We start from the raw sequence: 114,380 nt of genomic DNA, 5'->3' as shown, positions 1-114,380 counted from the left end.
GTCGAGGATTTCCAGCGCCGGGACCACGTAATCGGTGGCGTTCAGGACATCGAAGATGGTGACGCCGGGGCCCTTCAGCCCGTCCTTCAACACGAAGGCCAGTTCCACCTCCACCCGCGGATGCGTGTACTGGTCCCATTCGACAGAGCATCCTGTTTCCAGCACCATGTCATCGAAGATGGCGCCGTAGTCCGGTTCGGTGATGCCGGTGGCGTCCTGCATGGCCTTGGACGTGAGGCCGATCTTCCGGCCCACCAAGGTCCGGCCGGCTTCCTCGTTCCGGCGCCGCCATAACTGCTGCACCGCGTACGAATCCTCCACGGTCATCTCCGGGTACCGGGCCGTCAGGCGGGGAACCGGGGTCCGGCTCCGGCCGGCCTCCACCAGCTCGTCTGCGATGGCCTCAATGGTTTTCGGCTCCAGCAATGTGCGCTCCTCGGGGTGTAGAAGTCGTTCAGTTGTGAAGGCAGCCGGTCCCGCTGTTGCGAAACGGAACCGGCTGCCAGATAGTGGGCTAGAGCTGGGCGCCGAGCTTGAAGCCTTCGGCCCCGGCTGCTTCGCTGGGCCGGGTGTAGGAGAAGCCGTCGGCTCCGACGGTGACGGCCATTTCGGACTTTTCCTCGCGCTCGATCACCGGCTGGGGGTTGCCGTCCAGGTCCAGCACCAGGGAGGCTTCGGTGTACCAGGACGGGACCACGGGGTTGCCCCACCAGTCGCGGCGCTGGTTGTCGTGGACGTCCCAGGTGATGGTGGGGTTGTCCGGGTCGCCGGTGTAGTAGTCCTGGGTGTAGATCTCGATGCGGTGGCCGTCCGGGTCCAGGATGTAGAGGTAGAACGCGTTGGACACGCCGTGCCGGCCGGGGCCGCGTTCGATCCGGTCGCTGATGCGCAGGGCGCCCATCTTGTCGCAGATCTGGATGATGTTGTGCTTCTCGTGCGTGGCGAACGCGACGTGGTGCATCCGGGGGCCGTTCCCGCCGGTCAGGGCGGTGTCGTGGACGGTTTGCTTGCGGTGCATCCACGCCGCGTAGGTGACGCCGTCGGAATCCTTGATGTCCTCGGAGACGCGGAAGCCCAAGTCTTCAAGGTAGGCACGGCCGCGGGGCACGTCGGGGGTGACCTGGTTGAAGTGGTCCAGGCGGACCAGTTCGCCGGCGGAGTAGAGGTCGTAGCGCTGGGTGAGGCGCTCTACGTGCTGCACGTCGTAGAAGAACTCGTACGGGAAGCCCAGCGGGTCCTCGACGCGGACGGAGTCGCCGATGCCCTTGGTAAAGCCGCCGATGCGGCGTTCGGTGCGGCAGCCGAGTTCCTTGTAGTAGGCCTCGGCGGCGTCCACCTCGGCGGGGGACTTCACCCGGTAGGCAAAAGCTGCGACGGCGGCGACGGGCCCCTTACGGAGCACCAGGTTGTGGTGGATGAACTCCTCCAGGGAACGCAGGTAGATGGCGTTCTCGTCTTCCTCGGTGACGTGCAGGCCCAGGACATCCACGTAGAACTCACGGGACTTGGCGAGGTCGGTGACCACGATTTCCATGTAGGCGCAGCGGACGATGTCCGGGGCCGGGACAGTGGGGGTGGGAACAAAATTCGTCATGGTTAGTCTCTCTCTTCTTCGAGCAGGTTCTTGAGTTTGTAACGGGGGAAGGGGTTTAGCCTTCGTTGGCGGCGGAGGCTTCGATGCTGCCGAACTTGGGGGTATGGACGGTGCCGAGCGTGATGTGGACGGCCTGCTGGTCGGTGTAGAAGTCGATGGAGCGGTAGCCGCCCTCGTGGCCCAGGCCGGAGGCTTTGACGCCGCCAAACGGGGTGCGCAGGTCACGGACGTTGTGGCTGTTCAGCCAGACCATGCCGGCTTCGACGTTCTGCGAGAAGTTGTGCGCCCGGGTCAGGTTCTGGGTCCAGATGTAGGCGGCCAGGCCGTAACGGGTGTTGTTGGCCAGGGCAAGGGCCTCGTCGTCGCTCTCGAACGGGGTGATGGCGACGACGGGTCCGAAAATCTCCTCCTGGAAGATCCGGGCGTCGGGGGAGACATCGGCGAACACCGTGGGTGCGATGTAGTTGCCTTCGGGCAGGCCTTCGGGCCGGCCGCCGCCGGCCAGCAGGCGGCCTTCGGATTTCCCGATCTCCACGTAGGAAGCGACTTTTTCGTAGTGTTCCGGGTGGACCAGGGCGCCCACCTCGGTCTTGGGATCGTGCGGATCGCCCACCACGATGCTTTTGGCGCGGGCGGCGTACTTCCCGCAGAACTCATCGTAAATCGCGCGCTCAACCAGGATGCGGGAGCCGGCGGTGCAGCGTTCCCCGTTGAGGGAGAAGACGCCAAACAGGGCCGAATCGATCGCTGCGTCCACGTCCGCATCGGCGAATACCACGCACGGGGACTTGCCGCCGAGCTCCATGGACAGGCCCTTAAGGTTCTCAGCCGCGTTCCGGAAGATGGTCTGGCCGGTGGTGGTCTCGCCGGTGAAGGAAATCAGCGGCACGTCCGGGTGCTTGACGAGCGCGTCGCCGGCTTCCTCGCCGAGGCCGTTGACGAGGTTGAAGACGCCGTCGGGCAGGCCTGCGTCCTTGAAGATGGTGGCCCACAGCGATGCCGAGAGCGGGGTGAACTCGGCGGGCTTGAGGACCACGGTGTTGCCGGTCGCCAGGGCCGGGGCGAGCTTCCAGGACTCGAGCATGAACGGCGTGTTCCAAGGCGTGATCAGCCCCGCAACGCCGATCGGCTTGCGGTTCACGTAGTTGATTTGCGAGCCGGGGACCTTCATGGCGTCGTCGAACTGGGCCACGATCAGGTCTGCGAAGAAGCGGAAGTTCTCGGCTGCGCGCAGGGCCTGGCCCTTGGCTTGGGTGATGGGCAGGCCGGTGTCGAAGGTCTCGAGTTCTGCGAGGCGGGCTTCCTGGGCCTCGACGGCGTCGGCGATCCTGTTCAGGATGCGGGCGCGTTCGCGCGGTTTCATCTTCGGCCACGGGCCGTTGACGAAGGCTTCGCGGGCGGCGGCGACGGCGAGGTCGATGTCCTCTTTCTGGCCGGCCGCGGCGGTAGCGTAGTTCCGGTTGGAGACCGGGTCCAGGACGTCGAAGGTCTTGCCGCCCACGGAGCCAACGAACTGGCCGTTGATGTAGTGCTGGATGTGGCTGGGCAGGTCCTGCGGCACGTATTGCTGTTTGGTCTGTTCGGCAGTGAACGTCATTGTTGTTTCCTTTACTGCTTGGTGTGGCTACTTGGGTTGGTGCTGTGCGCGTGAAGGTCAGGTCAAACAGGTTTGGCTTGGCTTAGGTAGGCATCCAAGGTGGCGGAGCGGTGCCGGCGGGCCGCTTTCTCGATCTCATCGGCGTCGGCACCGGCTTCGATGAGCTGCAGGAGTGCCTCGTGCTCGTCCACAGACGCGCGGGCACGGCCGGGGACGAAGCGGAAGGTGGAGGACCGGAGGGAGGCGAGCCGGTTCCAGCCGCGGTGGACCAGGTCCAGGATGTGCGGGTTGGGGCAGTGTTCGAACAGGACGCTGTGGAAATCCTGGTTGAGCCGGGTAAACCGGACCGGGTCGAAGTGCTCCAGGCAGTCACGCATCTCCTCGTTGATGGCGCGGGCCCGGGCGAGGTCCGCTTCACCGATGAGGGGAGCGGACAAAGCAGTGGCGGCACCTTCCACGATGCTTAGCGTTTGCATCGTGTAGAGATACTCTGTGGGGTCAATCCCGGAAACCGTTGCTCCCACATTGCGCTCGAACTTCACCAGGCCTTCGGCTTCCAGCCGGCGGATCGCCTCCCGGACCGGGACCACACTGAAACCGAGGCCCTTGGCAATCGAAGCCAGGACCAGACGGTAGCCGGGAGTGTAAGCGCCTTCTACGATGCGTGCCTTGACTGCCTGGTACGCCTGTTCGGACTTGCTGCCGGTCATGGTTGAACCTGGCAGGTCGCTAACGACTGTTTCAGTCATCTGCGTTGCCTGCTTTCCATTCCTTGTACCGGGCCTGCCATTCGGCGTTCATGGGGTAGAGGCCGTCCACGCTGTTGCCCTGCTGGACCATTTCGAAGATGAAGGTTTCTTCCTTTTCCTGGGTGATGCAGTCCTCCACCAGTTCTTCGGCTATGGCCGGCGGGATGACCAGGATGCCGTCGGAGTCGGCCACGATGATGTCGCCGGGCTGGACGGTGGCGCCGCCGCAGGCGATGGTGATGTCCGTGTCCCAGGGGATGTGGCGGCGGCCGAGCACGGCGGGGTGCGGGTTGGCGAAGTAGGTGGGCATGTCCAGGCCGGCCACGGCGGTGTAGTCGCGGACGCCGCCGTCGGTAATGATCGCCGCGGCGCCGCGGACCTGGGCGCGCAGGGCCAGGATGTCGCCCACGGTGCCGGTGCCCTTCTCGCCGCGGGCCTCCATCACCAGGATCTCACCCTCGTTCACGGAATCGATGGCGCGTTTCTGGGCGTTGAACCCGCCGCCGTGGGTCTTGAAAAGGTCCTCGCGGTTGGGGACATAGCGCAGGGTCCGGGCCAGGCCCACCACGCGGCGGTCCGGGCGGGTGGCTTGCAGTCCGTCGATGCTGACGTTGTTCAGGCCGCGCTTCCGCATCTGCGATGAGAGGGTGGCCGTGGCGACGCTTTCCAGCTTCCCCTTCAGTTCCGGGGTCAGGACACTTGCTGCCTCGGGCAGCCCGGCGGCCTCGCGGGATCCGTACGCTTCCTCCCTTTGCAGGTCATCAACTTTGGGTCCGGCACCAAAGTCAGCGAACGTCGTCGTGCCTTCCTCCACCCGGGTGACCAGGCGGCCGGTGGTGAGGTCCCCGGCGGAGACCTCCACTTCGAGGACGTCGCCGGGCTTGGCGACGGATGCGCCGGCGGGGGTGCCGGTGAGGATGATGTCGCCTTCTTCGAGGGTGAGCAGCTGGGACAGGTCCGCCACGAGCCGGGCGAAGGGGAAGAGCAGGTCCTCCGTGGTGTCGTCCTGGACCAGTCCGCCGTTGTGCCAGGTGCGGATCCGCAGGCGGGCGGGGTCGACGGCGTCTGCCGGGATCAGTGCCGGGCCCACCGGGGTGAAGCCGTCACCGCCCTTGGACCGTAGGTTGGAGCCCTTGTCTGCCCAGCGCAGGTCGTAGACGCCCAGGTCATTGCTGGCGGTCACGGCGGCCACGTGGCTCCACGCTTCCTCGAGCCCGACGCGGCGGGCGGCCTTGCCGATGACCAGGGCGATCTCGCCTTCGTAGCCAAGCAGTTCACAGCCTGCGGGCCGTTCCACACTGCTGCCGCTGAGGGAGAGCGACGACGACGGCTTCAGGAAGTAGGACGGCTGGGCCGGGGTGCGCCCCCGCTGTGCAGCCCGGCTGGGGTAGTTGATGTGCACGGCGATGACCTTCCGCGCCGCTGCCAGGGTGTCCCCGTTGACCTGCTCCAAAGCTGTCTCCTCATCAAGTACGAAATCGTATACGACCAACTATGGAGTGCCTCACGGAATCCGTCAACCCCGGGTGATTCAGCCATTTTTCGGGCACCTTGTCGTGCCCGTCACAGGTGTCGTACAGTATTTGCCTGGTCCTGCGTTTCAAATATAGAACCGCAAATTCGCATATAGAACACCAATCGGTGAATCGAAGCCCACAGTGAAGTGAGGAAAGCCCGTGCAGTTCCACCACCACGGTTATGTATCCGGTGACCCGCGGGTCCAGCCCGCAGCCGGCGTCGGTCTCGACCGGCCCGTTGAGCTTCCCGACGAAGTAGACGTACTCATCGTCGGCACCGGCCCGGCCGGCATGCTCGCCGCAGCACAACTCTCGCAGTTCCCGAATGTCACCACCCGCATCGTGGAGCGCCGCCCCGGACGGCTCGCCATTGGCCAGGCCGACGGCATCCAGGCCCGCAGCGTGGAAACTTTCCAGGCCTTCGGTTTCGCCGAGCGGATCATCGCCGAAGCCTACGCGATCACCGAGATGGCGTTCTGGAAGCCGGACGTGAATGATTCCACGCGCATTGTCCGGACCGCCCGGACCCCGGATGACCCCGCAGGCATCAGCGAGTTCCCGCACCTGATCGTCAACCAAGCCCGGGTGCTGGACTACTTCGCCGAGTACATGGCAAACGCGCCCACCCGCATGACGCCGGACTATGGTTACGAGTTCCAGGGACTTGAGGTTGCCGACGAGGGGGAGTACCCGGTTACTGTCACGCTCCTTCACGCCTCCGGCCCCAACGAAGGCCAGGAGAAGATCGTCAACGCCAAGTACGTGGTGGGTGCAGACGGTGCCCGCAGCAAGGTGCGCCAGGCAATCGGCTGCACCCTCGCCGGTGACGCAGCCAACCATGCCTGGGGTGTCATGGACGCACTCGCCGTCACCGACTTCCCCGACATCCGCACCAAGTGCGCCATCCAGTCAGGTGAGGGCGGCAGCATCCTCCTCATCCCACGTGAAGGCGGACATCTGTTCCGCATGTATGTGGACCTCGGCGAAGTGGACCCCAACGACAAGGGCGCCGTCCGCAACACCACCATCGAGGAGATTATCGCCAAGGCCAACGAGATCCTCCACCCCTACACCCTGGATGTCCGCAACATCGCCTGGCACAGTGTCTACGAAGTAGGGCACCGGCTGACGGACCGGTTCGACGACGTCCTGCCGGAGGAGCGCGGCACCCGCACGCCGCGCGTGTTTATCACCGGCGACGCCTGCCACACACACAGTGCCAAGGCCGGCCAGGGAATGAACGTCTCAATGCAGGACGGCTTCAACATCGCCTGGAAACTCGGCCACGTCCTTGAAGGCCGCAGCCCCGAAAGCCTGCTCTCCACCTACTCGGCAGAGCGTCAAGTGGTGGCGAAGAACCTCATCGACTTCGATAAAGAGTGGTCAACGCTCATGGCCAAGAAACCTGAGGAGTTTGAAGACCCCGCAGAGCTGGAAAATTTTTACGTCAGCACTGCGGAGTTCCCGGCGGGTTTCATGACCCAGTACGCGCCGTCCATGCTGGTAGGCAGCACTGACCACCAGGCCCTTGCTGCCGGTTTCCCCGTGGGCAAGCGCTTCAAATCCGCGCCTGTCGTCCGTGTCGCCGACACCAACCCCGTACACCTCGGTCACCACGCCACAGCCGACGGCCGCTGGCGGATCTATGTTTTCGCCGACTCCGGTGTTCCGCAGCAGGGGAGCGGGCATGGCGTTCCCTCGGCCACGGAACTCCTTGCCCAATGGCTCGCGAAGTCGCCGGAATCACCGCTGGCCGCAACGCCGTCGGACGCCGATCCTGACGCCTGGTTCGATGTGAAGGTGATTTACCAGCAGGATCACCACAGCATCGATATCGGTGCCGTCCCCGCCGTCTTCAAACCGCAGGTTGGCCCGTTCAAACTGACCGACTATGAAAAGGTGTATGCCACCGACCCCGCTGCGGACATCTTCGAACTCCGCGGCCTCGACCGGGGCGGCGTGGTAGTAGTTGTGCGCCCCGACCAGTACGTCGCAAACGTCCTGCCGCTGACGGCAACGGCCGAGCTAGGCGCCTTTTTTGCCGGCCTGCTGCCCGATCACAGGCCAGCAGCAGTTCCTTCCGCATCGTTGCACGGCGCTCCTGCCGGCCACTCGGCCCTCATGAGCAACAGGGCGTGAGGCGAATGTCAAGAGCAGACACAGCTGGAACTGCCCGCGGCCGCCGCATGAGCCAGGCGGACCGCCGGGTCGTTGCCGGGACAATGGTCGGAACGACCATCGAGTGGTATGACTTCTTCATCTTCGCCCAGGCTGCGGGCGTCGTTTTCGCCAGCCTTTACTTCAAACCGCTGGACACAGACAACCCGGGACTCGCCCAGTTGGTTTCCTGGGCAACCATCGGTGTGAGCTTCTTCTTCCGGCCGTTGGGCGCAGTGATCGCCGGGCGTCTCGGCGACAAGGTTGGCCGCAAAGCAATGCTGGTCTTCACCCTGGTGCTGATGGGGGCATCCACCGCCCTGATCGGCCTCCTCCCGACCTACGGTCAGATCGGCGTCTGGGCCCCCATCCTGTTGATGGTTCTGCGCATCCTGCAGGGCTTCTCTGCCGGCGGAGAGTGGGGAGGGGCTGCGCTGATGGCGGTGGAGCACGCACCACGCGACAAGCGGGGATTCTGGGGCGCCTACCCGCAAATCGGCGTGCCCGTGGGCATGATCATTGCCACCTTGGTACTTTTCCTGCTCCGCCTTTCCATGTCTCCCGAGCAGTTCCTGGAGTGGGGGTGGAGAGTTCCCTTCCTGCTGTCGGTTGTTCTGATCGTGGTGGGGTACTTCATCCGCTCCGCCGTGGCCGAGAGCCCGGTCTTCAAGGAGATGGTGGAACGGAAGCGGGAATCGGCAACCCCGCTGAGGCAGTTGCTCCGAACGAATAAGAAACGGGTGCTGCTTGCCGCGGTTATCTTCATCGGCAATAACGCGGCAGGGTACCTCGTGATTGCGTTCCTGTCCTCGTATGCCCAGAAGACTCTAGGAATGGAAGCATCACCGGTACTGCTGGCGACACTCCTGGCCTCTTTCGGCTGGCTCATCTTTACGTTGGTTGGGGGAGCCCTTTCCGACAGGATCGGCCGGGTCCGGACCTTCCAGGCCGGGTACATCCTCATCTTTGCGTGGATGATTCCCTTGTTCCTGCTCATAGACACGCGGAACATCTGGGCTTACGGCGTCGGCATTTTCGTCCTGACGATTGGGCTGGGACTCTCCTACGGGCCGATGTCGGCCATGTACGCGGAAATGTTTCCGGCCAGTGTCCGCTACTCCGGCATCGGCATCGGCTACGCCCTGGGTTCCATCCTGGGCGGAGCGTTCGCACCACTCATTGCCGAGGCACTGTTCAAGGAAACGGGATGGTCCGGCTCTATCGGGGTTTACATCATGGCCCTGTGTGTCTGTTCCTTCATTGGAGTCACCATTGCCAAGGAGACGAAGGGTGCTCCCTTGGGAGCAGAGGACGTCACCACTGCAAAATTGGACGAGTCGCCAGTCAGCTAGGTACTACTGGTGCCGTAGGCCAGGACGGTCTGGCCTACGGCACCGGCATTTAACCCGGCGTTTCTTCCACAGCCCGGAGCAGTAGGACATCGTGCACTTCCTTCAGTGAGGCGGCGATCTCCTCCCGCTCTACTCCTGCCAGGTACTGGAGGACCAGGCCGTCAAGGGATGCGAACAACGTACGTGCCACTACCTGGACGTTGCGGGTCAGCCCGGACGCACGCAGGGCGTCGGCGAGTGCGTTGACATAGTTGTCGTAAAGGACTGAGACCGCTCCAGCGAGCTCTGGTCTGCGCCGGGCTTCAAGGATCATTTCGTACTGAAAAACCTGAAGTTCCGGCTCGGCAAGAAGCAATTCCAGAAGCGATTCCGTGAAGGACCCGCCCAGTTCGGCAGCCTCACTAAGTCTGGACGAAGCGATGGATTGCTCGGCCGCCCAGTCCAGAGCCGCCGCGATGAGGGCATCGCGGCTGCCGAAGTGATGCGCCACCAGCGTGTTGTTCACCCCTGCAGCTTCCGCCACCGACCGGTAGGTGAGTCCCCGCAGACCTTTTGCCGCAACAACGGCAACGGCAGCGCGCAACAGGGCCTCCCTGCCCGTTCCGTATTTGGAGGGTGGCGCAGGGGCGAGTGTGTTCATACGCCGAGTCTATCCAGTGTCCACCTGACAAAACCTGCTATTGACTTTAACTAAGCAAATGCTTAGATTGAGATCGCAGGTGATCCGGCTCACTGCCAGGCCTTCTCTGGCGCCCGCACCTGCCCCAACCCCACAACTGCCCGACGCAGTGCCCGGCGTCATCATCCTTGGAGTTCACCGTGTCAGATACCACCGCCTTCACCACTTCCTCAGCCCTTGATCCCAGCAAGAATGAGGCCTTCGAACTCGGCCAGGTCCAGTGGGTCCGCAAATTCGGTGAGGGTGACCGTCCGGCGCTGGCCTCAGGGTACTGGCACGTAACCCCTGAGGAAGCGCCCGAGCCGTTCGACCTTGTGATCCACGCCGATGAGACCATCTCCATCATCGAGGGCCACCTCCGAATTGAGGTCGAGGGCGGAGACACCTACGACCTGACGCCCGGAGGTGCCGCTTCCTTCAACCGGGGAGCCCGCACTCGCTGGGCAGTCCTGGCGCCCACGGTCGAATTCTTCGTCTACTCCTAGGGAAGGAATCTGCAATGGAGCAGAATCTGAACAACGACCTCTACGACGTGGTAGTGGTAGGTGCCGGCTTCGCCGGGCTGACTGCAGCCCGCGAGCTGAGCCGACAGGGCTTGTCCGTCCACATCGTCGAGGCCCGGAACCGGATCGGTGGCCGGACCTGGCTGGATCACCGGCTGGGACGGGACCTGGAAATCGGTGGCACCTGGGTGCACTGGACCCAACCGTACGTCTGGGCCGAGCTGAAGCGCTACGGGCTGGACACCACGCCAAGCCCCCAACCCGAACGGGCCTTCTGGTGGGCGGACGGAAAGCGGCATGAAGGCGGGCCGGACGAGCTAATTGCCCTGATTGGGCAGACAGCCGGCCAGTTCACCCAGGATTCACGAAAGTACTTTCCGGAGCCCTTCAAGCCGTTGGCCAACGATCTTTTCAAGGCCATCGATGATGTGTCCGTCCAGGATCGGATCCGGGAACAGTTCCCTGCCGGCGCCGCACGGGACATCCTCGAATCCTTCTGGACGCTGAACTTTAACGGGCCCCTGGACAACGCCGCTTTCACCCAGGCACTTCGTTGGGTTGCACTCACCAATGGCGACTGGGCAGTGAACTTCGAAGCCTGCGCAACCTACAAAATTGTTGGCGGAACCGCAGTATTGGCGGCCGCAATGCTGGCAGACGCCAAAGCCACCATTGAGCACGGCTTCACGGTAGGCGCCGTCGCCCACAAATCGGATTCGGTGGATGTTGAAAGTACGGATGGACGCACCATACGGGCCAAGGCGGCGATCGTCACGGTGCCACTTCACGCCATGGAGGCGGTGGCCTTCGAGCCACCCCTGCCCGCCGTCAAAGCTGAAGGCGCCAGATTGGGACAAGCAGCCAAGGGGACAAAGGTTTGGTTCCGGCTTCGGGGCGAGCACGCCCCTTTTGTAGCGTTCGGTGGCGCGGACTGGCCCCTGAACTTCTTCCAGGTCGAATACACACTCGACGGCGACACCATTGCCGTCGGCTTTGGTCCGGATGCGTCAAAGATCGACGTGGAGGACGCCTTGGCCGTCCAGGCACAGCTTTCGCGCCTGGTACCCGGGCTGGAGGTAGTGGAGGTGGCCAGCCATAACTGGGTGGCGGACCCGCTGTCCGGTGAGACCTGGCCCATGCACCGTCCCGGCTTCCTCTCCGCCCATCTCCCCGCAATGCAGGCTCCGCACGGCCGCGTCCTTTTTGCCGGGGCAGACATTGCCAACGGCTGGGGCGGCTTTATTGACGGAGCCATCGAAAGCGGTATGGAAGCCGCCAACGAGACCGCGGCGCTGATCGGCAAACCGCAGCCCTGATCTCTGCTGACGCCCGGGACGCTCAGCGTACGCCGGGCCGAGGTCTCGTGTGCGCTGAGACACAACAAGTCATCGCTGCACGGCAAAACAGCCGTCACGCTTTTTGCCATGCTGACTACAACAGTGGTGCTGAGGTTGCGGACCCGCACCATCCCCAAGCTTTTGACCGTTCAGAAGGATCAAAATGAGTTCGTCAAATTCCGAATCCCGGACCATTGAAGCGAGGCCAGCAAAGGAGCAGTCCACTGCTCTGCGAGCCGGCAGCATCGGAGTCCTGGGGATCCTGTTCTTTGTGTTGTCCGCCCAAGCGCCCCTGACAGGGATTGCCGGCGCCTCCCCGTTGGCTGCAGCACTCGGTAATGGCGCCGGTGCCCCAGGAGCCTATCTTATTGTCGGCATCGTCATTGTGATTTTTGCCGTCGGATTCGTGGCGATGAGCCGGAAGATCCAAGCCAACGGAGCCTTCTACGCCTACGTCACGGCTGCTTTCGGCAGAAAGACCGGCGCCGGCGCAGCCTGGCTCGCGCTCCTGGCCTACAGCACCGTCCAAGCGGCAATGTACGGACTCTACGGGGCTGCGTTCTCCGGTCTGCTGGGCTCTATCGGACTCACCATCCCATGGTGGTTGCTGGCCCTGGTCACCATGGCAGGAGTCCAGGTTCTTGGTTCCCTCAACATCGAACTCGGCGCAAAGGTCCTGGCACTCCTGGTAGGCCTCGAAGTCGGAGTCCTTTTACTTTTCGGCCTCACCGTGTTGTTCCGTGGCGGTGGACCCGAAGGGCTTAACCTCGCCGCATCGTTCTCCCCGGAAGCCATCGCCAGCGGCGCCCCCGGAGTAGCCATCATGTTCGCCGTCGCCTCCATGTTCGGCTTCGAATCCACCGCGATCTATTCAGCAGAAGCCAAAGACCCGCACCGGACCGTGGCTCGGGCCACTTACACATCTGTGGCCGTCATTGCCATCTTCTTCTCCTTCATCTCCTGGATGCTCGTCAGCTACTACGGCCCAAGTCAGGTGTCGGCTGCGGCTGGCGCAGCATTGGAATCCGGAGATGCCACCACGTTCGTCATAGCACCCATGGTTGAGCTGTTCGGGCCATGGGCGGGTACCACCGCCGGCGTCCTGCTGGTGACATCCCTGCTCGCCGGCATCATTGCCTTCCACAATGGCATCAACCGGTATCTGCACTCACTGGCACTTCAAGGCTCAATGCCGTTGAAGGTCGCCCGAACCAACCGCCACCGCGCACCCGCCGTGGCTGCTTGGATCCAGACCGCTACCGCCGTCCTCCTGGTGGGCCCCTTCGCTCTGCTGGCCCTGGATCCTGTCTTGACCCTGTTCTCCTGGTTCAGCGGGCTTGCGGTCGCTGCTCTGCTGGTCCTCTACATCCTGTGCTCCGTCGCCGTCGTCCGATTCTTCCGGCAGGAACGGGTGGACGGCCAGCTTTGGCAGACCCTGCTCGCCCCGGCACTGGCAGCACTGCTGCTGCTGTGGGTGCTGTACCTGGTCGTCAGCAACTTCACGGCACTGATCGGTGGCAGCGCGGAGACCGCTGCCGCCCTCCTCGCTGCTGTGCCGGTGATGTTCACGGCGGGTGTGCTGGTGGAATCCCGAATTGAACGGCGGCAGAAGGCCCACAGCCTGGGGCACAACGGCTAGTCGTCAAAACCTTATCCGGCTGGTGCGCTTGTCATAGCAGCTGATGACAGCCGGATTCGCTGGATGCATATGGAGGACCTCCGGGCGTGTGGCTTTCTCGGGAGCGGTCACCAGCCAGGAGGTCCTCCTCGTGTCCCCGCGGGCATTCAGCTCATTATGGGTTGACGGGAAAGGCGCGTCGGCAATGGCAGCCGCTTCAACAGCCAACCGGAAAAGTGCAACCTATCTGTCAGCTCCCGGATGAGGGTGACGGTGTGGCCCTTGTCACCTGGAACCGGAACATCGGTTAAGCTTGCTGGCGCCAACCGGTGGGAGACATTCCGAAGACCTCACGGAAGGTGCGGCTAAAGTGCGCCGCGTCAATGAATCCCCAGCGTGCGGCCACGGCAGCTACCGACTTCCCGGCGTGCAGCGGATCCCGGAGGTCGCGAGCAACACCATCCAGCCTTTGGCTCCGGATCCAGCTGGCAACGGTGCTGCCTGATTCGTTGAATAAGTTATGCAGGTGGCGCGTGGAAATGAAATGGGCCGCCGCGATGCTCGCCGGCGACAGCAGTGGGTCAGAAAGGTTGGCCTGGATGTATTCGCGTACCGATACCGCGAGCAGGGCCTGCGGCCTCATCCGGTCCGGCACGATGTCCATCTCCGCATGGAGCATGGTGGACACGAGGTCCAGCGCGTTGGCCGCCAGCCGGGAACCGCTCGGGCCGCTGAGAACCTCCAGGTTTTCCGATAGCTGTCCAATGAACTGTCCGACCATCCCACTGAGGCCGGCATTGCCGGCCATCGTGACGGCGGCAAGCTGCTCAATATAATTCGTGGGCAGTGCGAGGGCGTCGTAGGGAAACATCACCACAACCATCCTGGCCCGTTCCTCGAACGCCAGGGTGTATGGACGGTTGGTGTCATAGATCGCCAGGTCACCCGGCTGAAGTACGGCTTCCCGGTTGTCCTGAATTAGAAGGCCTGTACCTTCAAGTTGGAGGTTGAGCTTGAAATAGCGTTCCCGGCTCTGTGCGATCAGCGCAGGAGTGCGGTGGACTTCATGGGAGGCAGCGGTGACTTCCACGATTGACATACCGTCCAGCACTCGCCGCCGCATTTGCCCGCGGAAGCCATCCACGTCATCAGTACGCGCCGCCAAAGGCACGAACGACTCTGCTACCAGGTGTTTCCATTGGTCGAAGGACAATGCCATGCTCGAGACAATGCTTTGGCTGGCGGACCGGGCTGCAACTGCTGACATGGAATTTCCTGACGACGGTGGCCACGTGACATCGGTTCCTGAAAGAACCACACGGTAGAAGTGGTGTGTCTTGGAGCACAGCTACATGAGAGTAGCGCGGATGGATGTTTTCTTCAACGGCTGGCGAAAAAAGAATCACCCTGGGCGGGCTATCAGCCCGAGAAAACCTTCAAGCTGTTCTGCGACGGAAGGGTTACTTCCTCTGTCGGCCGCCAGTGCAGCCAGCACCTGAGCCCCGAGGAGCATGTTCAGTAGTTGATTCGCGAGCATGGGATCGGCAACAGAGGTGCCGACGTCACCCTGGTCCCGCGCCTCGGCCAGGTATCGCTGGATAGTGGACAGCCATTCCTCCATCGACTGCTGGTGGATCCGCGCCTTTCGCGGATCGTTCACCGCTTTCTGCCAGAACGGGATGACGATGCGCGCCTCATGGACACGTTCCTCATCCAGGGGGAGAACTTCCAGGCAGAAAGAGCGCAATGCAGCTATGCCGGACTTTCCCGCCGTCTGCCGGGCTATCCGTTCATTCGTCCGGTTGAACACGTGCCCAAAAGCAAACTCCAGGAGGGTGTCCTTCGTCGGGAAGTAGGGCTTAAGGGCACCGTTGGCGAACCCGGCCTCCATTGCGATTTCACGCATGGTGGCACCCTCCATACCCTGCCGGGCTATGATCCGCCAGGTCGCATCCACCAACTCGAGGCGCCGCTCGTCATGGTCAACTATCTTAGGCACGCTGCACTCCCGGAATACTTCGTTCGGACGCTTGTGATTCATCTTACGTACAGTTTATTATCTACAACTATAGAAAATAAACCAACGACCGGTAACGGTCCGTACCTTAAAGGTCAACGATGACACTCGAAGCAGAAGCAGACACCCGGTACAGCCTGACCTCCGGCGGCGAAATCACCCAGGTCCAAGCGATCCTGCGTGCCGCTGGCCACCTTGGCCAGGAGAAGCGCATTGCATACCTCGGCCTGTTGGACCCGGCACGTGGATCACTGGTTGAACAGGCCTCTGATAGCAGCCCAGAACGCAGGTTCCGGGTTTTCATTCATGACATTTCAGGTGGCCTACCGGTGGACGTAGTAGTTTCCGTGACGCGGCGAGAGGTGGTCTCTGCCGTGGAACTGGACACCACAGCCACGGGTGAACTCCCAATCCTCGAGGAAGAGTTCGAGCTGGTTGAAAGCCTCTTGGCAACCGACGAACGCTGGCTGGCTGCGTTGGCTGCCCGGGACCTGGATGTCACTAAGGTCCGGGTTGCGCCGCTTTCAGCCGGCGTCTTCGAGTACGCCGAAGAAAAGGGGCGGCGCATTCTGCGCGGACTGGCCTTCGTGCAGGAATTCCCGGAAGACAGCGCCTGGGCACACCCGGTGGATGGGCTCGTGGGCTACGTGGACGTCGTGGGCAAGGAAGTAACGCAGGTCCTGGATTTCGGCTCCATGCCTATCCCGTCCGAGCACGGCAACTACACCGATCCTGAGCTGACCGGCCCGCTCCGGACCACGCAGAAACCGATCAGCATCACGCAGCCGGAAGGACCCAGCTTCATCATTACCGGTGGTAACCACGTGGAGTGGGAAAAGTGGAGCGTCGACGTCGGCTTTGATGTCCGCGAAGGCGTGGTCCTGCACAACCTTGCCTTCCGTGACGGTGACCGCCTCCGCCCCATCATCAACAGAGCATCCATCGCCGAGATGGTGGTCCCGTACGGTGATCCGTCCCCCATCCGTTCGTGGCAGAACTACTTCGACACCGGCGAGTACCTGGTGGGCCAGTACGCGAACTCCCTGGAGCTCGGCTGCGACTGCCTGGGCGACATCACCTACCTCAGCCCGGTCATTTCCGACGCCTTCGGCAACCCCCGGGAGATCCGGAACGGTATCTGCATGCACGAGGAGGACTGGGGCATTCTGGCAAAGCACTCCGACCTGTGGTCCGGCGTGAACTACACACGCCGGAACCGCCGCCTGGTGATCTCCTTCTTCACTACAATCGGAAACTACGACTACGGCTTCTACTGGTACCTCTACCTCGACGGCACCATCGAGTTCGAAGCCAAGGCCACCGGCGTCGTCTTCACCTCGGCCTTTCCCGAGGGTGGCTCGGCCAACATCTCCCAGCTCGCCCCCGGACTCGGCGCCCCCTATCACCAGCACCTGTTCAGCGCCCGGCTGGACATGGCGATCGACGGGTTCACCAACCGGATCGAGGAAGAGGACGTGGTGCGCCAGGCCATGGGGGAGGGGAACGAGCGCGGCAATGCCTTCTCCCGCAAGCGCACCGTGCTGACACGTGAATCCGAGGGTGTCCGTGAGGCCGATGCCCGGGCGGGCCGGACCTGGATCATCTCCAACCCCGAATCCCGCAACCGCTTGGGAGAGCCGGTTGGCTACAAGCTCCACTCCGAAAACCAGCCCACGCTGCTGGCCGACCCAGGATCCTCCATCGCCAGGCGGGCCGCCTTCGCCACCAAGGACCTGTGGGTCACCAGGTACGCAGACAATGAGCTATACCCCACCGGCGACTTCGTGAACCAACACTCCGGCGGCGGCGGGCTGCCCAGCTACGTGGCGCAGGACCGCAACATTAACGGTCAGGACATCGTCGTTTGGCACACCTTCGGTCTCACGCACTTCCCGCGTGTCGAGGACTGGCCGATCATGCCTGTAGACACTGTCGGCTTCAAGCTCCGGCCAGAGGGCTTCTTCGATCGCAGCCCCGTCCTCGACGTGCCGCCGAGCGCTGGTGCCACATCCGCCGTCTGCCACGATGACGGCGGCTCCGGCAGCAGCTGCCACGGGTAAGGCCACAGCCATGGTTTTCGCGGGACGGGTCCCCAGCAGCGGCCCCGTCCTTCACCCCCGGCTATGCGCGGCCGTCGTCGCAGCTTCCAGTGCAGTGCACCTATGGCTTGCACTGCAAAACCAGCACGGTGCCTGGTTGAGCGCACTGATGCTGGTCCTGGCTGGTCTCTGCCTTCCCTGCGCAGTTCATATTTGGCAGCACAGCCGTGTTGGCGCACTGCAGCGTGTCATGGGTTGCGCGCTGCTGATGGTGGCCCTCCACGGAATGCTGCTGGTGGGCGGAGCGGGGAGAGGCCATGCGCACCTGGAGGACTACGGGGATCCGACGCATGCGGGTGCCCAGACCGCGAACCTACTGGCCGTCGTCGGAATGGAACTGATGACGGCTCTGCTCGCGGCGACGCTGGTGGCCCGGCTGCGGAGCCAGCAACACCTACCACCCCGTGCTTAGCGAAAAACGTACAGCAGTGTACGCGGCGAATTTGCTCTACACAGCACCAGCTGGCGGCCGTATAGTTCACCCAATGGCGATGAGCATGCTTGCCACGAAGTTCCATGTCCCGGCCCCGCGGCGCCACGCCGTCGCCCGGCCCAGGCTTGTCGATCCACTGCTCTCCGACCCGCATGAGGGTCGGAAGCTCACGTTGATTTGCGCCCCAGCGGGCTTCGGCAAAACGACTCTGCTGAGCCAGTGGGTACGGCACGTGCGGGCAGCGGAGCCCGAGGTGCGGGTTGCCTGGTTGACCTTGGACGCGGGCGACAACGACCCTGCCCGTTTCCTGGCCCATCTCCTTGCCGGGATGCATGGCACGGATGGATCCCTCGGGTCAGGTGCTCAAGCGCTGCTCGACGCTACCCCGGCCGGGGCAGCGGAACCGGTTCTGGTAACACTCATCAACGACGTCGCCCGGGCCGAAACGTCCTTCATCATCGTCCTCGACGACTACCACGCGATCGAAGCGCACCCTGTTCATGACGCTGTAGCGTTCCTGCTCGATCATTCGCCGCACCAACTGCACCTGGCCATCGCAAGCCGCTCTGACCCCCCGCTTCCTTTGTCCCGTTTACGGGCCCGGGATCAGGTGGCTGAACTGCGTGCAGCCGATCTTCGTTTTTCGGCCCAGGAGGCAGGGGCTTTCCTGAATGAGTGCATGGGGCTGAGCCTTTCCGCAGAGGACATTTCCTCCCTCCAAGCCCGGACGGAAGGATGGGCGGCCGGCCTGCAATTGGCGGCGCTGTCCCTGCGCGGGCACGCGGACGTGCCGGGCTTCATCCACGCTTTCACCGGCAGCAACCGCTTCATCCTGGATTACCTGGTCGAGGAGGTATTGCAGCGCCAGCCTGACCACGTGCGGAGCTTCCTGATGCACACCGCCATCCTTGACCGCCTCTCGGGTCCACTGTGCGAGGCGGTCACCGGCCAAGGTGACAGCAGTGCTTTGCTTGAGCACCTGGAGAGGGCGAATCTGTTTGTTGTCGCATTGGACGACCGGAGGCAGTGGTATCGCTACCACCACCTCTTTGCCGAAGTACTCCGGGCCTGTGCCGGGCACGAGGAACCTGAGCTCCAACAGTCGCTGCACGGGCGCGCCAGCGAGTGGTACCAGCACCACGACCTCCTGGAGGACGCCCTGAAGCATGCGCTGGCGGCAGGGGACTTCGAAAGGGCGGGGGCGCTGTTGGAGGCGCTGATGCCGGCCCTCCGAAGGAACCGGCATGATGCGACCCTGCGCGGTTGGTTGAGCTCCCTTCCCGACTTTACCGTTCGCGGGAACCCGGTGTTGAGCGTGTTTTACGCCTGGATGATGCTCACAGCCGGTGACCTTGACGCCGTCGAACAGCGTCTCAATGACGCTGAAAGGGGACTCGCGGAGACTTCCCGGGATGGGGAACGGATGCGTGATCTCGTCAATGGGCTGAATGCCGGAAGCGAAGAGTTCCGTTCCGTGCCGGTGACCATTGCCGTGTACCGGGCAGCGCTGGCGCAGGCAGTGGGGGATGTAGCAGGGACCGCCGCCCATGCCCGGCGCGCGCTGGAGTTGTGCGGGCCGGGTGATCATCTGTCGCGGGCAGCGGCGGCGGGGTTCCTCGGGCTGGCCGCGTGGGCGCACGGCGATCTCGACACGGCAGTGCCCATCTTCGCCGACGTGGCCCCGAACCTGCATGCTGCAGGAAACATCGCCGACGAACTGGCCAGCACCATGGTCTTGGCGGACATGTGGATGGCCAGGGGTAGCCTGCATCAGGCCCGGCGTCTTCTAGAGCAAGCTCTTACCGCCGCGGACTCTGCAGGCCTATCCGCTGGACCGCCAACTGCTGACCTCCATGTGGGAATCAGCGCCCTGCACTGCGAGGCCGGGGCGCTTGCTGCTGCGAAAGAACATCTGGAGGCGGGGATCGCGCTCGGTGAGTCGGCGTCGCTGCCGGAGAACCGGTACCGCCGCTTCGTGGTGATGTCACGCCTTGAGTACCTGTCCGGCGATCCTGTCCGTGCCATCGGGCTGCTGGAGGTGGCCGAGCGGCGTTACCTTCGGGGGTTCTTTCCCGACGTCCGGCCCATCCCTGCGATGAAGGCGCGGATGTGGATCGGGCAAGGGGCGCTGCGGGAAGCCTCGGACTGGGCCCGGGCACGGAACCTTACCGCCGGTGACGAGCTGAGCTACCTGCGGGAATTCGAGCACCTCACCCTCGCCCGCCTGCTCATCGCCCAGCACGATGCAGACCCATCCAACGGTTCCCTCGATGACACCTTCAATCTACTGGAGCGGTTGCTTCAGGCTGCCCTGACCGCCGGGCGCGGTGGCAGCGTCAACGAGATCCTCGTACTCAAGGCAAGGGCCTACCAGGCACAGGGCAGTGTGGATTTGGCGCTCGAGGCCCTGGAACGGGCACTCGAACGCACCGAAGCCGAAGGTCACGTTCGGTTGTTCCTGGATGAAGGCGCGCCCATGATCGCATTGCTGCGCAGGGCCGCCGTCGAGCGTATCTGTCCCGGAAAAGTAAGCCAACTGCTCCACGCCGACACCGGGGACACCTCCGCTGCCACGGCCCCCGGGGCGGACGCCCTCAATTTCCAGCTCAGTGAGCGGGAAGTCCAGGTGCTCCGGCTGCTCGACTCTTCCCTGAGCGGGCCGGAAGTTGCCCGGCAGTTGTTCGTCTCACTTAACACCCTCAGGACCCATACCCGGCACATCTTCGAAAAGCTCCAGGTGAGCAACCGGGCAGAGGCAGTCCGCCGCGCCCGCGAGCACGGGCTCCTCTAAGACGAAGTAATCCCCGTCGAAAATCACCACCCCGATCACCAGATGTGGTGATGCTGTGACACCACACCCAATCGTAGCTTTGGAACCGTACGAGGCACCTGCCGCGGACCAACCAGCGCAAGGGAGCGCGGAAATGACCATCACCCCGTCCAAACTCAGCGGAGCTGCCGGCTTCGCCGCCATAGCCGCAGGGCTGCTGTACGGATCGATACAGTTCGTCCACCCGGCGGAGGAAATCGCGAACATCCCCGGCAGCACCTGGGCCATCGTGCACTACCTGACCATGGCGATGGGCGTCCTCGGCCTCGCCGGTATAACCGGAATATACCTTCAGCAGGTGAAGGAGACAGGCCTGCCGGGGCTGTCCGGCTTCCTTCTGCTCGCCTTGTTCTACCTGACCACCACAGCGCACACCTACGTGGAAGCCTTCGTCCTGCCGCCCCTGGCCGAGCAGGCTCCACACGTTGCAACCGACATCCTGGGCATCTTCAGCGGCGCAGCGGCGGACGGGAGCCTGGGCCCTCTGGAGGGGATCAGCACCTTCGCCTTCGCGGTTTACTTCCTAGGCGGGCTGACCTTTGGCATCGCCGTCTTCCGCGCCCGGATCCTCGCCCGCTCGGCGGGGATCCTGCTCGCCCTGGGATCAGTCGCTACCGCCCTGCTTCCGTTGTTTCCCCACGCGGTAGGACGCTTCGCCGCCCTTCCCGTAGGTATCGCCGTGGCCTGGCTCGGATACTCACTGATCAGCACCCGCCAAGCAGCTTCGGCGCCGGCTGCCGGGACCGTCGTCCCGGGTCATGGCCGCGCTGTAGCCAAGTGACAATCAGAAACGGGATATGTGATGGACAGCAAGCAAAGGGCAGGGGCAGCCCCTGCACCAAGCCGCAGGCCAGAACAACGTCCAACAGCCCATGCCGGGCTCCTCATCACCAGCCTGATCGCACTGGGTCTCGTTCCCATCCTCGCGAACACCCTAAGGCGCATCGCACTGTCCCTCGGCACCGCGCACGGGTCCACCGATAACGGAAGCCATGATTTGCCTGTCCCGGTAGCCGTCCACGTCCTCACCGCTACCATCTTTGTGATTCTCGGGGCATTCCAGTTCTCGCCGAGGTTCCGGCGCCGTAAGCCAGGCTGGCACCGGATAGCCGGGCGGGTTCTGGTCGTGACGGGGATGCTGGTGGCCTTGTCCGGTCTTTGGCTGAACCAGTTCAATTCCTTCCCGGCCCAGTCAGGGGAACTGCTGTATGTATTCCGTTGGCTGGCCGGTCTGGGAATGGCGCTCTGCATCGTTATTGGCTTCACCGCTATCCGCCGCCAGGACGTTCCGCGGCACCGGCAGTGGATGGTCCGCGCCTACGCCGTGGGGCTGGGCGCGGGCACCCAGGTATTCACCCTGGGCTTCGGCGAGGCGATCTTTGGGAAGACCGCACTCCACAATGCGCTTCTCAACGGGGCCGGCTGGATGATCAACCTTGCCGTCGCCGAATGGGCCATCCGCCGACCAAGGCCGTGGGACCAGGCTGGCCGTAACACGCCGAAGGCTCGCGTACCGTGACCGGCCACTTACTCCACCGGCAAGAACCCGGCCACTATGAGCTCCGGGTCGAAGGGCACCTCGATGATCACTGGGTGGAATGGTTCGAGCACTTCGAACTCACCCGGGGAAGTGACGGTACGACAGCCTTCCGCGGCCCGGTAGCGGACCAGGCCGCACTGCACAGCCTCCTCACCAAGGTCCGTGACCTGGGCATGGTCCTCATCTCCGTACGAATGATCAGCGCCCCGACCGGCCCGGGCGGCGATCGCTAACAAACCGCCGTGTAGCAGTTTTAGAAACAAACCACTGCTGCCTCGCGGATTGAACGTCCCCCAGTTTTCGGGACAATTGAACAAGGGAGCCTGAAAATGTCATTACCGGCAACGTCCAAGCCCAGCCCAAAGACCGTGCCCGGAGCGGGGGAGGAGCTATCCCTGCCGCGTCTGTACCTTTTGCGCGCCGGCTACCTGATGATGGCGCTCGGCCTGGCGATCACGCGATGGCCCCTGCTGATCGGGCACGACGCATCCTGGCCGCTGATGGACGGGGTCGTGGTGTGCATGCTCGTCGCCCAGTCCCTGCTGTTCTTCCTCGGTGTCCGCTACCCGGTGAAGCTGATCCCGATCCTGCTGTTCGAAATGACATGGAAGGTCATCTGGCTCAGCACCGTGGCTTCGCCCCTGTGGCTCGCTGGCGAGCTCAACGGCCCCACCGCCACTGTCGCGATCAACTGCTCCCTTGTCGTAATCGTCCTGATCATCCTTCCCTGGCCATACCTGGTCCGCCAGTACGTGACCGGACACGGTAACCGCTGGCTGCCTGAGGATCGCGGCTGACCTTGTCCGAATCGCACAGCTGGCAGAGACAGGCAGCCCTCAAAGAGCCGTAAAACCTATACTTAGCTCGCACGAGCAGGAGCTCAGTCAAGGCAGAGAAGACAGCAACAGGCGGACCCCGCACTGTTCCGGACCGCCCTAACCACGAGGACGCACATGACAGACCTTGCCCAAGGCATCGAGCAGTTCACCGTGACACAGAAACTCACCCTGATGGTGAACCGCTACGAAATACGTTCCGTGGCCGGCGATGGGCAACCAGGGCAGATGCTCGCCGTCGCCCAGCAGAAGCGGGCCGCTTTCAAGGAGCAGGTTACCTTCTACCAGGACGAGTCAAGGACCCTAGCGCTTTTCTCCTTCAAGGCCCGGCAACGCCTCGATCTCGGCGCCACATACGACGTGCTGGACGCAAATGGACAATTGCTCGGAAGCTTCCGGAAAGACTTTGGCAAGTCCCTGCTGCGGTCGACCTGGCATCTCGAAGCGTCGGGAATCAAAGTCACCGGAAGTGAACGCAGCCTCGGGGTCGCCATCAGCCGGCGCATATGGGAAGCGACACCCCTGGGAGACGCGATCCCTTCGCCGTTCCGCTTCCACTTCGACTTTATCGACGCAAACGGAGAAGTGCTCATGACATCAGAACGGGGACGGTCCCTGCGCGACCGCTACCTCATCACTCTTCCTGGCGCCCGACTTGACGGCCGGGTTGCAGCGGCGATGGCAGTGGCACTGGATGCTCTCCAGTCTCGATAGAGCGGCCAAAACGTTAGGAAAACGCGGTGCAGCCCTGTCATGGGTGACGGAAGCTGTCACGGATCAGGAAATTTGGTTGACCGAAACGAGGAGTGGGAGCCCGGCGCGCCTTACAGCGATTTAATCGGCCTTGGTCAGGTCGGTCATTTCGGCGCCGAATTTCCATAGCTGTGCCGACGCCGCCTGGTCGTAGCTGGCGTTGGATGATCGGCGAAGCTTGCATCGGGCGAAGAAGCGTTCACTGACATTTGTGAGGGCAGGGGCCGGAGGCCAGATGGATTGTGGTTTTGGCGCCTTGGTCTGTCCGCCCTGGCAGTAGATGGTGTCGACGAGTTCCTGGGTGGTGCGGGTTTGGGGGTTGTTGGGCAGGTGCCATTTCGCCCGGTGCGTCCGGGTGTTCGCTCAAGAGGACGAGGCCTTCACCGATGCCCAGGGACAGGGCGAAGCTGAAGGGGAAGTTAGCGACGAGTATGGTGGCGAATCGCCATCATTCACTGCGGAGGCGGTCGGGCAGAAAGCCCAGAAGAAAGTACACGACGCCGGTCAATCGGGAGAAGTAGGGCCAATCACCTCATCAATCACCACAAGTGGTGACGCCAGGTCACTAAGTGCCCGCGTAGCTTCAAGTTATCCCGGCAGCCACGGACATGAGGCCTCCTTCAACACTCGTTATTCGCGCAGAACCCTCTAGATATGAGCTCCAAATGTCATCCAAAATCGAAGTACTCCTACCTTCAGCACTCATCAGGATCTTTGCCTTCGCCGGATTTATCTCAGCAGCAATTTTGCTGGTCAACGCGGCAAAGAGAGCAGGGATCATTCCCACATCATCTTTCACCCAGCTCGCTGCACCGGTTGCTCAAATCGCTGCCATCGGACTGGTGATCGGGATGTATCTGTTGGTTTCCCGCAATACCGGGGCGCTCGCATCCTCAGGTGCCGTTATCTCCGGAACGTCGCTGGCCGGCCTCGTTGGGGTTGAGTTCGTCCTCAACCTCGTCTTTCCCTACATTGGCCAAGATGTAGTTGCCGTCCTGCGTTCAGGTCCCTTGGGTATCGCGCTCACAGTTGTATCGATGCTCTTCCTGCTCGGTACCGTGATCTTCATGCTCGCGCTGTGGCGCACTTCAACCGTGCCCAAAGGCGCCATAATCCTCTACACGGCGAGTTCACTTCCCATCGCCCTGCGAACGGTGTTTCCGGAAACCGTGCTGCAGTTGGGGCTGGTTGGTTTGGCCGTAGCCGCCGCTTTCCTTGCAACCTGGATGCTGCGCAACATTCCTCGTACGACGGCAGCGAACGGGGTCGCAGCTAAGGTGCCGCCAGCAGCAGTGACTGCACCCTAAGCAGCCGTAACTGGCCGAAGGGCGGCCCCGCTGACGCTTTGCGGCCGGCGGGGCGCGTCCAGATGTTACTAGAACATCTGAGAAAGCCGCCACCAGCATTCTTTCAAACGCCGTTTGACCTTCCGTCAAGCGGCCCAGTGATCCTCAGGCTCATACGTTTGAGTTCTACGGTGGCCAAGGGCTTATCGTGCCATTCGCACCTGTCCAGCCACCCCACTTCTTCATTTGCTTAGCGGAGGGTGCCCGAGTCCTAAGGGGGCTGGGGATCGAATAACCGCTGCAATCAACTAATGCCGGCTATTGGCCCGGCTCCTGTGCTAGGAGTAGCAATGAGTTCGCTTACAGACCATACAAAACGTCGCTTGCCATTCCGTCGCACGCGCAAAATACTTGGCGTTGTCGCTATCACTGCGTTGGGCATAACGCTTGCATCCACAGGGGCCAACGCGTTCCTGGAACAGCAGGAGAGGTCGAGCACTGCCCAGTACGGTGAACTAGTGGAGGTCGCGGGAGGCTCGCTGAACGTCGCTCGGGCTGGCACCAAAGGCGGGCAGCCCCTGGTCCTGCTCAGCGGTCTAGGCACGATAGCTCCGGCGCTGGACTTCGCCCCTTTGATCAGGGAACTCGTTGCTTACGACGTCATCGTCGTCGAGCGCTTCGGGTACGGCTACAGCGACATGAGCGCACGTGATCGGACCGTGGAGAACATCAACACTGAGCTCCACGAGGCCCTCTCCTCACTCGACATCGGTAAGCCATACGTTTTGGCCGGACATTCGATCGCGGGCTTCTACACACTCGACTATGCGAACCGGTACCCGGGCGAAGTATCCGCCGTTATCGGGATCGACCCCACCGTGCCCACCACCGAGATGGAGAAGCACTCTGCGGCTGGCGGCGGCATCAATATCATCGGAATCCTGTCCACAGTTGGCCTGGTCCGAACATTGGTCTCGGTTGCTCCCGGCGCGGTAGATCCGACAAGCGACGACTTCACCACAACTGAATTGGAACGCATGCGACAAATGACAATCTGGGACTACGGCAACGCGGCGGTCGCCGACGAAAGCGCCCGAGTCGCCAGCAATGCCGCAGCACTCCGGGGAGTGACCTACCCGGAGAACATGCCCGTTCTTCACTTCCTCGCCAGTGACAGCGTGATCACTTTTCCCGACTGGCTCGAGTCGCACCAGAACCAACTTAAGAGCGTCAACCGCCACGAAATCGTCGAACTCCAGGGCCTGCATAACCTGCACTGGACGCAGTCAGCGGCCATGGCTAAGAAGATCACACAATTCCTTCAGGGCAGCGCCCCATCTTAGGCGCAGTTCACTCCCTTCAGGTGCGGTCACTTGGAGGAAAGCGGACAACGGGCGGACAGTAACCCCTTTGGGGCCGCTCCCGCGACCGCCGAACCAGCCCACCTTGAAAGGTTGTGCGGCGGTTCAGTGAATGCCCTACGAAATCGGCGGACGATGTTTCGCTGCAAGGACGGCGAGGTCGCGGATAAGCCGCTGGACCTCGTGTTCCCGGCCATTGCAGAGGGAAGCCTGCTGAACTGCACGCGGCCTTACCGAAGGCTTCTTGGGCGGGGCAGGAACGGGAGGGGCCGCGGAACGTGTTTCCTTTGCCTCACGTGAAGTGCCGGTCATGCTCATACGTCCCCCCGACGTAGCTGATTCTGTTGGCTGGTATAGGGACACTCTAGGAAGCCTGGGGGGACAGGCGGAAGCGAATTTGTCCATCCTTGTGATGAATTGCGTAGATCTTGAGGATTCGTTCCGTCGGCGGCGGATGCCCCAGCAGGCGGCCCGTATGGAGCTGTTCGGCTCAGGCCATCCCGCCCATTTCTGCTGGTCTGGCTAGATTGAAGCGCTGAATGAGAAGGGGGAGAGACTCGAAGTCCATTTGGAGCCCATACTTTGCGTTCGCTTCAGCCACAGTGGCAAGGTCAGGGGGCGCGTCGTCAGGGAAACAATTGGCGATCTCTTGAAAGTAATGTTCAAAACCCGCAGGCGAAACGATTTCCAGAACTTTCGCCGGTTCGTCACTGGCGTTCCAGAAGGTGTGCCATTGGTTTCGGGGCTTCAGTACGAGCTCACCGGGCCCGGCGTAAAAGACCTCTTCGCCCAAGAGGAAGCCAATACGCCCCTTGGCGACAAGGGTGAACTCATCCTCGCGGCTGTGCATATGAAGAGGTGCCGCAAGCTCTCTCGGAGCTACCAAGTGTTCGACAAGCGTGAAGTTGGCATCTGTTGATTCTGCCCCGAGAACAGTGCGTGCCGTCATAGCCTCGTTAAAGCGGATCAGGTGTCCCTCATCCTGACTAACAGGTCCATAGTTGCCAAGTGCCGTGCGGTCTATGTTCCGCATGCAGGTTAACAGAGGGAAGAGCAGGAACCCCGATAGTTGCGCCATCCAAAAGGGAGGGGACGACCCATAGGGCAATGGCCCGTGGCGTCCGACCAGCGGCATGAGGAACTGGCGGGCCAGCTGCGGTCCCGTTGAAGACTTACACCATCGGTGCCGCTGACTGCGTAACGGCCCGACAGAGAGCCACGACGCTCAACGCTGGCCCTTGAGCGTTCCGAATCCCGGCTTTGGTGGCTGTCAGTACTTCGGTCAACTCATAACCAGCATGAGTGCATTCCACCCGGAAAGCCAGCCCGGCTTACCGTATCCACCGCCATCAATCGCTGGGATTCCTTCGTCCGCACCCGTCCCCAGGCTTGATTCATTTATCCGGAACTCCGCCTGGTCAGGCGTCAACCAGGGCGAAGACGCGGGCTGGGCTGCCGGTTCCACCCACAATCGGCAAGGGGGCGACGATGAGCGCTGCACCGGCGGGTGGCAGCTTCGCCAGGTTCCGCAGCGACGTGAGGCCGTACTTGTCGTTTCCCAGCAGGAAGTGATGGGCCGGGAATGGCGGCTGCTGCCCGGCGGCGGCACCGGCGTCAATGCCCACCGTTTCCACGCCAACTCCGGACAATAGGGATTGTTCGCCGATCCACTGGGCGCATTCGACAGTAAAACCGGGCGAGTGGGGGTTGCCCTGTTCGTCCTTGTTAAGGAAGCTTTCACGGCCCTGGGAACGGGTGTCCCAGCCCGTCCGCACCAGAAGCCAGCCGTTCTCCGGCAGGTATCCGTGCTCCGACTCCCACGCGCGGATATGGTGGACATCCACCAAGAAATCGGGGTCCGCGGCGGCCTCCGCGGTGATGTCCAGAACAACCGCGGGGCCCAGCAGGCGGGCCGGGTCAATCTGCGCGACGTCCTTGCCGTTCCGCCCGGTCGCCCAGTGAATCGGGGCGTCCAGATGCGTGCCGATGTGCTCGCCGGTGTGGATGTTGTGGTGCTTCCAATAGGGGCCCGGCTCGTTGTACGCGGAGACCTCCTCCAGCGAGAAATCGATGAGATTGGCAAACGGCGCCGGCAATTCAAGGGTGGGGGTGGCCGCGGAGAGCGGGGTGGTAAGGTCCACCACTTCAGTCCGTCCGGCGGCCATATCAGCGAGCAGGATCGCCAGCCCTGCCTGGCGTACGTCATTTACAGCGCTTGGTTCCATGAGAGCTCCTAAATTTTCACCCGCGGGGGAGGCCTGCGGGGATGGGTGACTGCCCGCGGCGTACACCTCAGGGCCAATGGCTGCGACGTTAGCACCACGCTGCCGGGGTCCGGAATACCTGCTGCTCCGTCTCCGGCCGGCATACCCGAACACGCATAGACCCTGGCGGTTTAGGCATTCGACGGCCACCGGTCCGGGAGGGAGACTGAAATCAATAGACGTAATCCGCGTCACACTCACCTACTTCGGCACTAGGAGCAACAATGTCCCACCCCAAGACCACATTGCCGGGTCAACGTCCCGGCGTCCGCCGGTACGTTGTTGCCTCGCTCGTGGGCAATGCGCTCGAGTGGTACGACTTCTTCCTGTACGCAACGGCATCGGCAGTGGTTTTCGGCCGCTTGTTCTTCCCCGCCGACACGGACCCTTTGGTGGGCACCATGGCCGCTTTCGCGGGTTTCGCCGTCGGTTTCGCCGCCCGCCCGCTGGGCGGAATCCTCTTCGGCCACATCGGTGACAAGCTGGGGCGCAAGCACTCATTGGTCCTGACACTGACCATCATGGGCATCAGCACCGCGCTGATGGGCGTGCTGCCCACTTACGCGCAGGTGGGGCTGTTGGCACCGGCGCTCCTCATCGTCCTCCGCATCCTGCAGGGCATCGCGGCCGGCGGCGAATGGGGTGGCGGCGTCTTGCTGATCAGCGAAAACGCCAACACTTCACGCCGGGGCATGCTCTCGGCATTCAGCCAGGGTGGAATCTCGCTCGGCTTCGTGCTGTCGTCCCTGGCATTCTTCCTGGTCCAGTTGATGCCTGAGCCCGAGTTCCTGGCGTGGGGATGGCGGCTGCCGTTCCTCGTGAGTGTGGTCCTGCTGGCTGTCGGCGCCTACATTCGTTTCAAGCTCCCCGAAGCAAAAGAGTTCACTGAAGTCCGCGAGAGCCGTTCCGAGCACCGGGTTCCCGCACTGGACGCCTTGCGGGCCCATCCCCGCGAAATCCTCATTGCCATGGGCCTGCGCGTCGCTGAAAACGGCGGCTCGTACATCTTCCTCTCCTTCTCCATCGTCTATGGCGTCCACGTTGGTGTGGATAAGGGCCTGCTGCTGTTGGCCGTGGCCGTGTCGATGCTGGTGTCTTTCGGCACCTACATCTTCTTCGGATACCTCTCCGACAGGATCGGCCGGCGCCCCGTGTACGCCTTTGGTGCCGTTGGCATGGGCGTCATGGCCTTCCCCTTCTTTGCCATGATCGACGCCAACACCCCTGCGGTGGTGATCCTTGCCTTCCTCATCGCCAACGGCGTCTGCCACGGAGCCATGATAGGAACGCAGCCGGCCTTCTTCCATGAGCTGTTCTCCGCCGAAGTCCGGTACTCCGGGATGGCGATTGCCCACGAAATCGCTGCCGTATTCGCCGGCGGCGTAGCCCCCTTGATTGCCACTGCCCTCCTGCTGAACTTCAACTCCTCCACACCGGTGTCGCTGTACCTGATCGGCATGGTCCTGGTGACCCTGATTGCCGTAGCGGCCGCCGGCCGGAGGACGCGAGAGGACCAGCGCCACGTGGCGGGACAGACGACGGCTGAAACCGTCTCTTAGAGGAGGCAAATCCCGCCCCTGATCGCAGCCATCCAGGAAAGGACTGAACGTGACGGTCTCCATCATCGGGACAGGGCAGTCGCCTTACACCCGCCACCCCCAGCGGGGGATGAACACATCCCAAACTATTGCCCGTGCCGTCCGCAACGCATTGCACGAAGCAGGCATTAGGCCCAGCGACGTTGACGGGTTCGCTGTCTCCAGCTTCACGCTCAATCCCGACCATGCCATCGACCTGGCCTGGCGGATGGGCCTCCGCCTCACCTGGCTGATGCAGGACACGAACGGCGGTGCAAGCGCCGGCGGCATGCTCCAGCACGCAGTCCGAGCGATCGAGGCCGGGGATGCCAAGGTCATCGTTCTCGCAGCGGGGGACCTCATGGATGCTCCGGCATTCTCACGGCTTGTAGCCAGCTATAACCGGGCGACCCAGGACCACCTCGCCCCGCTGCCGATGAAGGGACCGAATGCTTTGTTTGCGATGCTCACCACCCGCCAGATGGAGGCGCTCGGGCTGGCGCGTGAAGACTACGGACGAATCGTGATTGCCCAACGCGAATGGGCCGCGGGCAATCCCGGTGCCGTGTACCGGGCAGCCCTCACCATGGACGAGTACCTCAATGCGCCGGCTGTCGCCACGCCGTTGGGCCGCTACGACTGTGTACCTCCGGTGACCGGCGCCGACGCCGTCGTTCTTGTCGCGGACCCGGGCAACGGCACTCCGCGGGCGAAGGTGCTCACGGTGCGGGCGTCCTACAACGCCGACCAGCAGGCCGGTGACGGGCTGGAAACCGGCCTCCGGTCATGCGCCCGGGCAGGATGGGAGGAAGCCGGAATCGGCCCGGCGGACATCGGCCTCGCCTGCGTGTACGACGATTACCCCTCCATGGTGGTGGCCCAGCTCGCCGACCTCGGCGTTCTGCCGGCGGATGATCACCCCGCGGATTTCATAAAACGGCGCATCGCCACCCGGGACTTGCCCGTCAATACCTCCGGAGGCCAGCTCTCCGCGGGACAGGCAGGAGCCGCCGGCGGCATGCACGGGCTCGTTGAGGGCGCCCGCCAGCTGATGGGCACTGCAGGAGAACGCCAGGTTTTCGCCCGCCACGCTGTTGTCAGCGGATATGGCATGGTCCTGTACCGCTACGGCGCCTGTGCCACCATGTCGGTGCTGGAGGCTGCATCATGAGCGCCATGGTGCAGGAATGCCGGAGCTGCAGCAACCTCCTCTTCCCGGCCCGGCTCCTTTGTGCTTTCTGTGGCGGAGACAGCTTCTCATTGGTTGCAGTGGGACACGGGACGCTGGAGGAAACCACCACCCTGCCTGACGGCATCGTCCTGGCAACCTTGAGCATCGACGGCGGGCCGAGGGTGATCGCCCGCCTCACCGGCCCCGGCGTCGAACCGGGCCAGAGCCTGCCCCTGACCAACGACCCCAACACCCCTTCCGGCGTCCACGCCTACATACCTGTCCACTCAACCGTGAATGAGGACCAATCATGACTTTGCCACTCGCTGAACGGCGCCAGCGGCCGCTGACCATCCCGGAGATGCTGCTGGAGCGGGCTCGGAAATCCCCCGCAGCACCCCTGTTCCGCTGCGGCAACGTACGCCGTGACAGCCAGGCAATGGTTGATGCCGCCGCCAGTGCAGGAGGAATGCTGCGCAGCGCCGGAATCGAACGCGGACAGACAGTGGCACTGATGTCCGCCAACCGGCCGGAGCTGCTGGACCTGATCCTCGGCTGCGCCTGGATCGGTGCCGTCGCCGTCCCTGTTAATACGGCCAGCCGCGGGGAACAGCTGCGGCATGTGCTGGAGAACTCCCAGGCCTCACTGGCCGTGGTCGAAGCCGAACTGCTGCCGCACATCGCAGCAGTGGCACCAGCCGGCCTCGCCGCAGTTTGGGTCATCGACGGCCCAGCCCCGGATCTTCAGGCACCGTTCCAGGTTTACCCGCTGCCCGAACCGGGACCTGCCGTGCCGGCAGTGGACTCCGCCCCGGCCGAAACCGCAGCCATCCTGTACACCTCGGGAACCACTGGAGTGTCGAAGGGCGTGCTGTGCCCCCAAAGCCAGTTCTACTGGTGGGCGGTCAACATGTCGGACCAGCTGGGACTCCGGCCGGACGACGTCCTGTTCACCTGCCTGCCGCTGTTCCACACGAACGCGCTTAACGCGTTCATGCAGGCCGTCGAAAGCGGCGCCGAGTATGTTCTCGGCCCGCGGTTCTCCGCATCACGGTTCTGGGCTGACGCGTCCGCGGCAGGAGCCACCGTGACGTACCTTCTGGGGGCCATGGTCGGGATACTCGCCGGCAAGGATCCGGGGCCCGGTGATCGGGACCACCGGATCCGGCTGGCCCTCTCTCCGGCAACCCCCGCACGGCTGGTTGAACCATTCCGGGACCGGTTTGGAGTGCTGCTGCTGGACGGCTACGGCTCCACGGAGACGAATTCCGTGATCGGATCAACTCCTGATCAGTGGCGCCCCGGCTATGTAGGCAAGGTGCGGCCAGGATTCTCCATCCGCGTGGTGGACTCCGAGGGCGTGCCCGTTCCCGCCGGCGTGCCCGGTGAACTGCTGATCCGCAGCGACCAGCCCTACGCCATGGCCACCGGCTACCATGCCATGGCCGACGCAACCACCAAAGCGTGGCAGGACCTGTGGTTCCACAGTGGAGACCGGGTTGTCCTTGACGAGGACGGATGGGTCCGTTTCGTTGACCGGATCAAGGATGTGATCCGCCGGCGCGGCGAGAACATTTCTTCCGTGGAAGTGGAGCAGGTGCTGAAGCAGCATCCGGCCATCGAAGACGCCGCCGTGTACGCCGTCGATTCAGAGTTGGGGGAGGATGAGGTCATGGCAGCACTCATCCTGCGGGAGCCGGTCGATTTCGCCGAGTTGTGCGATTTCTGTGCTCCCCGGCTGGCCTCGTTTGCCATCCCCCGCTTCCTGCGTGTGGTGGATCAACTGCCCCAGACCGAGAACGGCAAGGTACGCAAGCAGGTGCTCAAGGCGTCCGGCCGCGAGGCGGCCCAGTGGGACCGGGACGTTGCGATTCCGCGTCACGCCGCTGCGGCCGCTGCGCGCTGATCGCCTGGAGGCCGAGCCCGTAGGATGAAGAGATGGACCTTCGGGCGCTGCTGACCACCCACCTGAAGCTGCGCCACCTTGTGATCGTGCTTGCGATTGCAGAACAAGGCAGCCTGGTGCGGGCGGCCGAAGAACTGTATCTCACGCAACCTGCACTGAGCCGGGCATTACGGGAAGCCGAGCATGCCGTTGGAACGTCACTGTTCGAGCGGACCGGACGCCGCATGGTACCCACACCCGCAGGGCAGGTGTGCCTTGAGCATGCGAAGGCCATTGTGGGTCATGTGGGTACCTTGCGCCGCCGGGTGGATGAGCTCACCGACCCGGAAGCAGGCGTGGTCCGGGTGGGTGCACACGTTACCGGCGCGAACCTGCTGATCCCGCGGGCCGTGGCCCGCTTCACGGCTGACAGGCCACGGGTGGAGGTCCTGCTCCGGGAGGCGCCCCCGGAAACCCTCATACAGGAACTGGGAAACGGCGACCTTGACCTGCTCGTAGGCCGGGTTACTGACCATCCCAGTACATCCCGGCTGCGGCTTGTCCCCTTATACCGGGAGGAATTCCGTGTTGTTGCCGCACGCAGCCATCCTGTGCATGCCCTTGCGGACGCCTCACTGGAGGACCTCGTCGGGTACCCCTGGGTAGTGCCGCTGGCGCATACACCGCTGCGTGACGAGCTCGAGGAGAACTTCCACAGTGCCGGCCTGGCCCCTCCCATCCAGCGGGTTGAATCCGGAACCCCTGCCACCTTGCGCACGCTCGTGGCGGAGGCCGGATTCCTTGCCCTGATGCCGGAGTCCATGGCCGTGGCGGAACCGGGCCTGCAGATGCTTGAGCTGCACCTCGCCGGTCTCGCCCAGCAGGTTGGCATCCTGCTCCACTCAGACAGGCCACTGGCGCCCAACGCCGAACTGCTCGCCGGAAAACTCCGTGAGGTGGGCGAGGAGATCCGGCGCGAACTCCTCATGGATGTCCCCGCTGCAGTATCGCCTCACAATCCGGCCCATTGAAAGCACATCACCGGAATTCAAACTTATTTCAAATACTTGACGGTCGTAAATTACGAGCTATACCATCATCATAGGGCGGAACCAGGCGTGCGCCATCGACGCCGCCGGCTGCCCCTTCCGCGCCCTGTCTCAAAGGAGAAGAAACAATGACTGTTATCACCAGCAGGTTGGCAGGCAGCGACGTGGCTACCCGGGACGATCCGGCTGCCCTTGTGGCCGCCAATGTCAGCGAACTCGTCGGATACACGCTCGCCCGGCTCGGCGTCGCCCACATCTTCGGCGTGGTGGGCAGCGGGAACTTTGTGGTGACCAATGCGCTGCGCAGGGCCGGAGTGCCCTACACCGCCGCCCGCCATGAAGGCGGTGCTGCCACCATGGCCGATGCCTACGGGCGGATGTCCGGAAAGGTAGGCGTCGTCTCCACCCACCAGGGCTGCGGGCTGACCAACGCGGTCACCGGAATCGGCGAAGCCGCCAAGAGCCGCACCCCCATGATCGTCGTCACTGCCGATACGGCCGCTTCCGCTGTAGGTTCCAACTTCAAAATCGACCAGGACGCACTGGTCCGCAGCGTTGGTGCCGTGGCCGAGCGGATCCACTCGCCGCAGACCGCAGTTGCTGACACGGTCCGTGCGTACCGGACCGCAGTCAACGAGCGCCGGACGGTAGTGCTGTCCCTTCCCACGGACGTCCAGGCCGCCCCCGCGCCGGACGGCATCTCCGTACCGGGACCACTGGCTCCGCCGCAGCGGTTCGCACCCTCAAACGCGGCCGTAGAAGAGCTGACAGAGCTCCTCCGGAGCGCCCGGCGACCGGTTTTTGTGGCTGGCCGCGGCGGCCGCACGGCAGGGCCCGAAATCGCTGCACTCGCGGAGGCAGCCGGGGCACTGGTGGCAACATCCGCCGTTGCGCACGGCCTGTTCCAGGGCGACCCGTTCAACCTGGGCATCTCCGGCGGCTTTTCTTCGCCCTTCACCGCCAAGACGATTTCCGAAGCGGACCTGGTTGTGGGGTGGGGATGCGCCCTGAACATGTGGACCATGCGCCACGGTTCACTGATCGGTGCCACAGCCAAAGTAGTTCAGGTGGACGTTGAGGACCGCGCCCTGGGGGCCAACCGGCCCATTGACCTGGGGGTGCTGGGCGACAGCGCAGAAACAGCGGCGGCAGTGCTGGAAAGCCTGCGCTCACTCCAGCACACCCCGGCAGGCCTCCGGACCCCCGACATGGCGGAGCGCATTGCCGGGCAGGCCCGGTGGAACACGGAACAAACGGAAGACCTGTCCACGTCCGAGGCTATCGATCCCCGCGTGCTGAGCAGGGAACTTGACCGCATCCTTCCGTCCGAGCGCATTGTGTCCATCGACTCCGGCAACTTCATGGGTTATCCCAGCGCCTACCTGTCTGTTCCGGACGAGTTCGGTTTCTGCTTTACCCAGGCCTTCCAGTCAATCGGCCTCGGCTTGTACACGGCCATTGGTGCCGCCAAGGCGCGGCCTGACCGGCTGCCCGTTTTGGGTGCCGGCGACGGAGGCTTCCTCATGGCCATCTCGGAACTGGAGACACTGGTCCGTGAGAAGATCCCCCTGGTGGCCATTATCTACAACGATTCCGCCTACGGCGCCGAGGTCCATCACTTCGACGCCGACGACGAGGATCTCGACGTCGTACGGTTCCCGCAGGTGGACATCGCCTCGATTGCCCGCGGATATGGTGCTGCCGCCCTCACGGTCCGCTCGGTGGGCGACCTTGACGGCGTCAAGGAATGGTTGGCAGGCCCGCGGGAGGCGCCGCTGGTCATCGATGCCCGCATCGCTTCCGACGGCGGGGCCTGGTGGCTGGCTGAAGCGTTCAAGGGCCACTGAATGGGATGCCCGATCGTTGAAATAAGCTTGGAAGGACTGTGACCACCCTGACAGAATCGAGATCCGATCGCATGCTTGCTGTGCCCGTTCCTTCCCTGCCCCAGCAGCAGCTTATCCTGACGATTTACGGTCTCTACGGGCGCCGCGGCGGCGGGCAGCTTCCCATTTCCGTGCTGATCCAGATGCTGGGCGAGCTGGGCCACGATGCGCCCGGCGTCCGCTCGGCCGTCTCCCGGTTGAAGGCCAAGGGAGTGCTGACGAGTGTCAAGAACGGCGGCGTGGCCAGATACGAGCTCTCGGAGCGTTCACTGAAGATTGTCAGCGAGGGCGACGAACGCATCTTCGCGCCCTACCGTGCGGCCACCGGAGCCCCCTGGGTCCTGGCCATCTTTTCCGTGCCCGAGTCAATGCGGGACCGGCGGCACCAGCTGCGCACCGAGCTGACCAGGCTGGGTTTCGGGTCCATGGGGGCGGGGGTCTGGATCGCTCCTTCCGGAGTGCGGGACGGCGCACGGAAGCGGCTCGAATCCCGGGGCCTGGACGAGTACGTGGAATTCTTTACCGGCGACTACTCGTCGGACTCGGACATGCGGGCGAAGGTGGCCCAATGGTGGGACCTGGTAGCCCTGGAGTCGCAGATCACCGAGTTCATGGACACGTACGGCGGCTCGCTGGAGGACTGGACCGCGCTGGTGGGGGATGACCCCGACAAGGCTTTGGCCGCATCCTCCGAGGATCTTCGACGGGACGCTTTCCGCTACTACGTGCCCATGCTTACCCTGTGGCGGCGCTTGCCCTACCGTGACCCGGGATTGCCCCTTGAGTACCTCCCGCCGGGCTGGCAGGGGCCCGAGACGCGCCGGATCTTCTTCAGCGTGCACCGCCTGATCGCCCCGCTGGCTGAAGTGTATGCCATGTCCCTGGTGGAGGAAGCGGAAGCAGCCTAGGGACCAGAAAGCCTGTGAACCCAAAAGAGGATCCGGCCGGCCACTCGGCCGGCCGGATCCTCTTTCGCTTTCCCGGGTCAGCGTTCGCTGATGACAGCGATGCCCTGGATTTCAATCAATGCCTCTTTCTGCCACAGGCGGGTGACCCCGATGCCTGCCATTGCGGGGTACTGGGAACCCGCCATCTCCCGCCAGATGCGTCCGATCTCGCGGCCGTTGGCCATGTAGTCCTCAACGTCCGTCAGGTAGATGGTCACGTTAACCAGGTCCTCCGGCTGGCCGCCTGCTTCGCGCAGTGTGGTGAGGACGTTCGAGAACGCCTGCGTGAACTGTTCCACGATGCCGCCAGGGACGATGTTCATGTTCTTGTCCAGGGCTGTCTGGCCGCCGAGGAAAACCGTATTCCCGGCGAGCATCCCGTGTGCGAACCCGGACGGTTTGGGAAGCGACTCCGGGTTGATTGTCTTGTGGCCCATGCTGTTCCTCCTGGTGTGTGGCTTCGGAAAAAAGTTCCGGAAAGGCTCTGTGCAGATCAATTCCGCCGTGCTACGTTGAGCATATGTGACGATCGTAAAAAAGTCGACACATCATTCTCGAAGGGACAGAAGCCATGAAAATCGCTACCTTGCGCACGGCCGGACAGGGAACGACGGCGGCACTCGCCACGGGTGCAAATGCCTATGTCGCCCTCCCGGCCTCCGACGTCGGGGAACTGCTGGCCCGGCCGGACTGGCGGGAACTGGTCCGTGAGGCCGCTGCTGCGAAGAAGCCGGTAGTGATTGAAGGCGGCGCCGTGGACTACGCGCCCCTTCTTCCCCGCGCGGGCAAGGTCATCTGCTGCGGCCTGAACTACGCGGACCACATTCAGGAGATGGGCAGGGAACTTCCCCAGTACCCCACCCTGTTCGCCAAGTACGCGGACACCCTGGTGGGAGCCAATGACACCATCGAGGTCCAGGGAAGCGAGCGCGTTGACTGGGAAGCCGAGCTGGCGGTCGTGGTCGGCACTGAAATCTTCCGCTCGGACGAGGATCAGGCCGCAGCGGCAATAGCCGGCTACACCGTTGCCAATGACGTCTCCATGCGCGACTGGCAAAACCGGACACTGCAGTGGTTCCAGGGCAAGGCCTTTGACGCCACCACCCCGGTGGGCCCCGTCCTCGTCACCCCCGACGAGGTTGACGCAACATTCGACGTCGTTGGCTACGTCAACGGGGACGTCGTTCAAAAGGGCAACACCGACACGCTGGTGTTCGGCCCGGCGAAGCTGCTCTCCTACATCTCCCAGTTCACCACCTTGCGCCCGGGCGATCTTGTCCTGACAGGAACGCCTGGGGGAGTGGGCATGGGCATGACGCCGCCCCGTTTCCTGAACGACGGCGACGTCCTCACCACCGAAATCACCGGCATCGGACGCCTTGAAAATGTCGTCCGCATCAGTCCACTATCAACCAAGGAGTGACCGCAATGAACCAGACAGCCACCGATTACCGCCTCGAAGGCGACAACTCCGTCTATGCCCAGGCCGATGGCAAGGTGGTCCCCGTGGTCACCCGGGCAGGGCATGAGGACACCAACACCGCCCAGTCCGGTGACTGCATCCGTGTCTCGGGCGTCAGCATCCAGCACACCCCGGCCACCAAAATCTGGTTCGGCCAGGTATCCAACACCCCCGGGTACCGCTCGCTGCCGCACCACCACGGCGAAGCCGAAACGGGCGGCTACGTGCTGCGCGGCCAGGGGCGCATCTACTTCGGGGAAAACTACCAGGAATTCCTCGACATGAAGGCCGGCGACTGGGTCTTCGTTCCGCCGTTCATGCCCCACGTGGAGGCAAACATGTCCGTCACGGAGGAACTCGTCTGGCTGACCGCCCGCACCCCGGAGAACCTGGTGGTCAACCTCGACGACGTGGCCGACGAAACCCTCCCCGGCTACCGCAGGGCCTGACCGCAATGATCACCGGAACCCTGACCTCGGAAACCTTCCTGCGGGCCGTGGAGCTGAAGCCCGCACCGGCGGAGGTCTACGACGAGGCCTACGAGGCCACCACCCAGTACGTGCCCTGGCCCAAGGCCTACGGCGGGGACATGGTGGCCCAGGCGGCCGCAGCGATGATGCGGTCAGTCGACGGAGACAGGGCACTGCACTCGATGCACAGCTACTTCATGCGGCCAGTCGACGTCGGGGCAACCATCCGCTACGAGGTGGAGCGGCTGCGTGACGGCCGCGGGTACTCCACCCGGACCGTGCGCGGGTTCCAGAACGGCAAGGCTGTCTACGCCGCAATGGGTTCATTCCAGGTTCCCGAGGAGGGCCCGGACTTCCAGCCCGAGGCTCCTGCCGCCGTCGAACCCGACTCGCTGCGCAGTGCCGCAGTGGCACTGGAGGAAGCCTCCGGCCCTGCTGCCGACTACTGGTCCACGGGCCGCAGCTTCGACATGCGGCACGTACCGGGACCGGTGTACATCGAACTGGAGGGTGGCACCGTTGCCCAGCAGGCCATCTGGGTCAAGGCTTTCGATACCCTTCCGGACGATGCCGATCTTCACCGGGCTGCGCTGTCCTATGTCTGCGACTACACCATCCTGGAACCGCTCCTGAGGGTCAACGGCCTCCATTGGTCCAGCCCCGGACTCGCAACGGCCAGCCTGGACCACTCCATGTGGTTCCACCGCGACGGCCGCGCTGACGAATGGATCCTGTACGCCCAGGAAGCCGTGTCCGGCCAAAGCAACAGGGGCCTGGCCATGGGCCGCTTCTTCGACCGGCAGGGACGCCTCCTTGCCACGGTCGCCCAGGAAGGCATGATCCGTCCCGGCGCCTGACCTGCCACCCACTCAACCATCTGCTTCGCTGACGCACCACTGAAAGGAAAGGCCATGAGCATGACGCCATCGGCCCACGTGGACACGTTCACCCGCGACCACCTGCCGCCCGCCGACACCTGGCCGGCGCTCGAATTCACGCTTCCCGAACTCCAGTACCCTGAACGGCTCAATGCCGCCGTTGCGCTCATCGACAGTGCCGTCGCCGAGCATGGCGCGGACAGGCCGGCGCTGCGGACCCCGGACGGCACAGTCTGGACCTACGGCGAACTTCAAAAGCGCGCCAACCAGGTGGCCCAGGTCCTCACCGAAGATCTCGGTGTGGTCCCCGGGAACCGCGTGTTGCTGCGCGGACCCAACAATCCGTGGATTGTTGCCGCCTGGCTGGGCGTGCTGAAGGCTGGGGCAGTGGTGGTGACCACCATGCCCATGCTGCGATCCAGCGAGGTCGCCACCCTGATCCAGCTCACCAGGCCCGTGGTGGCCATCTCCGACCACCGCTTCGTGGAGGACCTTGAGGCTGCCGCCGGTGGGGTCGCGGTTGTGGCCTATGGAGGGCCCGACGACGGTGATCTTACCGTGCGTTGCGACGCCAAGAGCGGGACATTCTCAGCGGTGGACACCGCTGCCGACGACGTCGCACTCCTGGGTCCGACCTCGGGCACCACCGGCGTGCCGAAGGTGACCATGCACTTCCACCGGGACATCCTGGCCAACGCCGACACCTTCGCCCGGCACATCCTGCAGCCCACCGCTGACGACGTCTTTGCCGGGTCGCCACCCCTGGCCTTCACCTTCGGGCTGGGCGGACTGGTGGTCTTTCCCCTGCGGTTCGGGGCATCCTCGCTGCTCACGGAGAAGGCCGGCCCGGTGGAGCTGGCCGAACATGCGGCCGCCGCGGGGGCGACTGTTTTCTTTACCGCTCCCACCGCCTACCGCGCCATCCTCAAGGAAGGAAGGGGTGATCTCCTCCGCAACTTGAGGATCGCCGTCTCCGCCGGTGAGCATCTGTCCAAGGAAACGTGGGACGCCGTTCATGAGGCCACCGGACTGCGGCTGGTCAACGGCATCGGCTCCACTGAGCTGCTTCACGTGTTCATATCAGCGGCAGGGGATAACATCCGCCCGGGAACCACAGGCAAGGCAGTCCCGGGCTACCGCGCCACGATCCTTGACGACGACGGCAACGAACTCGGGCCCGGGCAGAACGGGCGCCTGGCGGTCATTGGTCCCACCGGATGCCGCTACCTCGACGACCCGCGCCAGTCCAAATATGTGGTGGGAGGCTGGAATGTCACCGGCGACACCTTTTCAATGGACCGGGACGGCTACTTCACCTACCAGGCCCGCTCCGACGACATGATCGTCTCCTCCGGCTACAACATCGGCGCCCCCGAGGTTGAAGCGGCTATAGACCAGCACCCGGATGTGGAGGAGAACGCCGTCATCGGCCGGTCCGATCCCGAGCGGGGAACCGTAGTCTGCGCCTTCGTGGTGCTGCGCGATGGCGTCATCGGCGACGCCGCCAAGCGCAAGGAAATCCAGGACTTCGTAAAGGCGACCATCGCGCCCTACAAGTACCCGCGCGAACTCCGCTTCGTCACAGAGTTGCCGCGCAATCCGAGCGGCAAGCTGCAGCACTTCAAGCTCCGCGACAGCCTTGCGGACGAAACCCAACAACTCACCGCCGCCGGCCAGAGCCAGGCATAGAAGGAGAAAGACCATGAAAATCGCCATTGTTGGAGGCGGCCCCGGCGGCCTGTACTTCGCAGCCCTGATGAAGCAGCTCGACCCGTCCCACGAGGTCACCCTCTGGGAACGCAACGCAGCGGACGATACCTTCGGGTTCGGCGTCGTCTTTTCAGATGAAACGCTGGGCGGAATCGGCAACGCCGACCCCGTTGTGGCCGAATACATGAGCCGCCGCTTCGCCCGCTGGTCCGACATTGACGTCCACTTCGGCGGGCAGGTCATCAGCGTGGGCGGCCAGGGCTTCGCCGCGATGAGCCGCAAGGAACTCCTCGAACTGCTGCAGCGCCGCTGCGCCGAGCTCAGCGTGGACCTGCGCTTTCGGACCGTTGCCCCCGCCATCGGGGAACTCGAAGCAAACTATGACCTGGTGCTGGCTGCGGACGGCGTCAACTCGCAGATCAGGGCAAAATACGCTGATGCCTTTGGCCCTGACCTCGATCCCCGGACCAACAAGTACATGTGGCTCGGAACGGACCAGGTGTTCGAAGCCTTCAAGTTCTTCGTGAAGGACACCGAATGGGGCGTCATGCAGATCCACGGCTACCCATACTCGGACGAAGGCTCCACGTTCATCGTCGAAATGCATGAGGATGTGTGGCATGCCGCGGGCTTCGACGAAACCGCCAATGACGTTTTTCCCCCCGGCGTCTCGGATGAAAAGGCCATCGCCAAGGTCCGCTCCATTTTCGCCAAGGAACTGGATGGGTACGAGGTCCTTTCCAACAACTCGAAGTGGCTGAACTTCAACACCGTCCGCAACCGCAGCTGGCGCAAGGGCAACGTGGTGCTGCTCGGTGATGCCGCCCACACCGCGCACTTCTCCATCGGCTCCGGCACCAAGCTGGCCATGGAAGATTCCCTCGCGCTGGCCGCGTGCCTGCACGAACACCAGGACCTGGAATCAGCCCTCTCGGCGTACGAGGCGGAACGCCGCCCGGTGGTCGAATCCACCCAGCGGGCCGCCCAGGCATCCCTTGAATGGTTCGAACGGATTGGCCAGTACAAGGACCAGGACGCCACCCAGTTCGCGTTCAACCTGCTGACCCGGAGCCGCCGCATCACCCAGGAAAACCTGCGCCTGCGCGACCCGGAATTCGCCGCCGACGTGGAGCGCCATTTCGCACAGTCCCAGGGGCTTACCCAAACAGCACCGGCCATGTTCCAGCCCTTCCGCATCGGCGGCCTGGAACTCAAGAACCGGGTTGTGGTGTCCCCTATGGACATGTACTCCGCCGTTGACGGTATCCCCGGCGACTTCCACAAGGTCCACCTCGGATCCAAGGCCTTGGGCGGTGCGGGCCTGGTAATGACCGAAATGGTGTGTGTCTCTGAAGCCGGCCGCATCACACCCGGCTGCACCGGACTGTACACAGACGTGCAGCGGGACAGCTGGCAGGAAATCGTGGACTTTGTTCACAGCCAGTCCAGCGCCAAAATCGGCGCCCAGATCGGCCACTCAGGCCGCAAGGGTTCCACCAAGCTCATGTGGGAAGGCATCGACGAACCGCTGGAGGCCGGAAACTGGCAGGCGGCAGGCCCGTCTGCGATCGCTTACGGCCCCCGGAACCAGGTCCCCCTGGAGCTGGACCGCGCCGGGATGGATTCCATCAAAGAGGAGTTCGTCGCCGCCACTCTGCGGGCCGAGGAAGCAGGATTCGACCTGCTCGAGGTGCACGCAGCCCACGGCTACCTGCTGTCCTCGTTCCTGTCGCCGGTTTCCAACCGCCGCACCGACGAGTATGGCGGCAGCCTGGAGAACCGGCTGCGGTTCCCCCTGGAAGTGTTCGACGCCGTCCGGGCGGCCTGGCCTGCCGGCAAGCCGGTGACGGTGCGCATCTCCGCCACGGACTGGATCGACGGCGGCAACACCTCCGACGATTCCGTCGAGATCGCCCGGGCCTTTGTAGCACACGGCGCAGCCGGTCTGGACGTCTCAACCGGTCAGGTGGCCAAGGAGGAAAAGCCGGCCTTCGGCCGCAGCTACCAAACCCCGTTTGCCGACCGCATCCGCCAGGAAGTGGCCGCGCCGGCAGGCGCGGCCGTCATCGCCGTCGGCGCCATCTCCACCTACGACGACGTCAACTCGATCCTCCTGGCCGGCCGCGCCGACCTTATTGCGCTGGGCCGCACCCACCTGTACGACCCCCAGTGGACCCTGCACGCTGCGGCCGAACAGGAATACCAGGGCCCGGGCGCCACCTGGATCCCGCAGTTCCGGGCCGGCCGCCGCAAGCCACCGAGCTCCCGCACCGACGCCGTACGCCCCCGACTGTCCCTATTGAAGGAACCAGATGCCGCAACCGCCACTCCACATCTTCGCTGGACCCCAGCGTCAGCCGCTGCATCGGTCCTGGTGAAGTAGCCATGGCCGCCGCACCCGCTACCACCTGGAACGTCCCCAAGCGCAGCACCGGAGTTGTCCTCTTCTGCTGCTGGCTTGCCATCCTGGCCGAGGGCTACGACGTCGGTGTGCTCGGCGCCATCCTGCCCGCCCTTGCCGAGTACAAGGAATGGAACCTGAGTCCGCTGGCCCTGGGTGGGCTGGGCTCCTATGCGTTGATTGGAATGCTGATCGGCGCGCTGTTCATCGGCACCCTCAGCGACCTCGTTGGACGAAAGAAGATGCTGCTGGCCTCGATGGCCATCTTCACCCTGACCCAGGCAGGCGCAGCGTGGGCTCCCACCCCTGAACTGTTTGGCCTGTTCCGCCTGGTGGGCGGACTGGGCATGGGCGGTGTCATCCCCGTGGCAGCGGCGTTGACCATCGAGTATTCGGCGCCCAACAAGCGCTCCTTCAACTACGGGCTCATGTATTCCGGCTACTCGCTGGGCATCGTGGCAGCCGCCCTGGCCGCCTTGTTCGTCCTGCCTCTCGGCGGCTGGCGTGCCGTGGTCGCGATCGGCGCCGCGCCGGTGGTCCTCCTGCCGGTCATCTGGAAGCTCCTTCCCGAATCGCTGGAATACCTCGAGTCCAAGGGCCGCAGGTCCGAAGCGAAAGCGCTGGCGGCGAGGCTTCGGATTACCGACTATGCACCGGTGGCGGCACCGGCGCAGGCCGCCGCGGGCGCAGTGGCGGAACCGTGGTGGAGGACCATCACCACCATGTTCTCCCGCAGGTACCTGCGCTCTACCGTCTTCTTCTGGATATCACTGTTCTGCGGACTGGTGCTGGTCTACGGCCTCAACACCTGGCTGCCGAGCATCATGAAGAAGGCCGGGTACGATCTCGGCTCATCCCTCACCTTCCTGCTGGTGTTCAGCCTTGCTTCAGCCATCGGCGGCCTCCTCCTCGGCCGCGCTGCAGACAAGTACGGCAAGAAGCTCATCCTGGTGGTGTTCTACATCCTTGGCGGCCTGGGCATCATGCTGCTGGTCTTCCCGAACACCATGGTGGTCAACCTGCTGTTCGTCGCCTTCGCCGGCGTGGGTTCCATCTCCACCTCTTTGGTTCTGACCGGCTACATCGCCGACTACTACCCGGCAAAGGTCCGCGGCACTGCCACGGGCTGGGCCTTGAGCTTCGCCAGGCTCGGCGCCATCTCCGGCCCCTTGATCGGCGGCTGGATCGCCGGCTCGAAGCTGCCGTTCGAGGCCAACTTCGCAGTCTTCGCCGGCATCGCTGTACTTGCGGCCGCGGCGGTGGCGATGATCCCCAAGCCACAATCCGAGCCGCTGGTTATCCCGTCTACTGCCGACGGCGATCCGGACGATGAGGTTGCCGGGATCGGCACCCGCTAGGAGCATTTATGGATCACGCTGGAATGCGGGGGAGTGCTCCTTCGAAAAGTATCGGAACCACGGAAGCGCAGTTTCCGGAGGCAAGCGTTGAACGGACCGTGGAGTGGGTGGATACCGACGCGTCGGGCCACCAGCACAATTCAGCCGTTCTGCGGTGGGTGGAGGCGGCAGAGGCGGAACTATTCCGCAAGCTCCAATTGCCGCAGTACTTTCCCAGCGCCCCCCGCGTCCAGCAGGTAGTCAACTACACGGCCAAGCTATGGTTCGGCCAGCGCGTGAGGGCAACCGTAAAAATCACCGCGCTTGGCCGGACCTCGCTGACCCTGGGCTTCGAGGTCCGGGGCGAATCTCTTGGTGCTCCTGACGACGCAATTCCAAACGCCGGCACGGTGGCCGCGTTCGGCACAGTCACCACGGCGCACGTCCCGCCGGGAGCATCTGCTGCACAGCCCTGGCCTGAGCACTTCGTCAGGGCTGTGCAGGAAACTGCCTAGCGGACCCATGTTCCGGACTCCTGCCAACAATGTGGAAAAGGAATTCTGTTATGACAAGAATGTTGATCATTGGACCTCCCGGTTCCGGCAAGGGAACCCAGGCTGAGCGGATTTCCGGGCGCCTTGGCGTCGTTGCCATCTCCACCGGTGACATCTTTCGAGCCAACGTGAAGGGCCGGACCCCTCTTGGCCTGGAAGCCAGGAAGTATTTGGACGCCGGCGACTTCGTACCGGACGACGTCACCAACAATATGGTTCGTGAACGCCTCGGTGAGTCCGACGTCGACAACGGTTTCATGCTGGACGGATACCCCCGGACAGTGGCCCAGGTGGACCATCTGGACCTGCTGCTGGCAGCCTCCGGCCAGCAGCTTGACGTCGTCCTGCAGTTGACGGCGGGCAACGGAGAGCTGGTTGCCCGCCTGCTTGGCCGGGCGAGGGCAACGGGACGTTCTGACGACAACGAAGCCGTTATCCGCCACCGCCTGGGCCTCTACCACGAGCAAACTGAAGCCGTGGTGGATCAATACGCACGGCGCGGCATCCTGACGAAGGTGCGTGGCACCGGCAGCGTCAACGAGGTCACGGAGCGGGTACTCGACTGCTTAGGCAGTGTGGTGGCAGCCACGTGCCATGAACCCATACGGTGACCACTTCGACACTGCGACCGGCAGCGGCGTCGGCACCGGCTCCTTCCATCTTGGTGCTGTCGGTGCTCCTACGGAATGTCCTGGTGCCGTGCGGCGGTTCCTGACGGTTCGGGTTGAAGCTGCCGGAGTGCGAGCAGCGGAAACAGGAGTACCGAGAGCATTCCTGCTCCAACAAGTGCGGACGAGATGGCGCTGGAGATGAGTCCTTCGTTCCGGCCAATGGCTGTCACCGCCACAATGATGGGCAAGCCCGTGGCCCCAAACAGAACGATGGCCCGTTTCTCGGCCCAGCTGGACTTGGACGGCGCGGCGAGGAGCGATGGCAGCCCGCGGATGACGAGCAGGAGGAGCAGGAACAGGGGGACCAGGGCCAGGGCGGCCGGGCTCGCGGTGAGCGCGCGCAGGTCAAAGTCGATGCCGGTGTCGATAAAGAAGACCGGCACCAGGAATCCGAACGCGATGGCGTCGACTTTCGTCTCGATGATGTGCCGGTCCTGCTCGGGAGCACGCGCGATGGCGACCTTCCAGAGGACACCGGCGGCGAAGGCACCCAGCAGCATATCGAGGCCCAGAACCATGCTGAGCACAACGAGCACGGTGAGGATGAACATGATGGACCGGACGGCGAACTGCCCGCTGGTGTGAAGGGTCCTGGTGACCTGGGAATGCAGAAGGGAGTGGCGTGCCCGTGAAGCGAGGTGAATCGCCAGCCCGGTCAGGAGAATAAACCCAAGGAGTACTGCTGTCGCAGGTCCCAATTCCCTGCCGCTAAAGAACAGTGAGATCGCCACCAGCGGCCCGAACTCCCCGGCGGCACCAAGTGCGGTAACCGCGATACCCATGGGGGACTTCGATTTGCCGGCGTCGCGAAGGATGGGCAACAACGCGCCCAGGGCTGTGGAGCACAAGGCGACGCCCATGATCACTGCGGCAGCCGGCGTCGGGCCCAGCACAAAACCAGCTCCGATGCCTGCCGCCAGGGAGAGGACCCACCCAGTGGATGCGCGGGTGATGGGCCGGCCGCGGATGGCGGCAAAATCGACTTCATTGCCGGCAACGAAGAAAAGCATGGCGAGCCCGAACTGGGCCAAGGTGTCGATGAATTCGGTGGGTTGGATCCAACCCAACAGGCTGGGGCCGAGGACGATCCCCAGGACTATCTCGAACACCACGATCGGAACCTTGACCGCCCGGTCGAGGAAACGGGCTGCGAGTGGCGCTACAACAGCCAGCAGGGCGATCAGAACCAATGACGTGGACAAGCCCTGCATCAGCGGTACCTCCGGTACCTCGGCTGCTTCGCGAAGGAAAATTAATCCAAAGCTACCGCCACGGTCAGTCATGGCGCCACAGCACGGCGCCCCATCTGCCTTCTTCTGCGGCGTTGTGAGCAGGATCACTCAATGTGTAGTGCGCGTTGGGCAGTAGGTAATGTTCTTCCGATGCGAAAAGACAAGAAATATATCGCTGCCCCCCTGATCACCCTCGTTATGGCCGGCGGACTGCTGATTGGTGCTTCCGCTCCCGCCGGCGCCACATCCTGGCCCTTCGGCTGGTGGAACTGGATCACCGCCAACGCCCAGTCCACCGCCCCCGCAGAGCCGTCCGCGGCTCCCACCACCCGGACGCCGGCACCCGCTCCGTCTACGTCCGCCCCTGTTGCCGCTCCGACGACGACGTCTCCCGCCGCGGTTCCCGCACCGCCGGCTCCGGCTGAGGTTCCGGTTCCCGCAGCACCTGCTCCCGATCCCGCTCCTGCGGCGCCCGCTCCCAATCCCGATCCCGCTCCCGTGGCAGTGGCTCCCGCCCCGGCTCCAGCACCGGCAACCCCGGTTGCTGCTCCGGTCCCCGTTCCCGCTGCGCCGGCCCCCGCGGCTCCGGCTGGAGGCGGCACGCCCTCCAATGCGGTGGCCCTGCGATCCTTCGAGCTCATCAACCAGTACCGGTTGGTCAACGGCCTCGCCGCGCTGCGCTACAACACGGGGCTGGAATCCGTTGCGCAGTCGTGGTCAAACACCATGATGAGGGACATCAACGCCCAAGGCCGTGCGGGCTTCCGGCACAACCCGGATGCGTCCGACCAAATCCCGTCCGGCTGGACCCGTTCCGCGGAGAACATAGCAGTAAACGCCGACGCCGATGCGCTCTTCGCTGCCTGGAAGGCCTCTCCGGGCCACAACGCCAACATGCTCAACGCCGGCTTGACCGACTTTGGCTTCGGGTCGGCCCGGCTCTCCGCCGGCTCCCCGTACGGGGCGCAGTTGGTTGGCACTCAAAACTTCGCCACCTACGGGAAGTAACCAGAGGAACGACGGCGGATATCCGCCGTCGTTCCTTTGTTTACGGCCGCGCCGCCCCGCGCTTGGGTGACGCAACCAGCCCCGCGTTTAAAAAGATCCATGAATATGCATCCACAGGGGACTGTCCGCCGGTAGTAGAGGTGTCAGCACAAACACAGCCCGTCGCCGGGCGTCCCTCTGAGGAGTTTGAAATGCGCAAAACACCCATCGCCGCCGGAGCACTGTCGCTCGCAGCCGCACTGACCTTCGCGGCTCCAGCCCAGGCCGGAGGCTGGCACCACCACGGTGAGGACCCCGCCAAACTTTCGGTCCTGCACGGTGTACCCGGCCTGACCGTGGACGTATGGGTCAACGGCAACCTCACCCTGGACGACTTCAAACCCGGAACCCTGGCCGGTCCCCTGGAACTTGCAGCCGGCGACTACAAGATCGCCATCACCGGCTCCGACGCCCCCAACGCGGACAATCCGGTGATCGGACCCGTCACCGTTGAACTCGACGACGGCGGAAATTACACTGCGGTGGCCCACCTCGACGCCGGTGGTGCCCCCACAGCCACACTCTTCACCAACGACACCAAGGCTCCCCGCAACGACAATAAAGGCAAGCTAACGGTTAGGCACGTAGCCGCAGCCCCCGCCGTCGACGTCCTGGCCGGTGGAACCGCAGTGATCGAAGGGCTCAGCAATCCTGACGAGGCGACCCTGAAGCTGAAGGCCGGCACCATCTCAGCCTCCGTTGCCGCCGCCGGGACAACCGCCCCCGTGATCGGGCCGGCCGACATCACCGTCGAGGGCGGCAAAAACACGATCGTTTATGCCTGGGGCAGCCTGGCTGACGGTACCTTGGCCGCCGCAGTACAGGTTGTTGTCTCCGAGAAGAAGTGGCGCGGTGGCCACTGACATCCACTTATAACGGCGTGCAGCAACGACGACGCCACCACATCGCATGTGCAGCGGGGCCACCTCACGGGTGGCCCCGCTGTCTTGTCTTGGCCAAACCAGATAGGCAGGATAAGGGCTGTGAAGGGTGCGCGCACTGGATGCGAAAGGGCAAGGATGGGTACTGAGCTGACCGTTGGCAGGTTGGAGTGCGTATTCACGGGCTCGGTATGGGCTGAGGGTCCCTTATGGGTGCCGTCGTCGCAGACGCTCCGCTGGAGCGATATTCCGAACGACCGCATCCTTGAGTTCAGCCCCGCCACAGGCATGACCCGTGAATACGGCCAGGGGGTGGAATTCACCAATGGCCGGACCCTCGACGCCGACGGAACTGTTGTTCAGTGCAGCCACGGGCGCCGCCGGGTTGAGCGTGACCGCGGGGGAGCTGTGACAGGGGTGGTTGATTCCTTCCAGGGGTGCCGGCTGAACTCGCCCAACGACGTCGTGATTGGCCGCGACTCCAGTATCTGGTTCACGGACCCGCCATACGGGATCCTGCCGGGCACCAAGGAAGGGCACGAGGGAGAGCAGGAGTACGGCGGCTGCTACGTTTTCCGGTTCGAGCCCATTTCGGGGACCCTCACTGCTGTGATCACGGACCTTGTGTATCCGAACGGGCTGGCCTTTTCACCGGACGAGTCGGTCCTTTACGTTACGGACACCGCCGGGCCGGCTCATGGTGTGCCGTTGCGAATCGTCGCCTACGATGTGCTCGGTGGCTTCTGCCACCGCAACGGAGCCTTCCTCGAGCTTGAAGAAGGCCGCGCTGCCGACGGGCTGAGGGTGGACGTCCAAGGCAGGATCTGGACTTCTGCCGGGGAGGCAGTGCGCGTTTACTCCCCGTCCTTCGATCTCCTGGAAACCTTCCCAATACCCGAAAGAGTATCGAACGTGTGCTTCGGGGGACCGGACGGCCAGGACCTCTACATCACCGCGACCACCAGCCTGTATCGGATCCGCACCACCACCCGGGATGCTGCCGCCCACTCCTGAGTCGGCGCGGGCCAGAGTCAAGGATGCCAGAGGCGGCGCCTTGTTTCCGCCTAGGCGCTCGGAACCACCCGGTAGCGCACGTGCGTCACCAGGCGGGTGCCGCTTACTTCCGTCGGTTCAAGCGTGAGGTTTCCGACGCCGTCCAGCAGCCTTTCGCCGGCCCCCAGGATAAGGGGCGCGATGTGGAGCCGCAGCTCGTCGATCAGGCCGGCCGAGAGGAATTGACGGGCAGTTTCTGCCCCGCCGGCGATGGCGACATCGTTGCCACCGGCAGCCTCCCGCGCCTGGGCCAGTGCGGACTCGATCCCGTCGTTCACGAAATGGAATGTTGTGCCGCCCTGCATTTGAAGGGGAGGGCGTGGATGATGCGTGAGCACAAAAACGGGGGCGTGATACGGCGGATCTTCACCCCACCAGCCGCGCCAGTCCTCATCCCATGGCCCGGCCCCGGGGCCGGCAAACATGTTTCTGCCCATGATGTAGGCGCCCGCGGCGAGAATTCCCTTAAGCGCTTCGGAGTTACCCTCGGGTTCTTCGAACTGCCACCGGTGCAGGTCCTCGCCACCCTCGCCCAGCGGGTTGGTCTGGCTTTGACGGGGGCCGGCGAGGAAGCCGTCAAGGGATACGGTGAGATCGCAGGTGACGCTGTTCATGGCTTCCTTCTGCGTGGCCGGGTGTCCAGAGAGCGGATCGATGACGGCCATGCTATTGGCGTTCGACGGGGACCGGAAGGGGTTGCCTTCACGGTGCCCTAAGTTGGCAGGCGGGTAGGATCTCCCGCATGGAATCCGTCGTTATGTACAGCATCGCTGAGGGCGTCGACCGGTCACGGGTCATGGAAACGTATCCCCGCCACCAGGCCTACTTCGAAGCGTTCCGCGCCGACGGCGGCGGTCTCCTGGCACTGGGTCCGTTCCTGACCCCTGATCCGGCCGGCTCGTCCATGGGGCTTTTTACCACGCGGGAGGAGGCCGCACGGTTTGTTGCCCGGGATCCCTTCGTGGTGGAAGGACTGGCCGTGCCACGAATTTTGGAGTGGGACGCAGTGCGGTTCGATTAAGCGCTTCCATTGACCACCTGCGCTCCGTTCAAGCGGGAACGGCCGCCCCTTGCCATGCATCACGGCTGGCCCTTGAATGCCCGATCGCTCCGGGGTTAGCATTGCCGGCACCTGCCATCAAAGGAGACGGTCATGGGCGAGGCAGCTTCCGGGGCGCCATCAGAACTGATGGTTGATTTCATCATTTCCCTGGACGGGTACGCCTCGGCCGAGGGATGGCCGGGCTGGTGGGGGCTGGAAGGACCGGAGTACCTGGCCTGGCTCGAGCAGGAAGGGAAGAAGGACTATACCTTCCTCACGGGGGCGAACACCTACCGGCTGATGTCCGGCATGTCTGAGGAGGCCGCCGCCGAAGGCTCGGGGTTTTCCAAGGAGGAGGGCGCCAGCCTCACCGGTCTTGCCGCTGTGCCGAAGGTGGTTTTCTCGTCCACCCTGCAGGCGCCCTTGACGTGGCCGAATTCGGAGCTGGTGACCGGGAACGCGGTGGAGGCCGTGAAGGAGATGAAGCGGACCGGGACCAGGTCCTTAAGCACTCTCGGCAGTGTCAGCCTGTGCCGGTCGCTGCTGTCAGCAGGTCTCGTGGACAGGTTCCGGCTGGTCGTGTTCCCGGTGATCACGGGCCGCACCGGGCAGGAACGGATCTACGACGGCTATCCGGACGTTGCGCTGGAGATGGTGGAGAGCAGGACGTTCGACGGAAGGCTCCAGTTGCTCGAGTACGTCCCCACGCTCCTGGACCGCCCGCTTGGCAGAGGTCCGGCCTGAGGCAAGGCGGAACAGGGAGCACTGCATCAAGCTCGGCTCTGAGCCCGGAATCTTCTGGTGAGCGCGCCGGACGTTCTCCGGCTGCACACTCTGGTCAGTGAGGATTGGCAACGCCGCATCAACAGCCTCCACCCCACCGCTGCCGGGAGCTGAAAGAATCCAGACATGCGCTTAGACCAGAGCACCCTGGGACCGCAGGGCACCCGTGAACTCTTGACGGTTACCCACCGGCCCCACGAACTGCCCCTGCAGCTCCCGCCCATGAGCAACGCCGAAGATCCCCACAGCAGGTGGCGGCTCACCAGCCGCTACATCGAGTGCGCAGGCCGGCCAGCGGTCCCGGTATCAGGAGAAATCCACTTCAGCCGGCTTTCCCGCGCCCGCTGGGAGGAGCGGCTGCGGCTGATGAAGTCAGGCGGCATCACAGTGGTGGCCTGCTACGTCTTCTGGATCCACCACGAACAGACCGAGGGCGAGGTGCGCTTCGATGGCAACCTGGACGTTGCCGCCTTTGTCAGGCTGTGCGCCTCTGTCGGCTTGGATGTGGTCCTGCGCCTGGGACCCTGGTGCCATGGCGAGGTGCGCAATGGCGGCTTTCCGGACTGGGTGCAGGCGGCCGCGGTCGAACACCGCACCAACGATCCCGCCTACCTGGCGATGGTGGAACGCTGGTTCAACCGCCTCGGGGCGGAACTGCGGGGGCTGACCGGGCCGGACAGCAACGTCGTCGGCATTCAGCTGGAAAACGAACTCTACGACCAGCCTGGACACCTCGCGGAGCTCAAGAAGCTCGCCCGGGCAGCAGGACTCATCGCCCCGATCTGGACGGCCACTGCCTGGGGCGGGGCCGACATCCCCGAAGACCAAGTCCTGCCGGTCTTCGGCGGCTACGGTGACGGCTTCTGGGTGGACGCCGACGCCCCGTGGGACCCGACGTTCCGGCAGCACTACTTCTTCAGTCATCAGTGGGATGATCCCGGCATCGGCGCGGATCTTCGTCAACACTTTTCCGGGAGCGACGCAGCGCCCCCTCGGTCTCCGTCCGCCCTCTACCCGCCGGCCACCTGTGAGCTGACCGGCGGGATGGCCACGGCTTACCAGCGCCGGCCGTGGCCCAGGGGCAAGGACGTGGCCGCCGTGGCGAACAACAAGATCGGCAGTGGCTCCGGCTGGCAGGGCTACTACATGTTCACGGGCGGAACGAATCCACCCGGCGGCCTGCAGGAGTCCCAGGCAACGGGTTACCCTAATGATCTTCCGGTGTTCGACTACGACTTCCACGCGCCCATCGGCGCCTCGGGCAGGCTGGCACCCAGCTTCGGCCTCCTGCGCAGGCAGCACGCCTTCCTTGCCGCGTTCGGGGACCGCCTCGCCCCTATGCCGTCGACGCTCCCTGATCAGGTACCCGCCGGCGTCGAAGACTCCGGGACGCTCCGCTGGGCCCTGCGCAGCGACGGCGACTCCGGGTTCGTGTTCATCACCTGGCACCAGCCCCACATCCCACTGCCCGACTACGCCCGAGCCCAGTTCAGCCTGTCGCTGGGGGAGGACACGGTGACCTTTCCCGGCACGCCGCTGGCCATCCCCGCCGGAACGGTCACCGCCTGGCCCGTGAACCTCGAGATCGCGGGCGTCCGGCTGCGCTGGGCGACAGCATCGCCGCTGACCCTGCTGGGGCCGGAATCTTCACCAACCCTGGTCCTCGCCGCCGAAGCCGGCATAGCGGCCCACGTTTGCCTGGCCGAGGGAACGATGCTCGAGGGGCCCGTTTCCGCCATGGGTGATAACTCCTACGCCGTTGACTCCGAAGAGGCCGCGACCCTGACGGTGACGTCCCGCCAAGGCTCCCTGAATATCCTGGTCCTGCCGTCGCAACTCGCTGACCAAGCGTGGGTTCTGGACACGCCGCGGGGACGCGACCTGGTTCTGTCAGCTGACCCGCTGTGGATCGGTGCAGACGGCTTACTGGCCGGCAGGTCGGTCGGGCCGGCTTCCATTCGGCGATACTCCACCGGGAGCAGGCAGTTCGAAGACGTTAAGAACTCAGCGACGGAACCTTCACGGACACGCTTGACCCTCCCTGCCGAGCCCCGCCGTCCGGCACAGCCTGTTCCTGCTTCATTCGGCTCCCTGGCCGGCCGGGCGGCCGCCCCCAGCGAGGGAGCCATTGAGGAAATGGCAGCGGTTTACCGGGTGGACATGACGACGGCCGCAGGTCTCCTGGCTCAGGGCGGGCACGTCGAGCTGGAGGTCGTGTGGGCCGGGGACGTTGCCCGGCTCCTCGTTGACGGCAGTGTAGTTGCTGACCGCTTCTGGGACGGTTCCTCCTGGGTTGTCGAGGCGCTTGACGCCGGCATCCGCCCCGGCTCCGAAGTCCTGCTCCAGATCCTTCCCCTTCCGAAGGACGCGAAGGTGGGGGTGCCGTTGGAGGCCCAGCACAGGCATGACACGGTCGACGGCGACCTGGCCGCATTGGACCAGGTGGAGCTGCTCTGCTGGACCACCTGGCAGGAGGAGCCCGCCTGACTGGCTACTTCTCCACAATGAGCTTGTCAGGAGCCCACGACTGGACCCGGCGGGGGAGCGCAGCGCCTGCGGCCGTGGCAGCAGTGATTTCTGCTTGTCCGCCTCCCAGATCCTCCCAGCGCCCAGGAACCGACTCCCCGCGGTCGTCGGCGCTGCTGCCGTGCCAGATACAGGTTCCGTCCGCCTGCACCTCGATGGCGTCCCGCCACCGCGCCGGCCGGAAGGCGTAGCCGCGGGGGCGGAATATCATCGTGGAGGCGGTGTCTTCCTCGTGCGAGTGCAGCCAAATGCCAGTAATTTCCTGCGGGGGTCCAGTCACGGCATTACCTTCCAGCCGGCGTCGTCGTCTTTCCATCATCCTCCAGCAGGTGCGGCGGTGACACCGTTGAGCGCCGAGCGGATGCCCTCCAGGATGAGCATGGTCCGTTGGTTTTCCTGGCGGAGCCGCTCGAGTTCCTGCCGCAGCTGGAACACCTCGCTGTCGTCCTGTTCCTGGGCCTGAGCAGGGGCAGCCGCTGTGGCGGTCGCGTTCCCGGCGGCTGCCGGCGTGGTTAGCGGGGCAGACGGCACCGACGCGTCAGGCAGGGCGAAAGCGGGTGCGGTCAGGAAGGATGCGCGGGCACCGTCAAGGCAAGCGTCCATCCTGCGTGACTGGCCGCTGGTGAACATATACATGGCGGCATCGTCGGTGTAGTCCATGTAGTTCATGAACATGTTGCCGTCGGGTCCGTTGTTGCAGCTGATCTGCGGGAACGTCGGGCTGTTGAAGGTGGCGTCGGCCTGGTTGGGGGTGTCGTCAACCAGATCGCTTCCGCTGCAGGAGCCGCGGTCATCGCCCCAGATGTGCCGCAGATCCAGCCAGTGGCCGATCTCGTGCGTAGCGGTTCGGCCAAGATCAAACGGAGGCTGTGCGGTTCCGCCCCTACCGAAGCAAAAGCTTGCGATGACGACGCCGTCGGTGGTGGGTGGTCCGCCAGGGAACTGCGCGTACCCGAGGATAACGCGGCCGATCCCGTCCCGGAGCTCGTTGCACACCCACATGTTGAGGTAGTCGTCGCTGGGCCAGGGGTCCGCACCGCCGGTTGCACTCGACTTGACGTCGTCCACGTCGGTGGTGAAGAACGGCACGGACGACGGCGTCCGCGTGATGCCGTCGGTGGGATTGCCGTTGGGATCCTGGGACGCGAGCCGGAACTCTATCTTGCAGTCGGCCACCCGGTCCCTCCAGACGGCCGGCACCTTCGACACATCCGGGTTGCCGGCCCGAAAATCTTCGTTGAGGACGTCGATCTGGCCCTGGATCTGCGCCGCACTGATGTCCTGGACCGGGTCATCAGGATTGTGCACCACGTGGACCACCACCGGGATGGTGAGTACTCCCCTTCGGGCGATACTGCGCGTCTGGTCCTCGTAGGCAAGAGCCCGGTTGTCGATCAGGGCGCGGCGTTCCTGGTAGGTGACGCTCTGGTTCAGGAGGCGGCGGTGTACTTCCATGGTCCCGCACAGTTCACGGCTTCGTTGCTGCTCAGGAAACAGCGGCTGGTTTGTTTCGTGCATCGTAGGGTCTCTCCTTCACGTGATGGGTCCGGCAATTCTGGTGTCTCTGCCCAGCGACTGGGCCACGAACACCACGTTCATCCGCAGAATCTCCATGGCGAGGTCCAGGTCCAGTGTGTCCAGGGTGTCCCGGTCAGTGTGCACCCGGTCATTCGCCGAGTCGGTTCCCTCTATCGTGAGAACGGCGGGAATGCCCAGGTCGATGAATGGCACATGGTCACTGTTGAACGGGGTGAGGCTTGTCTGGACTGCCAGCGAAGTATGCGCCCGGGCCACCTCGGCCAACGCCTCGATGACGGTATGGGACACCGGTCCTCCCTCCAGCAGCACGGTCGCCTGGCTGGTGTTTTGACAGGCGATCATGTCCATGTTGACCACGGCGCTTATCCGCGAGCGCTCGTCCACGTCCAGTGTGTTCACGTACTGGCGGCTGCCGAAGAGGCCCTGCTCCTCGCCCCCGAACAGGATGAGGCGGAGGTCGTGCCTGGCGGGTTGACCGGCCAGCGCCCGGCCGATAGCGAGCACCCCCGCACTGCCGGACGCATTGTCGTCAGCCCCGGGGGCGGCCGCCGCGGCACCCTGGATATTGACGGAATCCAAGTGCGCGGTGACCAGCACCAGATCCCGGTCCTCGCCGTTCCCCGGGCTGTCCGCTATCAGGTTGCGCGTCGTTCCGCCACGTACCGGGACGGTTTGAAGGTGCGTGGCATAGCCCAGATCCGCCAGCCGGACTTCCGCCCACTGAAGCGCGGCCAGGAATTCGGCGCTTCCGGAGTGCCGCGTCCGCAGGCGGGCCAGCCGGCCGACGTCGTCCTCAAACTCAACGCGGGACACCCTGCGAGCCGGTCCGGCAGCCGCCTCAACCGGCGTCGTTCGCTTCGCTCGGGGACCCCGCTGGTCGAATACCACTGTGTCGGGTGGGAGGGCGCGGACCATGTAAGAGGATGCGTGTGGCCCTGCGACGGCTGAGCGGTCATCGGGACCAAGCTCAACCACCAGATACCGGCCCTTGTCCACCACGACGCGCACGGACGGGTGGTCCTCCTGGAAAAGGCGGGCGGTCTGGATGACCAGGCTAAGCGGACGTTCCGGAACGTACAGGCGATGGGCAGTATCAGCCAGGCCACCCCTCGCAAGAAGATGGCTTGCCTGGGAGACGGGGGAGCGCACCACCAGGACGTCACCGAGCCTCGTCCACCTCGCAGCCCCGGCAGCGATCCGGCTGATGACCGCGTCCTGCGAATCCGATGGAAGCTCCAGGACAACGGTCTCGACGGCGTCACCGCTTTCGATGAAGGCCTGCACCAGCGGAACCAGCCCGGCCAGCGTTTCCACCTCGCCCTGCGCTTGCCCCGGCCCGCGTACATGGACAGCCATCAGGCCGAGCTGTCGCGCGGCGACCACGTGCCCGCGGTTTTCGGTGACGAAGAGGACCTGACCGAAATCCAGCGCGGGGTCCACCTTCGCCGCGGCGGCCCGGAAGACCGCTTCGTCCGGTTTGAAGACGCCCACTTCCGTGGACAGCGTGACGCGCTCCGCCACGGGCTCGAAGAACTGCCGAATGCCAAGGCCTTCCAGCAACGCGTAGTACTGCTGCTGGATGATGGCCACGTCCGAGGGCCGGGCCGGCATGTGAAAGTCCGACAAGAGACCCAGGACAACTGCCGGTTGTCCTTCAGTGCGGAGTGAGGCGATGGCGTCAAGGGTCTCCAGCGCCCCGGGCAGGAGGACACCGTCTCTTTCCAACGTGTCCCCGAGATCGAACAGGACGAGTTTCACAGCAGGCGCTCCACTTCCTGCCCACGCGGAAATCCTTGTGGGCCATCGTCCTGATTGTGATGAGGTGGCGTTACCAGCACGTTACTGCTGCCCCCGGTTCTGCGCAGTAACGATGCCGTAACGCGTCGCCCATAACGTCGACCATGAATGCTGCCGGCTGCTGCCGGCCAGGGAATTCCCGAAGGACCATTTGGAAGAAGCTTGAGATGGCTGATTTGCAGAGGCTTCATTATCACGCCGGGGACGAGAACACGACGGCGCGTTCCCCTGAATCCTTTGGCCGAACCCCGCCGGGCTTGGATGCGCCGAGGATGCCTTTTAGCAGCAATGAGAGTGCGGCGAGGTATTACCTGGACCAGCTCCTTCAGCAGGACGACCGTGCCGAAATGCGGTCCTTGACCGAACCAGAGCGGCCTGAGCGCGTGCCCAGCCTGGTGGTCGAGAGCGAACGGGATCTTGCTGCTCTGGGGACCCACACCCTTCGCTTTTCCCAGACATACAGCGATATCCCGATTTTCGGGGCCTTGGCCACGGTCGAGCTCACGGGCTCCAGGGACCTTGTCAGTGTGAACGGACAACTCGGTGAAGCACCGGACGCTGACCCGGTCGAGTCCCTCAGTCGTGTCGAAGCGCTGGAGAAGGTGGCCGAATTCACGGGCGTGGACCTTCCCGCTGAGTCCGGTATCGGAGCCCGGCTGAACTTTTACAAGGCGGACGACGACGGGCGGTGGCACTTGGCGTGGTTTTTCCGGCAGCTTCCTGCAGAGCCGCCCGTCACCGGCGGGGAACCAGATGCTGGCGACGCGGCGCTGCTGGGCCATGGCCTCGGACTGCGGCCCGTACCGCCCAGCTTCAACTATCTCGTGGACGCGCACGACGGCAGCATCCTCTTCTGCTACAGCGCGACGCCTACTGCGTTGGCCATCCCGGCACGGTGCAAGGGCATCGACGAGAACGATGAGGAGCAGGCCTTCTTTGGCGAATTGGTCGCACCCTCAACCACTGCCTGCCGGCTGAACGACCCACGACGCCTGGTCCGCACCTACGACCTGCAGTTTGCTGACATCAATGACAATCCTCCTGACCCCGCCGAACCGGTGAAGGCATCTGACAGCGACTACGGCACCACCAACCGCGCAGCCATCTCGGCCCATGCCAACGCCTCCCGGGTACTCGACTTCTACAATGTCGTCCTGCAACGCAACGGCATCGACGACAATGGCATGGACCTCATTTCCTTGGTCAACGTCACTGCAGCCAACATGCAGGCTCCGCCCACCCTGCTCAATGCGTTCTGGTTCCGGAACCGCATGTGGTACGGGCAAATCAGGCAGAACGACCGCCTCGTCAGCCTCTCGCGCTTTTTGGATGTCATCGGGCACGAGCTCACACACGGCGTGATCGAAACGACGTCGAACCTCGTCTATGCCACGCAGTCGGGTGCACTCAACGAGTCCTTCGCGGACGTCGCAGGCGTCATCATCAGGAACTGGTACGAAGCACCTGACCGTGCGGATGTAGCGACCTGGGACTGGGAAATCGGGCCCGGGCTAAGAGCTGATGGCCGCCCCCTCCGGGATTTCGCTGACCCTTCCCGCACAGGCCATCCCAAGCACATGAACGACTTCCGCCGTCTTAACCCCGGTGAACTGCCAAGCCGGGCCAACGACCAGGGCTGGGTCCACTTCAACAGCAACATCCACAACAAGGCAGTCCACAATCTGCTGACCATGACAGAGGACGGCACCCGGGTGTTCGGCGTCGAGGACGTGGCGGTGCTGACCTATCTCGGCATGGCCCGTCTGACTCCGCTTGCGACGTTTCGTGAGTCGCTTCAGTCAGTGGTCGACGTTGGGCAGACATACTTCGGCGGCGACGTCCGCAAGGCGGAAAAGATCGCCGCAATCCGCAAGGCCTACCAGTTGGTGGGCATCACCTGACGCGTTGGCACGTGACGCATGGCAGGCACCCAAGTCACCATTGGATGTCGCCCAGGCTATTGAGGGGTTCCCGGTCCGCTGCATCCGTCAGCGCGGTGAAGGCATTGGCCGAAGCCAGGTCCTCGTCGAACCGTAATCCAGTACGCAGTCCCAATTCGGCTGTGCTGATCTCAAAAACCCGGAACTCGTCGAAGTCGATCGCTTCGAACGGGTTTAGATTCTGGGTGAGCAGGAAGGCATGGCTTTTGAAGCGCCCCTGCTCCATGTATGCGATGACCTTCCAGTACTCCCGCGGAAGCCGCACATCCCGGTAAACGCGGTCGTCGTCCTGGAACACCGGTCCGCCAAGGGCACTGACCTTGAGATCCTGTACGTCCACGTCGGCAAAGACTGCGTCTTCCAGCCGCCCCCATAGGCCGTCCTTGCTGCTTTGGTTGAAGTCATCCATCTGCGGCGTGATGTTGGTGAAGAAGAACGAATCGGCGTTTGCGCTCTTCGCCTCCGGCAAAGGCCCCCACAGCAGATCTGCGCGCCGCGCCAGGTGTCCGCGGTCAAGCCGGTTGCCGCTGTAGAGTTCGTCACCGTTCTGGAACTCCGCAGGGATCCTTGGATCCTTCACGAAAGGGACGCCTTGACGGTTGACCTTCTTGAGCGTTCCGCCGTCGATGTTCCAAGCCACCCAGCGGGCGAAGCGCCTGGACTTGCTGAGCGCGAGCGAGAAATGCGTGTAGGGGATGATTTCTGAGCCATCAAGCATGACAGTGTCATCGCGCAAGGCCTCTGCGATTGCCGGCGGGTCCAGACGTTGGCTTAGGAAGACGGGCGAGTATCCGGTCCGCGCCGCCGTCGACTGCTCGAATTGCTGGCCGGTGGTCATTGAATGTCCTTGAGTTAGGTTCCGAAGCAGGGCGGGGCAAGGAGCCGGGCCTACAAGGGGACAGGGCCGCCTCGTGACCGGTACTCTAGCCGCCAGCCGTTACTCCAGTGTTACGGCATGCACCCGGTCAGATGGCGATGAGCATTGACAGCCCGCCAAGGACTGCGGAAAGTGGTTCTTGCATCTGTTCCAGCCCCAGGCTGGAGTTCGGGGGTACCCATGGGCAATGACGGCTATGGTCTTCAGTTGAGGCTGCTGCAATCGTGGCAACTTCGTCGGGACACCGAGGTCCTGCATGTCGCTACGCGGCAACAACGGTTGATTACGGCGCTCGCCATCCTCGGTCCCCGTCCACGAAGCTACCTCGCCGGACTGTTGTGGCCGGAGACCGCGGAGCCCAGGGCGCTGGAAAGCCTTCGTGCTGCCGTCCACCTTGTCTCCCGGCAGGTGCCCGGCTTGCTGGTCAACGGCGGGACGGTCCTGTCCCTCAGCGACCTGGTGGAAGTGGACCTGCACGGGCTTCGGGCCCGGATCCGGGAGTTGGGCAACGCCGGACTTAACGGGAATGTCGCTTCCCTCCTCCAGCAATTACGGGACTCTGACTTGCTCCCTGGCTGGTACGAGGACTGGGTGCTCTTCGAACAGAACAGGCTGCAGCAGGACCGGCTCCACGCCTACCACCTCATCGCCCGCGAGTCCCTGGTCCGCTGTGACTATCAATCTGCCCTGGAGGCTGCCGAAGCTGCGCTGGCCCTCGAACCGCTCTATGAAAGTGCCGTGGGGCTTTTCATTGAGGCCGAACGGCGGCAGGGCAACAACGCTTCCGCGCTTCGTGCCTTTGAGAAATATGAATTGCGGCTGAAGGAGGACATGGGGCTGGTGCCGTCGGAGGCCATTCGCCGCCTCGCAGCTGAGATTTCCCTGCAGGTCGGCAAAATGGGGAGTAATTAGCCCCCGCTCGGAGTCTCGGACTGGGAAAGAAGCCATTCGCGGACCGCTCCCAGGACTTCGTCCGGGTCCACCGTATAGACAGTCTTCGGCTCAGAGGTCGGAGATTGGCTGTAGGTCAACCTTGCGCGGAAGCCCGGCGTCTGGTCGGGTTCGGTCCATGTGCGGATAACCATAGTGCCCATCGCCGGCACTTCCCGGTCCGGCTCGTCACCGTCAGAAAACTCTGACGGAGGACCATCCGTTGTCATGACATGTCACCTTACTCTCATTTAGCCCGGATCCTGCTGCCTTGATCCTGCTAAAGAACAATCAGGAATCAGCTTGCGTACGGCAAAGGTTTGATCAAGATCCCCCGAAACCAACTGAGGCGGGCATGCTTCGTGCTGTAACGCGGCAGTAACGCCACAAATGCTCGAATCATCAGAGGCTTCACGTGCTGTTTCTGGTTGTGGTCAGCAGGTGACAGAAGGATTCATCGGATCAAGTTGCCGCCCGCGAGCCTCCATGGATCCCACTGCTGTTTCAGGTGGGTTGCACTACGGAAGGCGTGGGGAGAAGGGCGTGAAAGAACAGGAAGCACGTCAGAGACTGATCGAGGAGATTGAGCAGCGGCAGTCAGTGCTCAGACAGTTCCTGCGGCAGCAGAGGCCCCGCCGCAACAGGCTGGTGACTGCGAGCGTGGTGGCTAGCGCGCTGGCTGCGGCATTTACAGCCGGACCAGCCATTGGGGGCACCAGGTTCGCAGCTGGGGTTCAAGGCGTCCTCTCGCTGCAGCAAAGTGCCATGGTCTGGCAGGTGCTCTGCCTGGCGGCGATGATCCTATCCCTCGTTGCGGCGTTGTCCACGAATTTGGCAAACTCGCACTCGGTTGCCACGAAAGTGACTTCCGCGGAGAGTTGCAATGCCCAACTTGAGGGGCTGCAAGCGGTTCTGAGGTTCGGTCGCCTTCCCATGGAAGACGCAGTTCAGCTGTACCAGCAATACACGGCCCAGGTGGCCTTCGTCGATGATCTGGAGGCCGGAGCGGCAACAGAGTGACGGCCGGGACTGGTGCAGGGCGGCCAGATTTATGTTGCCCTCCATAGTCAGGGCCGCTTACCAAGGCACAATAGGTGCCATGGCTGATTCTGAACTGGTGACAACCCAAGGCTCGACGGTTGAGGAATGGACGCAGGCACTGGCGGAGTCCAAGGGGTCGCCGGGCGGAGGGGCAGGGACGGGGGTAATGCTCGCCATCGCGGCTTCCCTGGTGTCGATGGTGGCGGGTTATACAAAGCCGGACCAGGGCCAGGAGGGGGAGCTTGCCGACCTCCACGCACGTGCGCGATTGCTCCGTGAAACCGCCCTTCGATTGGCCGACGACGACGCTGCCGCCTCCGAAGCGTTCGGCGCGGCGTTCCGCCTGGAACCCGGGCAGGAGCGTGATGACGCGATCCACGAGGCGTCGGTTAACGCCGCGAAGGCTTCCGCCGTGCTGGGCGAGCGGGCGATGGAAGCCATCGAGGACCTTGGCTGGCTTGCTTCCCACGGAAACCCGGCGCTGATCGCCGATGTGGTTGTCGCTTTCGGCGCCCTCCGGGCAGCAGTGGCGGGGGCGCGAACGAACGTCAGTTTTGACCTCGCAACGCTTCGTTCCGCTGGCGCCTCGCTGTCGCAGATCCGTGAAGAACATCCAGTTCTGTGGACGACTGTGCAGCAGCTCAACTCAGCCCTCGACCGGATCGACGAGCTGACGGCCGCGGTGGATCACCGGGCCGCCCCAACGGACACTGACGTTTTGAAGTAGCGGAGTGATGTCTGCAGCAGGAGGCAGGGATTTGCCCGCCCGTTTGTAAGAATTCCTCGATTGACAGCACATGGGGGACTACCGTGGAGTGGTGACTGATCGACCCGATATCTTCACTGTTGGTGAACTGCGTGCGGCCGGGCATGTCCAGAAGGACCTGCGCCACGAGATCCGCGACAACCTGCTCGCCGCGCTCGCCGCCGGCCGCGATCCATGGCCCGGGATGTACGGCTTCAGCAGGACCGTCCTTCCCCAGCTCGAGCGTGCCTTAATAGCAGGCCACGATGTCGTGCTGCTCGGCGAACGGGGGCAGGGCAAAACACGGCTTCTCCGCACGCTGGCCGGGCTGCTGGACGAATGGTCGCCGGTGATTGAGGACTCGGAACTCAACGAACACCCGTACGAGCCGATTACGGAGCATTCGCGCGCCCGCGCCGTCACCGAAGGGGACCGGATGCGCGTGGCCTGGCGACACCGGTCGGAGCGGTACGTGGAGAAGCTCGCCACACCGGACACCTCCGTTGCGGACCTCATCGGCGACGTCGATCCGATGCGCGTGGCCGAAGGCCGCCGCCTGGGGGACCCGGAAACCATCCACTACGGCCTGGTCCCGCGCTCCAACCGCGGCATCATCGCCATTAATGAGCTGCCGGACCTGGCCGAGCGGATCCAGGTGTCGATGCTGAACGTGATGGAAGAGCGCGATATCCAGATCCGCGGCTACGTGCTGCGGCTGCCGCTGGACGTGCTCGTCGTCGCGTCGGCGAACCCGGAGGATTACACCAACCGCGGCAGGATCATCACCCCGCTAAAGGACCGGTTCGGCGCGGAGATCCGGACCCACTACCCGATAGAGCTGGCCGACGAGGTGTCGGTGATCCGGCAGGAGGGGCAGCTGGTGGCCGATGTCCCGCCCGTCATCCTCGAGATCCTGGCCCGCTACACCCGTGCGCTCCGTCAGTCCCCGGCAATCAACCAGACGTCGGGAGTCTCCGCGCGGTTCGCCATCGCCGGTGCCGAAACCGTTGCCGCAGCAGCGCTTCGCCGGGCCAGCGTCCGCGGGGAAAGCGAGGCGGTGGCCCGCATCGTGGACCTTGGCACAGCAGTGGACGTCCTCACCGGCAAGATCGAATTCGAGTCGGGGGAAGAAGGCCGCGAACAGGCCGTCCTGGACCACCTCCTCCGCAGCGCCACCGCCGAAGCAGTGCGGGCGCACTACCAAGGCATCGACCTGGGCCCGCTCGTCGCCGCGCTCGACGGACACAGGACCGTGACCACCGGCGAACACGTCACAGCGGAGGAATTCCTGCAGAACCTGCCGTCACTGAATGGATCGGGACTGTACAACGAAATCAGCGGCCGGCTCGGCGCAACGAATGAAGGGCAGCGCGCCGCCGCCATCGAGCTCGCCCTGGAAGGCCTCTACCTCGCCCGGCGGATCTCGAAGGAGTCCGACGACGAGGAAACCATCTACGGCTAGCAGCAACACTGCAGCAGCAGGGCGGCCAGTACACGAATAGGAGCGACATGGGCATCCACAACCACTCCGCCAGGTACGGCCGGTATACGGGCGGGCCGGACCCGCTCGCGCCGCCCGTTGACCTGGCAGAGGCCTTGGACGCCGTCGCCGAGGACGTCATGGCTGGCTACTCGCCCCGGCACGCCCTGCAGGAGTTCCTGCGGCGCGGCGGCCGGAACCGGGAAGGCCTCGATGACCTCGCCCGGCGCGTCCAGCAGCGCCGCAGTGAACTCCTGGGCCGTCACCGGCTCGACGGCACCCTCAACGAGGTCCAGAAGCTGCTCGAGACCGCCGTGCTTGAGGAACGCAAGCAGCTTGCCCGGGACGCCATGATGGACAACACCGACCGGGAATTCCGGGAGATGCAGCTGCAGAACCTGCCCCAGTCCACGGCGGCCGCCGTCAACGAGCTGGCCTCCTATGACTGGCAGTCCAGCACTGCCTGGGAGGCCTACGAGCGGATCAAGGACCTGCTGGGCCGTGAGGTCCTGGACCAGCGGTTCGCCGGGATGAAGCAGGCGCTCGAAAACGCCACTGATGAGGACCGGGCTGCGGTGAACAGCATGCTGCGGGACCTCAACGGGTTGCTGGACAAACACCGGCGCGGCGAAGACACTGATGCGGACTTCCAAGAGTTCATGGCCAGGCATGGCAGCTTATTTCCGGAGAACCCCCAATCGGTGGAGGAGTTGATTGATGCCCTGGCTAAGCGCGCGGCCGCGGCGCAGCGGCTCCTGCAATCCATGTCTGCCGAACAGCGCGAGGAGCTCATGCGACTCTCGGGCCAGGCTTTCGGCTCGCCGGACCTGATGGCCCAGCTTGATCAGCTCGACGCCAGCCTGCGGGCCCTGCGCCCCGGGGAGGACTGGACCGGGTCCGAACGCTTTGAGGGCCAGGAGGGCCTGGGCCTGGGTGACGGCACCGGCGTGCTCCAGGACATCGCCGAACTCGACGGGTTGGCCGAACAGCTGTCCCAGTCCTACAACGGATCAAACCTCGGCGATCTGGATCTGGACGCCCTCGCCCGCCAGCTCGGCCAGAGTGCGGCCGTGACCGCCCGCACCCTCGCCGAGATAGAGCGGGCCATGCAGGATGGCGGCTATCTGCGGCGGGGAGCCGACGGCGACCTGCGGCTGTCCCCGCAGGCGATGCGGAGGCTGGGCAAGTCCCTCTTGCGGGACACTGCCAAGCAGCTTTCAGGCCGGCAGGGGCGGCGGGACACGCGGGTGGCAGGTGCCGCCGGGGAACAGACCGGCTCCAGCCGCCAGTGGGAGTTTGGGGACGCCGAGCCCTGGGATGTTACGCGCACCCTGACCAACGCGATCAGCCGTACCGTGGCCGACGGCGGGAACCCCGCCCGGGGCCTGCACCTTACCGCCGCAGACATCGAGGTCAGCGAAACAGAGGCCCGCACCCAGGCCGCCGTCGTCCTGCTCGTCGATGTGTCATTCTCGATGGCCGCCGAGGGGCGGTGGGTGCCGATGAAGCGTACTGCTTTGGCCCTGCACCACCTCGTCTCCACGCGCTTCCGTGGGGACCGGCTGGAGCTGATCACGTTCGGCCGCTATGCGCAGGCGATGGACATCGGCGAGCTAACGGCGCTGCCGGTCCGCCGGGAGCAGGGCACCAACCTGCACCATGGACTGCTGCTCGCCGGGCGGTTCTTCCGCCGGCACCCGTCCATGCAGCCTGTCCTCCTTGTGGTGACCGACGGCGAACCAACCGCGCATCTGCTGCCTGAAGGCGAGCCGTGGTTCTGCTGGCCTTCGGACCCGGAAACGATCCGCGTCACAGTGGCAGAGCTCGACCGCCTGGGGCGTGCCGGCGTGCAAGCGACGTTCTTCCGCCTCGGCGATGACCCGAGCCTGGAGCGGTTCGTCCAGCGCATGGTGCGGCGGGTCGGCGGCAGGGTTGTCGCGCCCGACGTCGGGGGCCTGGGCGCTGCGGTGGTGGGGGAGTACCTCCGGGCCCACTTCCGTGGACGTGCCTTCGGCGACGCCGACTGGGCGTCCTGAATGTACTGATTGGGGACGTGACCAGTCACGGCCTCACAAAAGCGCCTCTTTCGGCAACGTGAGGATTTCGGCACCGTCGTTGGTGATGGCGATTGTGTGCTCACTGTGTGCCGTGCGGCACCCTGTCGCGCTCCGGAGCGTCCAGCCGTCGGGATCGGTGACCAATTCAGCGGTGTCCGCCATGACCCAGGGCTCCAACGCCAACAGGAGCCCGGGTCGCAGCGTGTATCCTCGGCCGGGCCGTCCGGTATTTGGCACGTGCGGGTCCTGGTGCATTGTTGACCCGATCCCATGGCCGCCGAATTGGGTGTTGACGGGGTAGCCCGCCTCACTGAGGACGGAGCCGATGGCGTGGGAGATGTCACCGATGCGGGCTCCGGGGCCGGCTGCGGCTATCCCTGCATACAACGCGCGTTCGGTCGCGTCGATCATGGCGATGCTCTCCAGGGGCTTGGCGTCGCCCACAATAAAACTGATGGCGGAGTCTGCAGCGATGCCGTCTTTGGAGACGGCGAGGTCGAGCGTCAGCAGGTCGCCGTCAGCAAGTGTGTAATCGTGAGGCAATCCGTGGAGTACGGCATCGTTGACGGCGGTGCAGATATAGTGCCCGAATGGGCCGCGCCCGAAGGACGGCTCGTAGTCCACATAGCAGGACTGCGCTCCGGCCTCGACGATCATGGCCTTGGCCCACACGTCGATGTCCAGAAGGCTGGTGCCCACTGTGCTTCGGCCCTTCAATGTCTGCAGAATGTGGGCGACCAAGGCACCTGCCTCCTTTGCCCGGCCCAGTTCGGACGAGTTCAGGATCTCAATCATGTGGCACCTTTCCAGAACCAATAACTATCCCGGCCATATTATCCCCGGTATTAGAATTGGAGCCATGGTCAGATTGCCGCTTAGTCCCGAGGAAGTGGAGCGCGGGCAGCGCCTCGGCTCACTCCTGCGCCGCGCCAGGGGACAGCGCCCCATGCTCGCTACTGCGCTGGATGCACAGGTCTCACCTGAGACCCTCCGGAAAATCGAGTCGGGCCGCGTCGCCACTCCTGCCTTCCCCACCATTGCCGCGATCGCCGGCGTCCTCGGCCTCTCCCTCGACGCGCTGTGGGCCGAGGTCAACCAGCCTGAAGGCGCTGCCTGCCCGGCCAGTCAGCGCCACGACATCCCTGAGCAGTTGGCCTCGTAGCTCAAGGCGATCCGCGGCATGTCAGGGACGGGTCTCCTCGGCCGGTCCCTTATCCGGTTGCTCCGTTGACGCATTGGCTACATCCGCAGCGGCGCCCTGCCGACGGCTGGCAACCAGGAATGGAACCGCAAGGCTTTGGAAGATCCCGGCCAGGGCCAGCGACACGGGATAGCCGTAGAGGTCGGCGCTCCTGCCGAGCACCGGCTGCACTACAACCCCGCCGCTGGATCCCATCAGTGAATCAAAGCTCAGCACGGTGGCACGCTGCTTCGACGGAATCATGTCGTTCACATACGCCTGCCTTACCGGCATGGCGGCGGAATCGATCACTGCCCACAGCGTCAACAGGACCAGGGCAACCCAGAACACGCGGGCAAACCCGAGCACCAGGAGAATTACGGCACTGATGCTGCCGCTCAGGATCAACACCGAAGTGCGCTTGCGGAACAGGCGCCGGACATAGGGAGCAAGCCACCCGCCCACCACCTCCGCGCCCGCTACAATGGCCGCAGCGAGCCCGGCAACAGAATACGCGCGGGGGTCGCCAAAAAGCTCCAGCAGGTACGGCTGGAGGGCATAAAAGACATAGATTCCGACGCCGGCGCTGAAGGGGGCGGCCAGCATCACGTACCGTACGGGCGGGATTTTCAGACCGTTCTCGATCGAGGCTGACAGCACTGCCCGCGTCGCGCGCAAAGGGTGCGTTGAACGCTCCGGGGTGAACCCGACGTCGTGCATCAGTCCAAAGGCGACCGCGAACATAGCCAGCAGCACGCCCACCCGCACCAGGAACGGCACACCGAGGTCAGTAGCCTGGGCAATCACGCCGCCGGCCACGGAACCGGCGAGCATCGCCACGCCCGACACCATCTGCCCGCGCCCGAACACCGCCTCCAGCCCGCCGTCATACCCCGAGTAGCGCAGTGCATCAACAAGCCAGGCCTCAACGGCACCCGAGAAGAAGGTAAAGCCCAGGCCAAGCAGCACGGACACGACCGCCCACCAGGCGAACGGCGCGGACAACTGCCACAGCAGGTAGTAGAGGTAAGTGGATCCGGCCAGGGTCACGGTGCCGAGCAGAAACGACGCCCGGCGGCCCCAGCTGTCGGCCACCACCCCGGTGGGGACCTCGAAAATGACCATTCCGACCGTGAAGAAGGCGTTGGCGGCGAAGGCCTCGAAATTGCTGAGGCCGGCGTCCAGCAGGAACAGTGTATTGACTCCCCAAATGAACGAAGCCGCAAGCGTATTGCCCAGCGTCAACGTCAGGTAGATGCGCTGGATCCTTCGGGCTGCGGCATTCATCGGTTCGCTGGCCCGGCCCCTCCGTGCAAGGAACACGAGGCCATTCTCGCCCCGTTCAAGCTCCCGGTACCAGAGCCCCCGACAAACGATTCACGGCAGGGGGCGGAGTGGCCCGGAACAATTCAACGAATCGACACGCTTTTGCTGCCGGCCCGCACCCTAGCCCGTGGTGCCGGTATCGTCATGCGCGGATCCGACAGGTTTGGATTCCGGTGACCCGCGTTGGCGGAGGTAGATCGACAGGACAACCATGGACCCTACGGCCAGGAACTCCGACTGCCAGTTTTGCAGGGTCCGGTTCCAGAAGTCGGGGGAACCGACGTACTCGAGCCATGGGACGGGATCCTGGAAGTCCCGCAGCTGCTCTTCGTTGTAGGCCGAGTGTCCGGTGACGGACTGGACGAGCCACGACAGGACGAAGATTAGTCCCATGGTGGCCGCCAGGGAGTTTGAAAATATTCTCAGGCGCCAGCCCTGGATCTTTGCCCAGGCAGGGGATTTATCGTTGGCGTGCTCGCCGACCAGTTGTTCCTCATCGGATTCAATCCCCTCCTTGCCGAGCTCCTTGGACTCCGGTGACCCCTTCTGAACCAGCCAGATCGTGGCCACGATGTAGAGCAGGAACTGAAGGTACTCTGACTGCCAGTTCTCCGATACATCGACAGCGAAGCTCGAAGAGGCCAGGTATTGCGCAAAGCTGATTTCGTCCAGCCCTGCGGCGAGTTGCCCTTCATTGAAGACAGCCTGCCCGGTGATGGCCTGCCCGAGGACCGCGAGCAGGAAAATTCCTCCGAAGAAGAGACTCAGCCCATTGTTTTTCAACCCGTTTTTCACGTCAGGACCCTTATCCGCGCGCGAGCCCGACGAACGTCATGTATGCCAGGCCGCCGAATATGAGGATCAGGTAGAGAAAAAAGGACCAACGCATCTTTATTTGCCTCCTACTTCGCACGAGTATGGCGAATCTCCCCTGGGGCTGCACCCCGCAGCTGTGACTCGCCATGCCGAGCCGGAGGAGGCCATAAAAACCACATCGCCGTCGAACTCCACCAGAGCCTCCCGCCCGTACGCTTCGGTCTTCAGAAGCGTCCCTGCTGTGGGTAGCTGCAAGGATTCCAGGCCGAATTCGCAGCTGTCGCCGTTCCGCTCTGCCACCTGCTGACGCGTATCGGGCTGCAGCAATTCACATGCAGTGGACCAGTCAGAGGACCTTACGGCCTTGTGGAAGTTTTGCGCTGTTGACGACGCGCCCGTCGCGTCCGGAGCGCAGCCGGTAACGGCGGCCGCTGTAACCAGCAGGCAGGCGGCCAGCAGGGGCCTGCAAAGCCCCTCGACACTGAACCTGGACGGAGCCCTTGCGTTCACGTAGCCTCCTTCGGACATCACCGTTGTGACGAACTTACTGCAGAATCGAAGGATGGGACCAGCACACTCCCAGGGCAAGTGCGCGACTCCCATGAGGAGACCTTTCCGTGTCAGGATCAGGGTATGCCTGACCGCCTGATGCTGCTGGACACTGCCTCCTTGTACTTTCGCGCCTTTTACGGCTTGCCCGATTCCCTCCGCCGCGCCGACGGAACGCCCGTCAACGCCGTCCGGGGTCTCCTGGACATGATCGCGAGGCTGACCACGGACTACGGGGCCACCCATCTCATCGCGTGCTGGGATGACGACTGGCGGCCCCAATGGCGTGTGGACCTACTTCCCAGCTATAAGTCGCACCGCGTCGCGGAAGCCATCACGGACGCCCCTGATGTGGAGGTTGTGCCGGACGCCCTCGAGGCGCAGCTTCCCATGATCCGCCACGTGCTGGGCCTGGCCGGAATCGCGATCGTCGGGGCGGCTGACCATGAAGCCGACGACGTTGTGGGGACCTATGCCAGCCAGGCCGCACTCCCTGTGGATGTCGTCACCGGGGACCGCGACCTCTTCCAGGTCTGCGACGACGCCCGACAGGTCCGGGTGATTTACACCGCACGCGGCATGAAAAACCTGGACGTCATGACCGAAGCGGCCGTGGTAGGGAAGTACCGGGTGCTGCCCCAGCAGTACGCGGACTACGCCACCCTTCGCGGCGACGCGTCGGACGGGCTCCCCGGTGTGGCCGGCATCGGCGAAAAGACCGCCGCATCGTTGCTCCTGAAGTACGGCACCCTGGAAAACCTCCTCGAAGCAGCAGCGGACCCGCAGAGCGGACTGTCGTCACCTGTCCGGGCCAGGCTGGAAGCCGCCGCCGACTACCTTTTGGCCGCGCCCGCCGTCGTACGGCTTGTGCGGGACCTGGACCTGCCCTCACTCGAGGAAGCCGGTGCCCGGTTGCACCCCGTCGCCGGGGAGGAACGCGCCGAACTCGAAAGGCTCACCACCGAATGGAACCTTGGCGGGTCGGCGAGGCGCCTCGTCGACTCGCTGGACCGGACCCGGCCACACTAAGGCAAGGCAGACGTGGCCCGCACGCCGCGGAAGTAGTGGTGGGAAACTGACTATTTCTTGAGCAAAAGTGACATGTTGGGCTGCCTTCCAGCCGCTAGGGTGGCTGCAGTGGTTCAAGCAGCCGGACCTCTCAATTGGGGGATTGGAGTTGCTCATGCCTGATGGCCCGGACAAGCGCGGCAGCGCCAAAAGGGACCTGACGAAAGGCCGGCCTGACGACGTCGGCGGTGCCGAAGATGCGGAGCAGCAGGCGGAGGTGTCCCTTGCAGCGCCCGGGGCAGAGCCCCGCCGCCCGCGCCTCTACGGCTACGACCCCGACTACTGGCCCGAGCAGCTTTAATGCTGTTCACCACATGGAGGTTCCCAGTCCGCACCGGCAGCAGACAACCAAACCGGGCCGTGGCTAAGCTTGGTGTGTCCGGACGATAGCCTGCTGACGAAAGTGCGGTGAGTGCAATGCCGAAGACGGGAAAGAACGACCACGCCCGCAAGGACGAGCTACCCTCGACCCTGCAGCGCTCGGACCAGAAAGCGCAGGACACGTTCGCCAAAACCTACGATTCCGCCATGGAGTCCTATGACAAGGACGAACGCCGGGCCGCCCGGGCCGCCTACGCATCGCTGAAGCACAGCTACGAAAAGGTGGGGGACCACTGGGAGCCGAAAGAGAAACGCGGCCCCTCTGACAAACGGGCGGAAAAGGGACTCGACGCAGCGGAGCCCACTGCAGGCGGCGTGGACGCCAACGCCTCCAAGAAGCACCTGCTGGAGCGTGCCCGGGAGCTGGATATCGCCGGCCGTTCGAAGATGGACAAGGACGAACTCGTCAAAGCGCTGCAAAAGGCCAACGACGCTGCCACACGCAAGGCGCGCGAAAAGTAAAACAACCAGGCAAAGACGCCAGGAGGTTCCAATGTCGGTCAAAGGCACCAAGGATGCAGCAGGTACTGCAGGGCGCGGCGGGCCGGAAGGGCGCCAGGGCAACGGCACCGCCGGCGTATCACCGCGTGACCCTGCCCTGGTTCGGAATGTGGCGCTTGTTGGCCGTTCCGGTGCCGGCAAAACCACCCTCGTCGAGGCATTGCTCGAGGCCAACGGGATGATCACCAGGAAGGGCTCAGTGGTTGACGGGACCACGGTGAGCGATTCCGATCCCGCCGCCATTCACCAACAACGTTCGGTGGCGCTGTCAGTGGTGCCGCTGCCCGTGGCCGGAATGAAGATCAATCTCCTCGATACGCCGGGCTATCCGGATTTCATCGGGGAGCTCCGCGCCGGCCTTCGGGCCGCGGACGCCGTCCTTTTTGCCGTTTCCGCTGTTGATGGCGTGGATGCGGGCACCACTGCGATCTGGCAGGAGTGCCAGTACCTGGGGATGCCACGTGCCGTGGTCATCACGCGGCTCGATCATCCCCGGGCTGATTACGACGGCGTCCTCGCCGCCTGCCGCGCGGCGTTCGGCGACACGGTCCTACCGTTATATGTCCCTGTCCGCAAGGCCGGGGAGGTCACCGGCCTCCTCGGCCTGCTGTCCGGCACGGTCTTCGAATATCCGCCCGAAACCTCCGGTGCCACGGCCCGTGCCGCGGAGCCGCAGGAAACCGGAGCAGCGGATGCTGAGCGGGCCGAGCTGATCGAAGGGATCATCGCCGAAAGCGAAGACGAAACGCTGATGGACCGCTACCTGGGCGGGGAGGACATCGATGCCGACGTCCTCATCGCGGACCTGGAAACCGCCGTCGCCCGCGGGTCCTTCTTTCCCGCGGTGCCTGCCTCGGCGCTCACCGGGCTGGGTACGGCCGAACTTCTGGAGCTCCTCATCAAAGCGTTTCCGTCGCCCCCGGAGCGGAGCCTGCCGCGGGCAACAGACCTTGCTGGAGCGCCGGTCCGTGCCCTTGCCTGCAACCCCGAGGGACCCCTGGCCGCTGAAGTGGTGCGCACCACCGTGGACGCCTTCCTGGGCCGCGTCTGCCTGGTCCGGGTGTTCTCCGGAACCCTGCGCGGTGATACCCCGGTCCATGTCAGCGGACATGGGCTGGCGGACCGCGGACACCAGGACCATGACACCGACGAGCGCCTCACCCACCTCTACTCGCCGCTCGGGGCCACCCTTAGGCCCGTGCCCTTTTGTATCGCCGGCGACATCGCCGCGGTAGCCAAACTGGGCAGCGCCGAGACCGGGGATACCATCTCCGCCAAGGACCAGCCGCTGCTGCTGGCAACCTGGGAGATGCCCGAGCCGCTGATGCCGGTGGCCATTGAAGCCGATTCCCACGGCGACGAGGACGCCCTGGCCCGCAGCCTGGGAAAAGTGGCGGCCGGCGACCCCACCCTTCGGGTGGAGCGGAATGCGGAGACCCACCAGCTGATCCTCTGGTGCATGGGGGAGGCACATGCCGAAGTGGTGCTGGACAGGCTGCGTGACCAGGGCGTAAAGCTGCACACCGTGGACGTTGTGACGCCGCTGCGGGAGACCTTTTCAAGCCACGCCGCCGGGCACGGCCGCCACGTCAAACAGTCCGGCGGCCACGGCCAGTATGCCGTCTGCGACATCGAGGTTGAGCCGCTGCCCAGGGGCGCCGGATTCGAGTTCATCGACAAAACGGTGGGCGGCGTGATCCCCGGAACCTATATTTCTTCCGTAGAAAAGGGCGTACGGGCGCAGATGCAGAAAGGCGTTGCTTCCGGTTTCCCGGTGGTTGATGTACGCGTGACCGTGGTGGGCGGCAAGGCGCACAGCGTCGACTCCTCGGACGCCGCGTTCCAGGCAGCCGGTGCCCTTGCGCTGCGCGAGGCTGCCGCAGCAGGCAAAATCCAGCTGCTGGAGCCTGTCTCGTCGGTGGTGATCAGCGTCCCCGATGAACACGTTGGGACGGTGATGAGCGACCTTTCCGCCCGCCGCGGCCGGCTCACGGGCACCACGTCCTCCGGCGGGGACCGGACGGAGATCACTGCCGAAGTGCCGGACCAGGAACTCCTGAAATACGCAGTTGAACTGCGCGCCCTGACCGCGGGGACCGGCACCTTCAGCCGCCAGTACCTGCGCCATGATCCCGTACCCGGGAACGTGGCGGCTGCCGGAACCGGCAGGTGACGCTGCACCCTTATGGGGTTATGGCGCCTGGGGTGCGGGTTGCTCCACGTTCCTGGGCGTGATGGTGAGGGAAGCAACCTGCTCCACCAGGGGGTGCAGATGGTCACCGCCCTCCACCACGCCTTTTTGCCAGGACAGGTTCATGCCTTGGGGGGTGACCTCCAGGGACGCCAGGTTGTTGTCAAACCATGGCCCCTTAATGCCTGACCACGTGTAGGGCGGGTCCGGGACTTTGGCTGTGCGCGCGGCAAGGGCCCCCACGGATTCCGCCATCCCGTAGGACAGAATGGCGGTGACAGAACGCATCAGCCGCGGCAGCGGGTTGCGGATGGGTGAGCAGACGGCTTGGATAATCCTGCTGCCCGCTGTCCGCTGGACTTCCGAAACGTAGGAAAAGTGGACGTCCCCGGAGAGGAACATGACTGTCTCAGGAGGGTTCCCGCGTTTTCCGTCGGCCACTTCGGCGGCCATGATCGCCACTTGCCGGAAGCTCTTCTGGAAAGCCGCCCAGTGTTCCAGGTCGAGGGCCTGGCGCAGCTTTTCGGCCGCCTTGCCGGCCAGGCTTCCCCATGCGCCCTCGGAAACGGCTTCGTTCCAGGATTCCATGTGGTGCAGGCCCATCGGCAGGAGGAACGGCAGCGACGTGGCGATCAGCACGTGGCGGAAGCCGCCGCGCATGTTCTCGTCGAGCCAGGCCATTTCCGCATCATCGAGCAGCGCCCGCCGGTCCGGGGACAGATCCCTGGCGGCGCGCGAGTCCAGCACAATGAGCCGTGTGTCGCCGAAGTCGCGGCAGAGACTCCACCGGTATGATTCGGGTTTGCTGTCCGCACGTTCCACGAGCTTGTCCAGCTCGGCGCTGAGATCCGGTTCGTCGGCACCGGTGTGCCGGACCACCCGCTGCCACAGGGCATCCTGCCCACGTTCCTGCGGGGACAGGTTTCCCAGGTGCTGGTAGACCCAGTATGAAGCCAGCCCCGCAACCACCCGCTCGTGCCACCACGGGGTGGCAGCCATCTTCTGCTTCCACGTTTGGGAGGCGTTCCAGTCGTCCCGGATGTCGTGGTCATCGAAGATCATGGCGCTGGACAGGGTGGACAGCAGCCACCGGTTGGCCGGGTCCGACCACGCAAGATAGTAGAGGTGGGCGTACTCCTCGTAGTCCTTGAGCTCCTTTCCGGGCGGTTCCTTGATATTGCGCCTGGAACGGATGAACTCCTGCATGTGCTTGCTGGTGGAGTCCGCGTAGACCTGGTCACCCAGGAATGCCACCAGGTCCGGCCAGGGAGTGCCGTCACCGGAAGCCATCTGCAGGGCGTAGGCGCGCAGGGAGTCCACGCCGTGGCTGCGGTTGCCGGAGGCGTCATGCGGCACGCTGGTGCGGCAGGAGCCGAAGGCCAGCCGAAGGGGCCTGCCGGGAGTCAGGGTAGAAATTTTAGACGGCGGCAGGTGGGATTCCGGTTTGGGCCACACCAGGGTCCCATCGACCTCCAGGGTGTAGGGAGTGACGCTTCCCGGCTCCAGCCCCGTCACCTCCACCAGGGCGTAGTGATGGCCGTGAACGCCGAACGTGCGGGCTGTCCAAACTTTTCCTTCGGCGCGGACGGTGACTTCTCCAGCGCCGCGCGTCTCCGCCCAGATGCTCGCTGAGGTTTCATCCACAAACCGCATCATGGGGCCGAGCACCAGTGGCGACGTCATGAATAAGTTGTACCCGCTCCGCGTCCCCGGCGCCATGGTCAGGAGCTGAGGGTGCCCCTGGCGATGCTGACACTGGAGTGCGCCGGATTGCCGTCCAACGGCTCGTCGGAGATGTCGACGATGGGGTAGCCGGAGAGGTCGAGGCCTGACGGGACGTCAAAGCGGCCGGATGACGAGTTCATGATCCCCAGGCTGACCAGCCTGGAAAGGTCCGGGGCGATGAGCCAGACTTCCTGGTAACCCCGGGCCTCCGACTTGTCCAGCTGCACCTCAATGGTCCGCGAACCGTCGTTGGCTTCTGTCACGGTGGCTGATCCGGTGGCGGAAAACTGCTCGAGCGGCTCCAGGCGGGCCGAGGCGAGTGGAACCGGGGCGACCGTCTGGTTGATGGCCACAACAACGCCTGTGGTGATTACGGCAGCGGCCGCGGCGGCAGCCAGCCAGGTAACAGGCCGGCGGAGCCAGGTGACGTTGCCTCCTTGTGCAGGCGGGGCTTCAGCAGGCTTCACAGTTGCCGGGCCAAGGGGGTCAGCGGCAACGGCCTCGGAGAGACCCAGCGTCCGGTGGATTCCTTCCCATACGCCTGGGCCCGGGCTCTCCAGGGAGCTGGCGTCGGGGGTGGTCCGGACGGCGTTGACGGCCCGGTGGAGTGCGGCGTACTCGGCTGCGCACTCGGGGCACGACCGAAGGTGGTTGATGCTGCCGGCGTCGACAGGCTCGTCCAGGGCGAAAAGGCTCAGGACTTCGGGGTCAAGGTGCTGCATGATCCACCTCCAATCGGTGTCTCAGGTGGCTAAGGCTGCGGCGGATGTGACTCTTGACCGTACCAAGGGGAAGGTTCAGTTGCCGTGAAATCTGGTCGTGGGTCAGGTCATCGTAAAACGCCAGGCGCATGATCGAGCCCTGGGGTTCGCCGAGCCGGTCAAGCTCCCCGTCCAGCAGCAGCCTGTCGGCGAGGACTTCTGCGGAGGAAGAGACGGCTTCGTCCTCGGCCCCTGACCGGAGTCCGGCGGCCGCAAGCACTTTGCGGTTTTCCCGGGCGGACGCACCCAGGGCATCCGTGACGGCGTTTCGGGTGATGCCGACAATCCACGCGGGAAGTTCCGCCTTCGAGGGGTCGAAAGTCGAGCGGGACTTCCAGACGCGGATGAAGACTTCCTGGGTGACGTCGTCGGCGGCGCTGCGGTTCCTCAGCGCCCGCAGCGCCAAGGTAAACACCAGGGGAGAGAACTGGCGATAAGCCTCTGCCAAAGCAGCCTCGTCGCCTTCCGAGAAGGAGCGGTCGAGTTGCCGGCTCCAGCCTCCAAGACCGGAAGGCCGGGAAGTCGCCCTGCCATCGCGCTGCCCGTCGCCGGAAGGCATCTGGCCAGAAGGTGCCAATCCGGCCTCCTTCCCCACCTCGGCGTTGAGTGTCAGGGCTGCGTAGCGGCTCATTCCAGTTCCGCAGTGACAATGACATTGTCACTGTAGTCCTGTTTCTCGTCCAGCCAACGTCCGCCGCAGGTCACAATTTTGAGCTGGTGGGGCCCGTCGCGGCGGAAGAGGGATCCGCCGTCGAACTTGTCCTTGGCCATCAACTCAACCGAGAGTACGCGGTAATTCAGCGCCGGTGCGCCGTGGCGTTCGATGGTCACGCGCGTGCCCGCGGCAAGGCCGTTCAACTGCGAGAGGGGAGCCCGGTCCGAGGTGGTGTCCACATGGCCCGCTACAACGGCGGCCCCGGCTGCTGCCCCGGGGGCAGGGCCGTGCCGGTACCAGCCGGCCCGGTCGAAGGCATCCGGAATCTCCATGGCCCCGTCCGGCGAGACGCTGACTTCCACGATGTCCATGCTGATGGTAGTGCCCTCGACCGTCAGTAAGCGTGGTGCCGGGTCTTTGGGTGCAGCCGGAGCGGGGGTAGCCTGGCGTACTGGGATGTCCGGCAACGCAGCGGGTGCGTCTGGCGGCGCGGGTGAAGCTGCGGGGGAGGCAGCGGTTCCCGACGTGGCTGCAGGGGAGGCTGCTGCCGGTGACGGCGGTGCTGGTGTGCTGCATCCGGACACCAGCGCCATCACGGCAAGGACAACGGCGGCCGTTATGCTGCGTGCCTTCGCCGTGCTGCGTCCGGCGGCCGCGCGCCCCTTGCCGGGGCCGTTCCGGAACCGATGCGCCGTCGTCGTGCTTTCCATGGGAACAACCTCCTCTGTCAACGCTGCTTGGATGCCGTGGACGCTCCGCATCCTGCCGGTGGGAGCGGACGGGCCCGGCCGGCCGGCGAAGATTGCCGGTCGGCCGGGCTCTGGGCCCAGGGCTGGCTACCCTGCCCCTGGGATTGCAGTGCCCCTAGCTCACCCTGCGCAGTGCAGCGGAGCGGGAAACCGCCACAGCGCCCAGCAGGAGGGCGATACCTGCGGCACCGTATCCGGCAAAGGCCATGGCCTGTCCCGCGGCACCGTCGTCAGCAGCTCCCGAGCGTGCTCCCGGGACTGAGCCCGGAGCTGAATGCAGTCCTTCGATGGTCTGCACTGCGAGCTGCAGGTTCTGGTCGGTCAAGCTGCCCCAGGCGTACACGATGGTGTGCGTGCCTTCGGCAACAGTTACGTCAGCCGGTCCGATAACAGGTTGGGTGGTTCCCGCCGCTGCCACGGCTGCCGGGATGGTGCCAGGATCCAGCGTCAGTGTTTGTTCGTTCGGGTTGGCCAGGTTGGAGATCACGGCGGTACCGGCGGCAAGGACGTCGACGGCGGGAGCGGCAGCGGTGTGCCGGACTGTCAGCTTGCCCTTGCCGGGTTCAATTTGCGAGGCGTCGTTGGTGAAAAAGTTCGCTGTTGGCTGGCCGGCGGCATCCAGGTTGGCCACCGCCGTGTAGTTGCCGTTGGCGGCCAGGGTCACGTTGACCGGGCCGATAACGGCAGCCGATGCGTCTGCTGCGTCCGCGGCCGTGATGGCGAGGGCGTAGTTTCCTGCGGGGAGAGCCAGTGGGCCGGCAAGGGTGCCGGGAGTAAAGTCGTCCAGTGTCCGTTCGCCATTGACCCAGACGTCAACGGTGAGGCCGGGGACTCCGTGCAGGACGGACAGCTGGGCGTCGCCTTCTGCGGCCTGGGCCGGGCCGGCGAAAGCCAGTGCTGCCGCGACTGCCACTGCTCCTGATGCGAAAATGCTGGTGCGCATGATTTCTCCTTCTTCGGCCCGCTGGGCGGGCGGTTTTTGCTTACACACCTATTACCGGCACCACTGCCCATCTGGATGCAGATGCATGAAAAAATTTTGAAGGGATACCTCCCTCTATGACGTGAACGCCGCGAAGGTGGACGCTGAGGTGGTGGGGTTGGCGCAGGCCCGCTTGGGTAGCTAACGCCCGGGAGCCCGGGTTTCGTTACGGCCGATGTACCGGCATGACCTCCCGTTTCGGTCCGCGTCGGTTCGTTGCACAGCAGTTGAACGCGGGAAGCAGCTGGTGGTTTGGTGAGGTAACCATCCAACGAGAGGGCCACGCCATGACAGTCACAGCAGATCTTGCTCCCCGCCGGCTTCGCGACATTTTGGGAACTTTCGCCACCGGTTTGACGGTGATCACCAGTGCCACGGATGGGGGTCCGGCCGGGTTTACCTGCCAGTCGTTCGCATCGCTGTCCCTCGAACCTGCGCTGGTGACTTTCAGTCCGGCCAGGACGTCCAGTACATGGCCAGCACTCCGCCAGGCCGGATCCTTTGCCATCAACATCCTCCCCGCAGCGCACCAGCACCTCGCCGGGCAATTCGCCAGGTCGGGAACGGACAAGTTTGCCGGCGTGGCCTATTCAGCCTCGCCGTTGGGCAACCCCGTCCTTGACGATGCCCTTGCCTGGATCGATTGCGAACTTCACGCGGAGTACGACGGCGGTGACCACACCATTGTGGTAGCCGCAGTGAGGCACCTGAGCGCAGGGCCGGACGCCGAGCCGCTGGTGTTCTACAAGGGCCGCTACAACGGGATTGCGCCCGCTGGCCGCCTGCTCGAAGCGGCCAGCTAAGCATAGAGTCTGCGGGCGGCGTGCTGTGCCCCGCCTGCCCGCAGTGATTACCAGTCAGAATGAAATGAAGGCGACGAGCTCACCCACCCGGTCCTCGGGGTAATTGCGGGCAATGTCAGCCTGACTCAAAACCCCCACCAGGTCGTGGCCATCGATCACGGGCAACCTGCGCACCTGGTGATCCTGCATAGTCCGGATGGCTTCTTCCACGGAATCGTCAGCGCCGATGGTGACCGGTTTGCCTTCGCCAAATTCTCCAGCCGTGGCCGTGCGCGGATCCCCGCCCGCCGCCAGGCACTTAATGACGATGTCACGGTCCGTCAGCATGCCCTTGAGCCTGTTGTCCTCACCGCAGATCGGCAGTGACCCCACATCGAGTTCCTTCATTTTCCGGGCTGCGGCCTCAAGCGTCTCCTTCTCGCCCACGCACTCCGCGCCTCCGGTCATGATTTCCCGCGCCGTTGCCATGATGTATCTCCTTCATCCATGATGCCGTGCCGTGTCTGCGGCCGGTTCGGGTGGCCCTTCGGGAGACTCGCTGGGATTGCAGCTCCGAAGAGCTAGCCGATGGAAAAATGCTAAGCCTACTGACTATTTGTGTCCAGAGCCGAGTCTTGCGTCCAGGCGATCAAGTAGTAAGCTTGCTGACCAATACTAGTAAGCTTGCTGATTAATTGAGGTTAGGAGTCGGGCCATGGGCACGGTTTTTTCTGCCGCCACGGCGCTGGCGGCCACCCTTGCCGGCGCAGCCGCGGCTCTTAGTGCCCCCTTTGGCGCTGCCGGGAACGGTGGCCAGTATCTGGCGGGCCATGTGTTGTTGGGGCTTGGTTTGGGCCACACCATCGCCATCCTGCTGCGGATTGCAACAAGGCGGCTGCTGGCTGGCCGGTCCGTGGGCAAGGAGACAGCCGGCACCGCACCTGTTCCGGACCGGATTGCCACCGTTACCGTCCTTCCCACCAGGCCTCCGGCGATGGCACCGCTGCGGGGCAGGCATGCCGCCTGAAACGCAGCCGCTGCGTGGAGGCAAAGAAGGCAGCCCACCCGGGAACCACCTCCGCACGTGGCGCGGCGTCTCCGCGCTCCTGGCAGTGGCCGCCCTCGCTGCGGCGCTGTTTGCCGCCTCCCCGCTCCTGCGTCCAGCCGAGTCGGATGAAGGCACGCTCCGGGGACTTCAAATCAGGGTGCTGACCATCAGCCAGGCGGCGTCGGAAAATCGAATGGACGGCGCCCTTGCAGCCCTGGAGGCGCTGGAGAAGGATCTGGACGACGCCGCCAGCCAAGGCCTGATCTCGGTGTCGCGGTACCGCGGCATTGAGGCGGCCGTGGAGTCTGTGCGTACGGAGATTCACGGACAGCTGGCAGCGGTCTCTGCTGCCGCTGCCGCCGCACCAGCTGCGGCCACCGCAGAATCCCCTGCGGCTCCGGAACCGGCGCAGCAGCCGGTGGAGGTTGCACCACAGCCGCCCGTGATCGTTCCGGCACCCGCCCCGGTGCCGGCACCCGCCCCGGAGCCGGCTCCCGTCCAGGAGGAGGAACGCTCACTGCCCGAGCCCGCAAAGGAAGCCAAGGACAAGGGCAAGGGGCCGGGGAAACCCTGACCGGACTTCCGGGCAGAATGGACGAATGACCTTTCAGGCCGGGCAGCATCAGACTGTCGGCAAACCCTTCGATATTGCGGCCATCGGCGCAGGCTTGGCTTTCGCCGGCTCAGCCCGGGCCCTGACGGAAGCCCTTACCGGCGGTGGCGGCGGCCCGCGCGCGGCTGTCGTGCAGGCGCCGCCCGGAACCGGCAAAACCACTCTTGTACCGCCGCTGCTCGCGAACCTGGCTGGGCGGGATGGGCGCGTGGTTGTCACCCAGCCCCGCAGGGTCGCTGCCCGTGCCGCTGCCCGCCGGCTCTCGGTCCTTGACGGCAGCCCGTTGGGCAACCGGGTTGGCTATTCGGTGCGGGGAGAGAGGAAGGCCGGTCCCGAAACCCTCATCGAGTTCGTGACGCCGGGTATCCTGCTGCGCCGACTCCTCTCCGACCCGGGTCTTGATGGCGTGGCCGCGGTGGTCCTGGACGAGGTCCACGAACGCGGACTTGAGTCGGACCTGCTCACCGGCATGCTCTCCGAGGTGCGGGAGCTGCGGGGGGACCTCACCGTCGTCGCCATGTCCGCAACCCTGGACGCACCCCGCTTTGCCGCCTTGCTCGCCCTCAACGAAGACGTGCCCGCGCCCGTCGTGGACTGCCCCTCGGTGCTTCACCCGCTGGAAACAGAGTGGCGGCCTGCTGCCGTGCCGCGACTGGACGGCAGGGGCGTGACGCCCGCCTACCTTGATTATGTTGCCGCCACAGCCGCGGCGGAGCTTACCCATGCCCTCGGTGGAGACAGCTCCACCGATGCCCTTGTTTTTGTTCCCGGTGCGCGCGAGGTCTCGCGGGTGGCGGCGGGCCTTCGCAGCATGCTGGGACCGGCGGCCGACGTCCTGGAGCTTCATGGCCAGGTGGGACCCGCGGACCAGGACCGCGCAGTTTCCGGCCGCGCACCGGGTGGCAGCCCCAGAATCATTGTCTCCACCGATATTGCCGAATCCTCCCTTACTGTGCCGGGTGTCCGGCTGGTCATCGATTCAGGGCTCACCCGCGAACCGCGGCGCGACGCCGGCAGGGGCTTGACCGGGCTGGTGACCGTTTCCTGCTCCCGCGCCTCCGCCGACCAGCGCGCGGGGCGGGCAGCACGCCAGGGCCCCGGACGGGTGGTCCGGTGCTATGACCAGCAGGCCTTCGGCGCTGCCCCGGCCCATGTGACACCGGAAATCAAAGTGGCGGACCTAACCGCTGCCGCCCTGCTCCTGGCCGCCTGGGGTTCCCCGCGCGGAGAGGGGCTCGCCTTGCCGGACCAGCCGCCACGGCAGGCCATGGATGATGCCATGGAGGTCCTTCGCGAACTTGGCGCGGTAACAGACGAGGGCCACGCCACCGGCATGGGTAAGGTTCTGGCCAGCATCCCGGCGGATCCCCGGCTGGCCCGGGCACTGCTTGAGGGGGCGGCAGCCGCCGGTCAGCTTCCGGCAGCCGAAGCCGTGGCGCTGGTCGCGGGGGACTATCGAGCTCCCGGCGCTGACCTGACCCGCCTCCAGTTGCAGTTGCGGAACGAAACAGGACCGGAAGCCCGGCGCTGGGCAGAGGAATCCCGCCGACTGGCAGCCCTTGCGAAGCAACACACCCGCTCTGCTTCTCCCGCACAGCCCGTCCTGCCCGCGAAGGTCACAGGCGCAGCGGTGGTGGGCGTCGTCGTCGCCCTCGCCTTCCCTGACCGGGTGGCACGCAGGGTGGACGGCGACATCCCAAACCGTTACCTCCTGTCCTCGGGAACGCGCGCCGGGCTGCCGGCCGACAGCTCCCTGTCCGGCCATGAATGGCTGGCGGCGGCGGAGGTGACGCGGGCGGAGGGGAGGGACGCGGCCGGAACCGGCGCGGTTATTCGCTCGGCAGCGCCGCTCACACCCGAACTGGCGGAAGCTGCTGCATCCCACCTGCTGACGGATTCCGTCGAGGCGCAATTCACCGCCGGCCGCCTCTCCGCACGGCGGGTGCGGCGCCTGGGGGCCATCGTCCTGGCGTCCACGCCGGTCCGCCCCTCGCCCACCGAGGGACGCAAGGCCGTAGCGGAAGCCTTGCAGCGGGAGGGTCTTCACATCCTTGAATGGTCGACGGCGGCAGATGCCTTGCGCCGCCGTCTCGCTTTCCTGCACCGCGGGCTGGGCGCGCCGTGGCCGGACGTCTCGGACCAGGCGCTGCTGTTGCGCCTGGGGGACTGGCTGGGACCGGAGCTGGAAGCACTCGCCGGTGGTGCGGCCGCACGCGCTATCACTCTTGGCGACCCGTTGCGCCGGTTGCTGCCCTGGCCGGAGGCGGCCAAACTGGATGACCTCGCTCCGGAGTGGCTCGAGGTGCCGAGCGGGTCGCGCGTCCGGATTGACTACCCTGCCGTTGAAGATCACACTGCCCGGCCGGTAGTGGCCGTCAAGCTGCAGGAGTGTTTCGGGTGGGCGGAGACACCGCGACTGCTCGGCGGCCGGGTACCTGTCCTCTTCCACCTGCTCTCACCGGCCCGCCGCCCGCTTGCCGTCACCGACGACCTGACCTCGTTCTGGTCGGGCCCCTACGCGCAGGTCCGGGCCGAAATGCGGGGCCGCTACCCGAAGCATCCCTGGCCCGAAGATCCTTGGACGGCCCCGGCCACGGCGCACGTCAAGCGGCGGAAGTAGTTGCACAAACCGCGGACTCCGGCTCCGGGAAGTTCAGGGTGAGATCTCCGATATACAGTTGAAACCTCGCGTCGATGGACTGAAACATGCCGTGGATAGGCTCGTTTCCACCTCGACGAGGTGGTCCACACCCTCACCTTAAGGACGTGCAGATGTTTCTCCTCACCAGCCTCAACCTCTTGATCGACGGCCAGCGGAACGATGACAGCCGATCCCACACTGGCGGCGACGGGACGTCCGATTTTCCACAAGGTCAGTTGAGCTCCGCCGCATGGGAAGGGTGGTGGCAGGACGACGCTGCCTAGCAGCGGTCAGCTTGCGGCGCCTGGAGGATTGCGGGCCGGCTGCCGTGTTGGCCGCTGTCAGGAGTGGCTGCGGATGAAGGCAGCCACCGGTTCGGCAAGGGAAGCGCCCACCTCGTCGGCTGTGCGTTTCAGCCCCGCGACGACGAACGAGTGGTCACCGCCATCCATCCATTGAAGAACGGCATTGGTCCCGATCCGCGAGACCACGCCCGCCAGGATCTCCGGTGTGGCGAAAGTGTCCCGGCTTCCCTGCAGGAACAACATGGGCGTCGTCAGCCCGTACAGGTGTTCGTCCCGCAGCTTGTCTGGTTTGCCGGGCGGATGCAGGGGGTAGCCCAAGTACACCAGTCCTGCCGCTTCCATCCCTTCTGCCACCGCCATGGATGCCATCCGGCCGCCAAAGGACTTGCCGCACGCCCAGATGGGGCCTGCGTCGTTATGGGCTGCTGCCTGCTCCGCCGCCGCGGCCACGGCAGCACGCCAGGTGGCGACGGCGACCGGCGGCCGGTCGGGGAATTTCCGGCCCGCTTCGCGGTAGGGGAAGTTGAACCGCAGCGTGGCTGTCCCCAGTGCATTCAGTGCCTCCGTGAACCCGCGGAGGAAGGGATGCTGCATCCCGGCGCCCGCCCCGTGGGCCACCACAACGGTTGCCGCCGGATCATCCGGGCGGGCGTACACAGCAGAAACATTGACGTCACCCACCGCGAGGGTCAGGGGCACTTCTGAGGCAGGCATGCCACCATCATGCCGGACCCGGAACCCCAAATCTGAACGCACACCGTGGCCGGGGTGTACGTTGTCCCCATGGCGAGCGAACAGACCACCATTACGGTTCCAGGCCCCGACGGCGAGCGCGAGATGCGCATCTCCAGTCCCAGCAGGGTGCTCTGGCCTGACCTGGGGCTCACGAAACTCGACCTCGCACGATATTTCGCCGACGTGGGGGAGGCGTTCATTACTGCCAACGGCGACAGGCCGGTGGCGCTGCAGCGGTACAAGGACAACGTTGATGGGGAGATGTTTTTCTCCAAGAATCCGCCCAAAGGCACCCCGGAGTTCATCCGGACAATGAAGGTGGTTTTTCCGAGCGCGCGTTCCCATCCCATGCTTGTCCTGGACGAACCCGCGGCCGCGATCTGGGCCGTCCAGATGAATACGGTCGTTTTCCACCCGTGGCCATCCCGGACCGCGAACACGGACAACCCCGACCAGTTGCGCATCGACCTGGACCCGCAACCGGGGACCGATTTCGACGACGCTGTCCCGGCGGCGCTGGTACTCAAGGAGGTCCTCGCCGAGGCCGGGCTTACCTGCTTCATTAAGACCTCCGGCAACAGGGGACTGCACGTATACGCGCCCATCGAGCCCACCCGTGAGTTCCTTGATGTACGGCATGCCGTCATTGCTGCTGCCCGGGAAGTGGAGCGCAGGATGCCGGAAAAAGTCACCACTGCCTGGTGGAAGGAAGAGCGGGGCCGGAAGATCTTCCTGGACTTCAACCAGGCCAACCGCGACCGCACCATCGCCGGGGCCTACAGCCCCCGGGCGCTGCCGCACGCCTCGGTGTCATGCCCCATCTCGTGGGACGAGCTGGAGACCGCGGATCCGAAGAACTTCACCATCCTCACCGTTCCGGACCGGCTTAAGACCGTCGGCGACCCCTGGGCGGACATGCACAGCAACCCGGGGACCATCGACACCCTTCTTGAGTGGTGGGACCGGGACCTCAAGGACGGCCTCGAGGAAATGCCCTTCCCCCCGGACTACCCGAAGATGCCGGGGGAGCCGCCGCGGGTGCAGCCCAGCCGCGCCCGGAAGCAGGATTAGCGGCCTACTCGAAGCGGGACGGGTCACCCGTCCCGCGACGGACCACCTTAGCCACGCCACTGGAAAAGTCCACCACGGTGGTGGGCTCGGCGCCGCAGTCACCGGCGTCGATTACGGCGTCCACCTGGTGGTCCAGCCGCTCCTTGATTTCCCAGCCCTGGGTCATCGGGTCCTCCTCGTCCGGCATCAGCAGGGTGCTTGAGAGCAGCGGCTCGCCGAGCTCGGCCAGCAGCGCCTGCACCACGCGGTTGTCCGGGATCCTGACTCCCACCGTCTTCTTTTTGGGATGCAGCAGTCGCCGCGGAACTTCTTTGGTGGCCGGCAGGATAAAGGTGTAGCTCCCCGGAGTCACGGACTTGATGCTGCGGAAGACGTCGTTGCCGATGTTCACGAACTGCCCCAACTGGGCAAAGTCCCGGCAGACCAGCGTGAAGTGGTGCTTGTCGTCCAGCTTCCGGATGGACCGGATGCGGTCCAGGGCGTCCTTGTTGCCCAACTGCGCCCCCAGCGCATAGCAGGAGTCCGTGGGGTAGGCGATCAGCCCGCCGTCGAGCACTATGCGCACTGCCTGGGTGACGGCGCGGGGCTGTGGATCCTGCGGATGAACGTCAAAGTATCTGGCCATGAACCTGAGCCTACGTTCCCCGCCCCGCCGCCGCACGCATTGACGCCGGGGCGTACCCAAAGCACCAGTAGGGGCAGGTGCCCCCTACCCGGCTGCCGTTGATTGGGGCAGGATGTTGTCTGGTTCCATCCCTTTCAGTACAACTCAAGGAGATCCAGCCATGCCCACCACCCTCAACCCTTACCTCGGCTTCCGTGACAATGCCCGGGAAGCCATGAACTTCTATCAGTCTGTTTTCGGCGGCGAGCTGACGCTCAGCACCTTCGGGGAGTTCCAGGCCAGTGAGGACCCGGCAGAGGCGGAGAAGATCATGCACGGCATGCTGACCACCACGCAGGGCATGGTGCTGATGGGCGCGGACACGCCGAACAGCATGGAGTTCAGCGAAGGTTCCTCCATCTCCATTTCGCTGAGCGGGGACGATGAAGCGGAACTTCGCGGCTACTACGAAAAGCTCAGCGGCAACGGCGGCAATGTCACTGTCCCAATGGAACAGGCACCATGGGGCGACGTGTTCGGGATGTGCACTGACCGCTTTGGTGTTGCATGGCTGGTCAATGTCAACAACCCGGAGGCTGCAGGCCAGGCAGGCGGATAGCCGCCCCGCAGCGTTCCTTGAGGAGGGACGCCACGCAGTGCGACGATGGACGCGTGGAGTCCCTCTTTGAGATCCTTGACGATAAATGGTGGCTCGTTTTCCCCGCTTTGGCCTTTGCCGGCCACTGGGCGAACTCGTGGCGCAAGGCCAGTGAGCGGCGGCACCAGCGGAAGGTGGAGCTCTACAAGCTCAAAAACCAGGCACGTGAGTCTGAGAAAGCCTCGGCCGCGGAGGTGGAGTCCCTGATGGCCGCTCATGATACTGCCAACAAGCGCTGGCTGGACTACGAACTCGACGTCGGTAAACTGATCGACTTCCCGCTTATGACCGACGTCCGGGAACCCCTCACCGTGGCGTTCCTTCGAGCCAAACGGGAGGCCGACGGGCTTCGGCCGGCGGCAGCGGCGGAAATGACCTCCCACTCGCGCCTCGAGGCGTACCGGAAAGCTGTGGACGGTTTCAGCGTGGCGCTGGTCGTCGCCGAGCGTGAGGCCAGGCGCCTCAGGGACAGCAAGTTCACTGGACCCGAACGGGAACGGCTGGCCACCGCCAGGCAGCTGCTGAAGATCGCGGAAAACCATGCAGCCACCCCCGCGGAACGCCAGGCCGCGTACAAGAGGGCCCGCCGGGAACTGGACGGCCTCATCGTCCTGCCCGACGTGACAGTGGCGGCCCTCGAAGAGAAGATTGCTCCGATGCTGGACCCGGGCGCGCGGCCCTCTGATTCCCACCACGCCTGAACCGCCGGGAACAGCTGTGGCGGACCGTACGCTCTACCTTGACGTCGACGGCGTCATCTGTCCCTTCAGCCCCGAAGGGAGTACCGGGTGGGGGACCCCCTGGAGCCGTGCCGAAGCCGGCCTGCTGCCGGTGGCGTTCGCATCCGAACTTGTCGAAGCACTCAACAGCCTGGCTGCAATGCCCGGGCTGCGATGCGTCTGGCTCACCAGCTGGGAGGACCTGGCGCCCGAATACCTATGCCCGGCCATCGGCCTGGCCGGCGGCCGGTGGCCCTTCCTCACGGCCGACGGGCCCGGCAGCGGAGCCGGCTGGTGGAAACTCCGGGCGATCCAGGCGCATGTGGAAGAGACGGCGCCCGGCGCGGTGGCCTGGGTGGATGACCAACTCGCGTTCGAAGCCGAGGCCCAGGCCTGGGCCGGGATGATGGGCCAGCGCTTGCTCACGTTGTCCCCGGACCCCCGGAGGGGAATCTCGCCCACGGAAATGGACGCCGTCGCTGCATTTCTCACGGCACCGGTGTTTTGACCTCCTGCCGAGGGCGCGTACGATCGATAAGGTTTCTCGCCGGTTGTGTTAGCCCTTTGTGTTAACAGCGCAGGTCATTCCAAGCGAACAGCTGGTGAATTATGCTGTGCAAGGCAGCCTGGGGAAAGAAACTGCTGAACGTCGACTCTGCAGATTGGGCAACAGGTGGATATCACCTTCATGGTGGCGCTGGTCATCGCACTGGCACTATTTTTCGACTTCACGAACGGCTTCCACGACACAGCGAATGCCATGGCTACGCCCATCGCAACCGGTGCCATCAAGCCGAAGACCGCGGTAACCCTCGCGGCCGTCTTGAATCTGGTGGGCGCCTTCCTGTCCACGGAAGTTGCCAAAACGGTCTCCGGTGGCATCATCCGTGAAGGTTCCGACGGCGTGCAGATCACGCCGGAGATCATCTTCGCCGGTCTCATGGGGGCAATCCTGTGGAACATGATCACGTGGCTGAAGGGCCTGCCGTCGAGTTCCTCGCACGCCCTGTTCGGGGGGTTGATCGGTGCGGCGATCGCAGGCATCGGCTTCAATTCCATCAACCTTGAGGGCCTGCTCCAGAAGGTCATCCTGCCGGCGATCTTTGCTCCGCTCATCGCCGGCATCGTCGCGTACGTCTGCACGCGGCTCGCCTACGCCCTGACGTCGCGGCATGATCCCGAGACCGGCAGCAAGCTCACGCAGAAGCGCGGCGGCTTCCGGACCGGCCAGATCTTCACGTCCAGCCTGGTGGCTCTGGCCCACGGCACCAACGACGCCCAGAAGACCATGGGCATCATCACCCTGGTCCTGATTGCCGCCGGGACGCAGACGCCGGGCTCCGGCCCGCAGTTCTGGGTGATCGCCGCCTGTGCCTTTGCCATTGCCATCGGCACCTACGCCGGCGGCTGGCGCATCATCCGAACCATGGGCGCCGGGCTCACGGAGGTCAAGCCCGCCCAGGGCTTCGCCGCCGAGACCAGCACCGCGTCTGCCATCCTCGCGTCCTCACACCTTGGCTTCGCACTCTCAACCACCCAGGTGGCGTCCGGTTCCGTCATCGGCTCGGGCATGGGCCGCAGGGGAACCAGCGTCCGCTGGAACATGGTGGGCAAGATCGCATTGGGCTGGCTCTTCACTCTTCCCGCCGCCGGCATTGTGGGCGCACTGACAGCGTTGCTGGTCAAGACCGGCGTCGTGGGGGTCCTGATTGCGGCCGTCGCCGGCACGGCAGCTGTCCTCTTTATGTTCTTCTACTCACGCAAGTCCGCTGTCGGCCATCACAACGCCATCGAGGTGGAGGAAGCCGGCCAGGCCGTGCGCTTCGCCAAAAAGAAGGCGATGGCCCGGGCGCGCGCCAAGGCCAAGGCCCACTCCAAGGCCAACGCCGACGCAAAAACCAATGCAGAGGCCGGCGCCGACGCCAACGGCGCCGAGGCCACCAGCAACGCCGAGGCCGGTACTGAAGCCGAAGCGATCACAACGAAGGATGCCCAACGATGAAGTGGTTGGAACTGCTGACCGTGGCAGGAGCCACCCTGGCGGCCGCAGTGACCGTCGTGGTTCTCTATTCGCTGGGAGTTCGACTGACGGCCATTGCCGGCGACGCGCAGCAGGCTTCACCCGGTGTGAAGCGATCCCTTGCATACGTGTGCTTCGGACTGTGCGGATTGGCCGTGCTTTTTGGCCTGTACCTGATCATCCCGTACTTCTCCGGGTAACGTACCCGGCGGGCCCGCAGTAAGAACTGCCCCTGGGCCGTTGGCCAGACTGCGCCGGATCGTTAGGCTGGGGCCATGTCCCGGATTCAGTATTACGTAGCCGCGTCCCTTGACGGCTTTATTGCCACGTCCACAGACGATCTGGGCTGGCTCCTGCAGTTCGATGGTTTTGACGGCGGCAAGGAAAGTTACGAGACGTTCATGGCCGGCATCGGCTGCATCGTCATGGGCGGTGGGACGTATTCATGGCTGATGGAACACGAGCCCGGAAACTGGCCCTACCCTGACACCCCCTGCTACGTTTTCACGCGTCATGAGTACACCGCACCTGCGGCGGCGGACATCACGTTCGTCCGCGGGAGCGTCAGTGAGTTCATCGCCGACTTCAAGGCAGATGCCGGAGGCAGGAACGTCTGGGTGGTGGGCGGTGGAGACCTCGCCGCACAGTTTGCCGACGCCGGGGTGCTGGATGAGCTCATCCTCTCCGTCATTCCCGTCGTGCTTGGAGACGGCAAGCGGCTGCTCCCATTGACAGGCCCGACGCCGCCCCTTGAGTTAACGGCCTCCCGCACTATGGGCAGGGGCATCGTTGAGCTGCGCTACCTCCTGACTACAAAACCCGGAGATTAACGTCTATGCGTTATCCCGGATCATGTTGGTGATGCGGGCGGTGGACAGTCGCCGCCCTTGCCCATCCGTCATCACAATCTCGTGTGTCGCAAGAGTCCGGCCAAGGTGGATCGCTGAGCAGGTGCCCGTGACCGTGCCCGCCGCGATGGACCGGTGATGGGTGGCGCTGACCTCGATGCCTACTGCGTGGCGCCCCGGCCCTGCGTGCATGCCCGCAGAGAATGATCCAAGCGTTTCGGCCAGCACCACATGGGCGCCGCCGTGCAGGATTCCGGCCACCTGGGTGTTTCCTTCCACCGGCATGGTGGCCACCGTCCGCTCGGGACTCATCTCCAGGAAGCGGATCCCCATCTTCACCACCAACGCGCCTATCCCGAATTGGCCGAGCCAGCCGTGCAGGTGCTCCGGGACGCCCGCGGCCGTGAGCTCGTCAGCGAAGGGGCCGGGCGTGAAATTGTCCATCATGGCAACTAGGCTGGCACCTGTGAGTGAAACAACCAAACCGGCCCCTTTCCCGTCCAATGTCCTGCAGGAGGACAACGCCCCGCAGGGTTCAACCGCCCTTGAGGACGCTGCTGTCCAGGACACGGTTCCGGGCCAGGCCGGTGGATCGGTTTCGGCCACTGCCGCCCCCGTAGTTCCCATCACCGGCCAACCGCGGCTGCTGGTGCTGGACGGGCATTCCATGGCCTTCCGCGCCTTCTTCGCCCTCCCCGCGGACAAGTTCTCCACCGCCAACGGGCAGCACACCAACGCCATCCACGGCTTCACCTCCATGCTGATCAACCTCATCAAGGAGCAGCAGCCCACGCACATCGCCGTGGCCTTCGACGTCTCGGATGAGTCCACCCACCGCAAGGCTGAGTACAGCGAATACAAGGGCGGCCGGAACGAGACTCCGCGCGAGATGAACAACCAGATCGACCTCATCGCCCAGGTGATGGAGGCGTGGGGCATCAAAACCATCAAGATGCCCGGCTACGAGGCCGACGACATCCTTGCCACGCTGGCCGCCATGGGCGAGAAGGCCGGCTTTGAGGTGCTGCTGGTCTCCGGCGACCGGGACGCTTTCCAGCTGATCACGGACAACGTCTTCGTCCTCTACCCGAAGAAGGGCGTCAGCGATATCCCCAAGATGGACGCCGCCGCCATCGAGGCCAAGTACTTCGTCAGCCCGTCCCGTTACTCCGACCTCGCCGCGCTGGTGGGTGAGACGGCCGACAACCTGCCGGGCGTCCCCGGCGTCGGCCCCAAGACGGCTGCCAAGTGGATCAACCTCTACGGCGGGCTGGAGGGCGTACTGGAGAACCTGGATTCCATCGGCGGCAAGGTGGGTGACGCGCTGCGCGAAAACGTGGAAGCCGTCAAGCGCAACCGCCGCCTGAACCAGCTGCACACGGACCTGGAACTTCCCGTCACCCTGGACGAGCTGTACGAGCCCCGACCGGACCAGGCGGCCCTTGAGGACCTGTTCGACCAGCTGGAATTCAAGGCGATCCGCGGCCGTCTCTTCGCACTGTACGGGGACGACAACACTCCCGCGCCGGAGCGTGCGAGCATCGAAACCCCTGAGTTCATCGCGCCCGCCGTCGCCGAGGAGCTTACCGAATTCCTGACGGCGGCGGGGGGCCGGCGCTGCGCCCTCGCCGTTGATTTGGTGCCGGGACGGATCGGGGAGGATGCTGCCGGGCTGGCCATCGTCCGCGACGGCGCCGCCGCGTACATCGACCTCTCTGCCCAGGATGCCGAGGCGGAGAACGTCCTGGCCGCCTGGTTGCGCGACCCCGAGGCCCCGAAGGTCATGCACGGGTTCAAGGCTGCCCTGAAAGCCCTGACTTCACGTGGGCTGGAGCTTGAGGGCGTGGTGGACGATACGTCCATTTCCGGCTACCTCATCCAGCCGGACCGCCGCACCTACGAACTCGCCGAACTGGCCCAGCACCACCTCAACGTCGGGATCCCCGCCGCCACCGCGAAAGCCGGCCAGCTGGAGCTGTCCTTCGACGGCGACGACGAAGCAGCCGCCGGCGCACTGGTGCAGGCCGCCGCCGTCGTCCTTGAACTGAGCCGCTACTTCGAGGCGCAGCTGAAGGAACGCCGCGCCGAGGAACTGCTGTCCACCCTGGAACTTCCCGTCAGCCGCGTCCTGGCCGACATGGAACTCGCCGGCATCGGAATCGACATGGCCCGGATGGACGAACAGCTCGCGGACCTCGCCAGGGTCATCGACAACGCCCAGGAGCAGGCCTTCGCGGCTATCGGCCACGAGGTTAACCTCGGATCACCCAAGCAGCTGCAGACCGTGCTGTTTGAGGAACTGCAGCTGCCCAAGACCAAGAAGATCAAGTCCGGCTACACCACGGACGCCGCGTCACTGAAGAACCTCCTGGACAAAACCGGCCACGAGTTCCTGGTGCAGCTCATGGCCCACCGGGAAGCCGCCAAGCTGCGCCAGATGCTGGAGTCGCTGAAGAAGTCGGTGGCCGAGGACGGCCGTATCCACACCACCTATGCCCAGAATGTTGCGGCAACAGGCCGGATCTCCTCCAACAATCCCAACCTGCAGAACATACCCATCCGCAGCGAGGAAGGCCGCCGCGTGCGTGGGATCTTTGTGGTCAGCGACGGTTACGAGTGCCTGCTGTCAGCGGACTACTCCCAGATCGAAATGCGCATCATGGCGCACCTGTCCGGCGATGCCGGCCTCATCCAGGCGTACCAGGACGGCGAGGACCTGCACCGGTTCGTGGGCTCCAACATCTTCCACGTGCCTACCGAGGAAGTCACCAGCGCCATGCGCTCGAAGGTGAAAGCCATGTCCTACGGGCTGGCCTACGGCCTGACCTCCTTCGGGCTGTCCAAGCAGCTGGAAATCTCCGTGGACGAGGCCCGCACGCTGATGAAGGACTACTTCGACCGGTTCGGCGCGGTCCGGGACTATCTCCGCGGCGTGGTGGACCAGGCGCGCGTGGACGGTTATACGGCAACCATCGAGGGCCGCCGCAGGTACCTCCCGGATCTCACCAGCACGGACCGGCAGCTCCGGGAGAACGCTGAACGGATCGCCCTGAACAGCCCCATCCAGGGCTCGGCGGCGGATATCATCAAGCGCGCCATGCTGGGCGTCCACGCGGAGCTCCAGTCGCAGGGCCTGAAATCGCGGATGCTCCTGCAGGTCCACGACGAACTGGTCCTCGAAGTCGCCGCGGGGGAGCGGGAAGCGGTGGAGAAGCTCGTCACCGAACAGATGGGGGCGGCGGCGGACCTCACTGTCCCGCTGGAGGTCCAGATCGGTGTTGGTCCCAGCTGGTACGACGCCGGGCACTAGGACGGGCACGCATCGGAGCTGACGGGGCGGGGCGCGGGGGACGAGTACGACGTCCGGAAACAGTTAAGGGGCCGTATGCGCCCCGTCCTCGCGCCGGTGTGTCGGGGCTGGCCAGAGGCCGAACGCATTGGCTAGGCTCGGTCCGATGGCTGATCTGAGCGGGAACTATGCGATCCGTCGCTTTGGCGCGGTGTCCAAAGGCACTGACGGCTACGCCCAGGCGGAGACCTGGGCCAGGGCGGTGGCCTTCGGGTTCCACGAGTCCACCCGCACGCCGGAGCACGTAGCGAAGTCCCTTGCCACCTACGAAAAGGACGGCCGGGTCCTGACCGGCGTCTACCAAACTGGCCAGGTGGCGCCAAACTCGCTGCCCGCCGAGGTGCCGGTGGCCACCTTCGCCACCTTCCGCAAAAGCCTGAACATCGGTTTTGGCCGGACCCTGGAGAGCCAGCTGGTCACTTCAGTGACCGTGCGGACTTCGCACCGCCGCCGCGGGCTGCTGCGCCGGATGATGAGCGAGGACCTGCACCTCGCCAAGGAGGACGGCATGGTGATGGCCGCCCTCACCGCCTCCGAGGGAACCATCTACGGGCGCTTCGGCTACGGTGTGGCCAGCTTCGAGCGCACGGTGAAGGTCGATACCACTGCTCGGTTCAGTCTCGGACACCAGCCCACCGGCAGCGTGGAAATAGCTGATCCCAAGGCGCTGCTGCAGCTGGCACCGGAGGTCTTTGACCGGGTCCATCGGCTCACCCCCGGGTCCCTCGGCCGGCAGGAATGGTACCGGCAGCTGGCATCCGGATCACTCGGCCGCGACGGCAAGGAGGACCCCGCCGTCAAGGTGGCCCTGCATTACTCGGGTGACGGGACGGTGGACGGCTACGTCTCCTACAAGTTCCTCGGCTGGGACACTGAGCCGTACACGGTGGAAGTGGTGGACCTGGTGGCCGCCGGCAACGACGCCTACCTGGAGCTCTGGCAGTTCCTGGCCGCCATCGACCTGGTGGAACGGGTCTCCTGGGACGAGGCGCCGATTGATGACCCGCTCACGTGGGCGCTCACGGATCCCCGCTGCATCGACTCCTCGGACAGCCGCGACATGCTCTGGCTCCGCATTCTCGACGCCGGCAAGGCGCTGGAGGCCAGGCACTACCCGGCGGACGGCCGGCTGGTCTTCGAAGTCCATGACTCCCTGGGCCTCACTGCTGGAACCTTCGCCCTGAGTGTCGACGGCGGGCAGGCCGTCGTCGAGCGCCTGCCGGAAACCGCGGAAGCGGACCTGGCACTGGATGTCTCGGCACTGTCCTCGATCTACCTGGGCGCCGTCTGCCCAGTCACGCTCGCGGCGGCAGGGCGGATCCGGGAAAACACGGCCGGCGCCGCGCTGAAGGCCCGGCAGATGTTCGCTGTCGAGCGGGCAACACACTGCCTCACCCACTTCTGACCCATACCCCTGGAAGCAGACGAGCCACTTTGACCCGTGTTGCGGGCAGCGACTAGAATAAACGGGCGTGTGTTACGCGTGCGCAGCTTTGGCTCGCATTTGAACGCCACGCAATCAGGATGACCCGGCAATCCGCCGCGCTCCGCCTCCAGGTCAGTACCCGGAAGTGGTGGTCGCCTGACCAACTAACTATCCACAACGGAGCCCCTACTACATGACCATCACCTCCACCGAGAAGCCCGGTACCCCCGTAGTCGCCATTAACGACATCGGTACCGCTGAGGACTTCCTCGCAGCAGTCGACGCCACCATCAAGTACTTTAACGACGGAGACCTCGTCGAAGGTACCGTCGTCAAGGTCGACCGCGATGAAGTCCTGCTCGACATCGGTTACAAGACCGAAGGTGTCATCCCCTCCCGCGAGCTGTCCATCAAACACGACGTTGATCCCGGAGACGTCGTCTCCGTTGGCGATCAGGTCGAAGCCCTGGTGCTCACCAAGGAAGACAAAGAAGGCCGCCTGATCCTCTCCAAGAAGCGCGCTCAGTACGAGCGTGCCTGGGGCGACATCGAGAAGGTCAAGGAAGAAGACGGTGTTGTCACCGGTACCGTCATCGAGGTCGTCAAGGGTGGTCTTATCCTCGACATCGGCCTGCGCGGCTTCCTGCCCGCATCCCTCGTCGAGATGCGCCGTGTGCGCGACCTGGCTCCGTACATCGGCCAGCAGATTGAAGCCAAGATCATCGAGCTGGACAAGAACCGCAACAACGTGGTCCTTTCCCGCCGTGCATGGCTCGAGCAGACCCAGTCCGAGGTCCGCTCCACCTTCCTCAACAAGCTGGAAAAGGGCCAGGTCCGTCCCGGCGTTGTTTCCTCCATCGTCAACTTCGGTGCCTTCGTGGACCTGGGCGGCGTAGACGGCCTGGTTCACGTTTCCGAGCTGTCCTGGAAGCACATCGACCACCCGTCCGAGGTTGTCGAAGTTGGCCAGGAAGTCACCGTCGAGGTTCTCGAGGTGGACCTGGACCGCGAGCGCGTTTCCCTGTCGCTCAAGGCTACGCAGGAAGATCCGTGGCAGACCTTCGCCCGCACCCACGCCCTCGGCCAGGTTGTTCCGGGTAAGGTCACCAAGCTGGTTCCGTTCGGTGCGTTCGTCCGCGTCGAAGACGGCATCGAAGGCCTGGTCCACATCTCCGAGCTGGCTGTGCGCCACGTGGAGCTGGCAGAGCAGGTTGTCTCCGTTGGTGACGAGCTGTTCGTCAAGGTCATCGACATCGACCTCGAGCGCCGCCGCATCTCCCTCTCCCTCAAGCAGGCCAACGAGGGCGTCGACGCCGACAGCACGGAATTCGATCCGGCTCTGTACGGCATGGCCGCAGAGTACGACGAAGAGGGCAACTACAAGTACCCCGAGGGCTTCGATCCCGAGTCCAACGAGTGGCTTGAAGGCTACGAGAACCAGCGCGCCGCCTGGGAGCAGCAGTACGCTGACGCCCAGACCCGTTGGGAAGCCCACAAGAAGCAGGTTGCTCAGCACGCTGCCGACGACGCTGCGGCTGCAACGTCCGGTGACAGCGATTCCGGCACCACCAGCTACTCCTCGGAGCCTGCTGCTGAGTCCAACGCCGGTGCAGGTACGCTTGCATCCGACGAGGCCCTCGCCGCCCTGCGCGAGAAGCTGACCGGCAACTAATTGCCACCGGCCCGGATTAACCGGCCCAACGCAACAGACCCCCTGCCCATAAGGCAGGGGGTCTGTTGCGTTAACACAGTTGACCGCGCCATGCCTGCTGGGATACCAAGCACTTATAGGACGACGACGGCGCTCACTGTCCCGTCGTCGTCGGGCGTAAGGACTGCACCGGCGGAGGCAAGGACGCGCTGGGCGCCGAGGTTTCCCGAGAGAGTGCGGGCGGTCACCTGGGCGATGCCGGCGTTGCGTGCCTCGTGGAGGATCAGGCGCAGCGCGGCAGTTCCGATGCCCCGGGACCGAAAGCTCCTGCCGAGCCAGATGCCCGTGTCGGCAACAGCCAGACCGTTGCCGGACTCAACGCGGCGAAGGCGGATGGAACCGGCAAGGCGGCCGTCGGCGAGAATACCCCACGTCTTCTCGCCTGCATCTCCGTCCAGGCCCCTGGCGGCGGCGCGGTGATAGCTGAAGAACCACGCCGTACGTTCCAGGTTCCAGCCGGGGCCGCCCAGCGGGGGAGCCACTTCGTCGGGGGAGGCGTCGCGCTTGGCGAGTACCAGGAGCTGCTCCAGCATTGCTTCATCCACGTCCACCAGCGAGACGTCAGGGGAAGGGGACATCCACCCACTCCGTTCCTTCCGGCTGGAGCACTGCGCTGCCAGCGGTGAGGGATTGAAGGCGTTCGGCGGCGGCGGAAATTTCACCGGCTTCGTCCGGCAGCGCCAGCCGCAGGACCGTGTGCTGCGCGCCGTAGCTGGTTTCCGCCATGACGAAACCAGCAGCCCGCAGGTCATTTTCCAGCCTGCCGGCAGCAGCGTGCGCCACTTCCGCGGAGCAGATCCGCAACCTGCTGCGGCGCACCATCGGCGCCAGGGAGAGTGCAGAGGACACGGACTCCGAGTATGCCCGCACCAGTCCGCCCGCGCCGAGGAGGATTCCGCCGAAGTAGCGCACGACGACGGCGCCCACGTCGCTGAGGTCGGCCAGCCCGGGCGTCGTTTCCCGTTTGGCCAGCGCCTCGAGCATCGGGATGCCGGCCGTACCGGAGGGCTCGCCGTCGTCGCTGGAGCGCTGGATGTCCCGGTCGGGCCCGAGGATGAAGGCCGAGCAGTGGTGCCGGGCGTCGTGGAACTCGCGGCGAAGGCCGGCCACCAGGTCCCTTGCGGCTTCCTCGCTGTCCGCCCGGCGAAGCACAGTAATGAACCTGGAGCGTTTGATCTCGATCTCGTGGCGGAAGTCCGGACCGGACGCCAAGGTGGTGTAGGTGGTGGTCCTGCTGTCTGGCTCTTGCATCCGCCCCAGTCTAAGTGGGGATTAGTGTTGGAGGGTGCTGAAGATCGGTCTGACGGGCGGAATCGCCTCGGGTAAGTCAGTTGTCGCCTCGCGGCTAAGGGAACGCGGGGCGGTGCTGGTGGATGCTGATGCGCTGGCACGGGAGGCGGTGGAACCCGGCACGGAAGGCCTGCAGCGGGTCGTGGCCGAGTTCGGCGAGGACGTCCTCGGCGCTGACGGCCGGCTGGACCGGCCCAAACTCGGAGCCTTGGTGTTTGGGGATCCTGCGCGCCTCGCGGCGTTGAACGGGATCGTCCACCCGCTGGTCCGGTCCCGTGCTGCGGCGATGGTTGAAGCCGCTGCCGCGGACGCCGTGGTGGTGCAGGATATCCCGCTGCTTGTGGAGACAGGCCAGGGCAGTACCTTCCACCTCGTTGTGGTAGTGGATGCGCCGGACGACGTGCGGGTGCAGCGGATGCTTGACCACCGCGGGATGAACGTTGAGGCTGCCCGCTCCCGGATGACCGCCCAGGCGTCCCGGGAGGATCGTTTGGCCGCGGCCGACGTTGTCCTCGACAACTCGGGCAGCCTGGAGGACCTGGTGAAGCAGGTGGACGAACTCTGGGACGGTCGGCTGGCGCCGTTTGCCCGGAACCTGGCTGCCGGGACGCGCGCGGCAAGGAACGGCGGGCCCGTCCTGGAACCGTACCGGGAGGAGTGGGCGAAGCAGGCGGCCAGGATCGCGGCAAGGCTGACGACGGCGGCGCCTGGACTCATCCTGGCGGTGGACCACATCGGCTCCACCTCCGTTCCCGGGCTTGCCGCGAAAGACGTCATCGATCTGCAGGTTGTGGTCCCCGGCATGGGCGAAGCGGACCGTGCTGCACCACTGCTGGCGGAGGCCGGTTTCCCTTTTGTGCCCGGCGTGGCTTCCGATACGCCTAAACCAACGGACCCGGACCCCCTGCAGTGGCAGAAGCGGTTCCACGCCAACGCGGACCCCGGCAGGTCCGTCAACATCCACGTGCGCGCTGCCGGCTCGCCCGGCTGGCGGTACGCCCTGATGTTCCGGGACTGGCTGCGGGACAACCCATCCGCCCGCAGGCTCTATGCCGCCCACAAGGCAGACCTCGCGGGGCGCTTCGCCGGCTCGGCCAGCACCAGGGCGTACGCCGACGCCAAGGAACCGTGGTTCACGGATGTGGCCTGGCCGCGGATGTCCGCTTGGGCCGAGGCAACCGGGTGGGAACCGCAGTCGTCCGTGTCCTGACCCCGGTGCTTCTCTTTTCGCCGGCCCCGGGTGTTCGCCCGTAACGGACTAGCCCCCTGAGTGTCAGTGCCCCACGGTAAATTAGATCCATGAGCCTTGCGCAGGAGATCAACCGTGTTGTAGCGCCCTTCGAGGTCATCAGCGAATTCAAGCCTGCCGGCGACCAGCCCGCCGCCATTGCCGAGCTGACGGAGCGCATCAAAAACGGTGAAAAGGACGTAGTGCTGCTCGGCGCCACCGGTACCGGCAAGAGCGCCACCACCGCCTGGCTGATCGAACAGGTCCAGCGGCCCACGCTGGTGATGGTCCAGAACAAGACCCTCGCGGCGCAGCTGGCCAACGAATTCCGTGAACTCCTGCCCAACAATGCGGTGGAGTACTTCGTTTCGTACTACGACTACTACCAGCCGGAAGCCTACGTACCGCAGACCGACACCTTCATTGAGAAGGACTCCTCCGTGAATGAGGAGGTGGAGCGGCTGCGGCACTCCGCAACCAACGCCCTGCTGACCCGGCGGGACGTCATCGTAGTGGCCACGGTTTCCTGCATCTACGGCCTGGGCACCCCGGAAGAGTACATCGCCGGCATGGTTACCCTCCGCAGGGGCCAGGAGATGAACCGGGACGCGCTCCTGCGGAAGTTCGTTTCCATGCAGTACACGCGCAATGACATGGACTTCCACCGCGGCACCTTCCGGGTCCGCGGCGATACCGTCGAGATCATCCCCATGTACGAGGAACTGGCCCTGCGGATCGAGTTCTTCGGCGATGAAGTGGAGAACATCTACACGCTGCACCCGGTGACGGGCGAGGTGATCCGCGAGGAAACCGAGATGTACGTCTTCCCCGCGTCCCACTACGTGGCCGGACCGGAACGGATGACCCGCGCCATCAAGGCCATCGAGGACGAGCTCGCCGAACGGCTTGCCGTGCTGGAGGGGCAGAACAAGCTGGTGGAAGCGCAGCGCCTCCGCATGCGCACCACCTACGACCTCGAGATGATGCAGCAGATGGGCTTCTGTAACGGCATCGAAAACTACTCACGCCACATTGACGGCCGCGGCGGCGGCACCGCCCCGCACTGCCTTATCGACTACTTCCCGGACGACTTCCTGCTGGTGGTGGACGAATCCCACGTGACCATCCCCCAGATCGGCGCCATGTATGAAGGGGATATGTCCCGCAAGCGGACCCTGGTGGACCATGGGTTCCGGCTGCCCTCCGCCATGGACAACCGGCCGCTGAAGTGGGACGAGTTCCTCGAACGCATTGGGCAGACCGTCTACCTTTCGGCCACACCGGGCAAATACGAGCTGGGCAAGGCCGACGGGACTGTCCAGCAGATCATCCGCCCCACCGGCCTGATCGACCCCGAAGTCATCGTCAAGCCCACCAAAGGCCAGATCGATGATCTCCTCGGCGAAATCAGGACCCGCGTGGAAAAGGACGAGCGTGTCCTGGTCACCACCCTCACCAAGCGCATGGCCGAGGACCTCACGGACTACCTATTGGGCCACGGCATCAAGGTTGAGTACCTGCACTCCGACGTCGATACGCTGCGCCGGGTGGAGTTGCTGCGTGAACTGCGGATGGGCAGCTTCGACGTGCTGGTGGGCATCAACCTGCTCCGTGAAGGCCTGGACCTTCCGGAAGTCTCCCTGGTCAGCATCCTGGACGCGGACAAGGAAGGCTTCCTGCGGTCCTCCACGTCCTTGATCCAGACCATCGGCCGTGCTGCACGAAACGTGTCCGGCCAGGTGCACATGTACGCCGACCGGATCACCGACTCCATGGCGCACGCCATCGAGGAAACCAACCGACGCCGTGCCATCCAGGTGGCCTACAACACCGAAAATGGCGTGGACCCGCAGCCGCTGCGGAAAAAGATCGCCGACATCACCGACCAGCTCGCCCGGGAAGATGCCGACACCCAGGAACTGCTCAAGAACAACCGCCTGGCCAAGGGCGGCAAACGGAAGGGCGCTGCAAAGGGTGCCGCCCAGGTGCGCTCCGATGGACTCGCTGCCGCACCGGCGGAGGACCTGGTGGGCCTGATCGAACAGCTGACAGAACAGATGCACGGGGCCGCTGCCGAGCTGCAGTTCGAGGTGGCAGCACGGATCAGGGACGAAGTCAGCGAGCTGAAAAAGGAACTGCGCCAGATGCAGGCCGCCGGGCACGCCTGACGCAAAGCCATCAGTGAAGTGGTTGGGCACCAGCCTGGGGTACAGTTAATGCCACGTAGGGGAGTATCCCGAGCGCTACGATCGTCAACACGCAGGGCATAGTTGCCCCGCCGGGCGTAGCGGGCCGCCACATCAGCACCAAGTGCACAGGCAGGCCGGAGAGACTTACACTGCATCTCTGTACCCTGCGAAAGGCTACCCTGTGCTGGATTTGCCCGTGTGGTTCGAGGTCGGCTCCTTTGTCGTCCTCGGCCTGATCCTCCTGATCGACCTTCTCCTCGTGGTGCGCCGCCCCCACGAACCCTCCATGAAGGAAGCCGGACTCTGGGTGGCGTTCTATGTCACCCTGGCCCTGGTGTTCGCCGGCGCCATGTTCGCCTTCACCGGCCCTGAATACGGCGGGCAGTTCGTCGCCGGCTGGGTGACGGAATACAGCCTCAGCATCGACAACCTGTTTGTCTTCATCATCATCATGGCCAGGTTCTCCGTACCCCGGAAGTACCAGCAGGAAGTGCTGATGGTGGGCATTATCATCGCCCTGATCCTGCGCGGCATCTTCATCCTGCTCGGCGCCATCGTGATCGAACAGTTCAGCTGGGTGTTCTACATCTTCGGCGCCTTCCTGCTCTGGACCGCGTGGAAGCAGGCCCAGGACGAAGGCGAAGACGAAGAAGACCGGGAGAACCCGCTGATCGCCAAGATCCGCAAGGTCATCCCCATGTCTGAGAAGTTCGACGGCGGCAAGCTGCGCACCACGGTGGACGGCAAAAAGGTCTTCACCCCGATGCTGATCGTGTTCATCACCATCGGCCTCACGGACCTGCTCTTCGCCGTCGACTCCATTCCCGCAATCTTCGGCCTGACCCAGAGCCCGTTCATCGTCTTCACGGCAAACCTGTTCGCCCTGATGGGCTTGCGCCAGCTGTACTTCCTGCTGGGTGGCCTGATGAACCGCCTGATCTACCTGAAGCACGCACTGTCCTTCATCCTGGCGTTCATCGGCGTGAAGCTGGTCCTGCACGCAATGCACGTCAACGAACTGCCGTTCATCAACGGTGGCCAGCACATCGAATGGGCTCCCGAGATCCCCACCTTTGTGTCCCTGGCGGTCATCGTCGGCACCATCATCATCGCGGTGATTGCCAGCCTCCTGAGCTCCAAGGCCAAGGAAGCCCACCTGGACCCGCGCCTCGAGGAAGACGCCCGAAAGAGCCACAGCGACGTCGAGTAGTTCCTTCCGCTTCTGAAACACCTGCAATCCCGGCCGCCCTGCGGCCGGGATTGCCGCTTTAAAGCAGGCCTATAACACCTGGACGCCGAGGACTATGCTCTGATCATGGCCGGCACTTTGATGACGGAAAGCGGAGTGCGCCAGGTGCAACGCCGCACCGTGGTGCTGCTCAGTGCAGCCCAGGTTTTTGGCGGAATCGGAACCGGGGCCACTGTTTCCATCGGTTCCATCCTGGCGGTCGAGCTCTCAGGATCCAGCGCGTGGGCGGGTGCCGTCGCTACTGTCATGACGTTGGGCGCCGCACTGGCTGCCTTGCCCCTTGCGTCCCTGGCTGACCGCCGCGGACGCCGCATCGGCCAGGTGGCCGGGCTCTCGGCCGCCCTGCTGGGCACCCTGCTGATGGTCCTGTCCATCGTGTGGGGCGTGTTCTTCCTGCTGGTACTCGGCGCGGCCGGTATCGGAGTTGGCACGGCCGCAAGCCTTCAGGCGCGGTTTGCCGCCGTCGACCTCGCAGATGCTGAACACCGGGGACGGTCCCTGTCCGCGGTGGTCTGGGCAGTGACAGTCGGCGCCGTGGCCGGGCCCAACCTGATCCAGCCCGGCACCGTGGTGGGCGAGGCGCTCGGCCTGCCGCCCGTCGCCGGTCCGTTCGTGATCTCCGGGGCCGGGCTCCTCGTCGCCACCGTGCTGCTCTTCGTGGGCCTGAGGCCGGACCCCCTGCTCCTGGCACGCAGCCTCGCAGCCGCGGCGGCTCCCGCCCAAGCGGTCCCGCCGGGTCCGGGGCGTCCCCAGGCGGAAGCTTCACGCGTCCCTGCCCCTTCAACCCGGCCGGCCGGATCGCTGGCCCGGGGGATGCGCGCCATTCGCGGTTCCCGGATGGCATTGCTCGCCGTGTCTGCGGTGGTCGGGGCCCACGCTGTGATGGTGGGTGTTATGTCCATGACGCCGCTGCACCTGCAGCACCTCGTGGAAGGCCCGGCCGCGTCGCATGCCGGCCACACGGCGTCGGGTGATGTGCTGGTGATCATCGGATTCACCATCTCCCTGCACATCGCGGGCATGTTCGCGCTGTCACCGGTGATGGGCTGGTTGACGGACAAGGCGGGCAGGACCGAAACCATCATGATCGGCTTCGCCCTGCTGATCACCGCGGTCGCCGTCGCCGGGTTCGGCCAAGGTTCTACCGCCGCAGTGGCTGTGGGGCTGATCCTGCTGGGCCTGGGCTGGTCCGCGTCCACCATCTCGGGCTCCACGCTCCTGGCCGAGAGCGTTGGCCAGGACTCCCGGGTGGTAGTCCAGGGTGTTTCGGACATGCTGATGGGGATTGCCGGAGCGCTAGGCGGCGCCCTGTCCGGGCTGGTGCTGAGCCAGGCCGGCTACCTGGGGCTAAACATGGCGGGCGCCCTGGTGGGAGTGGTGGTCCTGGCCGCCGCCGCGGTGACGGTTGTGGCGCGCCGGCGGGGCACCGTGGTTCCGTAGTTCAGAGGGCAAACGTCAGCGGGGGGCGCGTGCCATTCCCAGCAAGCGGGCAAAAATCCCTTCACCGTCGTCGGCAATTCCGTCGTGATGGAAGTCCGGCGTCTCCCAGACGTGCAGCCCGCGGACCGCAGAGGCCGTCTCCAGGGACAGGTTCCGGTCCACGTAAATGTCATCCGAGTAGACGGCCGCGGCTACGGGGACAGTGTTGGCAGCGAGCCGGTCAGGGTCGTAGAGCGGTTTCCAGTCCGGCTTCGCCGCCAGCAGTCCTGCCACCTCGCGCAGGGGCCGCAGGGACGGGTCCTGGTCGAAGTACCACGGGTACACCATTTCGCCGGTGAGCAGCAGTGGTTCCGCGTCCGGGGCGAACTCCGGAAACTCCCGCAGTACCCGCCAGGCAGACCAGTCGGTGGCCGCGCCCTGCCCGTAGATGGACTCATGCATCAGGGCATACAAGGGGTTGGAGCGGCGGGACACTATCCCTTGCATCTGTTCCAGGAAAGGATCCGAAAGCCTGCTGCCCCCGGCGGCCTCGGTGAACGCATCCTCCAGCAGGTAGTGCAGGCTGTCCACCCTGGTGTTGCCGCCCAGGAACGCCCCCGCCATCTGGAAGCGCTCCACCGTGAGGGGGCCGCCGTCGGGCAGGAATTCCGGCGTCTTCCGCAAATGGCGGGCAATCCGCTCAACCTTTGCCCGGTCCTCGGGGTACCAGCCGAAGTATTCCCTGTTTCGTGCTGCCACGCGTTTGAAGGTGGCGCGGTATACGTCGTCTGCGGAGCCGGCCAGCGGGGCAAGGCCGCCGGTAATGAGCACTTCGCGAAGGCCTTCAGGGGTGAAGGAAAGGTAGGTGAGTGCGCAGAAACCGCCGTAGCTCTGCCCGTAGATGCTCCAGGGTCCCGAGCCCAGGGCGCCCCGGATCAGTTCGGCGTCAGCCACGATCGAATCAGCCCGGAAGTGCTCCAGGAAGGCGGCCTGCTGTTCCGCCGTGCCGCGCAGGGGCAGGGTGTTCCGGTCAATGGGGGTGGAGAGCCCGGTGCCGCGCTGGTCCAGCATCAGGATCCGGAAATCCTTCGCTGCGGCTTTGCTCCAGCCGCCCAGGGAACCGAACCTGTTGCCGCGGCCGCCCGGACCGCCCTGCAGGAACAACAGCCACGGCAGCTCCGCGGCTTCCTCCTCACTGTGCGAGCTTGAAACGTACTCGCGGGCGAAGACCGTGATGGTCTCCGGATCAGGGGAGGACGCGAAGTGGTCCAGTGGCAACGTAAAAAAGTGCTCCACCGTGCGCATGCCACGGAATTCATGCCGGGCCCGAACCTCGTGCCGCACCTGTCCGCGGGCGGCGGCCACCTGCACGTCAGCCATTGGCGGCGGCCGGCACAGCGCTGCCGAACTGCTCGAGGGCCTCGCCCGTGAGGCGGAACGTGGACCAGCCGTCCATGGGCCGGGCGCCCAGGCGGTGGTAGAAGTTGATGGACGGCTCGTTCCAGTCCAGCACGCTCCACTCCACCCTCGCATAGCCGTTCTCGACGGCGATGCCGGCCAGGTGCTGCAGCAGCGCCTTGCCGTGGCCTTCGCCCCGGGCTTCCGGGCTGACGTAAAGGTCCTCCAGGTAGATGCCGTGGACCCCTTCCCACGTTGAGTAGTTCAGGAACCAAAGGGCAAAGCCGCGGACCTCGCCATGATCGTTCTCAGCCATGGCCGCAAAGACCCGTGGGTTCTCGCCGAAGAGAACCTGCTGCAGCATCTCCGGGGTGTTGCGGACTGCGTCCGGTTCCTTCTCGTAGTGCGCCAGTTCGTGGATCATGCGGAGGATCGCGGGGACGTCTTGCGGGGTTGCAGGGCGGATTACACTCATTGTTCGAGCTTACCGCCGGGACCGTGCCGCCGCAGTCAGCCCACCCCTTGAAGCGGGGCGGCTGACTGTCAGAGCCGGTTCAGGTCGGTCACGCGCACCACGGCTGTTCCGGTTTCGTCCGAGGCTTCCAGGTCCACCTCGGCGGAAATTCCCCAGTCGTGGTTCCGGGCGGGGTCGTCAAAGATCTGCCGGACCTTCCATACCCCGGGCTCCTCGGTGATGATAAGCAGCCCGGGGCCGCGCGCGTCCGGGCCCGTGCCGATGTCGTTGTGTTCGTCGAAGTAGTCATCCAGGACGTCTTCCCAGCGGTCGGCGTCCCAACCTGCACCGCCGTCCAGTTCGCCCAGGGCTGCGGCGTCCTCATCCGCGAACAGCTCCACCCGCCGGAACATCTCGTTGCGCACCATCACCCGGAAGGCGCGGATGTTGGAGGTGAGCGACGGCGGCGGAGGCGGCGGTGCATCGTGTGGGGTGGGTGCCGCACCGGAGGTCAGTTCCTCCCACTCGTCCAGCAGGCTGGAGTCGACCTGGCGGACCAGTTCGCCCAACCAGGCATTGAGGTCTTCCAGGTCCTCCCGCAGCATGTCCTGGGGCACGGTTTGCCGCAGGGCCTTGAAGGCATCGGCCAGGTACCGCAGGACGATGCCTTCCGAGCGGGCCAGGCCGTAGAACTGCACGAACTCGCCGAAGTTCATCGCGCGCTCGTACATGTCCCGCACCACGGACTTTGGCGCCAGTTCGAAATCGCCTACCCAGGGGGCGGCCTTGCGGTACACCTCGAAAGCTTCGCGCAGGATCTCAGCCAGGGGCTGCGGGTACGTCACTTCCTCCAGCATCGCCATGCGCTGGTCGTACTCGATGCCGTCCGCTTTCATCGCCGCTACCGCTTCACCGCGGGCCTTTTTCTGCTGGGCAGAGAGGATCTGGCGGGGCTTTTCCAGCGTCGCCTCGATCACGGACACCACGTCCAGTGCGTACGACGGCGACTCCGGGTCCAGGAGTTCAAGCGCGGCAAGTGCGAAGGGGGAGAGCGGCTGGTTGAGCGCGAAGTTGGGCTGCAGGTGCACGGTGAGCCGAACAGTGCGCCCGTCGGGCCCCTGCTGTTCCGGAGGGATGCGCTCCACCACCTCGGCGGCCAGCAGCTCACGGTAGATGCCCAGCGCCTTCTTCATAAGCTGCAGCTGGGATGACCGCGTCTCGTGGTTCTCCGTCAGGAGGCGGCGGGCAGCCGCGAAGGGGTCGCCGGGCCGTTCCATCAGGTTCATCAGCATCGCGTGCGTCACGGTGAAGCTGGAACTAAGGGGCTCCGGCACCGATTCGACCAGCCGCTTAAAAGTGGGCTCGCCCCAGGACACAAAGCCCTCCGGCGGTTTTTTCTTCACCACCTGGCGCAGCTTCTTCTGGTCGTCCCCGAACTTCGCGGCTGCCTTGGCCATCGCCTTCACGTTTTCCGTCACGTGCTCTGGTGCCTGAACCACCACTGTCCCGGCGGTGTCGTAGCCGGCGCGCCCGGCCCTGCCGGCAATCTGGTGGAACTCACGCGGGTTCAGCAGCCGGGTGCGGACGCCGTCGTACTTGCTCAGGGCGGTCAGGAGCACGGTGCGGATAGGGACGTTGATGCCCACGCCCAGGGTGTCCGTGCCGCAGATGACCTTCAGGAGGCCTGCCTGGGCCAGCTGTTCCACCAGCCGGCGGTACTTCGGGAGCATACCGGCGTGGTGCACCCCGATGCCGTGGCGGACCAGGCGGTTGAGCGTCTTGCCGAAACCGGCGGCGAAACGGAAGTTGGCGATCAGCTCGGCGATCCTGTCCTTCTCCTCGCGGGTGCAGACGTTGATGCTCATCAGCGTCTGCGCGCGGTCAATCGCCTCGATCTGGCTGAAATGCACCACATACACCGGCACCTGCTTCGTGGAGAGCAGCTCCTCAAGCGTCTCGTGCACAGGGGTCTCGTGATAGTAGTAATGCAGCGGAATGGGCCGCTCCGCCGAGCTCACCGTGGTGGTGGGCCGTCCGGTGAGGCTGGTCAGTCCTTCTTCAAACCTGCTGACGTCGCCCAGCGTGGCGGACATCAGGAGGAACTGGGCCTGGGGAAGCTCCAGCAGGGGCACCTGCCAGGCCCAACCGCGCTGCGGGTCCGAGTAAAAGTGGAACTCGTCCATGATCACGGAGCCCAGTTCCGCTGCCGCGCCTTCCCGGAGCGCCGTGTTGGCCAGGATCTCGGCCGTGCAGCAGATGATGGGAGCGTCCTGGTTGACACCGGAATCGCCGGTGATCATGCCAACGTTTTCGGCACCGAAGATCTCGCAGAGGGCAAAAAACTTTTCCGAAACCAGCGCCTTGATCGGCGCGGTGTAGTAGCTGCGCCGGCCCTGGGCCATGGCCTGGAAGTGGGCGGCAATGGCCACGAGGGACTTTCCCGAACCGGTGGGCGTGGCCAGGATGACGTTGGCCCCCGTCGCGAGCTCCATGATCGCTTCGTCCTGCGCGGGGTAGAGCTCCAGTCCCCGGCTTTCCGTCCACTCAACGAACCGGGTGTACAAGGCATCGGGATCGACGGCGGAGGTGGGCAGGGCCCGGGCGGGCAGAAGGGGCAGCTGGTCAACGAGTTTCATTGATTTCCAGCTTAGTGCCCGGACGCTCCCGGAAATCCGCTGCCTGCGGGTTAGGCTTCGGCGTACCTGCAGAACCAGAACGTGGAGACAGATGGCATGAAATGGGATCCGGCAAAATACGTCCAGTTCGGTGATTACCGTGACCGGCCGTTCTTCGACCTGACGGGCAGGGTCCACGCGGAGTCGCCGGTGCAGGTGGTGGACCTGGGGTGCGGACCGGGAAACCTCACGGCCACCCTCGCGGAGCGCTGGCCGGAAGCGGACGTTGTGGGGCTGGATTCCTCGGCGGAGATGCTGGCCAAAGCCGAAGCAGTGGCCCAGGAAACGCCCTCCCTGCGGTTCGGCCTCATGGACATCGCTGAGTGGATGCCGGCCGCGGAAACCGGGGTGGTGGTGAGCAACGCAGCACTGCAGTGGGTTCCCGGCCACCAGGACATGATGCGTTCCTGGCTTGCGGCGCTCCGTCCGGGCTCGTGGTTCGCCATGCAGGTCCCGGGAAACTTCAACGCACCGTCCCATGCGCTGATGCGGGGGCTCGCCGGGTCCTCCCGGTGGGCGCCCAAACTGCGGGGGCTGCTGCGGGGTGGCGAGTCGGTGGGTGAGCCCGCGGACTACCTTCGAATACTGCTCGACGCCGGCTTCGTTGCGGACGCATGGGAGACCACTTACCAGCAGGTGTTGCCCGGCCCGGATCCAGTCCTGGAGTGGGTCCGAGGCACAGCACTGAGGCCCGTCCTGGCGGTCCTGCCGGCGGAGGAGGGCGCCGACTTCGAGGCCGAATATGCGGCGGCCCTCAGGGATGCCTACCCGGCCGGACCCCACGGAACCGTCTTTCCCTTCCGCAGAATCTTTGCGGTAGGGCGCAGGAGCAATTGAGGAACGTCCATTCGCTGGATGTTCTCTACAAGCGTGTCATGCGGTGTGACACCAAAAGGTAAGTGATGTGGCTTACAATTGCGGAATTGGCCAATGGGGGAGGCCGCTACCGCCTTTGACGGCTTCCCTGACCGCAGGTGGAGGTATGGTGCTGATCGCATTAATGAGGCGGCTGTTGGCGGACCACAAGCCTGCCGTGACCGCCATCGTTCTGCTGCAGCTGGTTCAGGCCGGGGCGAACCTCCTGTTACCCACCGTCAACGCCGCCATCATTGACGACGGAATCGTCGCAGGCGACACCGGCGTCATTTCCCGCCTTGGCGCCGTGATGGCCGCGATCGCCGTTCTCCAGGCGGGGGCCGCCGTCGCAGCGGGATACCTCGGAGCCGTTGTTGCGATGAGGATGGGACAGCGGCTTCGGGGGGACATCTTTGCAAGGATCCAGTCGCTGTCGTCCCAGGACGTTGCCGTCTTCGGGACACAAAGCCTGACCACCCGCGCCACCAATGACACCCAGCAGATCCAGGCGTTCGCTGTGCTGGTGTTCACCATGCTGGTAGCCGGACCGGCCATGGGGGTGGGCGGCGTGGTCCTGGCACTGCAGCAGGACCTGGCACTGTCATCGGTGGTGATCGTCATTGTGCCGCTGCTCCTGCTGATCATGTACCTCATCGTCCGCAAGCTGATCCCGCTGTACCGGGAGGGACAGGACCTGCTGGACCGTGCCGGGGGAATCCTCCGGGAGCAAATTATCGGCGCCGGTGTCATCCGCTCCTTTGTCCGCCAGGACCATGAGGTGCGCCGCTTTGCCCGGGCCAACGGCAGCCTCACTGCCAATAACCTCCAGTCCGCGCTGCTGGTTGCCGGCATGCTCCCGCTGGTCATGCTGGTGGTCAACATTTCCTCGGTGGCCGTGGTGTGGTTCGGGGGACACCGGATCCAGGCCGGCCTGATGAACATCGGGGCCTTGACAGCGTTCATCGCTTATATCCTGCAGATCCTGCTGGCCATCATGATGTCCATGTACGTCCTGATGACGGCACCCCGTGCGGAGGTCTGTGCGGAGCGGATCAGCGCCGTCCTGGACACCGAGCCATCTGTACGGGAACCGTTGCAGCCAAAACCCCTCCGCCCGGGGACGGCGGACAGTCCCGCGACTGACCCTGGCGTCCAACCGGACCGTACCGTGCCGCCCGGGACCTTGGAGTTCAGCGACGTTTGTTTCTCCTATCCCGGTGCGGAGGAGCCCGTCCTCGCCGGCATCAGCTTCACCGCACGCCCCGGCACCACCACGGCGATCGTTGGTTCCACCGGCAGCGGGAAGTCCACCCTCCTCAACCTGATACCGCGCTTCCTCGATTCCACGGCCGGAAGTATCCGCTTGGGGGGCGTGGACATCAAGGACGTTTCGCTGGACAACCTGCGCGCCTCGATGGCGATAGTTCCCCAGCATTCCCACCTCTTCACGGGCACCATCGCAGACAACCTCCGCATCGCCGCTCCGGACGCCACGGACGAGGAACTCTGGGCGATCCTCGAAACTGCCCAGACCATGCGCTTTATGCGGGACCTTCCGCTGGGCCTTGCCACGCCGCTGGGCCAGGGCGGCACCAACCTCTCCGGCGGCCAGCGGCAGCGGCTGTGCATTGCCCGCGCCCTGCTCCGCAAAACGTCCCTGTACCTGTTCGACGACAGCTTTTCGGCCCTGGACTACGACACGGACACCAGGTTGCGGCAGGCCCTGCAGACCACGCTTGCCGGCGCGACGGTGATCGTGGTTGCTGAGCGCATTTCTGCCGTGGAAGACGCAGGACTGATCCTGGTGCTCGACGGCGGCCGCCTCGTCGCTCAGGGGACGCACCAGGAGTTGCTGGAGATGTCCGCCACCTACCGCGAAATAGCCGACTCCCAGCTGGCACTGGATGGACCCGCATGACTGAGGCGAGCGCCGCCGAGCAGACCCCGGTAAAGTTCTGGCCCACCGCGCGCCGGCTCCTCGCCTTGCTGCGGCCCTTTCGCCGGCGCATGCTGGGCGCAGTTGCCGCCACCTGCGCCTTTGCCGGACTGAACGTCGCCGCGCCCAAGTTTCTCGGCGACGCCACCGACGTCGTGGAGGAAGGCGTCCTTCGCGGTTCCCTGGACGAGGAAGGACTGGGAGTCCTCCTCGGGGGCGTGGCGCTCATGTATGTGTGCGCGTCCCTTTTCAACTGGATCCAGGGTGCGCTCTCCGCCCACTCGGTACAGGGACTGATGTACGGCCTGCGGGAGTCGGTTGAGGAGAAACTGCACCGGCTCCCGGTGCACTACTTCCGGGAGCGTTCCAGGGGCGATGTCCTCAGCCGTGCCACCAACGACATCGACAACATCACCCAGGCGCTGAACCAGCTCCTGACTCAACTGATCATGTCCTTCCTGTTGCTGTGCGGTTCGCTGGCCATGATGCTGTGGATATCACCGCTTCTGGCGGCGATTGCCATCGCGACGGTTCCCTTTTCCGCGCTCATTACCGTGCTGGTGGCCAGGAAGTCCCAGACACAGTTTGCAAGGCAGTGGACGGAGACCGGCGAACTCAATGCGCACGTGGAAGAGTCCGTCACCGGTCACGAGGTCATCAAGGCGTTCGGGCAGCAGTCACAGGCAGTGGAAGTCTTCGCCCGGAGCAACGAGCGGCTCGCGCGGGCCGCTGCCAAGGCCCAATATTCTGCCGGGATCGTGCAGCCACTGATGGTCCTGATGT

The 114,380-nt window shown here is 64.6% G+C and carries 105 protein-coding genes (2 of these 105 running past the window's edge); 69 read left to right on the top strand and 36 right to left on the bottom strand.

The window, feature by feature from the left end:
* The 5 genes from hpaH to M1D32_RS11120 form a co-directional block, all read right to left on the bottom strand.
* Window positions 1-426, bottom strand: the 5' portion of a protein-coding gene (gene hpaH / locus M1D32_RS11140) for a 2-oxo-hept-4-ene-1,7-dioate hydratase (RefSeq protein ID WP_458778750.1). The gene continues 360 nt to the left of window position 1, outside the view; 426 of the gene's 786 nt are visible here — the first part of the coding sequence; its start codon is at window positions 424-426; its stop codon lies off the left edge, out of view.
* A gap of 88 nt (window positions 427-514) precedes the next feature.
* The gene (gene hpaD / locus M1D32_RS11135) at window positions 515-1,594 is read right to left on the bottom strand and encodes a 3,4-dihydroxyphenylacetate 2,3-dioxygenase (RefSeq protein ID WP_458778749.1); all 1,080 of its coding nucleotides are present in this window, start codon (window positions 1,592-1,594) and stop codon (window positions 515-517) included.
* Window positions 1,595-1,649: 55 nt separating this feature from the next.
* Entirely contained in the window at window positions 1,650-3,191 is a 1,542-nt protein-coding gene (hpaE, locus tag M1D32_RS11130) for a 5-carboxymethyl-2-hydroxymuconate semialdehyde dehydrogenase (RefSeq protein WP_458778748.1), read from the bottom strand.
* Between the two features lie 62 nt (window positions 3,192-3,253).
* Window positions 3,254-3,940: a GntR family transcriptional regulator gene (locus M1D32_RS11125; protein ID WP_458778747.1), complete on the bottom strand. Its 687-nt coding sequence runs from the start codon at window positions 3,938-3,940 to the stop codon at window positions 3,254-3,256.
* A complete protein-coding gene (locus tag M1D32_RS11120; RefSeq protein WP_458782169.1) occupies window positions 3,933-5,393 on the bottom strand; it encodes a fumarylacetoacetate hydrolase family protein in 1,461 nt (486 codons plus the stop codon). The genes M1D32_RS11125 and M1D32_RS11120 overlap by 8 nt, the downstream gene beginning before the upstream one ends.
* 223 nt (window positions 5,394-5,616) lie before the next feature.
* On the opposite strand from M1D32_RS11120, the gene M1D32_RS11115 reads away from it, so the two are divergent.
* Together M1D32_RS11115 and M1D32_RS11110 are read left to right on the top strand one after the other, a co-directional pair.
* Complete coding sequence (locus M1D32_RS11115; RefSeq protein WP_458778746.1) at window positions 5,617-7,596, top strand: FAD-binding monooxygenase; 1,980 nt, start codon at window positions 5,617-5,619, stop codon at window positions 7,594-7,596.
* Window positions 7,597-7,601: 5 nt separating this feature from the next.
* Complete coding sequence (locus M1D32_RS11110) at window positions 7,602-8,966, top strand: MFS transporter (protein ID WP_458778745.1); 1,365 nt, start codon at window positions 7,602-7,604, stop codon at window positions 8,964-8,966.
* Between the two features lie 49 nt (window positions 8,967-9,015).
* Here M1D32_RS11110 and M1D32_RS11105 read toward each other — a convergent pair whose 3' ends face one another.
* Entirely contained in the window at window positions 9,016-9,606 is a 591-nt protein-coding gene (locus M1D32_RS11105) for a TetR/AcrR family transcriptional regulator (RefSeq protein WP_458778744.1), read from the bottom strand.
* A 179-nt stretch (window positions 9,607-9,785) separates the two neighbouring features.
* On the opposite strand from M1D32_RS11105, the gene M1D32_RS11100 reads away from it, so the two are divergent.
* The 3 genes from M1D32_RS11100 (at window position 9,786) to M1D32_RS11090 (ending at window position 13,124) form a co-directional block, all read left to right on the top strand.
* Window positions 9,786-10,130, top strand: coding sequence for a cupin domain-containing protein (locus tag M1D32_RS11100; RefSeq protein ID WP_458778743.1), 345 nt, complete (start codon window positions 9,786-9,788; stop codon window positions 10,128-10,130).
* A 14-nt stretch (window positions 10,131-10,144) separates the two neighbouring features.
* Window positions 10,145-11,464 (top strand): flavin monoamine oxidase family protein, encoded by a 1,320-nt coding sequence (locus tag M1D32_RS11095; RefSeq protein ID WP_458778742.1) that lies wholly within the window; start codon window positions 10,145-10,147, stop codon window positions 11,462-11,464.
* A 184-nt stretch (window positions 11,465-11,648) separates the two neighbouring features.
* Window positions 11,649-13,124, top strand: coding sequence for an APC family permease (locus M1D32_RS11090; RefSeq protein ID WP_458778741.1), 1,476 nt, complete (start codon window positions 11,649-11,651; stop codon window positions 13,122-13,124).
* Window positions 13,125-13,410: 286 nt separating this feature from the next.
* On the opposite strand, the gene M1D32_RS11085 is transcribed toward M1D32_RS11090, so the two are convergent.
* Entirely contained in the window at window positions 13,411-14,370 is a 960-nt protein-coding gene (locus M1D32_RS11085; protein WP_458778740.1) for an AraC-like ligand-binding domain-containing protein, read from the bottom strand.
* Window positions 14,371-14,505: 135 nt separating this feature from the next.
* Window positions 14,506-15,102 (bottom strand): TetR/AcrR family transcriptional regulator, encoded by a 597-nt coding sequence (locus M1D32_RS11080; RefSeq protein ID WP_458778739.1) that lies wholly within the window; start codon window positions 15,100-15,102, stop codon window positions 14,506-14,508.
* 119 nt (window positions 15,103-15,221) lie between these two features.
* Between M1D32_RS11080 and M1D32_RS11075 the strand changes: the two genes are divergently transcribed.
* From M1D32_RS11075 to M1D32_RS11030, 10 genes are all read left to right on the top strand, one after another.
* On the top strand, window positions 15,222-17,180 hold the full coding sequence (locus tag M1D32_RS11075) for a primary-amine oxidase (protein ID WP_458778738.1): 1,959 nt from the start codon (window positions 15,222-15,224) through the stop codon (window positions 17,178-17,180).
* Window positions 17,181-17,316: 136 nt separating this feature from the next.
* A complete protein-coding gene (locus M1D32_RS11070) occupies window positions 17,317-17,631 on the top strand; it encodes a hypothetical protein (protein ID WP_458778737.1) in 315 nt (104 codons plus the stop codon).
* A 73-nt stretch (window positions 17,632-17,704) separates the two neighbouring features.
* Window positions 17,705-20,443: a LuxR C-terminal-related transcriptional regulator gene (locus M1D32_RS11065; protein WP_458778736.1), complete on the top strand. Its 2,739-nt coding sequence runs from the start codon at window positions 17,705-17,707 to the stop codon at window positions 20,441-20,443.
* Window positions 20,444-20,576: 133 nt separating this feature from the next.
* Window positions 20,577-21,263, top strand: coding sequence for a hypothetical protein (locus M1D32_RS11060; RefSeq protein WP_458778735.1), 687 nt, complete (start codon window positions 20,577-20,579; stop codon window positions 21,261-21,263).
* 21 nt (window positions 21,264-21,284) lie between these two features.
* Window positions 21,285-22,001: a DUF2306 domain-containing protein gene (locus M1D32_RS11055; protein ID WP_458778734.1), complete on the top strand. Its 717-nt coding sequence runs from the start codon at window positions 21,285-21,287 to the stop codon at window positions 21,999-22,001.
* The gene (locus tag M1D32_RS11050) at window positions 21,998-22,255 is read left to right on the top strand and encodes a hypothetical protein (RefSeq protein ID WP_458778733.1); all 258 of its coding nucleotides are present in this window, start codon (window positions 21,998-22,000) and stop codon (window positions 22,253-22,255) included. Before M1D32_RS11055 ends, M1D32_RS11050 begins: the two co-directional genes overlap by 4 nt.
* A 96-nt stretch (window positions 22,256-22,351) precedes the next feature.
* Complete coding sequence (locus tag M1D32_RS11045) at window positions 22,352-22,819, top strand: hypothetical protein (RefSeq protein WP_458778732.1); 468 nt, start codon at window positions 22,352-22,354, stop codon at window positions 22,817-22,819.
* Window positions 22,820-22,975: 156 nt separating this feature from the next.
* Window positions 22,976-23,572 carry a hypothetical protein gene (locus tag M1D32_RS11040; RefSeq protein WP_458778731.1) on the top strand — a complete coding sequence of 199 codons (597 nt, stop codon included), beginning with the start codon at window positions 22,976-22,978 and terminating at the stop codon, window positions 23,570-23,572.
* Window positions 23,573-24,276: 704 nt separating this feature from the next.
* Entirely contained in the window at window positions 24,277-24,918 is a 642-nt protein-coding gene (locus M1D32_RS11035; protein ID WP_458778730.1) for a hypothetical protein, read from the top strand.
* 329 nt (window positions 24,919-25,247) lie between these two features.
* The gene (locus M1D32_RS11030) at window positions 25,248-26,240 is read left to right on the top strand and encodes an alpha/beta fold hydrolase (RefSeq protein WP_458778729.1); all 993 of its coding nucleotides are present in this window, start codon (window positions 25,248-25,250) and stop codon (window positions 26,238-26,240) included.
* Window positions 26,241-26,748: 508 nt separating this feature from the next.
* On the opposite strand, the gene M1D32_RS11025 is transcribed toward M1D32_RS11030, so the two are convergent.
* Both M1D32_RS11025 and M1D32_RS11020 read right to left on the bottom strand, forming a co-directional pair.
* Window positions 26,749-27,336: a cupin domain-containing protein gene (locus tag M1D32_RS11025; protein ID WP_458778728.1), complete on the bottom strand. Its 588-nt coding sequence runs from the start codon at window positions 27,334-27,336 to the stop codon at window positions 26,749-26,751.
* Window positions 27,337-27,676: 340 nt separating this feature from the next.
* Entirely contained in the window at window positions 27,677-28,483 is an 807-nt protein-coding gene (locus tag M1D32_RS11020) for a cyclase family protein (protein WP_458778727.1), read from the bottom strand.
* A gap of 263 nt (window positions 28,484-28,746) precedes the next feature.
* On the opposite strand from M1D32_RS11020, the gene M1D32_RS11015 reads away from it, so the two are divergent.
* The 7 genes from M1D32_RS11015 to M1D32_RS10985 all read left to right on the top strand — a co-directional run bounded on the left by M1D32_RS11015 (window position 28,747) and on the right by M1D32_RS10985 (window position 36,998).
* Window positions 28,747-30,081, top strand: coding sequence for an MFS transporter (locus tag M1D32_RS11015; protein ID WP_458778726.1), 1,335 nt, complete (start codon window positions 28,747-28,749; stop codon window positions 30,079-30,081).
* Window positions 30,082-30,130: 49 nt separating this feature from the next.
* Window positions 30,131-31,270, top strand: a complete 1,140-nt coding sequence (locus tag M1D32_RS11010; RefSeq protein WP_458778725.1) for a thiolase family protein — start codon at window positions 30,131-30,133, stop codon at window positions 31,268-31,270.
* Window positions 31,267-31,584 carry a Zn-ribbon domain-containing OB-fold protein gene (locus M1D32_RS11005; RefSeq protein ID WP_458778724.1) on the top strand — a complete coding sequence of 106 codons (318 nt, stop codon included), beginning with the start codon at window positions 31,267-31,269 and terminating at the stop codon, window positions 31,582-31,584. Before M1D32_RS11010 ends, M1D32_RS11005 begins: the two co-directional genes overlap by 4 nt.
* Window positions 31,581-33,176, top strand: coding sequence for an ATP-dependent acyl-CoA ligase (locus M1D32_RS11000; protein ID WP_458778723.1), 1,596 nt, complete (start codon window positions 31,581-31,583; stop codon window positions 33,174-33,176). Before M1D32_RS11005 ends, M1D32_RS11000 begins: the two co-directional genes overlap by 4 nt.
* A 32-nt stretch (window positions 33,177-33,208) precedes the next feature.
* Complete coding sequence (locus tag M1D32_RS10995) at window positions 33,209-34,186, top strand: LysR substrate-binding domain-containing protein (protein ID WP_458778722.1); 978 nt, start codon at window positions 33,209-33,211, stop codon at window positions 34,184-34,186.
* Window positions 34,187-34,332: 146 nt separating this feature from the next.
* Window positions 34,333-36,051, top strand: a complete 1,719-nt coding sequence (locus M1D32_RS10990) for a thiamine pyrophosphate-binding protein (protein WP_458778721.1) — start codon at window positions 34,333-34,335, stop codon at window positions 36,049-36,051.
* Between the two features lie 38 nt (window positions 36,052-36,089).
* Window positions 36,090-36,998, top strand: a complete 909-nt coding sequence (locus M1D32_RS10985) for a PaaX family transcriptional regulator (protein WP_458778720.1) — start codon at window positions 36,090-36,092, stop codon at window positions 36,996-36,998.
* Window positions 36,999-37,075: 77 nt separating this feature from the next.
* Here the strand turns inward: M1D32_RS10985 and M1D32_RS10980 are convergent, their stop codons facing one another.
* Window positions 37,076-37,474 carry a RidA family protein gene (locus M1D32_RS10980; RefSeq protein ID WP_458778719.1) on the bottom strand — a complete coding sequence of 133 codons (399 nt, stop codon included), beginning with the start codon at window positions 37,472-37,474 and terminating at the stop codon, window positions 37,076-37,078.
* Between the two features lie 134 nt (window positions 37,475-37,608).
* On the opposite strand from M1D32_RS10980, the gene M1D32_RS10975 reads away from it, so the two are divergent.
* The 8 genes from M1D32_RS10975 to M1D32_RS10940 are packed head-to-tail and all read left to right on the top strand — an operon-like array spanning window position 37,609 to window position 46,460.
* On the top strand, window positions 37,609-38,460 hold the full coding sequence (locus tag M1D32_RS10975; RefSeq protein ID WP_458778718.1) for a fumarylacetoacetate hydrolase family protein: 852 nt from the start codon (window positions 37,609-37,611) through the stop codon (window positions 38,458-38,460).
* Between the two features lie 5 nt (window positions 38,461-38,465).
* On the top strand, window positions 38,466-38,948 hold the full coding sequence (locus tag M1D32_RS10970) for a cupin domain-containing protein (protein ID WP_458778717.1): 483 nt from the start codon (window positions 38,466-38,468) through the stop codon (window positions 38,946-38,948).
* A gap of 5 nt (window positions 38,949-38,953) precedes the next feature.
* Entirely contained in the window at window positions 38,954-39,826 is an 873-nt protein-coding gene (locus tag M1D32_RS10965) for an acyl-CoA thioesterase (RefSeq protein WP_458778716.1), read from the top strand.
* A 54-nt stretch (window positions 39,827-39,880) separates the two neighbouring features.
* Window positions 39,881-41,536 (top strand): AMP-binding protein, encoded by a 1,656-nt coding sequence (locus tag M1D32_RS10960; RefSeq protein WP_458778715.1) that lies wholly within the window; start codon window positions 39,881-39,883, stop codon window positions 41,534-41,536.
* 13 nt (window positions 41,537-41,549) lie between these two features.
* On the top strand, window positions 41,550-43,940 hold the full coding sequence (locus M1D32_RS10955; RefSeq protein ID WP_458778714.1) for a bifunctional salicylyl-CoA 5-hydroxylase/oxidoreductase: 2,391 nt from the start codon (window positions 41,550-41,552) through the stop codon (window positions 43,938-43,940).
* 2 nt (window positions 43,941-43,942) lie between these two features.
* Window positions 43,943-45,316, top strand: coding sequence for an MFS transporter (locus tag M1D32_RS10950; protein WP_458778713.1), 1,374 nt, complete (start codon window positions 43,943-43,945; stop codon window positions 45,314-45,316).
* Between the two features lie 8 nt (window positions 45,317-45,324).
* The gene (locus M1D32_RS10945) at window positions 45,325-45,810 is read left to right on the top strand and encodes an acyl-CoA thioesterase (RefSeq protein WP_458778712.1); all 486 of its coding nucleotides are present in this window, start codon (window positions 45,325-45,327) and stop codon (window positions 45,808-45,810) included.
* A 59-nt stretch (window positions 45,811-45,869) separates the two neighbouring features.
* Entirely contained in the window at window positions 45,870-46,460 is a 591-nt protein-coding gene (locus M1D32_RS10940; RefSeq protein ID WP_458782168.1) for an adenylate kinase, read from the top strand.
* Window positions 46,461-46,528: 68 nt separating this feature from the next.
* On the opposite strand, the gene M1D32_RS10935 is transcribed toward M1D32_RS10940, so the two are convergent.
* The gene (locus M1D32_RS10935) at window positions 46,529-47,803 is read right to left on the bottom strand and encodes a cation:proton antiporter (RefSeq protein WP_458778711.1); all 1,275 of its coding nucleotides are present in this window, start codon (window positions 47,801-47,803) and stop codon (window positions 46,529-46,531) included.
* 99 nt (window positions 47,804-47,902) lie between these two features.
* Between M1D32_RS10935 and M1D32_RS10930 the strand changes: the two genes are divergently transcribed.
* From M1D32_RS10930 to M1D32_RS10920, 3 genes are all read left to right on the top strand, one after another.
* Complete coding sequence (locus M1D32_RS10930) at window positions 47,903-48,760, top strand: CAP domain-containing protein (RefSeq protein ID WP_458778710.1); 858 nt, start codon at window positions 47,903-47,905, stop codon at window positions 48,758-48,760.
* Between the two features lie 191 nt (window positions 48,761-48,951).
* Window positions 48,952-49,662 (top strand): DUF4397 domain-containing protein, encoded by a 711-nt coding sequence (locus M1D32_RS10925; protein ID WP_458778709.1) that lies wholly within the window; start codon window positions 48,952-48,954, stop codon window positions 49,660-49,662.
* Between the two features lie 156 nt (window positions 49,663-49,818).
* A complete protein-coding gene (locus tag M1D32_RS10920; RefSeq protein ID WP_458778708.1) occupies window positions 49,819-50,694 on the top strand; it encodes an SMP-30/gluconolactonase/LRE family protein in 876 nt (291 codons plus the stop codon).
* Between the two features lie 50 nt (window positions 50,695-50,744).
* On the opposite strand, the gene M1D32_RS10915 is transcribed toward M1D32_RS10920, so the two are convergent.
* On the bottom strand, window positions 50,745-51,347 hold the full coding sequence (locus M1D32_RS10915; RefSeq protein WP_458778707.1) for a dihydrofolate reductase family protein: 603 nt from the start codon (window positions 51,345-51,347) through the stop codon (window positions 50,745-50,747).
* Between the two features lie 128 nt (window positions 51,348-51,475).
* Here M1D32_RS10915 and M1D32_RS10910 point away from each other — a divergent pair, with 128 nt between their 5' ends.
* From M1D32_RS10910 to M1D32_RS10900, 3 genes are all read left to right on the top strand, one after another.
* Window positions 51,476-51,754, top strand: a complete 279-nt coding sequence (locus M1D32_RS10910) for a YciI family protein (protein ID WP_458778706.1) — start codon at window positions 51,476-51,478, stop codon at window positions 51,752-51,754.
* A 132-nt stretch (window positions 51,755-51,886) separates the two neighbouring features.
* On the top strand, window positions 51,887-52,519 hold the full coding sequence (locus M1D32_RS10905) for a dihydrofolate reductase family protein (RefSeq protein ID WP_458778705.1): 633 nt from the start codon (window positions 51,887-51,889) through the stop codon (window positions 52,517-52,519).
* A gap of 165 nt (window positions 52,520-52,684) precedes the next feature.
* Window positions 52,685-55,045, top strand: coding sequence for a beta-galactosidase (locus M1D32_RS10900; RefSeq protein WP_458778704.1), 2,361 nt, complete (start codon window positions 52,685-52,687; stop codon window positions 55,043-55,045).
* 4 nt (window positions 55,046-55,049) lie between these two features.
* Here the strand turns inward: M1D32_RS10900 and M1D32_RS10895 are convergent, their stop codons facing one another.
* The 3 genes from M1D32_RS10895 to M1D32_RS10885 are packed head-to-tail and all read right to left on the bottom strand — an operon-like array spanning window position 55,050 to window position 58,381.
* The gene (locus tag M1D32_RS10895) at window positions 55,050-55,364 is read right to left on the bottom strand and encodes a hypothetical protein (protein ID WP_458778703.1); all 315 of its coding nucleotides are present in this window, start codon (window positions 55,362-55,364) and stop codon (window positions 55,050-55,052) included.
* Between the two features lie 35 nt (window positions 55,365-55,399).
* Window positions 55,400-56,602, bottom strand: coding sequence for a zinc metalloprotease (locus M1D32_RS10890; RefSeq protein ID WP_458778702.1), 1,203 nt, complete (start codon window positions 56,600-56,602; stop codon window positions 55,400-55,402).
* A 15-nt stretch (window positions 56,603-56,617) separates the two neighbouring features.
* Entirely contained in the window at window positions 56,618-58,381 is a 1,764-nt protein-coding gene (locus M1D32_RS10885; protein ID WP_458778701.1) for a M20/M25/M40 family metallo-hydrolase, read from the bottom strand.
* 206 nt (window positions 58,382-58,587) lie between these two features.
* On the opposite strand from M1D32_RS10885, the gene M1D32_RS10880 reads away from it, so the two are divergent.
* Window positions 58,588-60,321, top strand: a complete 1,734-nt coding sequence (locus M1D32_RS10880) for a M4 family metallopeptidase (protein WP_458778700.1) — start codon at window positions 58,588-58,590, stop codon at window positions 60,319-60,321.
* A gap of 34 nt (window positions 60,322-60,355) precedes the next feature.
* Here the strand turns inward: M1D32_RS10880 and M1D32_RS10875 are convergent, their stop codons facing one another.
* Window positions 60,356-61,198: a DNA/RNA non-specific endonuclease gene (locus M1D32_RS10875; RefSeq protein WP_458778699.1), complete on the bottom strand. Its 843-nt coding sequence runs from the start codon at window positions 61,196-61,198 to the stop codon at window positions 60,356-60,358.
* A 171-nt stretch (window positions 61,199-61,369) separates the two neighbouring features.
* Here M1D32_RS10875 and M1D32_RS10870 point away from each other — a divergent pair, with 171 nt between their 5' ends.
* The gene (locus tag M1D32_RS10870; RefSeq protein WP_458778698.1) at window positions 61,370-62,149 is read left to right on the top strand and encodes an AfsR/SARP family transcriptional regulator; all 780 of its coding nucleotides are present in this window, start codon (window positions 61,370-61,372) and stop codon (window positions 62,147-62,149) included.
* Here M1D32_RS10870 and M1D32_RS10865 read toward each other — a convergent pair.
* Window positions 62,146-62,397, bottom strand: a complete 252-nt coding sequence (locus M1D32_RS10865; protein ID WP_458778697.1) for a hypothetical protein — start codon at window positions 62,395-62,397, stop codon at window positions 62,146-62,148. The genes M1D32_RS10870 and M1D32_RS10865 overlap by 4 nt on opposite strands.
* A gap of 313 nt (window positions 62,398-62,710) precedes the next feature.
* On the opposite strand from M1D32_RS10865, the gene M1D32_RS10860 reads away from it, so the two are divergent.
* The 4 genes from M1D32_RS10860 (at window position 62,711) to M1D32_RS10845 (ending at window position 67,469) form a co-directional block, all read left to right on the top strand.
* Complete coding sequence (locus tag M1D32_RS10860) at window positions 62,711-63,187, top strand: hypothetical protein (RefSeq protein ID WP_458778696.1); 477 nt, start codon at window positions 62,711-62,713, stop codon at window positions 63,185-63,187.
* Between the two features lie 79 nt (window positions 63,188-63,266).
* Window positions 63,267-63,935: a cyclodeaminase/cyclohydrolase family protein gene (locus tag M1D32_RS10855; RefSeq protein ID WP_458778695.1), complete on the top strand. Its 669-nt coding sequence runs from the start codon at window positions 63,267-63,269 to the stop codon at window positions 63,933-63,935.
* Window positions 63,936-64,026: 91 nt separating this feature from the next.
* A complete protein-coding gene (locus tag M1D32_RS10850; RefSeq protein ID WP_458778694.1) occupies window positions 64,027-65,415 on the top strand; it encodes an ATP-binding protein in 1,389 nt (462 codons plus the stop codon).
* A 47-nt stretch (window positions 65,416-65,462) separates the two neighbouring features.
* A complete protein-coding gene (locus M1D32_RS10845; RefSeq protein WP_458778693.1) occupies window positions 65,463-67,469 on the top strand; it encodes a vWA domain-containing protein in 2,007 nt (668 codons plus the stop codon).
* Between the two features lie 33 nt (window positions 67,470-67,502).
* Here M1D32_RS10845 and map read toward each other — a convergent pair whose 3' ends face one another.
* Window positions 67,503-68,285 carry a type I methionyl aminopeptidase gene (map, locus tag M1D32_RS10840; RefSeq protein WP_458778692.1) on the bottom strand — a complete coding sequence of 261 codons (783 nt, stop codon included), beginning with the start codon at window positions 68,283-68,285 and terminating at the stop codon, window positions 67,503-67,505.
* A gap of 64 nt (window positions 68,286-68,349) precedes the next feature.
* Here map and M1D32_RS10835 point away from each other — a divergent pair, with 64 nt between their 5' ends.
* A complete protein-coding gene (locus M1D32_RS10835) occupies window positions 68,350-68,652 on the top strand; it encodes a helix-turn-helix domain-containing protein (RefSeq protein WP_458778691.1) in 303 nt (100 codons plus the stop codon).
* A 21-nt stretch (window positions 68,653-68,673) separates the two neighbouring features.
* On the opposite strand, the gene M1D32_RS10830 is transcribed toward M1D32_RS10835, so the two are convergent.
* The 3 genes from M1D32_RS10830 to M1D32_RS10820 form a co-directional block, all read right to left on the bottom strand.
* Entirely contained in the window at window positions 68,674-69,957 is a 1,284-nt protein-coding gene (locus M1D32_RS10830) for an MFS transporter (protein WP_458782167.1), read from the bottom strand.
* 159 nt (window positions 69,958-70,116) lie between these two features.
* A complete protein-coding gene (locus tag M1D32_RS10825; protein WP_458778690.1) occupies window positions 70,117-70,791 on the bottom strand; it encodes a DUF6766 family protein in 675 nt (224 codons plus the stop codon).
* A 96-nt stretch (window positions 70,792-70,887) separates the two neighbouring features.
* Window positions 70,888-71,322 (bottom strand): hypothetical protein, encoded by a 435-nt coding sequence (locus tag M1D32_RS10820; protein ID WP_458778689.1) that lies wholly within the window; start codon window positions 71,320-71,322, stop codon window positions 70,888-70,890.
* A gap of 123 nt (window positions 71,323-71,445) precedes the next feature.
* Between M1D32_RS10820 and M1D32_RS10815 the strand changes: the two genes are divergently transcribed.
* From M1D32_RS10815 to M1D32_RS10800, 4 genes are all read left to right on the top strand, one after another.
* Complete coding sequence (locus M1D32_RS10815) at window positions 71,446-72,390, top strand: 5'-3' exonuclease (protein ID WP_458778688.1); 945 nt, start codon at window positions 71,446-71,448, stop codon at window positions 72,388-72,390.
* Window positions 72,391-72,544: 154 nt separating this feature from the next.
* Complete coding sequence (locus tag M1D32_RS10810) at window positions 72,545-72,730, top strand: hypothetical protein (RefSeq protein ID WP_458778687.1); 186 nt, start codon at window positions 72,545-72,547, stop codon at window positions 72,728-72,730.
* A gap of 116 nt (window positions 72,731-72,846) precedes the next feature.
* Entirely contained in the window at window positions 72,847-73,272 is a 426-nt protein-coding gene (locus M1D32_RS10805) for a ChaB family protein (RefSeq protein ID WP_458782166.1), read from the top strand.
* A gap of 31 nt (window positions 73,273-73,303) precedes the next feature.
* Window positions 73,304-75,484: an elongation factor G-like protein EF-G2 gene (locus M1D32_RS10800; protein WP_458778686.1), complete on the top strand. Its 2,181-nt coding sequence runs from the start codon at window positions 73,304-73,306 to the stop codon at window positions 75,482-75,484.
* 18 nt (window positions 75,485-75,502) lie between these two features.
* Here the strand turns inward: M1D32_RS10800 and M1D32_RS10795 are convergent, their stop codons facing one another.
* The 5 genes from M1D32_RS10795 to M1D32_RS10775 form a co-directional block, all read right to left on the bottom strand.
* Complete coding sequence (locus M1D32_RS10795; protein ID WP_458778685.1) at window positions 75,503-77,185, bottom strand: alkaline phosphatase D family protein; 1,683 nt, start codon at window positions 77,183-77,185, stop codon at window positions 75,503-75,505.
* Between the two features lie 38 nt (window positions 77,186-77,223).
* Window positions 77,224-77,949, bottom strand: a complete 726-nt coding sequence (locus M1D32_RS10790; RefSeq protein ID WP_458778684.1) for an anti-sigma factor domain-containing protein — start codon at window positions 77,947-77,949, stop codon at window positions 77,224-77,226.
* Window positions 77,936-78,547, bottom strand: a complete 612-nt coding sequence (locus M1D32_RS10785; protein ID WP_458782165.1) for an RNA polymerase sigma factor — start codon at window positions 78,545-78,547, stop codon at window positions 77,936-77,938. Before M1D32_RS10785 ends, M1D32_RS10790 begins: the two co-directional genes overlap by 14 nt.
* Before the next feature lie 68 nt (window positions 78,548-78,615).
* A complete protein-coding gene (locus M1D32_RS10780) occupies window positions 78,616-79,353 on the bottom strand; it encodes a class F sortase (RefSeq protein WP_458778683.1) in 738 nt (245 codons plus the stop codon).
* Between the two features lie 154 nt (window positions 79,354-79,507).
* A complete protein-coding gene (locus M1D32_RS10775; RefSeq protein ID WP_458778682.1) occupies window positions 79,508-80,335 on the bottom strand; it encodes a DUF4397 domain-containing protein in 828 nt (275 codons plus the stop codon).
* Window positions 80,336-80,661: 326 nt separating this feature from the next.
* Between M1D32_RS10775 and M1D32_RS10770 the strand changes: the two genes are divergently transcribed.
* A complete protein-coding gene (locus M1D32_RS10770) occupies window positions 80,662-81,177 on the top strand; it encodes a flavin reductase family protein (RefSeq protein WP_458778681.1) in 516 nt (171 codons plus the stop codon).
* Window positions 81,178-81,231: 54 nt separating this feature from the next.
* Here the strand turns inward: M1D32_RS10770 and M1D32_RS10765 are convergent, their stop codons facing one another.
* Window positions 81,232-81,645, bottom strand: coding sequence for a CBS domain-containing protein (locus M1D32_RS10765; RefSeq protein WP_458778680.1), 414 nt, complete (start codon window positions 81,643-81,645; stop codon window positions 81,232-81,234).
* Window positions 81,646-81,871: 226 nt separating this feature from the next.
* On the opposite strand from M1D32_RS10765, the gene M1D32_RS10760 reads away from it, so the two are divergent.
* From M1D32_RS10760 to M1D32_RS10745, 4 genes are all read left to right on the top strand, one after another.
* On the top strand, window positions 81,872-82,183 hold the full coding sequence (locus tag M1D32_RS10760; protein WP_458778679.1) for a hypothetical protein: 312 nt from the start codon (window positions 81,872-81,874) through the stop codon (window positions 82,181-82,183).
* Window positions 82,173-82,778, top strand: a complete 606-nt coding sequence (locus tag M1D32_RS10755; RefSeq protein ID WP_458778678.1) for a hypothetical protein — start codon at window positions 82,173-82,175, stop codon at window positions 82,776-82,778. Before M1D32_RS10760 ends, M1D32_RS10755 begins: the two co-directional genes overlap by 11 nt.
* Window positions 82,779-82,803: 25 nt before the next feature.
* Window positions 82,804-85,437, top strand: a complete 2,634-nt coding sequence (gene hrpB / locus M1D32_RS10750; protein WP_458778677.1) for an ATP-dependent helicase HrpB — start codon at window positions 82,804-82,806, stop codon at window positions 85,435-85,437.
* Between the two features lie 152 nt (window positions 85,438-85,589).
* Window positions 85,590-85,742: a hypothetical protein gene (locus M1D32_RS10745; protein WP_458778676.1), complete on the top strand. Its 153-nt coding sequence runs from the start codon at window positions 85,590-85,592 to the stop codon at window positions 85,740-85,742.
* 57 nt (window positions 85,743-85,799) lie between these two features.
* On the opposite strand, the gene M1D32_RS10740 is transcribed toward M1D32_RS10745, so the two are convergent.
* A complete protein-coding gene (locus M1D32_RS10740; protein ID WP_458778675.1) occupies window positions 85,800-86,477 on the bottom strand; it encodes an alpha/beta hydrolase family protein in 678 nt (225 codons plus the stop codon).
* Between the two features lie 69 nt (window positions 86,478-86,546).
* Here M1D32_RS10740 and ligD point away from each other — a divergent pair, with 69 nt between their 5' ends.
* Window positions 86,547-87,569 (top strand): non-homologous end-joining DNA ligase, encoded by a 1,023-nt coding sequence (gene ligD, locus M1D32_RS10735; RefSeq protein WP_458778674.1) that lies wholly within the window; start codon window positions 86,547-86,549, stop codon window positions 87,567-87,569.
* Window positions 87,570-87,573: 4 nt separating this feature from the next.
* Here ligD and M1D32_RS10730 read toward each other — a convergent pair whose 3' ends face one another.
* Window positions 87,574-88,194, bottom strand: coding sequence for an L-threonylcarbamoyladenylate synthase (locus M1D32_RS10730; RefSeq protein ID WP_458778673.1), 621 nt, complete (start codon window positions 88,192-88,194; stop codon window positions 87,574-87,576).
* Window positions 88,195-88,354: 160 nt separating this feature from the next.
* Between M1D32_RS10730 and M1D32_RS10725 the strand changes: the two genes are divergently transcribed.
* From M1D32_RS10725 to M1D32_RS10700, 6 genes are all read left to right on the top strand, one after another.
* Entirely contained in the window at window positions 88,355-88,792 is a 438-nt protein-coding gene (locus M1D32_RS10725) for a VOC family protein (RefSeq protein WP_458778672.1), read from the top strand.
* 53 nt (window positions 88,793-88,845) lie between these two features.
* Window positions 88,846-89,532, top strand: coding sequence for a hypothetical protein (locus M1D32_RS10720; protein ID WP_458778671.1), 687 nt, complete (start codon window positions 88,846-88,848; stop codon window positions 89,530-89,532).
* Window positions 89,533-89,548: 16 nt separating this feature from the next.
* Window positions 89,549-90,058 carry an HAD domain-containing protein gene (locus tag M1D32_RS10715; RefSeq protein ID WP_458778670.1) on the top strand — a complete coding sequence of 170 codons (510 nt, stop codon included), beginning with the start codon at window positions 89,549-89,551 and terminating at the stop codon, window positions 90,056-90,058.
* Between the two features lie 165 nt (window positions 90,059-90,223).
* The gene (locus tag M1D32_RS10710) at window positions 90,224-91,552 is read left to right on the top strand and encodes an inorganic phosphate transporter (RefSeq protein ID WP_458778669.1); all 1,329 of its coding nucleotides are present in this window, start codon (window positions 90,224-90,226) and stop codon (window positions 91,550-91,552) included.
* Window positions 91,549-91,770, top strand: a complete 222-nt coding sequence (locus M1D32_RS10705) for a hypothetical protein (protein WP_458778668.1) — start codon at window positions 91,549-91,551, stop codon at window positions 91,768-91,770. Before M1D32_RS10710 ends, M1D32_RS10705 begins: the two co-directional genes overlap by 4 nt.
* A gap of 75 nt (window positions 91,771-91,845) precedes the next feature.
* Entirely contained in the window at window positions 91,846-92,400 is a 555-nt protein-coding gene (locus M1D32_RS10700; RefSeq protein WP_458778667.1) for a dihydrofolate reductase family protein, read from the top strand.
* Window positions 92,401-92,403: 3 nt separating this feature from the next.
* Here the strand turns inward: M1D32_RS10700 and M1D32_RS10695 are convergent, their stop codons facing one another.
* Window positions 92,404-92,865, bottom strand: coding sequence for a hotdog fold thioesterase (locus M1D32_RS10695; protein WP_458778666.1), 462 nt, complete (start codon window positions 92,863-92,865; stop codon window positions 92,404-92,406).
* Window positions 92,866-93,085: 220 nt separating this feature from the next.
* On the opposite strand from M1D32_RS10695, the gene polA reads away from it, so the two are divergent.
* The 3 genes from polA to rpsA all read left to right on the top strand — a co-directional run bounded on the left by polA (window position 93,086) and on the right by rpsA (window position 98,865).
* The gene (gene polA / locus M1D32_RS10690) at window positions 93,086-95,728 is read left to right on the top strand and encodes a DNA polymerase I (protein WP_458782164.1); all 2,643 of its coding nucleotides are present in this window, start codon (window positions 93,086-93,088) and stop codon (window positions 95,726-95,728) included.
* Window positions 95,729-95,873: 145 nt separating this feature from the next.
* On the top strand, window positions 95,874-97,172 hold the full coding sequence (locus tag M1D32_RS10685) for a GNAT family N-acetyltransferase (protein WP_458778665.1): 1,299 nt from the start codon (window positions 95,874-95,876) through the stop codon (window positions 97,170-97,172).
* Window positions 97,173-97,386: 214 nt separating this feature from the next.
* Window positions 97,387-98,865 carry a 30S ribosomal protein S1 gene (rpsA, locus tag M1D32_RS10680; RefSeq protein WP_013600871.1) on the top strand — a complete coding sequence of 493 codons (1,479 nt, stop codon included), beginning with the start codon at window positions 97,387-97,389 and terminating at the stop codon, window positions 98,863-98,865.
* 113 nt (window positions 98,866-98,978) lie between these two features.
* Here rpsA and M1D32_RS10675 read toward each other — a convergent pair whose 3' ends face one another.
* Both M1D32_RS10675 and M1D32_RS10670 read right to left on the bottom strand, forming a co-directional pair.
* Entirely contained in the window at window positions 98,979-99,482 is a 504-nt protein-coding gene (locus tag M1D32_RS10675) for a GNAT family N-acetyltransferase (protein WP_458778664.1), read from the bottom strand.
* Entirely contained in the window at window positions 99,466-100,155 is a 690-nt protein-coding gene (locus M1D32_RS10670) for an IMPACT family protein (protein ID WP_458778663.1), read from the bottom strand. The genes M1D32_RS10675 and M1D32_RS10670 overlap by 17 nt, the downstream gene beginning before the upstream one ends.
* A 34-nt stretch (window positions 100,156-100,189) precedes the next feature.
* On the opposite strand from M1D32_RS10670, the gene coaE reads away from it, so the two are divergent.
* The 4 genes from coaE (at window position 100,190) to M1D32_RS10650 (ending at window position 106,300) form a co-directional block, all read left to right on the top strand.
* Window positions 100,190-101,404 (top strand): dephospho-CoA kinase, encoded by a 1,215-nt coding sequence (gene coaE / locus M1D32_RS10665; protein WP_458778662.1) that lies wholly within the window; start codon window positions 100,190-100,192, stop codon window positions 101,402-101,404.
* Between the two features lie 89 nt (window positions 101,405-101,493).
* Window positions 101,494-103,590, top strand: coding sequence for an excinuclease ABC subunit UvrB (gene uvrB / locus M1D32_RS10660; RefSeq protein WP_458778661.1), 2,097 nt, complete (start codon window positions 101,494-101,496; stop codon window positions 103,588-103,590).
* Window positions 103,591-103,792: 202 nt separating this feature from the next.
* Window positions 103,793-104,821, top strand: coding sequence for a TerC family protein (locus M1D32_RS10655; RefSeq protein ID WP_458778660.1), 1,029 nt, complete (start codon window positions 103,793-103,795; stop codon window positions 104,819-104,821).
* 105 nt (window positions 104,822-104,926) lie between these two features.
* Window positions 104,927-106,300 (top strand): MFS transporter, encoded by a 1,374-nt coding sequence (locus M1D32_RS10650; protein ID WP_458778659.1) that lies wholly within the window; start codon window positions 104,927-104,929, stop codon window positions 106,298-106,300.
* Window positions 106,301-106,315: 15 nt separating this feature from the next.
* Here the strand turns inward: M1D32_RS10650 and M1D32_RS10645 are convergent, their stop codons facing one another.
* The 3 genes from M1D32_RS10645 to M1D32_RS10635 all read right to left on the bottom strand — a co-directional run bounded on the left by M1D32_RS10645 (window position 106,316) and on the right by M1D32_RS10635 (window position 110,767).
* Complete coding sequence (locus tag M1D32_RS10645; protein WP_458778658.1) at window positions 106,316-107,659, bottom strand: alpha/beta fold hydrolase; 1,344 nt, start codon at window positions 107,657-107,659, stop codon at window positions 106,316-106,318.
* Window positions 107,652-108,152, bottom strand: coding sequence for an N-acetyltransferase family protein (locus M1D32_RS10640; protein WP_458778657.1), 501 nt, complete (start codon window positions 108,150-108,152; stop codon window positions 107,652-107,654). The genes M1D32_RS10645 and M1D32_RS10640 overlap by 8 nt, the downstream gene beginning before the upstream one ends.
* Before the next feature lie 68 nt (window positions 108,153-108,220).
* Window positions 108,221-110,767: a DEAD/DEAH box helicase gene (locus M1D32_RS10635; protein WP_458778656.1), complete on the bottom strand. Its 2,547-nt coding sequence runs from the start codon at window positions 110,765-110,767 to the stop codon at window positions 108,221-108,223.
* A 96-nt stretch (window positions 110,768-110,863) separates the two neighbouring features.
* Here M1D32_RS10635 and M1D32_RS10630 point away from each other — a divergent pair, with 96 nt between their 5' ends.
* The 3 genes from M1D32_RS10630 to M1D32_RS10620 all read left to right on the top strand — a co-directional run.
* Window positions 110,864-111,643 carry a trans-aconitate 2-methyltransferase gene (locus M1D32_RS10630; protein ID WP_458778655.1) on the top strand — a complete coding sequence of 260 codons (780 nt, stop codon included), beginning with the start codon at window positions 110,864-110,866 and terminating at the stop codon, window positions 111,641-111,643.
* A gap of 163 nt (window positions 111,644-111,806) precedes the next feature.
* On the top strand, window positions 111,807-113,579 hold the full coding sequence (locus M1D32_RS10625) for an ABC transporter ATP-binding protein (RefSeq protein WP_458782163.1): 1,773 nt from the start codon (window positions 111,807-111,809) through the stop codon (window positions 113,577-113,579).
* Window positions 113,576-114,380 carry the 5' portion of an ABC transporter ATP-binding protein gene (locus M1D32_RS10620; RefSeq protein ID WP_458778654.1) on the top strand. Its footprint extends 1,010 nt past the window's final position, so 805 of the gene's 1,815 nt are visible here — the first part of the coding sequence; the start codon lies at window positions 113,576-113,578; its stop codon lies off the right edge, out of view. Before M1D32_RS10625 ends, M1D32_RS10620 begins: the two co-directional genes overlap by 4 nt.

Source organism: Arthrobacter sp. D3-16, from assembly GCF_054408515.1.
This window is presented reverse-complemented; position numbering and strand designations above follow the sequence as displayed.

Coding starts and splice junctions, on each gene's coding strand:
- hpaD (WP_458778749.1), bottom strand. CDS start 1,594: ATGACGAATTTTGTTCCCACCCCCACTGTCCCGGCCCCGGACATCGTC.
- hpaE (WP_458778748.1), bottom strand. CDS start 3,191: ATGACGTTCACTGCCGAACAGACCAAACAGCAATACGTGCCGCAGGAC.
- M1D32_RS11125 (WP_458778747.1), bottom strand. CDS start 3,940: ATGACTGAAACAGTCGTTAGCGACCTGCCAGGTTCAACCATGACCGGC.
- M1D32_RS11110 (WP_458778745.1), top strand. CDS start 7,602: ATGTCAAGAGCAGACACAGCTGGAACTGCCCGCGGCCGCCGCATGAGC.
- M1D32_RS11105 (WP_458778744.1), bottom strand. CDS start 9,606: ATGAACACACTCGCCCCTGCGCCACCCTCCAAATACGGAACGGGCAGG.
- M1D32_RS11095 (WP_458778742.1), top strand. CDS start 10,145: ATGGAGCAGAATCTGAACAACGACCTCTACGACGTGGTAGTGGTAGGT.
- M1D32_RS11090 (WP_458778741.1), top strand. CDS start 11,649: ATGAGTTCGTCAAATTCCGAATCCCGGACCATTGAAGCGAGGCCAGCA.
- M1D32_RS11085 (WP_458778740.1), bottom strand. CDS start 14,370: ATGTCAGCAGTTGCAGCCCGGTCCGCCAGCCAAAGCATTGTCTCGAGC.
- M1D32_RS11075 (WP_458778738.1), top strand. CDS start 15,222: ATGACACTCGAAGCAGAAGCAGACACCCGGTACAGCCTGACCTCCGGC.
- M1D32_RS11065 (WP_458778736.1), top strand. CDS start 17,705: ATGGCGATGAGCATGCTTGCCACGAAGTTCCATGTCCCGGCCCCGCGG.
- M1D32_RS11060 (WP_458778735.1), top strand. CDS start 20,577: ATGACCATCACCCCGTCCAAACTCAGCGGAGCTGCCGGCTTCGCCGCC.
- M1D32_RS11055 (WP_458778734.1), top strand. CDS start 21,285: ATGGACAGCAAGCAAAGGGCAGGGGCAGCCCCTGCACCAAGCCGCAGG.
- M1D32_RS11045 (WP_458778732.1), top strand. CDS start 22,352: ATGTCATTACCGGCAACGTCCAAGCCCAGCCCAAAGACCGTGCCCGGA.
- M1D32_RS11040 (WP_458778731.1), top strand. CDS start 22,976: ATGACAGACCTTGCCCAAGGCATCGAGCAGTTCACCGTGACACAGAAA.
- M1D32_RS11035 (WP_458778730.1), top strand. CDS start 24,277: ATGTCATCCAAAATCGAAGTACTCCTACCTTCAGCACTCATCAGGATC.
- M1D32_RS11030 (WP_458778729.1), top strand. CDS start 25,248: ATGAGTTCGCTTACAGACCATACAAAACGTCGCTTGCCATTCCGTCGC.
- M1D32_RS11025 (WP_458778728.1), bottom strand. CDS start 27,336: ATGGCGCAACTATCGGGGTTCCTGCTCTTCCCTCTGTTAACCTGCATG.
- M1D32_RS11020 (WP_458778727.1), bottom strand. CDS start 28,483: ATGGAACCAAGCGCTGTAAATGACGTACGCCAGGCAGGGCTGGCGATC.
- M1D32_RS11015 (WP_458778726.1), top strand. CDS start 28,747: ATGTCCCACCCCAAGACCACATTGCCGGGTCAACGTCCCGGCGTCCGC.
- M1D32_RS11005 (WP_458778724.1), top strand. CDS start 31,267: ATGAGCGCCATGGTGCAGGAATGCCGGAGCTGCAGCAACCTCCTCTTC.
- M1D32_RS11000 (WP_458778723.1), top strand. CDS start 31,581: ATGACTTTGCCACTCGCTGAACGGCGCCAGCGGCCGCTGACCATCCCG.
- M1D32_RS10995 (WP_458778722.1), top strand. CDS start 33,209: ATGGACCTTCGGGCGCTGCTGACCACCCACCTGAAGCTGCGCCACCTT.
- M1D32_RS10990 (WP_458778721.1), top strand. CDS start 34,333: ATGACTGTTATCACCAGCAGGTTGGCAGGCAGCGACGTGGCTACCCGG.
- M1D32_RS10980 (WP_458778719.1), bottom strand. CDS start 37,474: ATGGGCCACAAGACAATCAACCCGGAGTCGCTTCCCAAACCGTCCGGG.
- M1D32_RS10975 (WP_458778718.1), top strand. CDS start 37,609: ATGAAAATCGCTACCTTGCGCACGGCCGGACAGGGAACGACGGCGGCA.
- M1D32_RS10970 (WP_458778717.1), top strand. CDS start 38,466: ATGAACCAGACAGCCACCGATTACCGCCTCGAAGGCGACAACTCCGTC.
- M1D32_RS10965 (WP_458778716.1), top strand. CDS start 38,954: ATGATCACCGGAACCCTGACCTCGGAAACCTTCCTGCGGGCCGTGGAG.
- M1D32_RS10960 (WP_458778715.1), top strand. CDS start 39,881: ATGAGCATGACGCCATCGGCCCACGTGGACACGTTCACCCGCGACCAC.
- M1D32_RS10955 (WP_458778714.1), top strand. CDS start 41,550: ATGAAAATCGCCATTGTTGGAGGCGGCCCCGGCGGCCTGTACTTCGCA.
- M1D32_RS10950 (WP_458778713.1), top strand. CDS start 43,943: ATGGCCGCCGCACCCGCTACCACCTGGAACGTCCCCAAGCGCAGCACC.
- M1D32_RS10945 (WP_458778712.1), top strand. CDS start 45,325: ATGGATCACGCTGGAATGCGGGGGAGTGCTCCTTCGAAAAGTATCGGA.
- M1D32_RS10940 (WP_458782168.1), top strand. CDS start 45,870: ATGTTGATCATTGGACCTCCCGGTTCCGGCAAGGGAACCCAGGCTGAG.
- M1D32_RS10935 (WP_458778711.1), bottom strand. CDS start 47,803: ATGACTGACCGTGGCGGTAGCTTTGGATTAATTTTCCTTCGCGAAGCA.
- M1D32_RS10930 (WP_458778710.1), top strand. CDS start 47,903: ATGCGAAAAGACAAGAAATATATCGCTGCCCCCCTGATCACCCTCGTT.
- M1D32_RS10925 (WP_458778709.1), top strand. CDS start 48,952: ATGCGCAAAACACCCATCGCCGCCGGAGCACTGTCGCTCGCAGCCGCA.
- M1D32_RS10920 (WP_458778708.1), top strand. CDS start 49,819: ATGGGTACTGAGCTGACCGTTGGCAGGTTGGAGTGCGTATTCACGGGC.
- M1D32_RS10915 (WP_458778707.1), bottom strand. CDS start 51,347: ATGAACAGCGTCACCTGCGATCTCACCGTATCCCTTGACGGCTTCCTC.
- M1D32_RS10910 (WP_458778706.1), top strand. CDS start 51,476: ATGGAATCCGTCGTTATGTACAGCATCGCTGAGGGCGTCGACCGGTCA.
- M1D32_RS10905 (WP_458778705.1), top strand. CDS start 51,887: ATGGGCGAGGCAGCTTCCGGGGCGCCATCAGAACTGATGGTTGATTTC.
- M1D32_RS10900 (WP_458778704.1), top strand. CDS start 52,685: ATGCGCTTAGACCAGAGCACCCTGGGACCGCAGGGCACCCGTGAACTC.
- M1D32_RS10890 (WP_458778702.1), bottom strand. CDS start 56,602: ATGCACGAAACAAACCAGCCGCTGTTTCCTGAGCAGCAACGAAGCCGT.
- M1D32_RS10880 (WP_458778700.1), top strand. CDS start 58,588: ATGGCTGATTTGCAGAGGCTTCATTATCACGCCGGGGACGAGAACACG.
- M1D32_RS10875 (WP_458778699.1), bottom strand. CDS start 61,198: ATGACCACCGGCCAGCAATTCGAGCAGTCGACGGCGGCGCGGACCGGA.
- M1D32_RS10865 (WP_458778697.1), bottom strand. CDS start 62,397: ATGACAACGGATGGTCCTCCGTCAGAGTTTTCTGACGGTGACGAGCCG.
- M1D32_RS10855 (WP_458778695.1), top strand. CDS start 63,267: ATGGCTGATTCTGAACTGGTGACAACCCAAGGCTCGACGGTTGAGGAA.
- M1D32_RS10845 (WP_458778693.1), top strand. CDS start 65,463: ATGGGCATCCACAACCACTCCGCCAGGTACGGCCGGTATACGGGCGGG.
- map (WP_458778692.1), bottom strand. CDS start 68,285: ATGATTGAGATCCTGAACTCGTCCGAACTGGGCCGGGCAAAGGAGGCA.
- M1D32_RS10835 (WP_458778691.1), top strand. CDS start 68,350: ATGGTCAGATTGCCGCTTAGTCCCGAGGAAGTGGAGCGCGGGCAGCGC.
- M1D32_RS10830 (WP_458782167.1), bottom strand. CDS start 69,957: ATGAATGCCGCAGCCCGAAGGATCCAGCGCATCTACCTGACGTTGACG.
- M1D32_RS10815 (WP_458778688.1), top strand. CDS start 71,446: ATGCCTGACCGCCTGATGCTGCTGGACACTGCCTCCTTGTACTTTCGC.
- M1D32_RS10810 (WP_458778687.1), top strand. CDS start 72,545: ATGCCTGATGGCCCGGACAAGCGCGGCAGCGCCAAAAGGGACCTGACG.
- M1D32_RS10805 (WP_458782166.1), top strand. CDS start 72,847: ATGCCGAAGACGGGAAAGAACGACCACGCCCGCAAGGACGAGCTACCC.
- M1D32_RS10800 (WP_458778686.1), top strand. CDS start 73,304: ATGTCGGTCAAAGGCACCAAGGATGCAGCAGGTACTGCAGGGCGCGGC.
- M1D32_RS10795 (WP_458778685.1), bottom strand. CDS start 77,185: ATGACGTCGCCACTGGTGCTCGGCCCCATGATGCGGTTTGTGGATGAA.
- M1D32_RS10790 (WP_458778684.1), bottom strand. CDS start 77,949: ATGCAGCACCTTGACCCCGAAGTCCTGAGCCTTTTCGCCCTGGACGAG.
- M1D32_RS10785 (WP_458782165.1), bottom strand. CDS start 78,547: ATGCCTTCCGGCGACGGGCAGCGCGATGGCAGGGCGACTTCCCGGCCT.
- M1D32_RS10780 (WP_458778683.1), bottom strand. CDS start 79,353: ATGGAAAGCACGACGACGGCGCATCGGTTCCGGAACGGCCCCGGCAAG.
- M1D32_RS10775 (WP_458778682.1), bottom strand. CDS start 80,335: ATGCGCACCAGCATTTTCGCATCAGGAGCAGTGGCAGTCGCGGCAGCA.
- M1D32_RS10770 (WP_458778681.1), top strand. CDS start 80,662: ATGACAGTCACAGCAGATCTTGCTCCCCGCCGGCTTCGCGACATTTTG.
- M1D32_RS10765 (WP_458778680.1), bottom strand. CDS start 81,645: ATGGCAACGGCGCGGGAAATCATGACCGGAGGCGCGGAGTGCGTGGGC.
- M1D32_RS10760 (WP_458778679.1), top strand. CDS start 81,872: ATGGGCACGGTTTTTTCTGCCGCCACGGCGCTGGCGGCCACCCTTGCC.
- M1D32_RS10755 (WP_458778678.1), top strand. CDS start 82,173: ATGCCGCCTGAAACGCAGCCGCTGCGTGGAGGCAAAGAAGGCAGCCCA.
- hrpB (WP_458778677.1), top strand. CDS start 82,804: ATGACCTTTCAGGCCGGGCAGCATCAGACTGTCGGCAAACCCTTCGAT.
- M1D32_RS10745 (WP_458778676.1), top strand. CDS start 85,590: ATGTTTCTCCTCACCAGCCTCAACCTCTTGATCGACGGCCAGCGGAAC.
- M1D32_RS10740 (WP_458778675.1), bottom strand. CDS start 86,477: ATGCCTGCCTCAGAAGTGCCCCTGACCCTCGCGGTGGGTGACGTCAAT.
- ligD (WP_458778674.1), top strand. CDS start 86,547: ATGGCGAGCGAACAGACCACCATTACGGTTCCAGGCCCCGACGGCGAG.
- M1D32_RS10730 (WP_458778673.1), bottom strand. CDS start 88,194: ATGGCCAGATACTTTGACGTTCATCCGCAGGATCCACAGCCCCGCGCC.
- M1D32_RS10725 (WP_458778672.1), top strand. CDS start 88,355: ATGCCCACCACCCTCAACCCTTACCTCGGCTTCCGTGACAATGCCCGG.
- M1D32_RS10705 (WP_458778668.1), top strand. CDS start 91,549: ATGAAGTGGTTGGAACTGCTGACCGTGGCAGGAGCCACCCTGGCGGCC.
- M1D32_RS10700 (WP_458778667.1), top strand. CDS start 91,846: ATGTCCCGGATTCAGTATTACGTAGCCGCGTCCCTTGACGGCTTTATT.
- M1D32_RS10695 (WP_458778666.1), bottom strand. CDS start 92,865: ATGATGGACAATTTCACGCCCGGCCCCTTCGCTGACGAGCTCACGGCC.
- polA (WP_458782164.1), top strand. CDS start 93,086: ATGGCCTTCCGCGCCTTCTTCGCCCTCCCCGCGGACAAGTTCTCCACC.
- M1D32_RS10685 (WP_458778665.1), top strand. CDS start 95,874: ATGGCTGATCTGAGCGGGAACTATGCGATCCGTCGCTTTGGCGCGGTG.
- rpsA (WP_013600871.1), top strand. CDS start 97,387: ATGACCATCACCTCCACCGAGAAGCCCGGTACCCCCGTAGTCGCCATT.
- M1D32_RS10675 (WP_458778664.1), bottom strand. CDS start 99,482: ATGTCCCCTTCCCCTGACGTCTCGCTGGTGGACGTGGATGAAGCAATG.
- M1D32_RS10670 (WP_458778663.1), bottom strand. CDS start 100,155: ATGCAAGAGCCAGACAGCAGGACCACCACCTACACCACCTTGGCGTCC.
- uvrB (WP_458778661.1), top strand. CDS start 101,494: ATGAGCCTTGCGCAGGAGATCAACCGTGTTGTAGCGCCCTTCGAGGTC.
- M1D32_RS10650 (WP_458778659.1), top strand. CDS start 104,927: ATGGCCGGCACTTTGATGACGGAAAGCGGAGTGCGCCAGGTGCAACGC.
- M1D32_RS10645 (WP_458778658.1), bottom strand. CDS start 107,659: ATGGCTGACGTGCAGGTGGCCGCCGCCCGCGGACAGGTGCGGCACGAG.
- M1D32_RS10640 (WP_458778657.1), bottom strand. CDS start 108,152: ATGAGTGTAATCCGCCCTGCAACCCCGCAAGACGTCCCCGCGATCCTC.
- M1D32_RS10635 (WP_458778656.1), bottom strand. CDS start 110,767: ATGAAACTCGTTGACCAGCTGCCCCTTCTGCCCGCCCGGGCCCTGCCC.
- M1D32_RS10630 (WP_458778655.1), top strand. CDS start 110,864: ATGAAATGGGATCCGGCAAAATACGTCCAGTTCGGTGATTACCGTGAC.
- M1D32_RS10625 (WP_458782163.1), top strand. CDS start 111,807: ATGAGGCGGCTGTTGGCGGACCACAAGCCTGCCGTGACCGCCATCGTT.